The sequence below is a fragment of the Micromonospora sp. DT201 genome (genome assembly GCF_049841575.1).
Classification (GTDB): Bacteria; Actinomycetota; Actinomycetes; order Mycobacteriales; family Micromonosporaceae; genus Micromonospora.
Genome location: NZ_JBNCKP010000004.1, coordinates 153 through 114,929, shown reverse-complemented (window position 1 = coordinate 114,929; position 114,777 = coordinate 153). Strand labels below are relative to the sequence as shown.

Below are 114,777 nucleotides of genomic sequence, written 5' to 3'. Positions count from 1 at the left end.
CTACGACGACCCACGGGTGGAGGCTGCGGCCCGCGCCGAGTTGGCCGCGTTCCAGGACCACGGCGGACGCGCCGCGGCCATCGGACGACACGCGCTCGGCATCGACGCCGTCCTGCCGGACAACGAGGCCGGCGGTTTCGCACTCGCCCAGCACCTGATGGATCTCGGCCACCGGCGGATCGCGGTCGCCGCGGGCAGCGCCGGTCTCACCACGGTCGCCGATCGGCTGGCCGGCGTGTCATCGGCCCTGCGGCAGCGCGGGCAGTCCCCCGCCGACCTCGCCGTCGTCCACAGCGACTTCACGCGCGGTGGCGGGCGTGCGGCCACCGAGCAGATCCTCAACGAGCATCCGGGAACGACAGCGATCATCGCGCTCAACGACGCGATGGCCATGGGTGTGCTGTCGACGCTGCGGTCCCGCGGTGTGCCCGTGCCCGCGCGGATGTCCGTCGTCGGCTTCGACGACGTCTCCGTGGCGGCCGACCTCGCGCCCAGCCTCACCACCATCCGCCTGCCGATGACCGAGATGGGCCGCACCGCGCTCACCCTCGCACTCAAGCCACGCTCGATACGCCCCCGCCGTCGACCCACCGGGCACCTGTTGGTCGTCCGCGACTCGACCGGGCCCGCACCGAAGACCTGACCACTCGGCCGCGTCGCCGCCTCACACCGCCAGGGCCGCACGGACCTCCCGTTCCGCGGTGACACCCCCGTCGCCGTGCGACGTGACCCGGCCGGATTCCAGTACGTGATAGCGGTTCGCCACCCGCAGCGCGAAACCCAGGTGCTGCTCGACGAGGAGCACGCTGAAACCGGACTGTCGGGTCAACTCGACGATCCGCTCCTGGATCTCCGCGACCACCGACGGTTGGATGCCCTCAGTCGGCTCGTCGAGCATCAGCAGCCGCGGCCGGGTGATCAGCGCCCGGGCGATGGCCAGTTGCTGACGCTGACCGCCGGAGAGCAAACCCGCTCGACGCCGCAGCAGCGGGCGCAGCGCCGGAAAGAGATCCAGCACCTCCGCCGTGGCGACCGCACCGTCGCGCCGCCCATCGGCGACCAGCCGCAAATTCTCCGAAGCGGTCAGGTGCGGGAAGCACTGCTGGCCCTGCGGGACGTACGCCATCCCCCGCGCCACCCGCTCGTGCGGCCCGAGGCGGGTGACGTCCTCGCCGTCCAGCTCGACAATGCCGGTGCTCGGGCGCAGCAGGCCGGCCGCGACCCGCAGCAGGGTGCTCTTACCGGCGCCGTTGTGCCCGAGCACCGCGGCCACCCCGTCGGGCGGGACGGTGAGGTCCACACCGTGCAGCACCCGAGAGCGCCCGTACCCGGCGTGCACCCCTCGCAGCGTCAGCATCATGCCTCCAGTCCGGTGTGGGCCGACCCAGCGTCGACCGGGTGGCCCAGGTAGACCTCCTGCACGCGCGGGTCCGCCTGGACCTGCGCCACCGTGCCCTCGCTGAGCACCCGACCGGCGTGCAGCACGGTGACGCTGCGCGCGAACCGGCGCAGGAAGTCCATGTCGTGCTCGATCACGACGACCGTGCGGTCCTGGCTCACCGTCTCCAGGAGGGCACCGGTGGCGTCGCGTTCCTCGTGGCTCATCCCGGCGACCGGCTCGTCGAGCAGCAGCAGTCGCGCGTCCTGCACCAGCAGCATCCCGATCTCCAGCCACTGCTTCTGGCCGTGCGCGAGCGTCCCGGCGAGGTGGTCGGCCCGCTCGGCCAGCCCGATGGTCTCCAGTGCGGCGGCCACCTCGTCGGGAACGTCCCGGCGGCGACGGGCCAGGGTCGCCCAGCTGCGGCGGGCACCCGCCGCGATGTCGAGGTTCTGCAGCACCGACAGCTCCTCGAAGACCGTCGAGGTCTGGAAGGTCCGCCCGATGCCCAACCGGCTGATCCGGTGCACCGGCCGACCGAGCAACTCGTGGTCGCCGAACCGGACCGAACCGGTGGCCCGGACGAGGCCGGTGATCGCGTCGACCAGGGTGGTCTTACCGGCACCGTTCGGCCCGATCAGGAACCGGATGTCTCCGGCGGGCACCTCCAACGAGACGCCGTCGACGGCGGTGAACCCGTCGAAGCTGACCCGCACGTCACGGACGGACAAGCCGTCCAGCCGCTCGCCGCTCATGCCGCCGGCACCTCCGTCCGCTCGGCGCGACGCCGACCCAGTGGTGACCACCCGCGTCGCCGCGCCTGCGCGCCGCCGTCACGACGGCGGGCCAGCGCCCACAGCGACGCCAGGCCGCCGGGGAGGAACGCCACCACCACCACGAAGAGCAGGCCCTGCAGGTACGTCCAGGTGCCGGGAAAGCGCTCCGACAGAGTGGTACGCGCCCAGGCCACCGCCACCGCGCCGAGCACTGGACCGAGCAGGGTCGCTCGCCCGCCCACCGCAACCCCGATGACGAACTCGATCGACGGGACGATGCCGATCAGCGCGGGCGAGATGATGCCCACCGCCGGCACGAACAGCGCCCCGGCCAGGCCTGCCATACCAGCCGCGACGACGTACGCGACGAGCTTGACCGACGCCGGGTCGTAGCCGAGGAAGCGGACCCTCTCCTCACCGTCGCGGACCGCCACCAGCAGCTCGCCGTAGCGGCTGTGGATCAGTTGGCGGGTCAGCGCGAGCAACGCCAGCAGCGCCCCGGCGATGATGAAGTAGACCATCCGCTGGTTGACCGGGTCGTCCAGGTCGTAGCCGAAGAAGCCCTTGATGTCGGTGAGCCCGTTGGTGCCCCCCGTGGTGCCCTGCTGCCCGATCAGCAGGATCACCATCGCGGCGGCGAGCGCCTGGCTGAGGATGGCGAAGTACGCACCTCGGACGCGGCGGCGGAAGACCAGCGAGCCGAGCCCGAAGGCGACAACCATCGGCAGCAGCACCGTCGCGGGCAGCGCGAACCACGGGCTGGCGAACGGTCTCCACCACACGGGCAGTTCGTCGAGCTGCCCGTACAGCAGCATGAAGTCGGGCATCCCACCCGGGCCCGCGTCGGCGAGCTTGAGGTGCATGGCCATCGCGTAGCCGCCAAGGCCGAAGAAGACGCCCTGGCCGAGGGTGAGCATCCCGCCCCGTCCCCAGGCGATCCCGATGCCGACCGCGACCATGGCGACGCAGAGGTACTTGGCGAGCAGGGACAACCGGAAGTCCGACAACACCAGTGGCGCCACGGCGAACAGCAGCGCCGCGCCGAACGCGAAGCCGGCAGCCGTCCGCAGCCGGAATCGACCCCCGGGCCGGGCCGGAGGTGCCGCGCCGCTGGGTGCCGGCAAGGTGGCGGTGCTGGGGGGCGCAGGGGTGACGGCGGTCATGCGAGGCTCCTGGTCCGCAGGGTGAACAGGCCCTGTGGCCGCCACTGGAGGAACGCGACGATCGCCACGAACACGATCACCTTGGCGACGCTGAGGGTGGTCAGGTACTCCCCGGTGGCCTGGAGCACGCCGAGGGCGAAGGCGACGATCACGCTGCCCTTGAGCTGGCCGATTCCGCCGACCACGACGACCAGGAAGGCGTCGATGATCAGATTGGTGCCCATGGTCGGGCCGATCGGACCGAGCAGGGTGAGCGCCACACCGGCGAGCCCGGCCAGGCCGGAGCCGATGAAGAAGGTCGTCCGGTCGACCCGGGCGGTGGGGATGCCGGACACCGCGGCGAGGTCGCGGTTCTGCACCACGGCCCGGATGCGACGCCCGAGCGGGGTGAGCCGCAGCGCCAGGGTGAGCGCCGCGACGGCGGCCAGCGCCAGGGCCAGGATGAACAGCCGGTTGTTGGCGATGGTCAGCCCGCCGGGCAGCGCCACGTTGCCGGTCAGCAGCTCGGGGGCACGGGTCTGCACGTTCGGGCTGCCGAAGACATCGCGGGCCAGTTGCTGCAGCATCAGCGAGACGCCCCAGGTGACCAGCAGGGTGTCCAGGGGTCGGGCGTAGAGCCGGCGGATGAGCAGCACCTCCAGAAGGACGCCCATCGTGCCGGCGACCACGAACGCCACCGGCAGTGCGACCACCAGCGACCAGCCAGCCCCGGTGATGCTCTGTTGCAGGACATAGGTGGTGTACGCGCCGGCCATGATGAACTCACCGTGCGCCATGTTGATCACGTTCATCTGACCGAAGGTCAGCGCGAGGCCGAGCGCGATGAGCAGCAGCACCGCGCCGATGCTGATGCCAGTGAAGAGTTGACCGAAGAGGACTGTCACGGTGGGTACTCCGTACTGCTGGTCGGGTGGCCCGGGCTGACCGCGCGGCAACGCGCCCCGCCCGGGCCGGCGTCGTCAGCTCAGGCCACTCGCCCAGGGATAGGTCTTGAGGTACGGGTCCGGGGAGACCGGCTTTCCGGAGTTCCACACCTCGGTGATCAGACCGTCCGCGCCGATCTTGCCGATCCGGGCGGTCTTGGCGATGTGCTGGGTCGTCCCGTCGACGGTGACCATGCCCTCGGGCGCCTCGAACGTGATCCCGGCCGAGGCGGAACGGACCTTCTCCACGTCGAACGCGCCAGCCTTCTCGACCATCGCCTTCCACAGGTGCACCGCGACGTACGCGGCCTCCATCGGGTCACTTGTCGGCTTGTCCGCGCCGTACTTCGCCTTGTACGCGGCCACGAACTTCGAGTTCGCCGCACCAGGGGTGGTCTGGTAGTAGTTCCAGGCGGTCAGCTGGCCCTCCAGGTACTGGGTGCCGATGCCCTTCACCTCCTCCTCGGCGATCGACACCGACACCACCGGCAGCGCGGTGGCGGTCAGGCCAGCCGACTTGTATTCCTTGAAGAAGGCCACGTTGCTGTCGCCGTTGAGGGTGTTGAACACAGCATCGGCGTCGGACGCTTTGACCTTGTTGACGATGGTGCCGAATTCGGTGGATCCGAGCGGAGCGTAATCCTCACCCAGCACGGTCATCCCGTTCGCGGCCGCGTACGCCTTGATGATTTTGTTGGCGGTGCGGGGAAAAACGTAGTCGCTGCCGACCAGATAGACCGACTTCGCGCCCTGCGCCTTGAGGTAGTCGAGCCCGGGAACGATCTGCTGGTTGGTCGTCGCGCCGGTGTAGAAGATGTAGGGCGACTGTTCGAGCCCTTCGTACTGCACCGGGTAGAACAGCAACGCCTTGTTCTTCTCGAACACCGGCTTGACCGCCTTGCGACTTGCCGACGTCCAACAGCCGAAGACGGCGGCGACCCGGTCCTCGGAGATGAGCTTCTCCGCCTTCTCGGCGAAGGTGGGCCAGTCCGAGGCGCCGTCCTCACCGACCGGCTGGATCTTCTTGCCGAGGACGCCGCCAGCTGCGTTGATCTCGTCGACGGCGAGCATGATGGAGTCGCGGACGGTGACCTCGCTGATCGCCATCGTCCCGGAGAGCGAGTTGAGCAGGCCCACCTTGACGGTGTCGCCGGCGACGTCGGCGGTGACGCCTGTCGCACTCGGATCGTCGGTGGTCTTGCTGCCGCACGCGGTCATCGCGGCCGCGGCGACCAGGGTCATGGCACCCGCCAGGATGCGGCGGCCCCGGAATAGTGACATCTACTCTCCCTGCGGTGCACTCAAGTGGCGAAAGGACGGTCGGTGCGGTCCGGTGGAGCTGACGCGTGGGCGATGCCGAGGTCGACGGGTGGACGCCGCCAAGGCACCGGATCGGATATGGGCAGGGAAAGCGTTGACCGACATGATTGCGCGTGTGTTTCCCAGCCCTTAATTGACTGTTTCCGGGGGGTCGACCAAGCGCGCGCGAAAAGACGGCCGACACCGTTGCGAGATAACGGTGTCGGCCGTTCGAGAAAGCGGGAATAGGGTGCCACCACAGTGGTCGGTGGTCGATTCCACCGACGATGGGCACACATTGGTGGCATCTGACCCCTGAGCCAGATACTTCACGCAGGAAGCATCTTAGGGCGTGCTCGGGTGGAGCTGTCAAGGGTCCGGCTGCCCGCGCCCGACTCAGAGCTGGGCGAGCACGGTGAAGTCGAGCCCGTCGGCCTCGGCCAGGTAGATGCGCTGACGCACGTGCCGCCGCCGCAACCGCAACCGCCCGCGCGGCCCGTGGTATGCCACGGTGTCGGCGGCGGTCTCGATGGCCCGCACGTCGAGGGTGCGGGCCTCGCCGATCAGCGCGGCGAGGAGCATCACGCCCTCGTAGCAGGACTCCCCCAGGCTGCCCAGCGGCGGCGCCTCGATCCCGAATCGACGGGCGAACTCGCCATGGAAGTCGAGGTTCTCCTGTGTCACCAGCCCGGCGAAGAAGCCCGCGGTGCTGTACAGCCGTCGGGTCGCACCGGCACCGCTGGCCAGCAGCATGTTCTCGTCCATCAGCGTGCTCAGTCGCAGGCAGCGTTGGTCCAGCCCGGATCGGGCGAACGCGCGGTTGAACCGCACCGCGTCCGCGCCGACAAGCAGCATCAACACCGCGTCCGCGTCGCTGTGTTCGATGCGGCGCAACACCTCGTTGAAGTCGTACGCGTCCAACGGCAGGAAGTGCTGGCCCACCACCTGCCCACCGCCACGCAGCGCGTAACGCTGGGCCGCCCTCGTCGTACGACGCGGCCACACGTAGTCGTTACCGACCACGAACCACCGACGCACCCCCTGCTCACGGGCGAGCAGCCGCATCGCCGGCCATAGTTGGGCATCCGGTGTCTCGCTGGTCAGGAAGACTCCCTCGGTACGTTCACCGCCCTCGTACAGTGCGGTGTAGACGTACGGAACCCGGTGCGCGACGCGAGGTGCCAGCGCCTGGCGCACCGAGGAGATGTGCCACCCCGTCACCCCCTGCACGGCCCCCACCGAGACCAGCGCCTCGACCTCAGCGGCCACCTCGGCCGGCGGTGCGCCACCGTCGACCGGCACCAGCCGCACCTCACGACCCAGCACGCCGCCGCACCGGTTGATCTCCTCGACTGCGAGTTGCGCGCACAGCTCGCAGGTGGGGCCGAACATGCCGGCCGGCCCGCGCATCGGGTAGACCAGCGCGATGCTGACCACGGCACGGTCGACGGTCAGCCACGGCGGTGCCGGCGCGGACATGTGCACATGATTGCCCGGCCCGCGATGGAAGACCAGAGCTCACCACGGGCCGGGACGACTCGGTAACATGACAGGGCCACCGGACCAGGGAGTTTCATGTCAGACGTGCCCGGGGCGCCAGCCGACCTGCTGCGCTCGCTCACCCGCGCCGAACGGCTGCTCTCCCGCCGGTTGGGCGCCGTTCTGGCTGACGACGCGCTGACCATCGAGGGGTGGCGGGTGCTCTGCCTGCTCGCCGACGGCCAGGGCCACCCGATGAGCGAGGTGTCCACCGAGGCTTCCCTGCCTCCGGGCACCCTCACCAAGCTGGTCGACCAGCTCGTCGACCGCAACCTCGTCTTCCGTCGGATCGATCCGATGGACCGCCGGCGGATCCGCGCCTATCTGACGGCCCGGGGTCGGCGCGAGCATGCCCGCCTCGACGAGCGGGTCCGGGCCAGCCTCGCCGAGCTGGGCATCTCGCAGGCCGTCGAGCTGGACGTGCCGCCGGCCGCGGATCTGATCGGAGCGCTCGACGACCTGATCGACCGCCTCGACCCGGCCCGCCACGCGCCCCCCGCAACCCGGCTCGCCGCCGCAACCCAGCTCGCCGCCGCGACCCAGCTCGCCGCCGCGACCCTGCCGACGCCAGCACAGTCGCCGACCCGCACTCACTGACCCCAGACTCGCCGACCCGGCACCAGCAGCCGAAGGTGCGCTGGCACCCGAGCGGCGCGTCGACGGCCGAGCGGCGCGGCCACGCCCGAGCGGCGCGGCTGGGGACGAGGGATGCGGCGGGGGCCGAGGGGTGCGGCTGCGGACGCGGCTTCTGGATTAGCTGTCACGGCAGGCTGGCCTGATCGGCAAGTTACCTGAGAGCGGTATACCTGTGAGGCATAAATATGACTCACAGGTATACCGCTCTCAGGCAGTACCGCCGTCGCTGGGTGCTCGTGCCGGGCGCCTGCAACAGGCGCTCGACCAGCCCCGGCGCACGGGACCAGCAACACCAGGGACAGTGCGCACGTGCCGCCAGCCCCCACACCGCGTGGCACGCCCACCACACCGTGCCGCCAGCCACAGCGCAGGTCCAGCCACGACCGCACGGCCCGCCACGACCGCGCAGCCAGCCCACACCGCGCAGCCAGCCCACCTGCGTTGGCAGCCGGGGCGGTAACTCCTAGCCTGCGAGGTGGGCGCGCAGGGTGTAGGCGTCCGGGGCCGTCGCGGTCCACAGTGTCGCCGGGCCTCCAGCCAGTGGCAGCCGGGCGGCGGACACGTCGGACCGGACATACGCCGGTTCGGTGGGCCTCGACGGGTCCACCACCAGCAGCGAGCCGGTGGCCGGTGCGCCATCGAGCACGGCAGGCCCGGCCCAGCCGGGTGCCTGCGGTCCCACGGCCAGGGACTGCCGCAGCAAGGGCCGGCCCGCGTAGTCGACCTGGGTGTGCACGACGGCACCGCCGGGTGCCTCACCGTACCGGCCGCAGATCAGCTCGTCGCGCCACTGCAGGCTCGCCCCGGCGGCCAGGTCGATCCGCGATTCGGCGAGGTGCGCGCAGCCGGCCGCCGCGACCAGCTGTTCGGGTAGCCAGTGCAGCGTGGCGCCGGCATGGACCTCCGCCCGCACCGCCATCCGAGACACGGCACCGGGCCGGCCCGGTAGGGCGATCGACGCGGCAACGGTGTGCACCCGGACCGCCGCGCCCGGCCCCACCTCGATGTCCAGCCGCAGATCGTCGCCAGCGATCGGGCCGGCCGCCCCGCCGACGAGGTGCACCGTGGCGACACCACCGTCGGTCGGGGTCTGGCGCAGCAGTAGCGGCGTTTCGCCGTGCAACTCGACCAGGACCGTGCCGCCCCGACCGTCGGCCCGGGCGACCAGCAGCGCCAGCGCTCGCATCACACCGGACCGACCGGCACGGCGAGCGGGTGCAGGGCCGCGTGATGGGCCAGCTCGTGCCGGATCCAGTCGGCGACCCGGCCGGCCGTCGGGTCGCCCACGATGGACAGAAAGAGGGTCGGGAGGTCACCGCGACGGGCCCGAGCGTCGCGCTCCATCACGGCGAGGTCCGCGCCCACCATCGGCGCCAGGTCGGTCTTGTTGATCACGAGGAGGTCGGCGGCGGTGACCCCGGGCCCGCCCTTGCGGGGCACCTTGTCCCCTCCCGCCACGTCGACCACGAAGATCTGTCGGTCGACCAGACCCCGGCTGAAGGTCGCGGTCAGGTTGTCCCCACCGCTCTCCACCAGGACCAGGTCCACCGGGCCGACCGCCTCGGCCAGCTCGTCGATGGCGTCCAGGTTGGCGCCGATGTCGTCGCGGATTGCGGTGTGCGGGCAGCAGCCGGTCTCCACCGCGCGGATCCGGGCCGGGTCCAGCACTCCGGCCCGCCTGAGAAAGTCGGCGTCCTCGGTCGTGTAGATGTCGTTGGTCACCACGCCGAGCCGTAACTCGTCGGCGAAGGCACGGCAGAGCGCGGCCACCAGAGCCGTCTTGCCGGACCCGACCGGGCCGCCGATGCCGACCCGCAGAGCACGACCCGCCCGCGCCAACGGCGGGTGTGGGTCGACCCCTGGTTCGGGATGGGTGTGCGGGACGGACTCGTCGTGGGGTGGGGCGGCCGGCGGCGGCGGGTCCGGCTCGACAGTGGGCACAGCGCTCGGCACAACAGTGTCAGGACGCAAAGAGACGCACCTCCCAGGTGGCATGGATTTCGGCATGAATGTCGGCGAGCGGAGCGGCAGCGGCCGGCAGTCGCTCCGGTGGGTCGTCGGCGGCCTGCGCGGCGTCGGCGGCCGTGCCGTCGCAGGCGTCGGCAAGACCGACCAGCAGGGCCTGGACCTGGTACGGGTCGAGGCCGAGCAGGCGTACGCCGGCGCTGGCCGCACCGGTCAGCGTCCCGTACGCGGCGATCGTGGCGGTTTCGATGCGGGACAGCCCTGCCGCCGAGCAGAGCAGCCCGAGGACCAGCGGCTGGTGTGCACCGCAGGGCGTCGCGGGCAGGTCGCCGAACGGCGCGTCCGGCCAGATGGCGCGACCGGCGCGCAGCAGCGCCCGGCCCTGCCGGCGGGAGACCGTCCGCAGCGCCGGAGCCGCGGTACGCGCATCCAGTTCGGCGTCGAGCCGGGCCAGCGCGCTCGACCGCGCGGCGGACCGGGCCGGCTCGGCCGCGTCGGCGATCCCGTGCACCGCCGCCCGGTGTGCGGCCGCCGCGAACGCCGCACCGACCAGCCCGGCGGTCGCCAACCGTCCGGCGAGGAACGCCTCCAACGAGGCCAGGTCGGTGACCCGGCCTGCGGCGACGGCCGCCTCCAGGCCGCCGGAGTGCGCGTGCGCCCCGGCCGGGAAGCGTCCGTCGGCCAGCAGCAACAGCAGGCTCGGCGTCGCCATCAGAAGAGGAAATACCGTTGGGCCATCGGCAGGCGGGTCACCGGGTCCGGCTCCACCACCACGCCGTCGATCCGTACGGTGAAGGTGTCCGGGTCCACCTCGATTCGCGGCATCGCGTTGTTTTCCGGCAGGTCGGCCTTGCCGCGTGACCGCACGTCGTTCACCGGTACGACCCGGCGTCGCACGTCCAGGCGGAGCCCTGCATCCAGGGCCGCCGGCGCCACGAAGGCGAGGCTGGTGGCGGCCGCCGCGGCGCCGTACGCGCCGAACATCGGCCGCGGCAGCATCGGCTGCGGCGTCGGGATGGACGCGTTCGCGTCACCCATCTGGGCGTACGCGATCATGCCGCCCTTGAGCACCAGGTGCGGTCGTACGCCGAAGAACGCCGGGTCCCAGAGCACCAGGTCGGCGAGCTTGCCCGGCTCGACCGAGCCGACCTCGTGTTCCAACCCGTTGGCCATCGCCGCACAGATGGTGTATTTCGCCACGTACCGCCGGGCCCGGTGATTGTCGGCGGCGCCGTCACCCGGCAGCGGGCCGACCCGATCCTTCATGACGTGCGCGCTCTGCCAGGTCCGCATGATCACCTCGCCGACCCGGCCCATCGCCTGCGCGTCGGAGCCGATGATGGAGATCGCCCCGAGGTCGTGCAGCAGGTCCTCGGCGGCCATCGTGGACGGTCTGATCCGGCTCTCGGCGAAGGCCAGATCCTCCGGCACGGACGGGTTGAGGTGGTGGCAGACCATCAACATGTCCAGGTGCTCGGCAAGGGTGTTGGCGGTGTACGGCCGGGTCGGGTTGGTCGACGACGGCAGCACGTTCGGCTCACTCGCCACCGTGATGATGTCCGGTGCGTGGCCACCACCTGCTCCCTCGGTGTGGTACGAGTGGATGGCCCGCCCGCCGATCGCACGCAGGGTGTCGGCGACGAAACCGGCCTCGTTGAGTGTGTCGGTGTGGATCGACACCTGGACCCCGGATGCGTCCGCCACCCGCAGGCAGGCGCCGATTGCCGCCGGCGTGGTGCCCCAGTCCTCGTGCAGCTTGAAACCGCCCGCACCGGCCCGCAACTGTTCCCACAGCGCCTCGCTGGAGACGGTGTTGCCCTTGCCGAGCAGCAGCACGTTGACCGGCAGAGTGTCCAGGGCCTCGTGCATCCGGGCCAGGTGCCAGGCGTTCGGGGTGACCGTGGTCGCCCGGGTTCCCTCGGCCGGCCCGGTGCCGCCGCCGACCATCGTGGTGACGCCACTGGCCAGGGCCTCGGTGACGATCTGCGGGCAGATGAAGTGCACGTGGGTGTCGACCGCGCCGGCGGTGAGGATCCGCCCGTTACCGGCGATCACCTCGGTCGACGGGCCGATGACCAGGTCGGGATGAACGCCGGGCATGGTGTCCGGGTTTCCGGCCCGACCCAGGGCCACGATCCGCCCGTCGCGCAGCCCCACGTCGGCCTTGACCACGCCCCAGTGGTCGAGCACCACCGCACCGGTGATGACGGTGTCCAGTGCCCCCTCGGCGCGGGTCGCACGGGACTGCCCCATCGACTCGCGGATCACCTTCCCGCCGCCGAAGACCGCCTCGTCACCGCCCACACAGTGGTCGGTCTCCACCTCGATCAGCAGGTTGGTGTCGGCAAGCCGGAGCCGGTCGCCGGTCGTGGGCCCGTACAGGTCGATGTAGCGGTCCCGCCGCACGGCGCTCATCGTGGTGACCCGTCGGCCGGCGGCGGGTCCAACGGCCCGGCACACTCCCCGCGCAGTCCTGGCACGATGCGCGCGCCACCGAACGGCACGAGGTCGACACTGCGGCTGATGCCCGGCTCGAACCGGACCGAGGTGCCCGCCGGCACGGCGAGCCGCTGCCCCCACGCGGCGTCCCGGTCGAACGCCAGCGCCGGGTTGGACTCGGCGAAGTGGTAGTGCGAGCCCACCTGTACCGGCCGATCGGCGGTGTTGACCACGAGCAGGGTGGTCACCGGACGGCCAGTGTTGATCTCGACCGGGCCGGCTCCCGGCAGGATCTCCCCCGGGATCACGGGATCGGGTGGTGCACCGTCACCAGCTTGGTGCCGTCCGGGAACGTGGCCTCCACCTGCACCTCCCTCAGCAACTCGGGGATGCCGTCCTGGACGTCGTCGCGACCGAGCACGGTCCGGCCCGCGGACATGAGATCGACCACCGAACGGCCGTCCCGGGCACCTTCGAGCAGAAACACGGTGATCAGAGCGACGGCTTCGGGGTAGTTGAGTCGCAGGCCGCGCTCGCGGCGGCGGCGGGCGACATCGGCCGCGACGTGGACGAGCAGGCGATCCTGCTCGTGCGGGCTGAGAAACACGGGCTTCTCCCGGTGGGATCGGCGTGCCCGGCTCGTCGTCGGCCCCGCAGGGAGCCACGCCGGGCAGCACCGCCCGGGGTACGAGCTGGAGTCACACGACCGCCGAGTCGCCGTTGGCGGGGCGTCCCGGGACTCCACCATCCCGGCCCGCGTGACGGGCAACCGGCGGTGTCCGGTCGGATGCGGACCGCACCGCCCACCGCTGAGCAGACCGTAGAGGATCGCCACCGGCCGGGGCAACAGTCCCTTTGAGATCCCGCCGGCCCACAGTTGGGTGCCCGTGCTCATTCCGCTTCTGGCCCGCGCGGGGCATTATCGCCGGATGACGGCGACGAGGGGTACGCGCGCACTGTTCGGCGGTCTGTTTCTGGCGGCGGCCACGGTCGGGGCGTGGTTGCTCTGGTTGGGCCGGGACACCGAGTACACGGTCGATGCGCAGACCGGCGCAACCAGCGGGCCGTATGAGCCGTGGCAGGTGATCGGTCTCGTGCTGACGCTCGTGGTGCTGGCCGCGCTCGCCGGTACGCGGCTGAGCCCGTGGTTGGTGGCGCCGGTGATGACGGTGACCTTCACGGCGGTCTGGACGTGGCAGGCGGCGTCCAGCGACGACAGCGGGCTGTGGGCCGTCGGGGCGGTTCTGGTGCTGCTCGCAATGGCGGTGGGCAGCACGCTTGTGAGCCTCTTGGCGTGGCGGCTCAGCCGTCGTTCGGCCGGCCGCCCCAGCCGTCGTTCGGCCGGCCGCCCCAGCTAGGCGCGATTGCCGGTCGTCGGGGCGCCCCGGTCAGCGTGCTGCGGGCACCGGCACCCGCGACCCGGCGAAGGGGACGTCGACGTGCGCCGTCGCACTCTCCTCACCGTCGGGGTGCCGCCACAGCCCGCGGTCGCGAAGGATCGGCAGCACGCCCTCTCCGAACCAGTACGCCTCCTCCAGGTGCGGATAGCCGGAGAGGATGAACTCGTCGATGCCGAGCGCGTGGTACTCGGCGATCCGGTCGGCGACCTCGGTGTGGCTGCCCACGAGCGCGGTGCCGGCCCCACCGCGGACCAGCCCGACCCCGGCCCACAGGTTGGGTGCGACCTCCAGGCCGTCGCGGGACCCGCCGTGCAGGTCGAGCATCCGGCGCTGCCCCTCGGACTCGCTGCGGCGCAACCCGTCCTGCACGGCCCTGATATCGGCCTCGGAGATTCCCTCGAGTAGGCGCTGGGCCTGCGCCCAGGCCTGCTCGGCGGTGTCCCGGACGATGACGTGCAGCCGGATGCCGAAGCGCAGTTCGCGCCCGACGTCGGCAGCCAGCGCCCGGACTCGCTCCAGCTTGGCGGCGACCAGAGCCGGCGGCTCACCCCAGGTGAGGTAGACGTCGCTGTGCCGCACCGCCACCGGCAACGCGGCGGCCGAGGAGCCACCGAAGTAGACCGGCGGGACCGGATCGGGCAGGCGGTGTAGCCGCGCCTGCTCGACGCGTACGTGGGTGCCGGCGTGGTCGACCGTCTCGCCGCGCCACAACGCGCGCACCACCTCCAGGAACTCGTCACACCGCGCGTACCGGGCGTCCTTGTCCAGGAAGTCGCCGTAGGCCCGCTGCTCCTGCGACTCGCCGCCGGTGACCACGTTGAGCAACAGTCGACCCCGGGACAGCCGCTGGAAGGTCGAGGCCATCTGGGCGGCCAGCGTGGGGGCCAGCAGCCCGGGCCGGAAGGCGACCAGGAACTTGAGGCGCTCGGTCACCTCGGTGAGCATCGCGGTGCTCAGCCAGGCGTCCTCGCACCAGGCGCCCGTCGGAGTGAGCGCGCCGACGAAGCCGAGTTGCTCCGCTGTGCGGGCGATCTGCCCCAGGTAGGCCACGCTCGCCGGACGGGCGCCCCCGGCGGCACCGGTCGGTACGCCGTGTCCGCCACCGACGATGTCCCGGCTGTCGCCGTTGGTGGGCAGGAACCAGTGGAAGGCGAGGGTCATGTCGGCTCTTTCCTTTGAGTGCGGCGCTGGTGCGGATAGGAGTGCGCGCGCGAGCGGGCGCCTCCTGAGGGGTGGGACGATCCCACCGACAGCCTACCCATAAAACCTACCGGGTTAGTAGGCTACCGCCCACGGCGCCGGCACCCGTCACGTTCCCACCACCTGACGAGCGGAGAGACGCGATGACCCGCTGGACCCCCGACCCCACCTTCTACCCCTCCCCCCGGGAGGCGGTGACCGCGCCGGCGGAAAAGCTCGCCTACGTGGCGGCGTTCGACCGGACAGCCAGCCGCCCGGACGCCATCGTGGTGCTGGACACCGACCCCGGCTCCCGCGACTACGGCCGGGTCGTCGGCTGGACCGACCTGCCGCACCTTGGTGACGAGTTGCACCACTTCGGCTGGAACGCGTGCAGCAGCGCACTCTGCCCGACCGCGCCGCACCCACACGTCGAGCGGCGCTACCTGATCGTTCCCGGTCTGCGGTCGTCGCGGATCCACGTCATCGACACCCAACCCGACCCGCGCCAGCCACAGGTCATCAAGGTGATCGGGCCGGAGGAGCTGGCGAAACGGGCCGGCTACTCGCGCCCACACACCGTGCACTGTGGTCCGGACGGCATCTACCTCTCCGCCCTCGGCGGCGCGGGCGGCGAGGAAGGGCCGGGTGGCATCGCCATCCTCGACCACACCACGTTCGAGGTACGCGGAGCGTGGGAGGCCGACCGGGGCCCGCAGTTCCTGGCGTACGACGTGTGGTGGCACCTCACCCAGGACGTGCTGGTGACAAGCGAGTGGGGCACCCCGTCGATGATCGAGGACGGCATCGTCGGTGAGCTGCTGTTGGGTCGGCGCTACGGACACGCGATCCACTTCTGGGACCTCGCGAAGCGTCGACACGTGCAGCGGGTCGATCTTGGTGACCAGTACCAGATGCCGCTGGAGCTACGCCCGGCGCACGATCCGACGAAGTCGTACGGGTTCGTGGGGGTGGTGATCAGCGTCGAGGACCTGTCCGCCTCGATCTGGCTGTGGCACCGCGACGGCGATGTCTGGGCGGTCACGAAGGTGATCGACATCCCCGCCGAGCCGGCGGACCCGGCAGATCTGCCCGACCTGCTCAAGCCGTTCGGAGCGGTGCCGCCGCTGGTGACCGACATCGACCTGTCGGTCGACGACAGGTTCCTCTACGTCTCCTGCTGGGGCACCGGGGAGCTACGCCAGTACGACGTCAGCGACCCGCTGCACCCCGTGCAGACGGGCTCGGTGCACCTTGGCGGGATCGTCCGTCGTACGGCACATCCGTCTGCGCCCGACGAGGCGTTGGCCGGCGGCCCGCAGATGGTGGAGGTCAGCCGGGACGGCAAACGGGTCTACGTCAGCAACTCCCTCTACGGGGCGTGGGACGACCAGTTCTACCCCGACGGGGTGGGTGCCTGGCTGGCCAAGCTCGACGTCGACGTCGACGCCGGAGGGCTCACCCCCGATGAGAGGTTCTTCCCACACGGGGACGAGTTCCGAGGGCTGCGGGTGCACCAGACCCGGTTGCAGGGCGGGGACGCGTCCTCCGACTCGTACTGCTTTCCGTGACCGTCACCACCTGGGTGACGCTCGCGGCGCTCGGCGCGTTCCACGGCCTGAACCCGGCGATGGGCTGGCTGTTCGCGGTGGCCCGCGGCCTGCAGGAGCGCAGTCGGGCGGTCCTGCTGCGTTCGCTGCTGCCGATCGCGGCGGGACATCTCGCCTCGGTGGGGATCGTCGCCGCGCTGGTGACCGCGACCCGGTCGGTGACGGCGAGTACCGCCCTGGCGGTGATCGGCGGGGTGCTGCTGGTCGCCTTCGGGCTGTGGCGGCTGCTCTCCGAGCGGCACTTCCGCTGGGCGGGGATGCGGATGTCCGGGGCGCAACTCGCGGGCTGGTCGTTCCTCATGTCGTCGGCGCACGGCGCGGGGTTGATGCTGCTGCCGGTGCTGGTCGCCGAGCCGGTGCCCGGGGGTCACCCCGGGCACCTGACCGCCGCGCCGGTGGGTGCCCTGCCCGGGCTCGCCGCGGCAGGGGTGCACACCGTGGCCATGCTCGCCACGGCCCTGGTCATCGCGATGCTGGTCTATCAGGTGCTCGGGGTCGGGGTGCTGCGTCGGGCGTGGTTCAACGTCGATCGCCTGTGGGCTGGCGTGCTGGTCGCAGCCGGGCTGGTGACGTTGATCCGAGCCTGACGGCGAGCGAGGCCCATAGTGGAGGGACGCATTCTGTGGTCTCATGTCGCGATGAACACTCCGACTCCCCTCATGCGTCTGGTGGCCGGTGTGTGGGGGTTCAAGACCCTCGCGGTCGGCGTCGAGCTCGGCCTGTTCACCCGGTTGGCCGGTGGGCGGACGATGACCGTCGACCAGGCCGCCGCCGAGTTCGGGCTGCCCGACCGGCCCGCAGACCTGTTGCTGGCCGCCAGTGCCTCGCTCGGTCTGTTGGAGAAGGCCGGCGACGGCTACCGCAACTCCGAGTTGGCCGAGCAGTTCCTGGTCGAGGGCCGCCCGTATTACTTCGGCGCCCAGGTGCGCTACTCGGACCTGCGCACCTACCTGCCCTGGCACCGCATCGGCGAGGCCCTGCGCACGGATCGGCCGTTGACCTGGGACCCGGAGGCCCAACAGTCGATGTTCGACACGACCGACCCGGAGATGCTGGCCCAGTTCTGGGATGCCATGTTCTCCACATCCAGCTTCACCGCCACCGCGCTGGCCGACGCGTACGACTTCTCGGGGCACAACCGCCTGCTCGACGTGGGCGGCGGGGCCGGTGCGTTCCCGATCGAGTTCTGCCGACGCCTGCCCGAGCTGCGGGCGACCGTCCTGGACCTGCCGCACGTCTGCGTACGGGCGCGGGAGCGGATTGCGGAGGCGGGCCTGACCGGGCGGATCGACACGTTCGCCGGCGACTTCCTCGCCGACCCGGCGCTGCCTGGCGGGCACGACGTCATCCTGCTCAGCATGATCCTGCACGACTGGGACGAGCCGACGAACCGGGCGCTGCTGGCCCGGTGCCACGCGGCGCTGCCGCCCGGCGGGACGATCGTCGTCTGTGAACTGCTGCTCAACGACGAGCGCACCGGGCCGCCCGAGGCGGCGCTGATGGGCATGAACATGCTTGTCGAGACCGAGGGCGGCCGAAACTACTCGGGCGCCGAATATGCCGCCTGGCTCACCGACGCCGGCTTCGTCGACGTGCGTACGGTGCCGTTCGACGCTCCCGGGGCCAACGGCGCGGTGGTGGCCCGCCGGCCCTGACAGCCGACGACACCCGACCCAGGAAGGGCCGGGTGTCGCAGCGTCCTCGCGGCGCTGGCGTCCGAACGGCTACCGGTACGGATCAGGCGCGAGCCTTGGCCGGCTGCTTCATGAAGTCCATGATCGCCTTGTTGATGTCGTCGGCGTGTGTCCACGGAATGCCGTGCGGCGCGCCCTTGAGCGTGATGAGCTGGCCGGTCGGCATCATCGGGCCGAGCCGCTGACCGGTCACCGGATAGGGCAGCACCCGGTCCTGGTCACCCTGCACGATCAACACCGGTATATCGATCTTCTTCAGGTCGGGCCGGAAGTCCTCCTGCCAGGAATCCACGCTGTCGTGGGTGCCCTTGGCGGAGGCCATCGCACCGATCTGCCAGTGCGCCCGGTACGCCTCCTCGCTGACCCGCTTGCCCATGTTCTGATCCGGGTTGAAGAACGCGTCGCAGAACGACGTCAGATAGGCGAACCGGTCCTTGATGATGGCGTCCTGGAAACCCTTGAAGAGGCTTCGCTCGACGCCCTCCGGATTGTCCTTGGCCTTGGCCAGCATCGGTTGCAGCGGGCTGAGCAGCACGGCCCGGCTCACCCGCTGGGAGCCGTAGTTGCCCAGGTAACGGATCACCTCGCCGGTGCCCATCGAGTGCCCCACCAGGGTCACGTCGCTCAGGTTCAGCTCGGTCATCAAAACGTCCAGGTCCGCGGCGAACGTGTTGTAGTCGTACCCGAACGTCGGTTGGGCCGAGTTGCCGTAACCGCGCCGATCGTAGGTGATCGTCCGGTATCCGGCGTTGAGCAGCGCGGTGGTCTCCTTCTCCCAGGTCGCGCCGTTGAACGGGAACCCGTGGATCAGCACCACCGGCTTACCGGAACCGTGATCCTCGTAGTACAGGTCGATGGGCGCGGAGTTTTCCGTTCCCACGGTGATGAAAGGCATGTTTGTCTCCTGCTCCGGTTTCGGGCTGTCGGACGCCAGCGCTTTCCCGCCGGCTAGCCGGATATGCCGGCCGTCAAATCCACCGAAACGAGCAGGAGCAGGGGTGTCGCCACGCAGTCGTGCCGGCCTAACCTCGGGGGCGTGGATGTTGCGTGGCGAGGCGCGCTACCGCGAGTTGGTCGGACTGTGCCGGCGGCTGGGAGTCGTCACTCCGGAAGATCCGTACCCGGTGTGGGACGGCGACGGCGGCCCCGCGACGATCGCCCGCTCTTCGTGCTCTACGACTACACGTTCCCGGTGCCCGAGGCGAGCACCAAACAGGAGTCGCTGGACCTCGCGTACGAGGCCGGTGTGGTGTGCGCGGACGAGCGGATGCTGCACCCCGATCCGTACCCGAGCCGGGAGGCGTGGTGCGCGGCCCGGGTCACCGAGACCGAACGCCGGCTGGCCGAACGCGACCCGGCGCTGCCGACGGTGCTGGTCAACCACTACCCGCTGGTGCGGAAGCCCACCGACGTGCTGTGGTACCCGCAGTTCGCCCAGTGGTGCGGCACGGTCCGCACCCGAGCCTGGCACCTGCGGTTCGGGGCGGCGACCATGGTCTACGGGCACCTGCACATCCCGGGACGACGTTCTACGACGGGGTGCGTTTCGAGGAGGTCTCGCTCGGCTATCCGCGGGAGTGGCGGCGGCGCGGGCCGGTGCCCGACCCGGTCCGCACCATCCACCCGGCCGACGACCTGCGCAGGATGAAGCAGGCGACAGGCACGGGATAGCGTGGGCGGATGAGTGTTGATCCAGTGGCGCACAACCGCATGGCCTGGGACCGGCAGGTCGACCAGGGCAACGAGTGGTCGCGGCCGATATCCGCGGAGACGGTAGCCAGGGCGCGGGCCGGTGACTGGTCGGTCGTGCTCATCGGTTACCAACCCGTGGACCGCTCCTGGCTACCCGCCGACCTGGCCGGCGCGGACGTGCTGTGCCTGGCCTCCGGCGGCGGTCAGCAGGGGCCGACGCTCGCCGCGGCCGGTGCCCGGGTCACCGTGCTGGACAACTCGCCGCGCCAGCTCGAGCAGGACGAGCTGGTCGCCCAGCGGGACAACCTGCCGCTGCGGACGATGCTCGGCGACATGCGCGACCTGTCCGCGTTCGCCGACTCCTCGTTCGACCTCGTCTTCAACCCGGTCTCGAACCTGTTCATCCCCGAGCTCGCCCCGGTGTGGCGGGAGTCCTTCCGGGTGCTGCGACCGGGCGGGGTGCTGCTGTGCGGCTTCCTCAACCCGGACGTCTACCTGTTCGACCACGAGGCGCTGGACCAGCGCGGCGAGCTGGTGGTCCGGCACAAGCTGCCGTACAGCGACCTCACGCACGTACCGGCCGAGGAACGCGAGCGGCTCTTCGGCGCTGACGCGCCGCTGGAGTACAGCCACAGCATGGCCGAGCAGCTCGGCGGCCAGCTCGCCGCGGGCTTCGTCATCACCGGGTTCGAGGAGGCACCACACCACTCGGACGCCACCGCGGGCTGGCTGCCCGGCTACTTCGCGACCCGCGCCGTCAAACCATGATGAAACTCGACGCAGAAGCGTGACTGCCGACGGGCCGGCCCGGCTCAGTTTTCTGCGCTCCGGGTGGGCGGCCACCAGGACAGACCCGGTGGCCGCCCACCCGCGGGTCAGCTCTGGTAGACCTCCAGCGTCGACAGTTGACCGGCCGGCCAACCGGTGTTTCCGGTGACGGTGATCCGCACGTAGCGGGTCTGCGCTGCGGTGAACGTGAGGGTCAGCTGGTTACCGGTGGCCGGGTCGAAGGTGCGCCCCGCCGAGGAGACCAACGTGCCGAAGCTGCCCCCGTCGGCGCTGCCCTGCACGGTGAGGGTCTGCGTACGGCTGGCCCAGGCGGTGGCCGGGGGCAGCTTCAGCACCACCCGACCGACCGTGCGCGACGTGCCCAGGTCGACCTGGACCCACTGCGGGAACGCGTTGTTGGCGCTCTCCCAGTAGCTGTTCGGGTCACCGTCGACCACGTTGCCCGACGCGTAGCTCTGGACGTGGCTGCTCTCCGCCGTGGGTCGACCCCGGGCGAGGTCCGCGTTGGCCGGGGCGTCCGTGGTGACGGTGATCGTGTTGGACGCGGCGGAGGTGTTGCCCGCGGCGTCGCGCGCGGTGACCGTGAAGCTGTACGCGGTGGACGGGCTGAGCCCACTCACGGTCGCCGTGGTGCCCGTGCCGGTGGCGACCACGGTGCTGCCCTGGCGCACCTGGTAACCGGTCACCCCGACGTTGTCGGTCGATGCCGTCCAGGCCAGCGACACGCTGGTCGCCGTCGTGCCGCTCACCGTGAGGCCGGTCGGCGTGGTGGGCGCGGTAGTGTCCGCTGTGCCGCTGGCGGCGTACACCTCGACCTGGGCGAGTTGCGCGGCCGGCCAGCCGGTGTTGCCGCCGATGCTGAGACGGACGTAGCGGGTCGTGGTGGTCGGCAGCGTGCGGGTGACGGTGTTGCCGGTCGCCGGATCGAAGGCGAAGGCGGAGGCCCCGGCGATGGTGGCGAAGGAGCCGCCGTCGACGCTGCCCTGCACGGTGATGGTCTGGGTACGCGCGCCCCAGCCGGCGGGCAGCCGCAGCACGAGCTTGTTGACCTGGTGGGCGGCACCGAGGTCGACCTGCCACCAGTGCGGGAAGGCACCGTTGCCGCTCTCCCAGTAGCTGCCGGCGTCGGAGTCCACCGCGTTCGACGCGGCGAACCCGCCGTTCTGGCTGCTCGCCGAGGTGCCCCGGCCGGCGGCCAGGTTTCCACCGGTCGGGGGCGGGGTCCCGACCATCGGTGGCGTGGGACGCACCGGGGTGAGCGCGAGTTGCCCCCTGAGCATCCGGCCGCCGTCGCCGGTGATCCGCAGGTAGTAGTCGGAGGAGCAGGCCACTCCGTCCTCGTCCAGCGCCCGGATGTTCGCGCCGGCCGGGGTGGTGGCCTGGGTTTCGGACGTCTTGGCGATCTGGTTGCCCTCGTTGTACTCGTCGTACATGGACACGTAGAGGCCCTGCGAGCCGAGCCGGACCATGTTGTAGATGTGCCGCCAGTAGAAGTCGCCGTGCTTGCGGTGGCCACCGGCGAGGTCACCGGGCATCACGCAGGGCAGGTAGTCGATGCCGCGCGCCGCGCAGTCGGCCATGTCGCCGATGTTGACGTTGTTGTAGTAGGAGTCGAGCTCCTCCACGGTCCTGGCCCGGTAGACCATCCACGGCGAGATCGCGTGAAACGCGTGGTAGACGTCGAGGAAGCCGGGGCGGGAGTCCTCGATGCCCTGGCGCCACCAGGTGGGCACACCACCGATGACGTAGCAGCCCTGCGCCTTGAACCAGTTGATGACCTCCAGGCACGGCCCCGGGGTGAAGGGGCGGCTGGGCTCGCTGAAGCCGAACCCCCAGATGCAGACGACGGGTTTGCCGTTCTGTCGGGCGTACGCGCTGGACGCGGTGTGTGCTGACATCTTCGTCGTCCAGTCGGTCTTGATGTCGGCTTGGAAGGTCAGCCAGTCGGTGACGTCGTACATGATGTAGAACTTGCGGCTGTAGCGTTCGGCGGCGGAGCGGACCTTCTGGGTCATCGCGTCGCGGGTCGGCCCCTCGTCGCCCGTCGGGTTGAACCGTTGCAGCGCTGCGGTGTCGCAGCCGTACTCCTGCATCCACCGGAAGTGGGTGTCCACCGTCTGCTGGTCGTAGGAGGAGAAGAGGGTGGCCGGCGAGCCGTTGCCGAGATTGGGGTACGCGGTGGGATAGCTGCGCGTGTACTCTCGCATGTCCGGCCAGGACACGATCGTGGTGTTGGAAGGCGACGGGGGCTGGAACCGGTCCCGACTCCAGTGCCACCACCCGCCGATGGGTGCGGAGTCGCCGGGGGCACTGAACCAGCCCTGGTAGCCGACCGTCACCTTGCCGACCACGTCCCCGGGGGGACTGGCGGCCTGCGCGGGGCTGGCGAGCAGTTCGGTGGTGGTGGCGGCGGCGAGGGCAGAGCCCGCCAGCACCGACGTGACGAACTTGCGGCGGGAGACCGCCATGACGACCACTCCTTCGGGACGGAAGGCATTGACGGCCATCGTGGCAGTAGTGGTAGGCGACTCGCAAGAGTTCGACTGATCAATGAAATTTCCGACCAAGGTTGCGGAAGGAAGCGAGCACCCGCCCGTCGGCGAGCCGGAGGGGGGCGAGCAGCACCAGGCCGGCCTTGATGAAGAAGTCGGTCCGGAACGCGTAGACCGGGGTACTCGATCACCGGGGCTGGTGCCGCGATCTTGCACTTCCTGTCCCGACGTAGGGGTCACTTCAGGCGAAACGGCGACCGAAACTGCAAGATCGCGGGGCCACTCGCGACAGGCCCGCGAAGACCTGGTTCCACACCGCGTTGGACCAGCCGGCGACCTGAGCGACAGGTTGGACAGGGTGCGCCAGAAGTTGACAAGTGCGAGGCAGTTGTCGGTGCCGCCGTCGGCCAGGCGTTTCCACCCGTAGATACGGCCACACGCCACGGGCGCCGCACCGCGGATGTCGCCCCCACTGGCGTCGGCCCCGAGCGCTACCGGCACGCAGCGCGCCCCGGGCGACTACGGATAGCCGACGATAACGATCTCCAGTAATGTGACCCCGGCACCCCTGGTGATCAATCAGTCACTCGCTCTTCGCGCTTCGCCTGCCCCTCCGGAGGACCCCATCATGCTGAGCCTGACCGGCCCGGCCGCCCCGTCTGTCCACTTCAGATCGAAGGATTTGCTTGCACGGTGGAAGCATGTCCGGACTTGGGGATCGTCAGATTCCACCACGCTGTTCGCCGCAGGCGAGTTGCGGTGGGGGTACTCGTGCCCGAACGTCGCGGCTCGTAGCGAGGAAGGCTCGCGGTGAGCATGCATGTTCAGGTGGCCCTGGCGCGTAAGACGCTCAGCGCGTGGGGCATGGGCGTCTTCGGAGCCGCAGCGTCGGCGCCGATGGTGGTGCTCGTCGGCGGCGTCGTGGCCACCTACGCCAGCACGCAGGTGACCACCGTTCCGCTGGTGTTCCTGCTGGTGGGTGGTGTCGTCGCGCTGCTGCTGGTCGGATACACCGCGATGTCGCGGCAGGTGCCGCACGCTGCGGCCTACTACGCCATCCTCACCCGCGGAATGAGCCGGCGGTGGGGCGTGGCCGGCGGCGCGGTCGCCTTGGTGGCGTACAACGGCATTCAGATCAGCCTCTACGGGCTGCTCGGCGCCACGATGGCCAACCTCGTCGGCGGAAGCTGGTGGGTGTGGGCGGGCGTCGGCCTGGTCCTGGTGGCCGTGCTCGGTGTGCGCGCCGTCGCGTTGTCCACGGTGCTGCTGGCGACCGTACTGGCGGGCTCGCTGGTGATCATCGTGCTGTTCGTGGCGTCGGCGCTGGCCGACCCGGCGGGCGGCACGCTGTCCTGGGAGGGGTTCGCCGTCTCCGGGCTCGAGGTCAGCGGCATCGGTGGCGCGCTCGCGTTGTGCCTGGCAGCACTGATGGGCGTGGACGCGCCCGCGAGCTTCGCCGAGGAGAGCCGCGACAACTCAGGCGTGACCCGGGCGGTGTTCGCCGGCGTGCTGTTCCTGACCGTCGTGTACGCCGGGACGGCGTGGGCGATGGGCATCGCGGTCGGCACGGACCAGGTGGCCGCCGTCGCCGCCGACCCGAACAGCGGCCTGCCGTTCTCGGTGCTGGAGCAGGGCCTCGGCGGGTTCATGACGCCGCTGGCGCAGATGATGCTGATCCTCGCGATGATCACGTCGCTGCTGGCCTTCCACAACGTGGTGGCCCGCTACGTGTTCGCGATGGCCCGCGAGGGAGTGCTGCCGGCGGCGCTGGCCCGCTCGGGCAACGGCACCCGGGTCAGCGCCCCGATCGGCGGATCACTGCTGCAGACCGGGATCGCCGCGTTGGTGCTGGTCGCCTTCGCGGCACTACACGCCGATCCGGTGGCCACCCTGTTCACCTGGCTGTCGACGCTGGGCGCGCTCGGGCTGCTGTGTCTGCTGCTGGCCGCCTCGGTAGCGGCGATCGGCGCGCGGAACGGACTACTGTCCGGGGTCGGGATCGGCAGTTCGGTCATCGCACCGCTGTGCGGCGTGACCCTCGGCGCGGTCGTCCTCGGCGCGATGGTGATCAACGTGGGGTCGCTGCTGGGCGCCGCCGAGGGGTCACGGTCGCCCTATCTACTGCCTCTGATCATTGCGGTTGCCGCGATCGGCGGGAGTCTGTGGGCAGGTCTGCTGCGGCGCTCCCGGCCGGACGTGTACCAGGGCATCAGTCAAGGACGCCCAGACACTCATGCGGTGCCCGACGACGTCGGCGTCACCTTCTAGGGCCGGGGCCAGACGATGACTTACCCGATGACGCCGCCAGGACGGCACCAGATGAATGTGGACGAGCACGGTCGTCCGCTGACCGAGCAGCCTTCGTCCGGATACGCCGCCGAGGGGCCGCCGACGCGCCGCGACCCGCAGGCGGGCGCGGCCGGCGCGAACTGGACCAGGCAGCCGGGCTACGACCCCGGCCCGCCGCCCGGCCCGACCCCTCGGTGGTCCGAGCAGCCCGGCTACGACCCCGATCCGCCCTTCGACGCGGCCCGGCGCTGGACCGGGCCGCCGGGATACGAGCGCGGTCCGCAGGCCGTACCGCCGCAGCGGTGGGCCGAGCCCGCGCCGCCACGGTCGCAGGAGCCACCGCCGCACCTCGCGCCGCCGGTTGTGCCGCAGACGCCATCCGCGGCGGCCGAGCCTGACGAGTACGGCCCGCAGGATCGCGTCTGGGTGGACCTGCGGCTACAGGTCGCGTCCCGGCTGCGCGGTGTCAACGCCAAGCACTGCCATGAGGCGTTCGACCGCATCGGCAAGCGCAACGCCCTCGGCCCGCACGGGGTGGTGCTGTTCTACACCACCCCGGACCAGCACATGCCACACGGCTACCGGCTGTTGATTGCCACCCGGCTCTTCCTGGCGGGTCCGGAGTCCGACGACCTGCCTCGGGTGCTGCACGAACTGGCCCGCACCGCCACCGGCAACGTCACCCGTGCCACCGCCCAGGGCCGGCGGTGGGATCCCCGCGGACCGGAGGGGTCGATGGTCAACGGCGGGGATCTGGACATGCCCCGGGACGCCTCCTACGTGGGCGTGGGCGTGACCACGCTGGACAGTGACGAGGGGCCGTGGCACACCGTGGCCAACTCGGTACGCCAGCAACCGGCGAGCACACCGCGCCCCAAATCGGTGTTCGATCTGTCCGGGCAGGGGCTGGCCTGGCTGATCGACGGCACCGCGCTCCGCATGGTCCGCGACCCGCACCGACGCCTCGGAGACGACGGCGTCACCAGCAACCGCCGCCTCGACGCCACCCGCCGCTGGCCGTATGACCCGTACGCCGATCTCACCGAGCAGGGCGACCAGTGGTTGCGCGCGACGTGGGCACAGCTCGGCGTGCTGCACCGGATCCTCACCGAGCACCTGCTCGCCGGACGGCCTGCGTGAACGCACCCGATCAACCCTCCGTCGTGACCGCCGCTGCCGTCGACCTGCGTTCTGGCACCATCAACGTGGGCGCGGTGGTCCGGGCGTTGCTCGACCACGCCAGCGACGGGCAGCCCACCGCCATCGGCTTCCCCGGGGCGGTCGACATCGACTACACCCCGGTCCTGCCACTGTTCGGACGGCTGTTCAACAACGTCGGCGACCCGCAGTCCGATCCGGGCGGCACCGCGCACACCAAGGTGTTGGAGCGGGCGGTGGTCGACTGGTGCGCGGACCTGTTCGCCCTTCCGGACGATGACCGGTGGGGCTACGTCACCGCTGGCGGCACCGAAGGTAACCTCGCCGCGCTGCACGCCGCGCACCGTCGCCACCCCAACGCGGTCGTCTACTACTCCCGGGCGGCGCACTACTCGATCGGGAAGATCCTCGATATCATCGGCGCCTCGAGCGAGATTGTCGACGTCGACGAGCGCGGCGAGATGGACTATCAGCATCTCGCCGCGCTCGTCGGCTGGCGCCGGCACCGCCCGGCGGTCGTCGTCGCCACCGCCGGGACAACGATGACCGAAGCCGTGGACGACCCGGACCGCGTCGACGCCGTGCTGCGGGAGGCCGGTGTGGACCGGCGCCACGTGCACGTCGACGCCGCCCTCGCCGGCATCCCACTCGCTCTCGACGGGGTCCTCACCCTCGGCCCGGGCAGCGGCGTGGACAGCATCGCCGTGTCGGGTCACAAGTTCTTCGGCACCCCGATTCCGTGCGGGGTGGTGCTGATGCGCGACAGCATCCGCCGCCCGGGCCGGCACGTCGCCTACACCGCCACCCTCGACACCACCGTCAGCGGCTCCCGGTGCGGGCAGGCCGCAGCCCTGCTGTGGTGCGCCATCGCCGCGCACGGCCGCGACGGGCACCGCGCCCGGACCGCCCGCGCCCGGGATCTGGCCGCGTACGCCGTCGACCAGCTCGCCGCGATCGGTTGGCCCGCCTGGCGCCATCCGCACGCCTTCACCGTCGTGTTGGCCACCCCACCGGCGGCGGTGACCCGCAAGTGGCTGTTGGCCACCGACGGGTCGTGGTCGCACACCATCTGCATGCCCGGCGTGACCCGCGGCCAGATCGACGCCCTGGTCACCGACCTCGACACCGCACGCCGCAACGGGGTGCCGGTGCCGCAGCAACGCCGACCGCCGCAGACCGTGCTCCCGCAGCACGCCGGTGCCAGCGGCTCCTAACCCCGCGGCGCGGTGCTCACCGTCGGCGTCAGGTCGCCTCCACGCGGCTAGGATGACCGCCGTGCAGTTCGGGGTGCTCGGACCGCTCGCCGTGAGCACGGACGCCGGCGAGCCGGTGGTGGTGCCCGGCACGAAGGTACGCGCGCTGCTGGCCGACCTGCTGACCAACCGCAACCAGGTGGTCTCGGCGGACCGCCTCGTCGACGATCTGTGGGGTGACGACGCCCCCGCCAACCCGGCCGGCGCCCTCCAGGTGCGGGTGTCCCAGTTGCGCAAGGCGCTCAACGACGCCGAGCCCGGTGCCCGCGAGCTGGTCGAGTCCCGACCGCCCGGCTACCTGCTGCGGGTCGACGCAATCGACGCCGACCGGTTCGACGAGCTGGCGCACAGCAGCGACGTCGACCGGTTGACCGAGGCGCTCGGGTTGTGGCGCGGTGAGGCGTACGCCGACGTGGCCGACGCCGAGTTCGTCCGCGCGGAGGCGACCCGCCTCGCCGAGCAACGCCTCGCCGTGCACGAGCGGCTGGCCGAGGCTCGGCTGGCCCGGGGTGAACACGACCTGGTCGCCGCCGACCTCGTCGAGCTGGTCGCCCGGCATCCGCTGCGCGAGGGCCTGCGGGCAGTGCAGCTCCGCGCGTTGTACGCGGCCGGCCGCCAGACCGAGGCGTTGGACAGCTACGCCGAACTGCGCGACCGGCTCGCCGAGGAGTTGGGCCTCGACCCCGGCCCGGAGCTGGTCGCCCTGCACCGCCGGATCCTCGAACAGGACGCGGGCCTGAGCGCGCCACCGAAGGCTGCGATGATCCGCAACAGCCTGCCGGCCCAGCTCGACGAGTTGGTCGGGCGGGAAGAGGCGCTGGCCGAGCTACAGGCTCTGGTGACCCGGCAGCGGCTGGTCACGCTGGTCGGGCCGGGTGGCGTCGGCAAGACCAGGCTGGCCACCGAGACGGCCCGCGCGCAGTCCTTTCCGGACGGGGTCCAACTGGTTGAGCTGGCCCCGCTGCCGGCTGGCGACGCACGCGTCGCCGAACAGGTGCTCAGCGCGCTGGGCGCCTACGAGGCCGCCGGCACGAACCTGTCCCCCGCCGACCGGGTGGTCACGACTCTGCGGCACCGGCAGCTGCTGCTCGTGCTGGACAACTGCGAACATGTCATCGAGCCGGTCGCCGAGCTGGTCGCCCGACTGCTGCGCGACGTGCCCGGGGTGAGCGTGCTGGCCACCAGCAGGGAGCCACTCGGGCTGACCGGTGAGCTGCTCTGGGAGGTACCCCCACTGCCCGTGCCGGACGACGGTGACCTGGACGCGGTCCGGCGCTCGGCGGCGGCCCGGTTGTTCGTCGCCCGCGCCGCCGCGCAGCAGCGCGGTTTCCGCGTCGACCACCAGACCGCAGCGGCGGTCGCCCAGCTCTGCCGCCGCCTCGACGGTCTCCCGCTGGCCCTGGAACTGGCCGCGACCCGGGTCCGCGCGCTGGGCGTACGTGGGGTGGTGGACCGGCTCGACGACCGGTTCCGGTTGCTCACCACCGCGCAGCGCGACGTGCCACCCCGGCAGCGGACGCTCACCGCGGTGATCGGCTGGAGCTGGGACCTCCTGGACGAGACCGACCAGGTGGTGCTCGCCCGACTGGCGGTGTTCCCGGACGGGTGCACCCCGGAGGCCGCCGAACACGTCTGCCAAACCGACCTGGACGCCCTCGCTCGGCTGGTGGACCGGTCGCTGGTGGTGCTCGACGACTCCGGCCCGGCCCCCCGTTACCGGCTGCTCGAATCGGTGGCCGCGTTCTGCCTTGGGCGCCTGGCCGACGCCGACGAGGTACGCGCGCGGCATGCCGTCTACTACACCGAACTGGCCGAGCGCGCTGACCCCGGGCTGCGTGGGGCCGACCAGCAGCGGTGGCTGACGCTGCTGGACGCCGAGCTGGCGAACCTGCGGTCGGCGCTGGTGCACGGTGGCGGGCTGCGTCTGGCGGTCGCCCTGAGCTGGTACTGGTTCCTGCGTGGCCGGCTCACCGAGGCACGGCGTGCCCTGGCCGTGCCCGGTGACCCGGAGCAGGAGGCCCGCGCCGCCCCCTGGCGGGTGGGCTTCGCTCTGTCGCAGGGCCAGGCGATCGCACCGGACGACGTGCGCGCCGCGGTGGCCGCCCACCCGAACGGCCACGCGGCGTGGTTCGCAGCCAACGCGGTGATCGAGAACAGCGACCTGGCCCTGGCATCGGAGCTGCTGCCGACCGCCGCCGACCCGTGGACCGAGGCCGCGGTGCTCACCTCCCTGGCCCACATCGCACACGCCAACGGTGACCAGACCACCCTGGAGCGCACCGCGACACGCAGCGCCGCGCTGTTCGCCGACATCGGCGACCGGTGGGGCCGGCTCCGGGCGACCGAGTGGGTGGGTGGCCTGGCCGACATGCGCGGCGAGCACGAGCGCGCCGCCGCGCTGCACCGAGAGGGGCTGCGCTGGGCGGAGGAACTGGCGCTGTGGCCGCAGGTCTGCGCCGAGCTGTCCTGGCTGGCCTGGCTCGCGGTGCAGACCCGGGACTATGCCCTGGGCCGGGAACTGGCCGAACGCGCGTACGGCCTGGCGGTGGAGCAGGGCTCGCCCGGTGCGCTGATCTTCGCGGAGATGAGCCTCGGGCTGGCCGCCCGCCGCGACGGCAAACTCGACCTGGCTGTCACCCACCTCAGCCGCCTCGCCGAGCTGGGCCGGGGCGAGAGCCAGCCCGCGCTCTACCTGCCGATGATCCTGGTCGAGCTTGGCTACGCGGTCGAGTTGGGCGGCGACCCGGACGCCGCGTTGGCCCTGCACATCGAGGCGTTCGAGACCGCCGAGGCGATGGCGACGATGCGGGACACGGTCGGCCCCCTGGAGGGGATGGCGTCTGCGGTGCGCTCCCCCGAGGTCGCCGCCCGGCTGCTGGGCGCCGCGGCTGCCGTTCGGCTCGCCGCGCAGGCCCCGGCCGCGCCGGCCGAACGCGACGACACCGACCGGGTGACCGAACGGCTGCGGGCCGAACTCGGGCCGGAGCGCTTCGATGCATTGGTCGCCGAGGGCGCGAAGCTGAGCCCGAGCGAGGCCCGGGCTCAGCTCTGATCTCTGGTCAGGTCGTCGTCTTCGGCGCGTACGAGGCGACGATCACGCCGCTCTTGTGCACCCGGGTGTCGACCAGGTCGAACGACCCCTTGACGTCCGTCAGCGGCGCGGTGAGGCTGGGGCCGCCCTCCAGCACGGGGTGGATCCAGAACCGGACCTCATCCACCAGGCCCGCCTTGATCAGCTGAGCGGTGACCGAGCCGAAGCCGTACTGGATGATGTTCTTGCCCTCCTGGGCCTTGAGCGCGGTGACCGCCTCGACCAGATCGCCCTGGAGCACCTCCGTGTTGTTCCAGGTGGGGTCGGTCAGGGTGGTCGAGGCGACGTACTTCTTGACGTTGTTGAAGTACGCGGCGCCCGGGTCGCTCTCGTCCCTGCTCGACCAGGCGACGGACATGCCGTCGTAGGTGGCTCGGCCCATCAGCATCGCGTCGGCCTCGGTGGTCTGCTCGCCGGCGAGGCTCATGGCCTCGTCGTCGAAGTACGACATGGTCCACATGGGGTTCTCGATGACGCCGTCGAGGGTGATGTAGGTCGAGTTGATGAGCTTGCGCATCGGAATCTCCTGGCTGTCGGTCGTGTTCTCCGGTGACACCCAGAACTCTGCCGGCACCCGCTTACGATTCGCTTCAGGTGCCCTTACCTGTCGTCGGCCCCGCCCGTAACCGGGTCGGTCAGCGGGATCGGCAGCGCCTGCGGGGTCACCGCGCCGCCGCCGCTGGAGTGGGCCGGCGCGGGTCGGTCACCGACACGGCTGTGCAGCCGTCCGCGCCCCGCCGGCCCGGCCCGCCGGGTCACCTCGACGGTCACCATCCGCACCGGCGGTGCCGGGGCGGTGAAACGCCCGACACCCCACCGCACCCAGATCGGGATCCGGCCGGCGTCCGCCTCCGCGCGCAACTTCTGGACCGTACGGGCGCGGTCGGTGTGGTCGACCTCCACCACGACCGGCGGGCCGTCCGGGCGGGCGCACGCCACGTCGAGAACCGAGTGCCGCTGCTCCAGCGGCGGCGGCAACGGCAACACGCTGGGCGCGCGCCGGTAGACCCGCCAGCCCTGCGCCTCGGCCCACCGCACCACCGAGTCGATCACCCGTGCGGTGACCTCATCGGTGTCCAGGTCGACGAAGGTCAGATCGACCAGCCAGCGACCCAGGTCCGCGGCCAACCGCTCGCCCTGCGCCATGACCTCCACCGGCGGAGGATATCGCCTCAGCCGACGGTGGACGCGATCGCGGCGAGGTGCCGGGTCAGCCAGGCGGTCGTGGCCGTACGCGCCGCCTCCTGGTTGGCACGCGCCAGAAAGTCGTGCCCCTCTCCGGCGAGCACCAGGTGCCCGTGCGGCACGTCCCGAGCCGCCAACGCCTGCGCTACCTGCGCCGACTCGCCAGCCGGCACGTTGGTGTCGTTGGCGCCGTGGATCAGCAGCACCGGCACATCCAGCCGGTCGATGTGGGTCAGCGGCGACAGGTCGCGCAGCAACGTCCCGTCACGCTCCGGGTCGCCGTACTTGCTGACGGCGGCAGCGGCGATCCACGGTTCGGTGCCGGCGAAGAAGGTACGAAAGTCGGAGATGCCGCACTCGGCAACCCCGGCGGCAAACAGCCCAGGAAAGTTCACCAGCACCGCGAGGACCAGGTAACCACCGTAGGAACGGCCCAGACAGCCGAGCTGGCCGGGCCGGGCGACGCCACTGTCGACGAGGAAGTCGGCGCAGGCCGCCACGTCGGCGATCGCACCGTAGCGACCCGCGAGGTTGTCGGCAGCGACGAAGGAGCGACCGAACCCGGACGATCCCCGGACGTTGGGCGCGAAGACCGCGACGCCCTGCGCCACGAGGGCCTGGAACAGCGGGTTGTAGCCGGGGCGTTCCTGCGCCTCCGGGCCACCGTGCAGGCTGATCGCGGTCGGCCAGGGGCCCGGCCCGGACGGGCGGTACAGCCAGCCGGAGAGCGGCAACCCGTCGCGGGCACGCAGGTCGACGAGTTGCGGCGCGACGCCGCTGCCGCCCGTACGCCTTGGGCCCGGCCGTAGCGGGCGCAGCACCCCGGTCGACGGATCGACCAGCCAGACCTCCCGCGGCTGCACCGGCCCCTGCGCGGTGAGGCAGAGCAAGTCGCCGCCAGCGGCGAAGACGGCGTCGTCGAGCACCTCCCCGGGGGCGCCGACGGCACGTTGTACGCCGTCGACGAAGTTGAGCAGGCTCAGCTCGCTGCGCCCGCCGTAGGTGTTCCAGAGCAGCGCGGCACGGTGCCCGTCCACGCTCGGCGCCACATGCTCCAGCTCGGCGTCCGGTCGCCAAGCGAGCCGGGTCGGCGTCTGCTCCGGTCGGGTCAGATCGACCCGCACCAGCGCGGCGAGCTCCGAAAACGCGTCGGTGCGAGCCAGCACGCTCGTTGCGTCCGGGCCGAACCAACCCTGGTCGGTGCTGCCCCGGCCGGTGTCCGGGATCAACCGCCGCCGAACACCCGTCGCCACGTCGAGCAGCTCCAGCCAGCGAGCGTTACGCGGACCGCGGCGCAGCAGTGCGGCGCTGGCGTCCGGAGTCACGTCCAGGAGCGTGAGCAGGTCACCCTCGGCGAGCACCCGCCGGTGCCCGGTGTCCGCGTCGACCAGGACGGCCCGACCTTGCTCGTCGGTCTCGGTGACCGCCATGACCGCGCCGTCGGCCAGCCAGCCGGCCAACGCGGCGCTGCGGCGGCCGAACCCGGCGACCTGGCTGCGTCGCGAGCCGTCCGGACGCAGAACCCACAGCTCGGTGCGGGGCGCTCCGCCGGGGGCGATGACGCAGGCCAACCACCGCCCATCCGGGGACCAGCTCAGTGCGAGCACCGGCTCATCGCCAGTAGGCAGCGCAACGGCCTCGGCGGCGTCGACGTCGCGAACCCAGACGCCCGGGGTTCCGGCCCGGTCGGAGAGGAACGCCACCCGGCGGCCGTCGGGGGACGGCGCGGGCGCGAAATCCTCGCCGGCCGGCAGCAGCGACGGCGGCGCCGGCCGGTGACTCGCGGGTCGGGCCCGTCGGGTGGTACGCGGCACTTCGGTCCGTACGCTCATCTAAACCCCGATCCGCTGCAACCAGAGCTCCAGCAGCCCGAGCTGCCAGAGCGCGTTGGAGCCCAGCGTGGTCCGCCGGGCGTTTGGCGCGTCCAGCAACTCCTCCAGGTAGTCCTTGCGAAACAGGCCCCGCTCGCGCGCCGGTCGGGCGGTCAGCGCGTCCCGGACGTCGTCGAGCAGTGGGCCGGAGAGGTGCCGGATGGCGGGTACCGGGAAATAGCCCTTCGGCCGGTCGATCACCTCGTCCGGCACGATGCCCCGGCTCGCCGCCTTCAGCACGCCCTTGCCGCCCTGCGCCAGCTTCAACGCGGGCGGGCAGGCCGCCGCCAGCTCGACCACCTCGTGGTCGAGGAACGGCACGCGGGCCTCCAGCCCCCAGGCCATCGTCATGTTGTCGACCCGCTTGACCGGGTCGTCGACCAGCATCACCAGGCTGTCCTGGCGCAGTGCCGCGTCCAGCGCGGTGTCCGCGCCGGGCGCGCCGAAGTGTGCGGCCACGAACTCCAGGCTGGCGTCGTGGTCGAGCATCCACTCGGGCGCCAGGTGCCCGCCGAGCGCATCGTGGCGACGGTCGAAGAACACCCGGGCGTACGCCTCGACGGCGTCTGCCCGGGCCACGTTGGCCATCGGTGGGTACCAGTCGTAGCCGGCGAGGATCTCGTCGGCGCCCTGCCCGGACTGCACCACCGTGATCCGCTGCGAGACCTCCTCGGAGAGCAGGTGGAACGCGACGCAGTCGTGGCTGACCATCGGCTCGCTCATCGCCGCGATGGCGTCGTGCACGGCGGGCACGAACCGGCTCGCGCCGATGCGGATCTGCTGGTGGTCGGTGTCGAAGTGGCGCGCCACGAGGTCGGAGTAGTGGAACTCGTCGCCGCTCTCCCCCGCCGCCGCCTCGAAGCCGATGCTGAAGGTGGCCAGCCCGGTCTGGCCCTGCTCGGCCAGCAGGGCGACGATCAGGCTGGAGTCGAGGCCGCCGGAGAGCAGCACCCCGACCGGCACGTCGGCGACCATCCGTCGGCGTACGGCGGTGCGCATCGCCCCCATGATCCGTTCCTGCCACTCGTCGGCGGACATCGGAGCGACGGCAGCCCGGTTGAACTCCGGCTGCCAGTAGAGGGTGTCGGTGCTCCGGCCGTCCGCGGTGATCACCCGCACGGTGGCCGGTGGGAGCTTGCGGACCCCGGCGAGGATCGTGCGCGGCGGGGGCACCACCGAGTGGAAGGTCATGTAATGGTGCAGTGCCACCGGGTCGAGGTCGGTGTCCACGTCACCGGCGGCAAGCAGCGCCGGCAGGGTGGAGGCGAAGCGGACCCGGCCAGGCCCCTGCGCCAGATAGAGCGGCTTGATGCCGAGCCGGTCGCGGGCCAGGACCAGGGTGTGCGTGGCGATCTCGACCAGGGCGAACGCGAACATCCCGTAGAACCGTTCGACGCAGGCGGTCCCCCACCTGTGGTACGCCCTGAGGATCACCTCGGTGTCCGAGGTCGACCGGAAGGAGTAGCCAGCGGCGATCAGCTCGTCGCGCAGCTCCCGGTAGTTGTAGATGCAGCCGTTGAAGACCACCGCCAGACCCAGCTCGGGGTCGACCATCGGCTGAGCGCCGGCGTCGGAGAGGTCGATGATGCGCAGCCGGCGGTGCACCAGAGCCACCGGGCCTTGCTGCCATCGGCCCTCGCCGTCCGGGCCACGGGAGGCCAGGACGGGAAGCATCCGCTCGACGGCGGCTTTGTCCGGTGGTGCCCCATCGAAGCGAAGCTCCCCTCCAATACCACACATAGCACACACCTCTCCTCGGCTCGGGTCCGCTCGGGCCGCTGATCGGTCCAGGCTTGGCGGACCTGGTTGCGTCCCGATGACGTGCAGGTCAAGCGTGGGTTACACCGAATTCTGCTCGGTTCCGTCGAGCAGCCAGGTGTCCTTCGACCCACCGCCTCGCGAAGAGTTGACGATCATGCTGCCGGCCGGCGCCACCCGGGTCAGCGCCACCGGCGCGACCTCGGCCTTCTCGCCAAGGAACACGAAGGCCCGCAGGTCGACGTGGCGGGGAGCAAGAGCGGTGCCGTCGAATACCGGGTGGGTGGTGAGCGAGATCGTTTCCTGGGCGATCCACCGGTGCGGGGCTGCGAGGATCTGCTCCCGGACGGCGTCCAACTCCTCCGCCTCGGCCCGAGGGCCGATCACCACCCGGTCGCCGCCGTACCCGTCGACCGGCTTGAGCACCAACTCCTCGAGCCGACCAAGCACCTCGGCCCGCTGCTCGGGCAGCCCGCACAGATAGGTCGGCACATCCCTCAGCAGAGGGCTCTCGCCCAGGTAGTACTCGATCAGCCGGGGCACGTACGCGTACAGCGCCTTGTCGTCGCCGACACCGTTGCCGAGTGCGTTGGCCAGCGTGAGCCGCCCGGCGTGCACTGCGGCGAGCAGCGGCCAGCCCAGCGGCACCCCGTCAGCGCCCGGGGCGTGCAGCAGCGCCTCCTCGTCCATCCGCAGGTAGATCACGTCGATCTGGCTACGGCGGCCCTCCCGGACCAACCTGACGCGGCCGTCCTCCACCAGCAGGTCGCTGGTCTCGGTCAGCGGCACCGCCATCTCGTCGGCGAGCAGCCGGTGCTCGAACCACGCCGGGTCACCCGGACCGCCACTGAGCACCACCACGGCGGGATCGTCGGCCGCGGGGGGCGCGGCGGCGACCAACGCCCGATACAGCATCGCTGGCGTCTCGTCGGCGGGCAGCAGATCCTCCGGCACCGGCAGCTCCGGCAGCACCGCCTGGGTCAGCCGGCGGTTCTGCACGGCGTAGCCGATCCCGGAGGGCACCCGCAGGTTGTCCTCCAGCACGTACCAGCCACCGCTCGGGTCCCGGACGAGGTCGGTCCCGGACACCTGAGCCCGAGTGCCCCGCCGGCCCATCAGCGCGCCGGTCGGGCGCAGCCCTGGTGAGGACTCCACCACCCACGCCGGCACCACACCGTCGGCCACCACCGCCCGGTCGCCGTAGACGTCCCGCAGGAACGCATCGAGGGCGCGGGCCCGTTGCACCAGGCCGGTACGCAGGGTCCGCCAGTCGGCGGCGGGCACCACGCGGGGCACCAGGTCGACCGGGAAGAGCCGGGTGCTCGCCTCGCCGGCCACGCTGAACGTCACGCCTCGCGCGCGCTGCTCCTCGTCCCGGTCGTGCTCGCGCTGACGCAGGGCGCCGGCACCAAGGTGGCGCAGGGCCGCCAGCATCGGGCCGTACGCCGGCTCCGGTCCGGTCGGCCCGAAGACCTCGTCTCCGGCGTCGGCGTACGTGGGCAGCGCTGGCGGTACGGGCGCACCGAGCAGCGGGCCTCGGACTCGGCCCCGGGTCTCGTCGAGCAACAGGTCGACCACGTCGGCCAGTCGGCCGCGACGCTCGTACGCCCGCCGCTGCCGCGCTGCGGAGCTGCCGCGCTCCAGCGCGTACCGGGTCAGTTGGCGGATCTGCTCCCAGTCGCCGGTCGCCTCCAACTGCGGGCGCAGGTCGGTCACCAGACGGCGGACCGCCTCGGCAGCCGGCACCGGTCGAGCCGACCGGGGCAGGTCGAGCAGGTCACCCTCCAGTCCGGAGCGGGCCGCCCGCCAGACGGCGGCGCGCAGCACCGGTGGCCGCACGGCCGTGCGCTCCACCCCGGCGCGCACGGCGGCGACCTCCCGCCGGACGAGCGCCCGGAACAGGCCGGTCAGCAGGACGATGGTCTCCACGTCGGCGTTGGCGTCGGTGATCCGCAGCTCCACCGTAGGCACGTGAGCCGACGGCCGGACATCGAAGTAGATCATGGCCGGGTCGGTGATCGTGCCGGAGGAGATCAGCTCGGCGACCAACGCCTCGTGGTCCGCCGCGCTGGTCACCTCACCCGGGTCACCTGCCGTCGGCCAGCGCTGCCAGACCAGCGACCGGACGCTGGCGTAGCCGCTGTCCTGGCCCATCCAGAACGGCGAGCTGGTGGAGAGGGCGAGCAGCACCGGCAGCCACGGCTGGACCCGGCGGGTGACCGCCACCGCCAGATCCCGGTCCGAGACTCCGACGTGCACCTGCGCACCGCAGATGAGCTGCTCCCGGGCGAGCATCTGATACTCGTCGAGCATCCGCCGGTAGCGGGAGGTGGGAGTGACGCTGGGGTCGCCGTCGGCGCGCAGCGGGACCGTACCGGCTGCCACGATGCCCAGCCCAGCCCGGTCGGCGACCTGTACGGCCAGCTGGCGCAGCCGGGTCAGCTCGGTGCGGATCTCGTCCAGGGTCCGGCATACCGCGGTGTTGGTTTCGACCACGCTGCGGTGCAGCTCGGCGGTGAACGAGTCGGCCGGCAGCCGGTCGAGCAGTTCACCGGCCCGGGGCACCAGCTCCCGGGTGTGCAGGTCGACGACGTGGAACTCCTCCTCCACACCGATCGTGGCCAGGTCCGCCGGGTCGCCGTCGTCCAGGGACGCGATCGGGTTGGTGCGCGGTGCGGGCAGCGTCCGGCCATTGCCGGACCGTCCAATCGGCCCGTCGAACGTCGCCGCGTTCGTGGTGTTGTCGGCCATGGTCACCCCGGTTCGCGATATCGGTGGTCTTGACTGTCCGACGAGCGTTCCCAGGTTTGGTACCGGCGGTGTTTCCGGTGCGTTAAGGTGACGCACCGTTCTATCGGCGCTGGTCAGCGATGCGCGCGGCGGGAGCAGACACCGTCGTGGTCGGCGCGGAAGGCTGGCACGTGTCGCGGGTGGGGTCGGACCGGGGCCGGCCCGGACGGACCGGCCCCGGGACGGGTCAGGCTGCGGGGCGTACCCGGTAGGCCAGGTGGGTGACGCCGGTGCCCTCGACGACGTTGATCGGCCCGTCCAGTTGCAATGGGGCGATCTTCAGGTCGGCGAAGAGCGGGATGCCGGCACCGAGCACAACCGGGACGAGGTCGACGTGCACCTCGTCGAGCAGGCCGGCCTCGACGACCTGGGCCGCGATGGTGCCGCCATTGACACCGACCTCCTTGTCACCGGCGAGTGCCTTCGCCCGGTCGATGGCGCTCTCGATGCCGTCGGTGACGAAGACGAAGGAGTCGCTCTCCGGCTCCCAGCCCTCCGGAACGCTGTGCGTGACCACCACGACGGGCAGGTCCATCGGATGCCGGCCACCCCACCCGCGGGTCATGTCGAAGAGCCGCCGGCCGACGACCAGCGCACCGGTCCGCTCGGTGAGATCTCGCAGGTGCTGGGCACTCGCGGCGGACGTCCGGAAGGTCATCTCGGGATTGGCCGTCGGCGTCTCGACGTCACCGTTGTTGTACCACTGGAAGAGGTACTCGAAGCCACCGTGGGACGCGTCCGCGATGTAGCCGTCCAACGACATCGTCGCCCCGGTCGTCACCTTCGTCATCGATCCACTCCCTGGTCTGTGCTGGGTCAGCCTGCCGGCGGGGCCGGATGTGCTCGGCCCTCAACCCATGGTCGAAGCCGGCCCGGCCGTCCTCGACACGTCCGCCAAACTTTTTCCAGCGTCAGCTGTCATCGGTCAGGGGCGCAGCGCGTTGAGCACCAGGTCGGCGTAGCGGCGCCACACCGCCGGGTCGCGCTCGTCGAGCACGATGAGCTGCCGAACCGCCGGGCGGACCTTGCCGGACGACCGGGCCGCCGCCACGAGCTGCCCGATCAGGCCTTCCTTGCTCGGGTAGCTGCGGTAGACCGTCGCACGGCCCACCCCGGCTCGCTCCGCCACCAAACGGCCGAGGTGGTCGTAGCGTGGGGTGCATGCGAACCACCACGCTGAGCAGCGCAGGTCCCGAAGTCGGCGTCATCGGCCTCGGCTGCATGGGCATGAGCCACGGATACGACATCACCGGCCCTCGCGACGACGACACGTCGATCTCTGTCATCCGACAGGCACTGGACCTGGGTGCCACGCTGATCGACACGTCGGACGTGTACGGGCCGTACACCAACGAGGAACTGGTCGGGCGAGCGCTGGCCGACGGTCACCGGGAGCGGGCCGTTCTGGCGACGAAGGCCGGCCTGGTGGCCACCTCCCCCACCGGTGGCCCCGGCAACTCACCGAAGATCGGCAACAACGGCCGGCCGGAGCACATCCGAGCGGCGATCGACGACAGCCTGCGCCGGCTCGGCACCGACCACGTCGACCTCTACCAACTGCACCGCGTCGACCCGGAGGTGCCCATCGAGGAGTCCTGGGGTGCGATGGCGGAGGTGGTGACCGCGGGCAAGGCGCGACAGATCGGCCTGTCCGAGGTGACGGTGGCCCAGATCCAGCGGGCTCAGGCGGTGCACCCGGTGGCGTCGGTGCAGTCCGAGCTGTCGCTGTGGACCCGCGACCCGCTGGCCGAGGTGCTGCCGTACTGCGTCGAGCAGGGCATTGCCTTCCTGCCGTTCTCCCCACTCGGTCGCGGTTTCCTCGCCGGCCGGTTCACCTCGTTCGACGATTTGCCCGCCGACGACTTCCGCCGTGGCCTGCCGCGTTTCCAGCAGGACGCGCTGCGCGCCAACCTCGCCATCGTCGCCCGGGTTCGGGAGATCGCCGACCGGGCTGGCGTCAGCCCGGCGCAGGTCGCGCTCGCGTGGGTGGTCGCCCAGGGTGACCAGGTCATTCCGATCCCCGGCACCAAGACCCCGAAGTACCTGGTGGACAACTGCGCCGCCGGCGACGTACGGCTCAGCGCCGAGGACCTGGCCGACCTCGACGCGCTGCCCGCGCCGGAGGGCAGCCGCTACTGACGCGGCATCGACCGGGAGCGGTTCACCAGGCCGTTCCCGGTCGGTCCGGCCGACGCAACGGCACCGGCGGGCGCCACAGGTCCGCCCGACGCATCGGCACCGGCGGGCGTCACAGGTCCGCCCGACGCATCGGCACCGGCGGGCGTCACAGGTCCGCCCGGCGTAGGCACTGCGCGCCGCGTCAGGCGGATGCCCTCAGGCATGCGGGCCAACGGAGACCGTGCCGATCGTCAGTGTCGGCTTTGCCTCCAGGATCACCCCGACCCGCTCGGCCTCCTCCTCCAAGGCCCGCCGGTGGCCGGTGCCGAGCGCCCCCAACGGCTCGACCGTGATGTGGATCGTGCGTCCGGAGCGACGCTGGTGCCACACTCCGGCGACCGTGCCGTCCACGAGCAGCACCGGATAGTTGCCGGCCTGCCCACCGGCCAGCGCCCGCTCGGCGGCGGCACCGGGAAAGAGTTGCTCGCGTGGGTGGCAGCCGACCGCGTACGCGTCGAAGTAGGGCAGTATCCGTAATTCGGATGGCTGGTCGTCCGGAAAGTCGGTGTCGCCGGCGGCCACCCACGCCCGTTGGCCGGCCACGGTGACCTCGGCCAGATCCAGCGACTTGAACACCCCGGTCGCCCACCGCTCGGTCGCCGACAGCCACTTGGCGAACTGGGCCGGAGCGGCCGGCCCGTACGCGTAGAGGTAGCGGCGGACGGACACCTGCGCCCAGCTCAGGTCGGTCATCGCAGACTCGTGTCGTCGGCGCGGATGCCGGTCGCGCGCGACCACGGGCCTTTGACAGCGCATGTCCTCATGCCGCCCACGCTACGACCGACGTACGTCACTTTCCGCCAGCCGACGTCGGCAGCCGGGTGCCTTCAGGGTGCCGGCCTGGCCGGCGGCGCGATCACCCGTCGTAGGCTGTTAGCGGTGGCGGCACCGAGCAAACCACCCGAAATGCCTCAGGTGGACCGCCCCGGGACGCGCAGGGAGGATGTACCCGTGACGCAGGGTGACGCGGAGCTGGTTACGCTCGCGCAGGCGGGAGACGCGGCGGCGCTCGGTGCGCTGCTGGCCCGTCACGAGGCCGCGATGCGGGCCGTCGCGCTGAGCATCCTCGGTTACGGACCCGACGCCGAGGACGCGGTGCAGGACGCGATGGTGGTGGCGTTACGCCGCATCAGCGAGGTCCGTGACCCGGCTGCCGTCGGCCCCTGGTTGCGTGCCATCGTCCGCAACAACAGTCGAATGACGTTGCGCGGGCCCCGAGCCGTCCCGGTCGGCGAGCCGGAGTGGTTCGCTGGCCCCGCCGACACGCCAACCCCCGAGGAGGCACTGGACCGGGGCGCGATGCGCGACTGGGTGTGGCACGCGATCGGGCAACTCTCTGAAACCGACCGGCTGGTCACCCTGCTGCGGCACTTCAGCGACGCGTCCTCGTACGAGCAGATCGCGGCCGTTTGCGGCGTGCCGGTCGGCACCGTCCGCAGCCGCCTCAGCCACGCCCGCCGTGCGCTCACCGACGGCCTGCGGGCGGCGGCGAGCGCGGCACACACCGACATCACCGCGACGAACGACTCACGGTGGCGTGAGGGCCGCGACATGATGGCCACCGCGATGAGCGGTGACTTCGACCAGGTGGTCCGCGAGAGCTGGTGGCCGAACGCCGAGATGGTCGTGCCGGGTGGCCCGCGCGGCGGCCGTGATCTGGCTGTCAACGGCATGAACTTCGACCTGACGGTCGGGGTACGCCAGCGGCTGCGCAACGTCGTGGCCAGCGGCGACGTGCTGATCTGGGAAACCGACCTGATCAGCCCACCCGACGACCCGGAGCACTGCCCACCAGGGGCGCTGTGGTTGCAGGTGCTGCGCGAGGGCCGGGTGCGCCAACTCACCCTCTTCCACCCCGTCGCGGCGCGGGCGATCCGCCTGCCATCCCTGGTCTGAGAAAAATTTTTCGGAACGAGCGAACTTTCTCCCCGACCCACGCATCTGGTTCGCGTCATGCACCAGTCGCCGTGTCGGCACACGCCCCGCGGGTCTCGGATCGGGAGATAGTTCATGGGTTCCACCAGCCACGACGTCAGCGCCCTCGCACCGGGCGCCCACTCGTTCCTCGTCGACGGCGTTCGGCAGGTCTACCACGTCGCCGGCAGCGGTCCGGTGTGCGTGGCGCACTCCGGCGGCCCTGGCATCGAGTGGGCCTATCTGCGGACGCCCAGCCTGGAAGAACACTTCACGATGGTGTACGTCGAGCCGGTCGGGACGGGCGCCTCGGGGCAACTCGACAACCCCGACGACTACCGTCTCGACACGTATGTCCGGTTCCTCGACGCCGTCGTCCAGCACCTCGACGCACCCCGGGTGTACCTCCTCGGGCACTCGCACGGCGGTTTCGTCATCCAGAGCTACGCCCTCGCACACCCGGACCGGGTCGCCGGACTCGCCCTGTACGACACCTCGCCCGTCACCGGCGGCGAGTTCTGGGCCGAGGCGATGGCCGCGCTCACCGCGTACCCGCAGCGGCACCCGGACCGGCCGGAGGCGGCTGCCGTCCCGGCCGCCTTCGGGCAGATCGGTGCTGCCACCGACGACGAGTCGTTGGCTGTCGCCCTGCGCGCCGCCCTTCCGGTCTACTTCGCGGACTTCTGGGGCCGGCAGGACGAATTCGCACCGTTCCAGGCCGCTGTCCGGATCTCGTTGACGCCGGCGAGCGCGCAGGATCCCACGCCCTTCGACGTGCGGGAGAACCTGGCTGAGATCACCGTGCCCGCCGTGGTGATCGTCGGCGCGTACGACTTCATCTGCCCCCCGCACCGCGCCGAGGAACTGCACGCGGGCCTCAAGGACTCGCGGCTGGTGCTGCTGGAGAACAGCGGGCACTTCGGGCACATCGAGCAGCCGGCAGAGTTCACCCAGGCCGTGGTGGAGCTGCTGCAGCGCTGAACCTCGCTCGGCGACGTGCCCCGAGGTCCGTTCGTCACAGCGGGCAGGCCTCGGGATGCGGATGCGTTGGACCGCCATAGGCTTGATCCATTGCTGCATCGTGACGAAGAGGAGACCACCGTGAGCCAGACCGAGCGGATGGATTCCGTCGACGAGTGGAACGTGGCTGAGGATGATGGCGTCCTGGACGCGTCCGACACGCTGGACGACGACCGGGTCGGTGACCCACTCGACACCGGCATCATCGCCGAGGACCACTGGACAGCGGCGAACCGGTTCGGCACCACGCCCGCCGAGGAACGGGCGGGCGAGTCCTTGGAGCAGCACCTCGCCCAGGAGGTGCCCGATGTCGACCCGTACGCCGAGGGCGGTGACGACGAGGACGAACTGACCCGCCGGGGGTACGAGGCCGAGGCACGCGCGGGCCGTCTCGTCGCGTACGACGAGGGCGTTCGTGAGGATGACGAAGCCGAGTCGGTGGCCTGGGACGCCGGGATCGACGCGGGTGCCGCCAGCGCGGAGGAGGCGGCGATCCACGTGGTCGACGACCCGGACGGCTCCGGCGACGGCCCGTTGCGCTGACGCCGTACCCGCCGCGCTCGGCACCTCGCGGGGTGCCGAGCGCGGCGGGATCGGTCAGTGGATGACGACGGGCGTCTTGACCTGCTCGCCCTGCACGTCGTCGAGCTGCGCCGGCTGACGTCGGCGCGGCAGCAGGGCCGCCGGGACGAACGTGAGCAGGACCAGCGCGAACGCGACCCAGAACGTGGTGGCGAACGACTTCGCGGCGAAGTCGAGCCCGCGTTCGATGAGCGACGGGTCCACCGGCATCTGCTGGAGCAACTCCGGCCGCTGCTGGGAGGCGATCGCCAGCCCGGCCTCGGTGATCGGCTTGCCGCTCTCGTCCACCAGGCCCGGGATCGGCCGGGAGCCGTTCAGCTCGTTGGTGAGGATCACCGACATGACGGCGGCGCCGACCGAGCCGCCGATCTGCTGGAGGATGTTGACAAGCGTCGAGCCGCGCGCCACGTCGTTGGCCGACAACGTCCGTAGCGCCGACGTCATGATCGGCATCATCGTGCCGCCCATGCCCAGGCCCATCACGAACAGCGAGCCTTCGAGCAGCAGGTACGAGGTCTGCGGGTCGACCTGGGTGAAGCCGAAGAACCCGACGACGATGAGCGCCAGCGCGAACGGGACGGTCCGCCCGATCGGCACCCGGTCGGCCAGAATGCCGGCGATCGGCATGGTGAGCAACGCGCCGATGCCCTGCGGGGCCATCAGCAGACCGGCGGTCAGCGTCGTCTCGCCACGCACCTGCAGGAAGTAGCTCGGGAACAGTAGGCCGGCGCCCATGAACGCGATGATGAACACGAACAGCGTCACCGACGCGATGGTCAGGCTGCGGTTGCGGAACAGCCGCAGGTCGAGCAGCGGGTGCCGGGGCTTGAACGAGTAGAGCACGAACGCCACCACCAGCGCGCCGCCGACCAGCATCGGAGCCCACACCTTGGTCGCGGCGAAGGTGCCCGCCTCCGGCAGCGACGACACGCCGTAGAGGAAGAGGGCGAGGCCCGGCGAGAGCATCAGCATGCCGACGAAGTCGAACGACTCCGACGGCTCGGGAGCGTCCTTCGGAAGCGCCATCTGCGCATAGATCAGGGCGACGACACCGATCGGCAGGTTGATCAGGAAGATCCAGTGCCAGCTCGCGGTGTCGATCAACCAGCCGCCGAGGATCGGGCCGCCGATCGGCCCGAGCAGCATCGGAATGCCGAGGACGGCCATCAGCCGGCCGATCCGGTGCGGGCCGGCCGCGCGGGTCATGATGGTCATGCCCAGCGGCATGAGCATGCCGCCGCCGAGGCCCTGCAGCACCCGGTAGCCGATCAGCTCGCCGATCGTGTCGGCCGTGGCGCAGAGCCCCGACCCGATCGTGAACAGGGCCAGCGCCACCATGTAGAGCCGTTTGGTGCCGAACCGGTCCGCCGCCCACCCGCTCAGCGGGATCACGGTGGCGAGCGCGAGGGTGTAGGCGGTCATCGTCCACGCGACGCGGGCGTAGGACGCGTCGAAATCGTTCTGGAATGTGGGCAGCGCCACGCTGACCACCGTCACGTCGAGGATCGACATGATCGCGCCAAGGACGACGACACCCGCCACCTTGAGCACTGCGCCGTCGAGTTTGTCCGATGTCGCGACGGATTGCTGTGTCACTAACTCTCCTGAAGTCGATTGATCCGGCCGAAGGTGGGCGGTGGCGGCAATGCCGCGCCTACCGGGCGCGGGGCGCAACGTGCCGTGGCAACGACGCGCGGAGGCAGACTAACTGCCAGTTGTGACGATCTGCTGCCGGTTTTCGTGACCACTCGGCCACGTATCCGAACGGCTGTCCTATTGCACCCGGTCGTCGGGGTGGCGATCAGCCAGCAGCGCAGTTAGAGGCGGACCGCGGCCCGGATCAGCCCGGCGAGGGCCAGGGATCGACTGTGCGGCGGCCACGCGATCACCGTCGTGACGGTTGGCGCGTCCGACACCGGCACAGCGGCGAGGTCGCTGCGCAGGTCGGCCCGGCACGACTCGGGCAGGACCGCCGACGCCCGGCCGAGCGCGATCAGCTGGTACAGCTGCGTGTTGTCCCGTATCTGCGGTCCGGGTCCGTCCGGGTACGTGCCGTCGGGGCCTGGGCGGCGTGGCGGCGGCAGGCCGGGCAGCGCGGCGACGTCGGCCATCCGCACCTGGGCCTGGGCGGTGAGGGGGTGCCCGGCCGGCAGGACCACCACCTGCCCCTCCGTGCGCAACTCCTCGGTGTCCAGTCCGACCGTCGAGTTGAACGGCCGGTGCAGCAGCGCCACGTCCGCCCGCCCGTCACGCAGCAGGCGCTCCTGCTCGCCCATCCCGCACAGCAGCACCTCGACGGGGACCGCGCCGGGCTCGGCGGCGTACGCGTCAAGCAGCTTCGACAGCAACTCGCCGGACGCTCCGGCCTTCGTGACGAGGACCAGGCCGGGTTGGCCGGCTCCGGCGAGGGCGGCGCGGCGGGTACGGCGCTCGGCGGCCTCGACCGCGTCGATGGCCGCCCGGCCCTCGACCAGCAGCACCGAGCCGGCCTCGGTCAGGGCGACGGTGCGGCTGGTGCGTTCCAGCAGCGCCACCCCGAGGCGCCGTTCCAACTGCGCGATCGCACGCGACAGCGGCGGCTGCGCGATCCCGAGCCGCTGCGCAGCGCGCCCGAAGTGCAACTCCTCGGCGACAGCGACGAAGTACCGCAGCTCACGCGTCTCCATGCCGCAACGGTACCGGCGGCACGGCCCGTGCCGCCGGGGCCCACACCTGCGGTGGGGCCTCGATGGATACCCGCGAGGTATCGGTGCCCACTCAAACGGTGTTGGTGGCCTGCTGGGGCGCGGACAGGATCGGATGCATGAGCCAAACGACAATCGCGCTGGTCACCGGCGCGAACAAGGGAATCGGGTACGAGATCGCGGCCGGCCTGGGCGCCCTCGGGTGGAGCGTCGGGGTCGGTGCCCGAGACGACGCGCGCCGGGAAGCCGCCGTGGAGAAGTTGCGCGCGGCCGGCGTCGACGCGTTCGGTGTGCCGCTGGACGTGACCGACGATACGAGCGTGGCCGCCGCCGTCCGGCTGGTCGAGGAACGTGCCGGTGGCCTCGACGTACTCGTCAACAACGCCGCCGTAACCGGCGGTATGCCGCAGGAGCCGACCACAGTCAGCCTCGCGGCCGTGCGGACGGCGGTGGAAACCAACGTGATCGGCGTCATCCGCGTCACCAACGCCATGCTGCCCCTGCTGCGCCGCTCGGCGTCACCGCGGATCGTCAACATGTCCAGCGGCGTCGGCTCCCTCACCCGGCAGACCGCCTCCACCGACGAGCTCACGACGGGCCCGCTGTCCGTCGCGTACGCGCCATCGAAGACGTTCCTCAACGCCGTCACCATCCAGTACGCCAAGGAGCTACGCGACACGAACATCCTGATCAACGCCGCCTGCCCCGGCTTCGTCGCGACCGACCTCAACGGCTTCCGCGGCGTCCGTACCCCGCAACAGGGCGCGGCCATCGCGGTCCGACTCGCGACCCTGCCCGACGACGGGCCTACCGGCGGGTTCTTCGAGGACGCCGGTGTGGTGCCCTGGTGATCAACGGGTCGGCAGCTGGACAGCACGCCGACCGCAGAGCTGAGCCGTCTCTAGGGGCCTCGCCGATCTTGCAGTTTCGGTTGTCAAAATGGGTGAGATGCCCGTTGTGTCGGGACAGAAAGCGCAAGATCGCGGAGCAGGGACAGTCCGGTCTGCTGCTCTCCGTCATCGGCGGCCAGCTCGTCTGACCCCGGCGCTGGGCGCACCGAGGTAGCGGGCCGGGCTGACGCCCAGGTGCCGCCGGAAGTGGCGGGTGAGGTGCGCCTGATCGAAGAAGCCGGCCGAGGCGGCGGCCTCGGCCGGCCGTTGCCCGGCGAGGAGCAGGCGACGCGCCAGCTCGACCCGGCGACCGGTCAGGTACGAGTGTGGCGGCAGTCCGTGCACGTGGGTGAAGGTGCGGACCAGGTGGGTCGGGTGGGCGTGCAACAGCTCGGCGGCCTCGCCCAGCGTGACGCCCTCGGTGGTCCGGGCGTCCAGCAGCTCACGTAGTCGGACCGCGAGGCCGTTCGCGGGGGGTTGAACGCTGGCCGAGGCGCGCTGGCGGAGCTGTTGGCGCAGCCGGTCCAGGATGAGCGCGAGCCGACTCTCGGCCTCGAACTCGTCGCCGGGTGCGGTGAGCACCTGGTGCAGGTGGTCGATCCGGTCCCGGAGCTGCGGGTCGGCCAGGCCCGGCTCGTCGACGGCTCGGCCGACCAGCTCGGCACCGAGCGCCGAGGTGTCGAGGTACAGGACCCGTTTGCGGAAGCCGTTCGAGGTGGCGGAGCGGCCGTCGTGCGGCACGTACGGCGGCAGCAGGGTGACCGACGTGCGCAGCGCGCCGTGTCGGTGTCGATTGAGGTCGAAGCGGACCGCGCCGTCGTCGACGATCAACAGCGTCCACACGTCGTGGACGTGCCGCGGGTAGGCGTGATCCACGAAATGGGCGTGGAAGACCTCGGCGACCCCGGCAACCGCGGGTCGCCACGCGCTGACGTGCGAGCCCGCCGGGCGGGTGGCCACGCTAAGAACGTACAAGACCGGTCGGCGTCGCGAGGGGCAGGCTCGACGCCATGACCGAACCGATCCGTTTTCCCACCAAGATCGCCGTGCTGCTCCGCAACGACCTGGCGAGCTGGCAGCGGCTGAACGTCACCGCCTTCCTGGTCAGTGGCATCGCGAACGCCGTGCCGGAGCTCCTCGGCGAGGAGTACCGCGACGCGGACGGCACTCGGTATCTGCCGATGTTCGGCCAGCCGGTGCTGGTCTTCGCCGGCGACCGGGCGGCGCTGGTTGGCGCGCACTCGCGCGCGCTCACCCGCGGGTTGCGTCTGTCGATCTTCACGTCCGAGCTGTTCGCCACCGGCAACGACCGGGACAACCGCGCCGCCGTGCAGGCGGTCGACCGGGACAAGCTCGACCTGGTGGGGTTGGCGCTGCACGCCCCACGCAACGTGGTGGACAAGGTCGTCAAGGGCGCGACCATGCACCCGTGACCGCTCCCGGCATGGCGAAGACATTGATATCGATGCACATGACTGTAATGATTAACACACTTTACAGTTGGCTTCGCCGCTCGGAAGGACCCCGACATGGCGCGACGATTGGCCGGGCCCGCGCCCCGCCGCCCCCGCATCCGCTTGACCGCCGCGCTCGCGGCGGCCGTGCTCGCCGTACCGACAGGCCTGGTGGCCGGCGCCTCACCCGCCGCAGCAGCCGCAACCGGCACCATCACGGGGTACGGCGGCAAATGCGTCGACGTGGCCGCCGCGAACCCGGCCAACAACACCCCGGTTCAGCTCTACACCTGCAACGGCTCCGCCGCTCAACAGTGGACCGTGGCCGACGACGGCACGATCAGGTCGCTCGGCAAATGCCTCGACGTCGCCGCCGCCAGCACCGCCAACGGCGCCCGCGTGCAGATCTACGACTGCAACGGCACCGGCGCGCAGCAGTGGTCGCCCAGCGCCGGGCAACTGGTCAACCCGGCCTCCGGCAAGTGCCTCGACGCGACCGGCCCCAGCTCCGCCGACGGCACCCCCCTGCAGATCTGGAGCTGCACCGGCACCGCCAACCAGACCTGGACGGTGCCCACCGGCGGTGGCACGACGCCACCTCCGTCCGGTGGCTTCACGCACCCCGGCGTGCTGGTCAGCCGAGGTCAGCTCGACTTCGTCCGCGGCCGGGTGCAGGCCGGCGCGCAGCCGTGGGCACCGGCCTACAGCCAGATGATGAGCAGCCGGTACGCCTCGCTGACGCGCACGCCGGCACCCCGCGCGGTCGTCGAGTGCGGGTCCTACTCCAACCCCAACAACGGATGTACGGACGAGCGGGAGGACGCGATCGCCGCGTACACCGACGCGCTCGCCTGGTACGTCACCGGAGACGCCCGGTACGCACAGAAGTCGATCCAGATCATGGACGCGTGGTCGGCCACCATCACCGCGCACACCGGCAGCAACGCACCCCTGCAGACCGGGTGGGCCGCCTCGGTCTGGCCCCGGGCCGCCGAGATCATCAAGTACACGTACACCAGCTGGCCCAACGCCAACCGCTTCGCCATCATGCTGCGCAACGTCTACCTGCCGGTGGTGCGCAACGGGTCGAACAGCAACGGCAACTGGGAACTCACGATGATGGAGGCGGCCGTCGGCATCGCCGTCTTCCTGGAGGACCGGACCGCGTACGACGCGGCGGTCACCCGCTTCCTCAACCGGACCCGCGCCTTCGTCTACCTGCCCAGCGACGGCGCGCTGCCCTACACGGTGCCCGGCAGCGGTCTCGACACCAGCTCCGAGATCATCGGCTACTGGCAGGGCCAGTCCACCTTCGTTGCCGGCCTCGCGCAGGAAACCTGCCGCGACTTCGTCCACACCGGGTACGGGATCTCCGCCATCTCACACGTCGCGGAGACCTCCCGCATTCAGGGACGGGACCTGTATCCCCAGGTCGGCGAGCGGTTGCGACAGGCGCTCGGCTTCCACTCGCGCTACCAACTCGGCGAGGCGCCGCCCTCCTGGCTCTGCGGCGGCAGCCTCACCCGAGGCCTTGGCCCGATCACCGAGGTCGGCTTCAACGCGATGAGCACCCGGCTGGGCAACGTCATGACCAACACGCAAACCCTCACGCTGCAACAGCGTCCCGCCGGCAGCAACAACCTCTTCGTCGCCTGGGAGACGCTGACCCACGCCAACAACCCCAACTAACCGTGCCGTCGTGGGTCGGCGCCGAGATGCCGGCGCCGACCCACGATCCAGCGTGGCAGTGCTCAGCCGTCGGCCCCCAGTGCCACCACCGGGCTGACCCGCGACGCCCGCCGGGCCGGCAGCACCCCGGCCAGCGCGGTCAGCACGACCAGCGTCACGAAGAGCCCGACCAGCGGCAGCACCGGCACGGTCAGCGGTGCGTTGATCCCGAGGGTCTGCACCGCCAACCAGGCGTACGGGATGCCGAGCAGCAGACCGACGGTCGCTCCGATCACCCCGTAGAGGCCGGACTCGACGGTCAACATGGTGCGCAGGCCGGTCCGGGACAGGCCGATCGCCCGGAGCAACCCGGACTCGCGTACCCGCTCCACCACCGAGAGCGCGGTCGTGGAGCCCACGCCGACGACCGCGATCAGCACGGTCAGGCTGACCAGACCGACCGCGATCCAGACCAGGCTGCTCACCAACGTGTCGTTGCGGTCGCGCTCGTCGGCAAGCACCACGAGGCCCACCCCGGCGCTGCCCCCGATCGCCTGCCGCAGCGCCCGCACACCGGCGGTGCGACCGTCCTCGCCGGAGCCGGCGGCGTCGGCCAGCAGACCGTTGTACGCGGCCGGCACCCCGAGCCGGTCCAGGTCGGTCGGATCGGTGAGGATGCCCTCGTGCAGCGGGCCCGAGTCGGGCAGGACCGCGGCCACGCGGACGTCTACGGTCTTCCCCGCCAGGGCGAGTGCGGCGGTGTCGCCCGCCCGCAGCCCGGCGTTTCGGGCGACCCAGCGGCCGATCACGATGCGGCCCGGTCCACGGTCGGCCAGGCTCCCCTCGGCAACGTCCAGGTCCTTGGTGGTCGGCATCGCCGCCAGATCCAGGTCGGTTGTCGAATACGAGGATTCGGCATCGCCGAGGGGGTCAGTGCCGCGCAGCAGCGTGACGTCGCCGACCCGCCGGTACGGCACCACTCGGGCCAGCGCCCCGCGCGCCTCCTCGACCCGGGTCACGACAGCCGCCGGCAGTGGCTCGCCGTTGGTGGTGACCTCGAAGTCCGTCGGTGCGGAGAGCGCCAGCTCACGTCCGGTGAGGACCTGCAGCGACGCTCCCCCGATGACCACCCCGGCGATCAGGGTCACGCCGAGCGCGACCACGACGGAGACCGCGGCCGCGCGGCGCGGCGCCCCACCGATGCCGCCGACCGACATCCGTCCGAGCGGTCCGAGCTGACGCAGCGGCCAACCCACCACCGCCAGCACCGGCCGCACCAGCAGCGGCCCGAGAGCTACCAGCGCGAAGAACGCCAGCGAACCGGACCCGACCAGCAGGAGCATCGGCATCATCGGGTTGAAGGACTCCTGCTCCGGTGTCGGCAACTGGCTCCACGTCCCGACGGCGGCCAGCACCGCGCCCACCGCCAGCAGCAGCCCGAACACGAGGCGCAGCGCCCCGATGCCGCGCCGGCCGGCGGTGGTGCTCGCCGTGCGCAGTGCCTCCAGCGGGGAGACCCGGGCGGCGGAGAAGGCTGGCGCCAGCACGGCCAGCACAGTGATCACAACGGCGCCGATCACCACCGCAACCGCCGCCCCGAGTGGCAGGCCCGGCGACGAGACGTCCATGCCGGACGCACGCAGGATCGCCGGCAGGGCGTACCCGACGGCGAGGGCGCTGGCGACCCCGACGACGCCGGCGACCAGACCGGTCAGGGCTCCCTCGGCGGTCAACGCCGCCACCAGGGTCCCCCGACTCGCGCCGACCGCCCGCAGCAGCGCGAGCTGCCGCATCCGCTGGGCGAAGACGATGCGGAAGGTCGAGGTGACCACCAGCGCCGCCGCGGCGACCGCGATGGCGACGAAGATGCCGACCAGGACGAAGAGCCCCCTGACCTGCTCGGCCGCCGCGTTGGCCTCGGCGTCGCGTACCTCGGCGCCGGAACGGATCGGCTGCCCGGCCGTGACCGCGGCGGTCACCCGTTGGTGGACGGCCTCCGCCGACTCGCCCGAGGCCACCCGCAGATCGATGCGCTCCACGGCGGTCAGGTGCGCCCAGGCGATCACGAGACTGTCCGGGGCGTACGCGTCGTAGCCGGCATCGGCGTCCGGTTCGACCACACCGGTCACGGTGAGCGGGGCGGGCGCGGTCAGCTCACCGCCCGTGCCGGTGGTCGTGGTGCCGACCGAGAGCCCGAGCCGCTCAGCGGTACGCGGGGTGATCGCGATCTCGCCGGGCTGGTCCGGGTAACTGCCCTCGATCACCCGGACCGTCGCCAGCGGGCCGACGCCCGGATCGGCCTGCAGGTTGAGATACCCCTCGCCGATGGACATCCCGACCGTCACCCGGCCCAACGCCTCGACCACACCTGGCACGGCGCGGACGTGCTGCAGGTCCGTCACGGTGGGTGGCGGCAGGTCGGGGTTGCCGACCACCAGGTCGGTGGCGGCCGGGGTGCCGCTCAGGTTGTCCCGCACGGTCTGCTCGGTGATCTGCTGCACCAGCACGGTGCCGAAGACGACGAACGACGCGACCAGGATCGCCAGGCCGGTCAGGATCAGCCGGCCGGGCCGTCGGGCCGCGGCGCTGGTCTGGGTACGCAGCAGGGTCGCCCTCATGCGCGGGCCGCCAGATCACGCAGCGCGTCGGTGACCGACACCTGGTTCGGCTTGTCGATCTCGCCGGCGACCCGTCCATCGGCGAGCAGCACCACCCGGTCGGCGTACGCGGCGGCGATCGGGTCGTGGGTGACCATGACGACGGTCTGGCCAAGGTCGCGTACCGAGTCGCGCAGGATGGTGAGCACCTCCGCCCCGGAGCGGGAGTCGAGGTTGCCGGTCGGCTCGTCGGCGAAGACCACCTCGGGCCGCGCCACCAGGGCCCGGGCCAGTGCCACCCGCTGCTGTTGGCCGCCGGACAGCTCGCTGGGCCGGTGGCCGAGGCGGTCACCGAGACCGAGCACCCGCACCAGATGCGCGAGGAGTTCAGCGTCGGGCTGCCGGCCGGCGAGGTCCAGCGGCAGGGTGATGTTCTGCGCGGCGGTGAGCTGCGGCAGCAGGTTGAAGGACTGGAAGACGAACCCGATCCGCTCCCGGCGTACCCGGGTCAGAGTCCGGTCGGACTGGCCCGTCAGCTCCGTCCCGCCGAGCAGGACGCGGCCGGAGGTGGCCGTGTCGAGGCCGGCGAGGCAGTGCATCAGGGTCGACTTGCCGGACCCGGACGAGCCCATGATCGCGGTGAACTCGGCCCGGCCGAAGCCGACCGAGACCCCGTCCAGGGCACGGACCGCGGTGTCGCCGCTGCCGTACACCTTCACCAGGTCGACCGCGGCGACCGCGGCGTGGCTGGTCGCCGGCGGGGCGTGGGTTGTCATTGTTCCTCCAGTGGCTGCGATGTGACCCGGGAAGCGTCGCCGCCACCGGTGGGTGGGCGCATCGGCCCGTGGCCGGGTATCGCCAGCGTCGGGTCTGTCTTTCGGCCGATCTGCAAGCGCTCTCCGCTGGCTACGCTGGGTCATCATGAGCACGCCGGATCTTCGTCGTTGGTGGGTACGCCTGGCCCAGGCCGCCGGCCTGCTGACCCTTGGTCTGCTCGCCCTCTTCGACTTCCGGTTCGGCGCGCCCGAGAGCCTGGCCGCTCTCCTGCTTCTGCTGGTGCGCATGGGGCTGGCGGTGGCGACGGTGCCGCTCTGGCTGCCGGTGCACCGGCTCGGTTCACGGGTGGTGCCGCTGGCCGCGTTGGCGCTCGCCTGCGCCTCCCTGGCCGTGACCGCGGCCATCCTGCTTCTCTCCGGCAGCAGTTACCTGCTCGGCGGCAGCTGGGGGCTCGCCGAGTCGGCCGGGCTGATCGGGGTGGTCTTCGTGGTCACCCGCTGGGGCGCGCCCCGGCTCGCTCCGTGGGCGGCGGTGGCCATCGGACTGGCCGTCGCCGCGTTGCCGCTGCGCTCCGGCACCGAAGACCTGCTGGTGATCTTCGGGCTGCTCCAGGTGCTCGCCGCGGCCGGTGCCGCCGGGGTGGGGCTCTACCTGCGGATCATGGCAGCCGGTCGGGATCGGGCCATCGCGCTGGTCCGGGCCGAGCAGCGCGCCGAGTTCGCCCGCGACCTGCACGACTTCATCGCCCACCACGTCACCGGCATCGTGGTGCAGGCACAGGGTGCCCGGTTCGTCGCCGAGCAGGACCCGCAGCGGGTGATCGTCGCCCTGGAGCAGATCGAGCAGGCCGGCGCCGAGACGATGGCCTCGATGCGGCGGATGGTCGGGATCCTGCGTAACCCGAACGCCCCACCGGACGTGCCGCTGGCCCCACTGGCCGGCGTGACCGAGTTGGAGCCGCTGCTGACGGGGTTCAACGGCACGGCGAGCGCCCCGGCACGGCTGCACGTCGACGGCGACCTGAACGGGCTGCCGGTGGAGGTCTCGACCTCGGCGTACCGGGTGGTGATGGAGGGGCTGACCAACACCCGCCAGCACGCGCCAGGCGCGCGGCGCGTGGACGTGGCCGTGCGACGTACCCCCGATTGGTTGCTGGTCCGGGTGGCCGACGACGGCGCGGCCGGGCGCATCGCGCCGGCCCGGGGGCACGGCTTCGGCCTGATCGGCCTCACCGAGCGGGTACGCGCCCTCGGCGGCACGATCAGCGCCGGGCCCGGCGTCGCCGGTGGCTGGGTGCTCGATGCGGCGTTTCCGCTGCGCACGGCGGTAGGGCGATGATCCGGGTGTTGATCGCCGACGACCAGGCGATGGTCCGGACCGGCTTCGGCATGATCATTGGTGCGCAGTCGGACATGGAGGTGGTCGGCGAGGCCGCCGATGGGGTGGTCGCCGTCGAGATGGCCCGACGACTACGCCCGGACGTGGTGCTGCTGGACATCCGGATGCCTCGCCTCGACGGCCTCGAAGCACTGCGGCTGCTCGCCGGGCCGGGCGTCGCCGACCCGATCCGGGTGGTCGTGGTGACGACCTTCGACCTCGACGAGTACGTGCACACGGCGCTCTCCAACGGTGCCTGCGGTTTCCTGCTCAAGGACTCCGGCCCGGCCCTGCTGGTGGAGGCGGTCCGCGCGGCCGTGTCCGGCGACGCGCTGATCAGTCCCTCCATCACGGTACGGCTGTTGCAGCACCTCAGCTCGCCCGCCCCGGCGCACGACGACAGCGGGCTGTCACCACGGGAACTCGACGTCGTGAAGCTCGTCGCCCGCGGCCTGACCAACGCCGAGATCGCCACCCAACTCTTCATCGCTGTCGGCACGGTCAAGACCCACCTGGCGAGCGTGCAGATGAAGCTCAAGGCCCGCAACCGGGTCGAGATCGCCGCGTGGGCCTGGGAACGCCGCCTCCTCGGTTAAATCGGAATAACGCTCGACTTCGGGTCTGGCGCCGGCCACGACATCTTGCGACGCTAACTGTCGTGTATGACTACGACCTGTTGGTGCTGGGCTCCGGACCCAGCGGTCAGAAGGCCGCGATAGCCGCCGCCAAGCTCGGCAGGCGAGTCGGCATCGTGGACCGCCGCGACATGATCGGTGGGGTGTGCATCAACACCGGCACCGTCCCCTCCAAGACACTGCGCGAGGCCGTTCTCTATCTGACCGGCCTGAGCCAACGTGACCTCTACGGCAGCAGCTACCGGGTCAAGGAAGAGATCACGGTCAGCGACCTGGCCGCCCGGACGCAACATGTGATCACCCGGCAGACCGACGTCATCCGCAACCAACTGGCCCGTAACCGGGTCGCGATGATCACCGGCACCGGGCGTTTCGCGGACGCCTATTCGATCTGGGTCGACAGCGGCTCGGGCCGCGAGTCGAAGGTGACCTTCGATAAGATCATCATTGCTGCGGGCACCCGCCCGGCCCGTCCGGACAGCGTCGACTTCGACGACCGGACGATCGTGGACTCCGACGGCGTCATCAACCTTCAGGCCGTACCCCGCAGCATGGTCGTGGTCGGCGCCGGTGTGATCGGCATGGAGTACGCGTCGATGTTCGCCGCGCTCGGCACCAAGGTGACAGTGGTGGAGCGCCGCGACCGGATGCTCGAGTTCTGTGACGACGAGGTCGTCGAGTCCCTCAAGTACCACCTGCGCGACCTGTCCGTGGCGTTCCGCTTCGGCGAGGAGGTCGCCGCCGTGGAGAAGCACCAGACGGCCGCGCTGTGCATCCTCAAGAGCGGCAAGAAGATCGTGGCGGACACGGTGATGTACTCGGCCGGCCGGCAGGGCCAGACCGACGACCTGGCACTGGAGGCCGCTGGGTTGGAGGCGGACCGACGTGGCCGGATCAAGGTGGACACCAACTACCGCACAACGGTGGACAACATCTACGCGGTCGGCGACGTGATCGGTTTCCCCGCGCTCGCGTCGACCTCGATGGAGCAGGGCCGACTGGCCGCGCAGCATGCCTGCGGCGAACCGATCCGGGAGATGCACGGCCTGCAACCCATCGGCATCTACACGATCCCGGAGATCAGCTTCGTCGGGCAGACCGAGGCGCAGCTCACCGACAACTCGACACCGTTCGAAGTCGGGATCGCGCGTTATCGGGAGCTGGCCCGCGGCCAGATCGTCGGTGACTCGTACGGCATGCTGAAGTTGCTCGTCTCCCCCGACGACGGCCGACTGCTCGGGGTGCACGTGTTCGGCACCGCTGCCACCGAGATCGTCCACATCGGGCAGGCGGTGATCGGTTGCGGCGGCACGATCGACTACCTGGTCGACGCGGTGTTCAACTACCCGACACTGGCCGAGGCGTACAAGGTGGCCGCCCTGGACGCGTCCAACAAGATCCGCAACATCACCCGCATCGACGGCTAAGCAGGTGCCCGCCATGCCGATGCACTGTTGAGCGGTATACCACAGAGGTATAAATATGACTCTGTGGTATACCGCTCACTACCGCATCCGCCCCAACGGAGGTGACCGACGGTCACCTCCACCCGCCCGCGTCGGTCATGGACTCGTGGTGGGCAGCATGATCGCTTTCGCGGCTTATGCGGGGCACCACAACTCCTTGATCGACGCGGGACAGGAGCCGATGATCCTTTAGCTTGCGGCGCAGGTTGGGCTGAGGCTGCCGGCGGTGCCGGTGCCCTGGAAGCCGAACTCGGTGGACTGACCGGCGCCGACCTGGCCGTTGTAGGCCACGTTCGTCCAGTTCGTCGTGCCGGTGTTACCACTGCGGTTGGCGCTCCAGGCGTTGGTGACCGTCGCGCCGGACGGCAACCCGATGGTCACCGTCCAGCCGTTGAGAGCCGACGAGCCGGCCGTGACGCGTACGTTCGCAACGAAGCCGCCCGTCCACTGGTTCAGCGTCACCGTCGCGGTGCAGCCACCCTGCCCCGGAGGCGGGGTCGTGGGCGGAGCAGTCGTGGGCGGAACCGTGGTCGGTGGCGTCGTGGTGGGCGGAGTCGTCGTTGGTGGCGTGGTCGTCGGTGGCGTGGTGCCGTTGTTCAACGCGGCCAGGACCGCGTCGTACGCCGGCTTCTTGGAACCGTTGCTGTTGAACAACAACGGCGTCTGCGAGGCCCGCCACGAGTCACTGTCACGGATACCCCACACCGTGATCCCGTTGCACCGCGCCACCGCCAGGCAATCCTCCACCACACTGCGGTACGTGGTCGCCGACGCGCCCTGAATATCCAACTCGGTGACCTGCACATCCACACCCAACGCCGCGAAACTCGACAACGTGGTGCGGTAGTTACTCACATACGGCGAATCATTATTGAAGTGCGACTGGAAACCCACACAATCGATCGGCACACCACGAGACTTGAAATCCCGAACCATGTTGTACACGGCCTGCGTCTTCGCGTGCGTCCAGTTGTCCGTGTTGTAGTCGTTGTAGCACAGCTTCGCACCCGGATCCGCAGCATCCGCAGCCCGAAACGCCGCCTCGATCCAATCACTACCCGTCCGCTGCAAATTCGAGTCACGCCGAGCACCCGAACTACCATCAGCGAACGCCTCGTTCACCACATCCCACGCCACCACCTGACCCCGAAAGTGCGTGGCCACCTGCGTCACGTGATTCAGCATCGCCTGCCGCAACGCGCTGCCGCTCATGTTCTGCATCCAGCCCGGCTGCTGCGAATGCCACGCCAACGTGTGACCCCGCACGCTCATCCCACGACTACGCGCATGGTTGACGATCTGATCGGCCGAGCCGTAACTGAACTGATTCTGCTGCGGCTCGGTCGCGTCGATCTTCATCTCGTTCTCAGGCGTGACCATGTTGAACTCACGGTTCAAAATCGTCGTGTACGCACTGTCGTTCAACTTGTACGCCGCTACCGCCGTACCGAAATAGCGACCCTTCTCGGCGGCGGACGCACCCAGCGTAGTGCCGGCGGACGCGGGTGCCGTCGCGAACAGCGCCATGCCGGCGGCGAGGGCACCTGCGCCCGCCAGCGCGAGCGCGGCTCTCGATGTCGCCTTCCATTTCGTTCTTCTCATCGTGCGACTCCTTCTGTGGTGGTGGATGGGAATGGGGATCAGGCCACCGAGCAGGCGGCGCCGTTCAGGGCGAACGACGAGGGTTTGCCGGTGCCGCCCTCATGGGTGGCCTGGAAGCCGATGGCGACCGAGGCGTTCGGTGCGATGGTGGCGTTGTAGGAGACGTTGCGGGCGGTCACCGCACCGCTCGCCGGGGCGTACTCGGCGTTCCAGCCGTTGGTGATGCGCTGGCCGGTGGGCAGCGTGAAGGTCAGCGCCCACCCGTTCACGGCGGCGGTACCGGTGTTGGTGATGGTCACGCTCGCGGTGAGCCCGTTGTTCCAGGCGTTGACCGTGTATCCGACCCGGCAGGCACCCGCGCTGGGCGGGGGCGTGGTCGGGGGCGGGGTGGTCGGGGGCGGCGTGGTCGGCGGGGGTGTGGTGCCGTCCAGCCCGAAGAAGCGGATGACCTGCGCGGCGTCGACCGGCAGGTTGTGCGTGACACCCTGCATGCTGATCGCCTCGACCGGGGCCATCGGGCCGCTGCTGCCGTACCGGGTGCGGGTGTAGCCGGACTGCGGGGAGTCGGTGTACGTCGGGGTCTGGCTCAACCCGTGCACGTTGGTCCACTGCTTGACCTGCTCGCCGAAGTTCGGGTAGCGCAGTGTCTCGTCGTTGGTGCCATGCCAGATCTGCATCCGTGGTCGCTGGCCGCTGTAGCCGGGGTACGCCCCGCGGACCAGGTCCCCCCACTGCTGCGGAGTCTTGATGAGCTGCCCGTTCGCGCACTCGCTGTTCCACTCGGAGCTGCCCCCGGTGGCGAAGCAGCCGAACGGCACCCCGGCGAAGGAGGCTCCCGCCGCGAACACGTCCGGGTAGTCACCCAGCATGACGTTCGTCATCATCGCCCCGGACGAGGTGCCGGTGGCGAAGATCCGCGCCGGGTCGGCGGCGTAGCGCTGCCGCACGTAGTCGACCATCGCCATGAGCCCGACCGGGTCGCTGCCCCCGCCTCGGCGCAGGGCCTGCGGGGAGGCCACGTCCCAGCACTTGCTGCTGCGGGTCACCGACGGGTAGATCACGATGAACCCGTACCGGTCCGCGAGGGACGCGTACTGGGTGCCGGAGTGGAACGCCGGCCCCGACCCGGTGCAGTAGTGCATGGCGAGCAGAATCGCTGGCCGCGCGGTCACCCGGTCCGGGACGTACAGGTGCATCTGGAGGTTTGTGGGGTTGGTGCCGAAGCCGGTCACCTGGGTCAGCGTCGCCGCCGACGCCGGTGTGGCGAACGTCAGTGCGGCGGCGGCCAGCGTCAGGGCCGCCATGACGGCGCCGAGCATCCTTGTCTTGAGTGTCATCGTTCGCGATCCCTCGTGGACATGGCGCATGGAAGGGGAGTAAGTCGAGGACTGCCCTTCGCCCGACCCTGACCGCGGCTCGCGTGACCAAGTCAGCTTCAATCGAGCACACTCGATTGTCAAGACTTCCGGAAACCTTTCAGCGCAACCGATTTGGTGCCTACCTGCACACCCATGGACATCGACGGTTGGGGTCGTCGGGGCCGGTCGCGGGTTTTTTCGGGATGTTCTCGAAACGTGCCGGCCTTGTTCAGTAGATGCGCCGCCCACGCTTGTCCGGCACCCCGGACTTGCGGAAGAAGTACGTGTTGACCTGGTCGCGCCACTCGGTGGCGGACCGCATCTGCTCGTCGAGACGATCGGCCACCCGCTCGTACACGGCCGGGTCGATCATCCCGTTCAGCGTCTGCCACCGCCGCCGCATCACCGCCACCTCCTCGACGCCCGCGAAGTGGGTGTCGTAGATGTGCTGGATGACTGTCGACCCGCTGTGCAGGACGTGGTCGTACGGGACATGGTGGAAGAAGAGCAGCAACTCGTCGGGGCAGCTCTCGGGCGACTCGTACACCTGGGCCCAGTGCGGCGGGTACTGGCCGGCGAAGCCAGTGCCCGACGTGCGGCTGCGGTCCACGCCCACACCGTCACGGTCGGCGAAGTGGTAGGTGCCCCACCGCGTGTACTCGTACCCGTCGATGCCGGGGCCGTAGTGGTCACCGGGATGAACCATGAAGCCGACGCCCAACGGGGCGGTGTAGCGCTCGTAGGTGCGCCACGAGTCATCCATGATCTCGTGCAGCGTCCGCCCCACCAGTTCCGGGTCGGCGGTCGCCGACGGCGGGAAGGTCAGCGCGATCCATTCGTTGAGGACCGCCGTCGGGTCCAGCCGGGGGTCCCAGGCGAGTCGGCCGAACGAGTACAGGTTGGCCTGTGCCAACGGGTGCCCGGTCCAGAAGGGGTCGTCACCGGTGTTGGCGACGGCGACAAGGCCGCCACCCGCTCCCGCCTCCCCCGTGGCCACGTCGGCGATCGTCCGTCCGCCCGGGCCCCAGGGCTCGAAGCGCAGCACCTCACTCCACCACGGGCCGAGGTGGCACACGTGCCGCTGCTGGCCCGTGTATTCCTGGGTGACCTGCAACTCCACCGCCAGCCGGGTCGCTGGCATCGCGGCGAGCACCGGGGAGACCGGCTCACGCGTCTGGAAGTCCACCGGACCGAATTTCACCTGCACGATCACGTTGGTGCGGAACCGCCCGTCGAGCGGGGCGAAGTGGTCGTACGCCGCGCGCGCCCGGTCGGTGGAACGGTCCCGCCAGTCCTGGTGGTGGTTGTAGACGAACGCCCGCCAGTGCACCACTCCCCCGTACGGTGCGAGGGCCTCCGCCAGCACGTTCGCGCCGTCGGCGTGGTCACGCCCGTACGTGAACGGGCCGGGCTGTCCCTCCGAGTCGGCCTTCACCACGTAGCCACCGAAGTCCGGGATGCGCTCGTACACCTTCCGGGTGGCTGAGGTCCACCAAGCCCGCACCGCCTCGTCCATCGGGTCGGCTGTCGACAGGCCACCGAGGACCACCGGCGCGGCGAACGTGACCGACAGGTGCACGCGGATGCCGTACGGGCGCAGCACGTCCGCGATTTCGACGACGTCGCCGAGCCGGTCGGTGAGCAGCAGCGCCTCCGTCCGGGCCACGTTGACGTTGTTCACCGAGATCGCGTTGACGCCGCTTGCCGCCAACAGTCGCCCGTATCCCCGGATCCGGGCCAGGTCGCCGCGCGGTCGGCCGTCGCGCCAGAAGATCGAGCCGCCCGCGTACCCCCGTTCTACCTGGCCCATCACCGGGTGCACGGCCACGTTGTCCCAGTGGTTCAGCATCCGCCGGCGCAGCGCCGGCCGGTGCCGTTCCGGCGGGCGGGCCGGGTCGAAGGCCGCCGCACAAAGCCGAACCAGGTGGAACAGCCCGTACAGCAGACCGGCGGGCGCGTCGGCCAGCACCACGGTCACCTCACCGGCCCGTGCCAGCAGGAACCCCTCGTCGCCGAGCGTCTCGCCGTCGCCGATGTCGGTCAGCGCCGCCTCCCCCGCGGCGCGAGCCGCTTCCACCGCCGGGTTGGGCAGCTCGCTGGCACCACGTAGGGCGAGCACGACGTCGACGTCGACGTCCCAGGAGGGCGAATGCCACACCCGCCCGCCGTAGCGCGCACAGGCACGCGACACCTCGTCGAGGACGGTGTCGACGAGCGTCCCGTGGCCGTGGACGAGGACGCGGCGCGCGCCGAGCGCCCGGAACGCCTCCGGGGGCAGCCAGGCCGCGTGTACGCGCGGTTCGTCGGTGTCCTCCGGTTCGTCGACGAACACCAACTGCTCCAGGTCCGTCGACTCGTCGGCGTTCACGCGTCGGTCCGCAGTACGACGATGCCGTACGACGGAGGCCGCAGTTCCGGGCCACGGGCGTTGCCGGTGGCGAGGACGGCCCGGACGAGCTCGGCCTGCACGCCGGGCAGCTGCAGGTCGGCGGCGTCGCAGCCCTCGCCGGAGGTGCCTCGGCCGAACATTCCCGCCCGGTCGCCGACGGCGAGCACGCACACGTCGGCGGCGGCAGCCGCGGCGACGGCGGCCGGAATACCGGAGGTGTCCACCGTGGGCAGCTCGACGTCGATCCCGGCCCGCAGGGCGAGCCGGGCGGCGTCGGCGGATCGTTCGGCCACGCCGTGCAGGGTCTGCAGGAAACGGAGGGAGAAGTAATCGGAGACCACCGTGCCGGTGAAGCCCCACTCGTCGCGTAGCGGGGTCGGGTAGACGGTGGCCCGCCAGGCCGCGAACCCGGTGAGGCACTCCTCGTGCACCTGGGCCGGAATGCCGAACCGGCTGGCGGCGACGATCTGCGCCTGGGAGGCGGCGAGCGACCGGGCGCCGACCACCGGGTCGATCGGCGCGGTGCCGAACGGGCGGGTGAGTTGACCGAGTCCGTGACGGATGACGGTGTTCCATTGGAGGGGCTCATTGATCATGTCCGACTGGTGCGGGGCGACGCCCTCGCCGGATGCCTCGGCGCCGACCCAGACCCCGGCGAGCTGGGCGATTTTCTCTTCGAGCAACATCAATGGCAGAAGCGCCTCGGCCCGTTCGGTCGGCGACAGTTGGGGATCATGCCACGGCGCCGCACCGTTACCCACAGGCGACTGACTTCTCATGCCAAGACCCCTTAGCTCCGGCCACATCCCCGTGCCTGGTGGAACCAGTTCCGTGGCGGACGTTCTCACGATCCGAAACTTTCCGGAAACCTGCGTCACCTTTTCGGCAACCTAAGTGCCGCATCGATATGTGTCAAGGGCCTTATCTGGACCCGCGGCGAATTCTCCCTGCACAAGCCGACTGCCGCGCGACCTGGTGAGAACTGCCAATCGTGTAGGGTCTCCCGAAACTTTCGGATGCTGTATGAGGCCGCGATGACAGAGCACCGCCCTCTCGACCCACCTGCCTCCACCACCATCGCGACCATCGCCAACGACGTTGGCGTCTCAGTCGCGACGGTGTCCAAGGTCCTCAACGGACGTGGCGACGTCGCCCCCGACACCCGAGCACGCGTGGAGGCGAGCCTCGACCGCCACCGTTACCAGCGCCGCACCCGGCGACCCTCGGCCGGCGGGGGCCGGATCGATCTCGTGTTCCACGAGTTCGACACCGGCTGGGCGATGGAGATCCTGCGCGGCGTCGAGGCGGTCACCACCGCGGCCGGCGTCGGTTTGTCGGTCGCTCAGCTCGACGGCGCGCACCGCCCGCCAGCACGATGGCTGGACGCGATCCTCGCCGACCGCCCGTTGGGGGTGGTGTTCGTCCTCTCCAATCTGGCCGAGGCCCAACGACAGCACCTGCGGCGCCAGGGCATACCGTTCGTCGTCGTCGACACCGACAGCGCGACCTCGGCCTCCGTGCCCACCGTCGGGTCGAACAACTGGAACGGCGGCCTGCTCGCCGCCCGGCACCTCCTGGATTTGGGGCACCAGCGGATCGCCATCATCTCCGGGCCACCCGATGTGCTCTGCAGCCGTGCCCGGGCCGCCGGCTTCCAGTCGGCCCACGAGGAAGCCGGGATCGAGGTCGACCGCGAGCTGATCCGCTACGGCAGTTTCTCCGCAGGCGCCGGGCATGCCCACGGGCTGGAACTGCTGCGCCGGCCGTCGCGACCCACGGCGATCTTCGCCGGCTCCGACATCCAGGCCATGGGGGTGCTCCGGGCCGCCCGCCAGTGCGGCCTACGAGTGCCCGAGGACCTTTCGGTGATCGGGTACGACAACCTGCCGGTCTCCGCCTGGACCGACCCGGCCCTCACCACGATCAATCAGCCGTTGCGCGACATGGCCGCCATCGCGACCCAGATGCTGCTCGACCTGACCAGGGGCAACGAGCCAGCCACCAGCCGGATCGACCTGGTGACCGAGTTGGTCGTCCGGGAGAGCACCGCACCCCCGCCCAGCCGCACTGACCCTGCGAGGACCTGTGCCGAACTCCCCCCTCTTTCTTGATGGCCTTGAGCAGTACTCGCCGACAGTCGACGAGCCGGACGACTTCGACCGGTTCTGGCGCGACACCCTCGCCGAGGCGACCGCCCGACCGGTGCTCGTCGACGTCCGTCCAGAGCCCACCGACCTGCGGCTGCTCGACTCGTGGGACGTCACCTTCGCGGGCTTCGGTGGCGACCCCGTACGGGCCTGGTACACCCGCCCGACCGGACCCGGCTCACGCTTCGGCGAACTGACAGCCGCCGCGAGCCGTGGTCACGCCTCGGAGGCCCAGCTGAGCCACTCGGGATCGTGACCCCAGCCGTTGCGCTCGTAAAAGGGCACCGCCCGGGTGCTGGAATGCACCGTCACGTGCTCCAATTCCAGGCGCCGGGCCTCGTTCAGCACGGCTGACATCAGCAACGCGCCGACCCTGCGGTCGCGCAGCTCGGGCACGACGAAGACGGACTGCACGTCGCCGCCGCGCCGGGCGTACTTGTTCGCTGTGGGCACACGGTCGAGTACTGCCAGCCAGGCCATCCCGATCACCTCGCCGGCGGCCTCGGCCACGAACGCCCGGTGCTCGGGGTGGCCCCGCATCCAGTCGCCGAGCGTCGCGACGAGCTCGTCCAGGTTGTCGCCCTGGTAGTCGCGCTCCTGGATGGCCCGTCGCCAGCGCAGCCCGGCCAGGGCGGGCGCATCCGCGTCGGAGGCCCGGCGCACGGTCACATCAGCATCGATCACGCGATGATCATAAAACCACCTTCACCCTACTTATCGGTTCGCTTCGACGTGATGCGGGACGAGGATGGCCCACACGATCGCGGTGGCGCGGTCGACCGCAATCAGTGTGCCGTCCGGGATCGGACCAACCCCCGGGGCCATAGTCGATCACCGATCTGTTGCTCGTGTTAGCGATAACACGCTATGGTGCGTCCGGCGGGGTGCAGGGCACACATCCGCCACCGCTCATCGATACGACCACCAGTGAAGACGTCCGGGTTATTGGTCGTTGCGCGCAGCTCACCCCCGCGTACCGCGCTTTGGTGGCACCTGTCTCTCCGGTGGCCGCCAGTGCCGCGCACCCACCACCAGAGGAAGTCCCATGAGCAGTGCAACGCTCGGCCCTCCCGTCCCTCCCTCACCTACCGCCACCGCAACGACGTCGAAACCCCGGCGGGCTCGCCTGTGGTGGGCCGCCCTGGCCGCCGTCGCCACCGTGGTCGCCGCCGTACCGATCGCGACTACTCCCGCAAGAGCGGAATCCAACGGCGGCGTACGCGTCATGCCCCTCGGTGACTCGATCACCGATGGATTCAACGTCCCGGGCGGTTACCGGATCGAACTCTGGCAGCGGTTCACGGCCGGTGGTTACCGGATCGACTTCGTCGGCTCCCAGTTCAACGGCCCCGCCAGCCTTGGCGACCACGACCACCAGGGCCATTCTGGATGGACGATCGCCCAGATCGACGCCAACGTCGTCAACTGGCTGCGGGCCACCAATCCCCGAACGGTGCTGTTGCACATCGGCACCAACGACATGTACGGCGACACGTCCGGTGCCCCGGCCCGGCTGGCCACCCTGGTCGACCGGATCACCAACACCGCCCCGAACGCGGAGGTGTTCGTCGCGACGATCATCCCGAAGTCGGGCGCGGACAATCAGGTCCGGGGCTACAACGCCGCGATCCCCGGGATCGTGCAGAGCCGGGCGGCCGCCGGCAAGCGCGTCCACCTGGTCGACATGTACAACGCTCTGACGCTCAGCGACCTGGCCGACGGGGTGCATCCCAACGCCACGGGCTATCGCAAGATGGCCGTAGCCTGGTACGACGCTCTCCGGTCGGTGCCCGGCAGCATCGGTGGCGACACGCCTCCGACCACCACCCCACCCACGACGGCCCCACCCACCACGGCCCCACCGACCACCGCCCCGCCGACCACTCCCCCGCCGTCCGGCGGGTGCCGCGTCGCGTACACGGTGAACGCCTGGGGCAACGGTCTCACCGCGTCCGTCTCGGTGACCAACACGGGCAGCACGCCGGTCAATGGTTGGGCGCTGACGTTCACGCTGCCGAGCGGGCAGACCATCACCAGCGGCTGGAATGCCACCTACTCGCCGTCGAGCGGGGCGGTGACCGCCCGCAATGTCTCCTACAACTCGACGATCGCGCCGAGCACCTCGGTCGACATCGGCTTCCAGGCGACTCACACCGGCAATGCCGGCCGACCGTCCGCATTCACTCTCAACGGCACCGCCTGCGCGGTCGCCTGACGTTTCGGTCGCGGTGCCGGGCAGCACGGGCCCGGCACCGCACCCCTTGGACCACCCTCGGAGGCCGGCAGCAATCAGCGCTGCCCGACGGAAATGTCCTTGGTGAGGCGGGTGGTTCCGTCCGGGCGGTCGAGTGAATCCGACTGGTATCCCTCACTGCGGTAAAGGTCGATGTTGCGCAAGCTCTTCGCGCCGGTGGACAGCAGAACACGACGGCAGTCAGGTTCCGCGCTGGTTTCGGCGGTGCGTAGCAGCCACCGGCCGAGCCCGTGCCCCCGCAGGTCGGGCACGACGGCGAGCCGACCCACGTGCCAGTCGGTGCCGTCGCGACGCGCCCGCACCATGCCCAGCAGTCGGCCGTCCAACCAGACGCCCGTGACGTGCCAGGTCTCCAGCCAGTCGCGCACCTCCTCCAGCGACTCATGCAGGGCCGGTATGGCCAAGGTGTCGTTGACGACGGCCTCGTCCACCCAGCAGCACCGTTGCAGCACCGTGACCTCGGGCGCGTCGTCGAGGGTCAGCCGTCTCGCGTAGGACCCGGGCAAGGGTCCAGACAGCGTCCCGGCTCGTCCGGGTTCGCGTAGTGGCCGTAGGGCTTGCGCGACCCGGACCAGCTCGTCCAGCAGCCCGATACCCGCCGCGTCGCGGCTCGCGTCGGGGAGCAGCCGTCCACTCTCCACCGCGTCGCCGATGCGAATCGCGACCGTGGCGCCCAACGGCACCAAGCGGAGGGTCGTCACCACCTGCTTGGCATGCTGAACGGACCGGGTGCCCGCCGACGTGTTGCCGTAGCTGACGAAGCCCATCGGCTTCCATGCCCACTCGCGGCTGAGGTAGTCGAGCGCGTTCTTCAGCGTCGCTGGCATCCCGTAGTTGTATTCCGGCGTGACCACGATGAAGCCATCAGCCGCGTCGACGATCGCGCTCCACCGCCGTGTGTGCTCCTGCTGGTAGACACCCGACGACGGATGCTCCTCCTCGTCCAGGAACGGCAGGTTCAGATCGCCGAGGGCCACCGGCACAAGCTCGACGCCGAGCGCGGCGGCACGAGAGGTGACCGTTTCGGTCAGCCACTGCGCCACCGCCGGGCCGAGGGCACCGGGGCGGGTGCTGCACATCAGTACGAGGACACGCGTCAGTTTCGTTGACATGTAAACGAGCGTAGCTGCTAAGTTGATTACATGTCAACTAAACCGCCGGTCGGGGCCGCACCCTGGTTGAACCCTGACGAGGAACGCGCGTGGCGGGCGTTCCTGCGCGTGGTGGTCGCGGTGCAGACCGGCACGGCACGCGACCTGGCCGCGGTCGGGCTCTCCGAACCCGACTACGAGGTGCTGAGCACCCTGTCGGAGCGGACCGGCCACACCAGCAGCCTGGGAGAACAGGCCGACAAGATGGGCTGGTCACGCAGCCGGCTGTCCCGGCACGCCACCCGGATGGAGTCGCGCGGCCTCTTGCGGCGCACACCCGACCCGGCCGACGGCAGAGGGTGCCTCCTCGTGCTCACCGCGCAAGGCCTGGAGGCACTCGAGGACGCGGCACCGGCCCACGTTCAGTCGGTGCGACGCCACTTCATCGACCGCCTCGCCCCAGACCACCTCATCGCCATCGAACAGATCGCGCGAAGACTGGAAGAGTCCCAAGTCGGCGACGATCGGCCTCCCAAGTGACGTCAGGCGGGGTGGGCTGCGTCGCGGCGAGAGATTATTCCGGAGCCGTGTCGATCTGCGGGCCGCTCGTTCGACATGGAGGTGCGAGGGCCGGCAGGCGGCCCCGCCGGACGAGGAGAACGCGATGTCGAAGTACATGCTCATCATGCGGGGCACCGACGAGACGAACGCGGCCATGATGGCCAACATCGACGAGGCGATGGCCGCGACCGGCCGATTCATCGAGGAGATGATGGAGGCCGGTGTTCTCGTCGCGGCCGAAGGGCTGGACGATCCGGGCCGGGGCGTCGTGGTCGACTTCAGCGGCGAGGCCCCGGTGGTCACGGACGGGCCGTACGGCGAGACCAAGGAACTGTTCGGCGGCTACTTCCTGCTCGATGTCGCCACCCAACAGGAGGCGGTCGAGTGGGCCAAGCGGTTCCCGGCGGTCGAGTGGGCCAAGCGGTTCCCGGCGGGCCGCGGGTCCAAGATCGAGGTCCGGCGGGTGGCCGAGCCCGACGAGGTCCCGCAGGGCAGCGAGAGCAACGGCCAGATCTGATGGGTACGGCCGACGTCGAGGCCGTCTGGCGGGTCGAGTCGGCCCGGATCGTCGCCGCGCTGACCCGGTTCACCGGCGATTTCGGGCTGGCCGAGGACGCGGCCCAGGAGGCGGTGGCTGAGGCGCTGGTGTCGTGGCCGCGTGCCTCTCCGGCCAACCCGGCCGGCTGGCTGATGGCCACGGCCCGGCGGCGGGCGATCGACACGATCCGCCGTCGGGTCGCCCTGCAGGACCGATACGCCCTGCTGGCGGCCGACCCGACGGCCGACTCGGCGGTCGACGACGTCGTTGATCCCGACAGGATCGACGACGACGTCCTGGCGCTGATGTTCGTCAGCTGCCACCCGGTGCTCTCCCCCGAGACCCGGGTGGCGCTGACCCTGCGCGTGGTCGGCGGCCTGTCCAGCGAGGAGATCGCCCGCGCGTTCCTGGTGCCCGTGCCGACCGTGCAGGCCCGCATCACCCGGGGCAAGAAGACGATCGCGGCGGCCGGGGTGCCGTTCGAACTGCCGCCAGCCGGCGAGCGCCGGGAACGGCTGGGCGGCGTGCTCAGCGTCCTCTACGTGATCTTCACCGAAGGGTCGACAGCCACGTTTGGCGACCGACTGTTGCGCCCCGACGTCGCGTACGAGGCAATCCGCCTGACCCGCACGCTGGCCGCGCTACAGCCGGACCAGCCGGAGGTGCACGGCCTCCTCGCGCTGTGCGAGCTGACGGCGGCGCGCTTCCCGGCCCGGACCGGCCCGGACGGCTCGCCGATCCTGCTCGAAGACCAGGACCGCCGGTTGTGGGACTTCTCGGCGATCCGCCGCGGGCTGGCCGCCCTGGCCAGGGCATCGACTCGCGGCCTCGGCCCCTACGGCCTGCAGGCCGCGATCGCCGCCACCCACGCGTCCGCACCCTCGGTCAAGGAGACCGACTGGGACCGGATCGTGGTGCTCTACGAGGCACTCGGCCGGGTCGCGCCCTCTCCGGTGGTCGAGCTCAACCGGGCCGTCGCCGTGGCCATGGCCTCGGGTCCAGCGCAGGCCCTGGCCATCGTGGACGAGCTGATCGCCTCGAACCGGCTCCCCGGCTCGCATCTGGTCCCGACCGTACGTGGTGAGCTGCTGACCCGCCTCGGCCGGCGGCCGGAAGCGCGCACCGAGTTGGAGCTGGCGGCCCGGCTCTGCGCCAACCAGCGCGAACGCTCAGTGCTGCTCCGTAAGGCAGCCGCGCTGAGCTGACTTCTCCACGATGGCCGGCCAGGATCCGAACACGGCCGTCGATCGCGTCGGCCCCGACGGCCAACCGCTGCGAGGGTTCGAATCAGCCTGGGGCGAGGAGGCAGAACTTGTTACCTTCCGGGTCGGCGAGGGCCGTCCCCGGGACAGAGCTTTCGCCCAGGTCGACGGCGGTGGCGCCGAGAGTCCGCATGTCGGCCGGGAGGGGCACGCCCGTCATGAGCTGTTACCACCTGACGAGTTCGGCCAGTGCGGTGCTGGTGGCTTCGTCGGCCGGGAGGAACGCTTCCAGTCGCAGTTCGGCGATGGTGACGTCGGTGGCGGTGCCGAAGTGGGTCAGTGTGGTGATGAGCCGCAGTTCTCGGTTGTCCGGATCGCTCGTGCGCAGGTGCAGCGGCACCGCGAACCCGAGGTGGTGTGGCGGGAGTTGCCGTGGCCGCGGGGGTGCCAGGTCGACGAGTTCCTCGGCGAGGCGCTGGAGTCGGTCGCTCGGGTTGCGGACGCTTTCGGCTTGGACGCTGCCGATGATGTGCCAGGCCCATTCGTCGAGGTTGACGATGCGGGGTGCGAGACCGTGGGGGTGCAGCAGGACTCGGGGGACGCTCACCGGCGGGGTGAGCAGGTGTGGGTCCACTCCGCGGGTGATCATGTCGAAACCGGCGTTGGCGGAAACGAGGTCGCCGTGCCGATCGACGATCACGGCCGGGTACGGCAGGTGGCCGTGCAGCACGCGTTCGAGGGCGGTTCGGATCGGTGCCAGTTGAGGGTCGTCCAGTTCGCGCTGCGGATACACGGGCGCGAATCCGGCGCCGAGGAGCAGTTCGTTGCGTTCGCGGATCGGCACCTCCAGCGACTCGGCCAGCCGTATGATCATCGCCCGGCCAGGGGTTGAGCGTCCGCTCTCGATGAAGCTGACGTGCCGTTGCGTGGTGCCGGCCCGCACCGCCAGTTCGAGTTGGCTGACACGTCGTCGGGTGCGCCACGTACGCAGCGCACCCGCGAGGCTGCCACTCGCGGATTCGGTGATCATTCTTCCTGTGTACCGGGTGCCGCGCCGGTTGGCGATTCCCTCCGGGGAATTGTCGCGGCGCGTCCGGAGCAGAACAGTCGTGGTCGCAACGATCATCACGACTGAAGGATCAGCATGGCCGACATCGACCTGAAGGACCTCACCGACCGCTACGTCGCGGCGTGGAACGAACCCGACCCGGAGCGTCGCCGCGCCGCCGTTCGCGAACTCTGGTCCACCGACGGGGTCCATGTCCTGCAGCCGCCTCAGGAAATGCGACAGGCCGCCGAGGGCCTGGGGTTCGAACGTCTCGTCTTGGAGGCGCGCGGGCATGACGAAGTGGAGGTGCGGGTGACGCGCGCGTACGAGAAGTTCATCGCGCCGGGGACCTTCGTGTTCCGCTCCCGCGGGGATGCCGAGCGACTCCGCGACGTGGTCAAGTTTCGGTGGGAGATGGTGCCGCGCGATGGTGGCGACGTGGCCGGTGTCGGGCTGGAGATCCTCGTGCTCGGCGCGGACGGGTGCATCGTCAGCGACTACCAGTTCATCGAGGGGTGACGGCGATGACTGCGACGCTACCTACGTCCGCGCGTAGCTACCATGTCAACAGCGGCGACGGCATCGATGGTCTGAAGCTGCGTACCCACGAACCGCGCACGCCAGGCACCGGCGAGGTCGCAGTCGCGGTCCACGCCGCCTCGCTCAGCTTCCGCGATCTGCTGGTGCTGCGGGGCCAGTACGTGCTGCCGGTCAAACCGGACGTCATCCCCGTCTCCGACGGTGCCGGGCAGGTCATCGCCGTGGGGCCAGGTGTCCAGCGGGTGCGACCGGGTGACCGGGTCACCGCCGCGCTGTTCCCGCGATGGCTGGACGGCCCCCTGACACCGCAACACCTGCCACAACTGGGAGGCTCCCTCGACGGCATGCTCACCGACATCGCCGTCCTGCCAGAGCAAGCCCTCGTCCCGGTCCCCGAACACCTCTCCTACGCCGAAGCCGCGACGCTGCCGTGCGCTGCCGTCACCGCGTGGAACGCGCTGACCGGGGACAATCCCGGGATCCAGCCGGGGCACACGGTGCTCACCACCGGCTCGGGCGGCGTCTCACTGTTCGTCGTACAACTGGCCAAGCTTCTCGGCGCGAGAGTGATCGCCACGACCGGCCAGGCGGAAAAGGAGCAGCGCCTTCGTGACCTCGGCGCTGACGAGGTCGTCAACTATCGCGCCGTCCCCGACTGGCACACCGCCGTCCGCGACATCACCGGCGGGCGAGGGGTCGACCGGGTCGTCGACACTGCCGGAACACTGGAGCAGTCACTGAAGTCGCTTGCCATCGACGGGCACGTCGCGTTCGTAGGGTCGCTCTCCGGTGCCTGGTCACCACTCGACCCTCGCCTGCTGTTCGGTGTCGCCGCGACGGTCCGGGCGTTGGCGGTCGGAAGCCATGCCCAATTCACCAGGCTGAACGAGTTCATCACCGCGCACCAGCTTCGGCCCGTCACCGAACGAGCGTTCCCGTTCGAGGAGGCCGGCGCGGCGTTCCGGCACTACGAGTCGGCCAGCCCGTTCGGAAAGGTCATCATCGAGATCCGATAACCGGGCGTGTATGGCGACGGGACCGGAACCAATCCAGCTTTCTGGGGAGAGGATGGGGCGGCGACGGGTCCCGTCGCCGCCCCTCAGCGTGCGGTGATGCTCAGGAGGCGGTGCAGGAGCGCACCTGCGGCCGGCTCCAATTTCCGTTGGCCATGGTGGTGAAGCCGAAGACGTTGCCACTGCCGTTCGACCGCATGGTCATGACGTTCCCGCTGCTGTCCCAACTCGGGCTGCCGTTCCAGGTGCTGGACACCCTCTGCGGCGGGGTGACGGCGACCACCACGGTCCAGTTGCTCGCCCCGCTGACGGTCACCAGACTGTTGAACCGGTCGCCCCACCGAGTGCTGTCCTGCAGGGTCGCCGTGCACCCGCCGCCCGGAGGCGGGGTCGTGGGCGGAGCAGTCGTGGGCGGAGTCGTGGTCGGTGGCGTCGTGGTGGGCGGGGTCGTGGTCGGTGGCGTGGTCGTCGGTGGCGTGGTGCCGTTGTTCAACGCAGCGAGGACCGCGTCGTACGCCGGCTTCTTGGAACCGTTGCTGTTGAACAGCAACGGGGTCTGCGAGGCCCGCCACGAATCACTGTCGCGGATACCCCACACCGTGATCCCGTTGCACCGCGCCACCGCCAGGCAATCCTCCACCACACTGCGGTACGTGGTCGCCGACGCGCCCTGAATATCCAACTCGGTGACCTGCACATCCACACCCAACGCCGCGAAACTCGACAACGTGGTGCGGTAGTTACTCACATACGGCGAATCATTGTTGAAGTGCGACTGGAAACCCACACAATCGATCGGCACACCACGAGACTTGAAATCCCGAACCATGTTGTACACGGCCTGCGTCTTCGCGTGCGTCCAGTTGTCCGTGTTGTAGTCGTTGTAGCACAGCTTCGCACCCGGATCCGCAGCATCCGCGGCCCGGAACGCCGCCTCGATCCAATCACTACCCGTCCGCTGCAAATTCGAGTCACGCCGAGCACCCGAACTACCATCAGCGAACGCCTCGTTCACCACATCCCACGCCACCACCTGACCCCGAAAGTGCGTGGCCACCTGCGTCACGTGATTCAGCATCGCCTGCCGCAACGCGCTGCCGCTCATGTTCTGCATCCAGCCCGGCTGCTGCGAATGCCACGCCAACGTGTGACCCCGCACGCTCATCCCACGACTACGCGCATGGTTGACGATCTGATCGGCCGAGCCGTAACTGAACTGATTCTGCTGCGGCTCGGTCGCGTCGATCTTCATCTCGTTCTCAGGCGTGACCATGTTGAACTCACGGTTCAAAATCGTCGTGTACGCACTGTCGTTCAACTTGTACGCCGCTACCGCCGTACCGAAATAGCGACCCTTCTCGGCGGCGGACGCACCCAGCGTAGTGCCGGCGGACGCGGTGCCCGGCAGGAACGCGGCGCTGGTTGCGGCGAGCAGAGCCGCGGCGGCGAGGACGATCGCCGTACGCGCTCGGGGGCCCGTTTGTGGGCGGGCGTCCCCGTGGCACCTCTCGATCATGTCTTTTCCTTCCGTGGGCCCGGGGTGGGGCATCTGACGCACCGCCCCGGCGGTGGTGGGGTCTCGGGGTCGGGACCGCGCACGAGAAGGCGCCCGGGAAGAGGCGCCCCCCTGGTCATTGACTCCGGTGGATGTGGAGTATGTCAGCGCCGCTCATCGACGAGCAAGAATTTCCGGAAGTTTACGGGACGTGGCTCGGATGATTCGTCATCACAAGAGACGGCTGCCCAGGTGGCACCCGGTGCCGCAGGACAGTGACGCTGCCAAGCCTCAACCACGGACGGCCTGAGGGAGCCAGATGCCGCAAATTCCGGAACTTCTTCCGCAACGCGCACTCGCTGGTGCGACACCCCGATCGGCACACGGACGAGCTAGGCGGTCAACGACTCGTGGCTCCGTAGAGCCGGCTGACGGTCTCGGCTACGCAGACGGGCTTGCCGCCGCTGTCGCTCTCGACGGTGACCGCCGCGACCAGCTGCACGCCGCCGATCACCGGGGACACCTCGGCGATGGTGGCGGTGGCCCGTACGGAGGTGCCAACCCGCACCGGGGCAGGGAAGCGCACCCTGTTCAGCCCGTAGTTGACCCCCATCGCCACTCCCTCGACCCGGTAGAGCCTGCCGGCCAGCGCCGGCAGCAGCGACAGCGTCAGATATCCGTGGGCGATCGTCGCGCCGAACGGCCCCGCCGCAGCCCGGGTGGGGTCGAGATGGATCCACTGGTGGTCGTCGGTGGCGTCGGCGAAGAGGTCGACGCGGCTCTGCTCGATACGCTGCCACGGGCCGGGCCCGAGGATTTCCCCTACCGCCGCGGCCAATTCCTCGAACGAGCTGAAGACTCTCATGCCAGGTCTCCCTGCGACTAGAAGGCGTTGACGCCGGTGAGCGCGCGTCCGATGAGGAGTTGCTGGATCTGGCTGGTGCCCTCATAGAGGGTGGCGACCCGGGCGTCACGCAGGTACTTGCCGACCGGGTATTCGTCGGTGTAGCCGTACCCACCGAAGACCTGGACCGCGTTGTTGGCCGAGCGGACCGCGGCCTCGCTGGCGAAGAGCTTGGCCATCGACGCCTCGGTCGCGAACGGCTGGTCGCGGTCGATCAGGTCGGCCACCTGCCACACCAGCAGCCGGGCGGCGGCGGTGTCCACCGCGATGGCGGCGAGCAGTTGTTGGACGAGCTGGTGGCCGGCGATCGGCTTGCCGAACTGGGTCCGCTGCCCGGCGTAGCCGACCGCGGCGTCGAGGCAGCCCTGGGCGATGCCGACACAGCCGGCGGCCACCGACATCCGGCCCTTGGCGAGGGTCGCCAGAGCCAGTCGGAAACCGGCACCCTCGGCGCCGAGGCGGTTGGCGTCGGGCACGCGTACCTCGTCGAAACGCAGCTCGCCGGTGGCCTGACCGCGCAGGCCCAGCTTGCCGTGGATCTCCCGTCGGGTCAGCCCCGGGCTGTCGGTGGGCACCAGGAACGCGGTGATGCCACGGTGTCCAGGGCCGCCGGTGCGGGCGAAGACCAGCGCGACGTCGGCAGTGGTGCCGTTGGTGATGAACGTCTTCGTGCCGGTGATCAGCCAGTCGGTGCCGTCGCGGACCGCGCGGGTGCGCAGCGCTGCCGCGTCCGAGCCGCTGTCCGGCTCGGTCAAGGCGAAGCAGCCGAGTGCGGTGCCGGCGCAGAGTCGGGGCAGCCACTCGGCCCGCTGCGGGGCCGTCCCGTGGGCGGCGATCGACTTCGCGACCAGGCCGAGTGAGACCGAGACGATGCCGCGTACCGCCGAGTCGCCCCGGCCGAGCTCTTCGAGGACCAGGCAGTACGCGAGGTGGTCGCCGCCGGAACCCCCGTCGGCCTCGGCGATGGTCAGCCCCAGGAAACCCAGGTCGCCGAGCACGGTGACGATGGCCGGATCCACCGACTCGCGCCGGTCCCAGACGGCGGCGTGCGGCAACAACTCCCGGTCGGCGAACTCGGCGGCCAACTGGCGGACCGCCGCCTGCTCGGCGGAGAGACTCAGCTCCATGGCCCTTAAACTAGCGGTGATAGTTTACGTCGTCCAGAGCGGACGGTCACCGGCCCCTCGGTCACCGGTCGGACGTCAGGCCGGCGTGTCGCTCGGTGGCGAACGCGCGGGCCAGCTCGGTGCGCGAGCGAATGCCAAGCCGGTGGAACACGTTGCGCAGGTGGTGGTCGACCGTACGAGTGGACAGGAACATCCGGGCGGCGATCTCCCGGTTGGTGGCACCCTCAGCGACCAGCTCGGCGATCCGCAGTTGCTGGCCGGTCAGCAGCCGCGCCGCCGGCCGGTCCGGCGGACCGACCGACTCCCCGGCTGCCCGCAGCTCCGTGGTGGCCTGCTCAGCCCAGCACGCCACGCCGAGCAGGCTGAACATCTCGCGGGCCTGGTGCAGGTGCGTACGCGCATCGCGAGGGCGTCGGCTGCGGCGCAACTCCTGACCGAAGAGCAGCTCGGTGCGGGCCCGCTCGAACGTGCCGGCCTCCGTCGGGTGCAGCCGCAACGCGGTCTGGAAATCTCGCTCTGCCTCGGCGCCGCCCCGCGGTGCGAGCAGCGCGTGGCAACGGGCGGACAGGGCCCGGCGCAACGGGCTCGCGGTGCCGCTGGCCCACCTGTCGAAGACGGCGAGGGCGGCCGTTGCCGCCGGTCGGTGCGCAAGGTGCGCCGCCGCCTCCACCAGGTACGGGGTCGCCATCACCTGCACGAGGACCTGACCTCGACCGGTGCCGAGCCGGGCCAGCGACGCCAGTCGGTCCGCGGCCTCGGCGTGCCGTCCGTCGATGAGGTCGAGCACCGCCAGCGCCCACCCGGCGAGCGCGTGCGGACGGCTGCCCGGTGTCGGCGACTCACCGATTTCACGGAGCTGCCGCAGGCTGGTGTCGCGGTCGGCCCGGATCGCGGCGAGCACGGCGAGCAGGCCCAGATGAACGTTGGCGCAGTTGACCTGACCCGAGGCACGGGCGACCCGTAGCCCGTCGCGGGAGGTCTCCGCCGCCGCCTCGTGCCGGCCCAGCCAGTACTCGGCGACCGCCCGCAACTCCAGCGCCCGGGACAGCACCGACAGTTCGCCCCGCTCGCGGGCCAACCCGACGGCACGCTCGGCGAGCCGGTGCGCCGCGCCGTCGACGGCAACCACCAGGCCGGCCGCCGCCGCGCGGGTCAGCGCGGTGGGGGTCAGCGCCGACCCGGTCAACCGGCCGCCCAGCACGACGGCGCGACGCAACGCGGGGCCGGCCCGCTCGTGGTCGCCCCGCAGGGTCGCCGCCACCCCGGCGACCAGACAGCCCATCAGCTCCATGGCCGGTGGGTCGGTCGGTCGCCGCAACGTCAACGCCCGGCGGCCGACCTCGGCGTACCGGTACTGGTCGCCGGCGAAGCACACCGCCTCGCCGGCTCGTACCAGCCCGGACAACGCCAGGGCGCGATCGGTGCCGGCCACCGCTGTGGCGGCGGTCAGCAGCGTGGCCGACGCGCCGGACGCGACGCCGCACCGCAGCTCCAACTCACCGCGCAGCAGGTCGGCGCGGCCCCTGACGACCGGGTCGGTGGACACCGAGCGCAGGCGGTCGAGCAGCAGCCGGGCCACGTCGGGTTGACCCCCAGCCCAGGCATAACGGGCGGCGGCCAGCAGGCGGGCAGCTGTCTGGGCGGGATGATCGCTGAGTTCTGCGGCCCACCGCAGCGCCGCCGAGGCTGCGGCCCAGCCACCGACTCCACCAGCCGCCGCTTCTTCCAGCTCAGCGGCGAGGGCCGGGTCGGCACCCGCAGTCGCGGCAGCGAGGTGCATGGCCCGGCGCAACCGCTGCCCATCCGCGACCAGCACCCCGGCGAGCAGCCGATGTGCTGGGCGGCGCTCGGCGAGTGGCGCACTGGCCGCGATCATCGTGCGAACCAACGGCTGGGGGAAGGTGACGCCCTGCGGCTCGACGCGGACCAGGCCGGCGAGCTCCGCCGGGGCGAGCGCCTCGAACTCGATGCCGGCCGTTTTCGCGGCCCGGATCAGGGTGCCCGGCTCGCCGGCCTCGTCGAGCGCGGCGAGCAGCAGCATCCGCCGGGTGTCCTGCGGCAACCGGTCCAGACGGGCCCGGTACGCGCGGCCAAGTGCACCGTCCGCTGGCGGCGCGGCGGGCAGTGCCTCCTCCCCTCGCCACTGTGCCGGACTGAGCACGTCGGCCAGGTCCACAAGCGCTTGCGGGTTGCCGCCACCAGTCGCTGCCAGCGCGGTCAGGACCGACGCGGCGGGCCGCTCGGGCAGCCGGTCGGTGAGGACGGCGACGCTGTCCCGCGCGTTCAGTGGCCGGAGTCGGTGCGCTGGTATCCCGTCGACCGTGACGGTGACGTCCGCGGTGAGCAGGACTGCGACCGGTAGGTGCCGCAGTCGGCGGGCCACGAAGGCCAGCACCTGCGCGGTCTGCCGGTCGCCCCGGTCGACGTCGTCCATGGTGGCGAGCAGCGGACGGTCCCGGGCAGCGGCGGCGAGCAACCCGAGCACCGCCATGGAGAGCGTCAGCTGGCGGTCGGCCGGGCAGGTCTCACCGTCGAGCGCACGCCGTAGCAGGTTGCGCTGCTGTGTTGGCAGGGCGACGGCACGGTGGAGCACGGGGTCGAGCAGCCGCTGCAGACCCGCGTACGGCAACGCGGCCTCCTCGGCCAGTCCGCTTGCGGCGAGCACGGTGCAGCCCTCGGCGTACCGGTGGGCGTGGCCGACCAACGCGGTTCGGCCCGAGCCCGGCTCGCCGTCCAGCAGCAGGGCACCACCGCCTGCGGCTACGCCGTCGAGCAAGCTCCGGACAGCCTGCCACTCATCGTCCCGACCACGCAGCACGGTTAATTGCACTCTTGATGCAGTAACCATGCTTGCCAGTGTCACTCATCGGTAACCGAATGGAAAGAGGCGCTCTCTCCCTGCCACGCGACAGCAGCGGCAGGCGCACGGGGTCGAAGTCGGTAGGGCGGTCGGTAGGTTTACCGCCATGACCGAGGTCGACGAGCAGATCACCGCCAAGCCTCTCCTCGCGGCCGATGAGGCCGCCACCCTTCTGGGCTTCCTCGAGCGGCAGCGCGCGACGTTGGCGTGGAAATGCGGGGAACTGGACGCGGAGGGCCTACGGGCACAGCTCGCCCCATCGTCGATGACCCTGGGCGGGCTGCTCAAGCACATGGCCCACGTCGAGGACGACATCTTTGCCTCCTGGCTGCTGGGGCGCGAGGCGGGCCCACCGTGGAACGTGGTCGACTGGGACGCCGACCCCGACTGGGACTGGCGTACCGCCGCCGAGGAGTCGCCCGAGCAGTTGGTGGCCCAATGGCGATCAGCCGTGACCAAATCACGGTCGGTCGTCGCAGAAGCGCTGGTCGACGGCGGCCTGGAGCAGTTGGGAAAGTTCACCAACTCCCGGGGCGAGTCACCGACCCTGCGATACATCCTGCTCACCCTCATCGAGGAGTACGCGCGACACGTTGGCCACGCCGACCTCATCCGGGAGTCGGTGGACGGACTCACCGGGGAGAGCCCGCCCGACTGAGTCCGGCGTCAGTCGGCTGCGACCTCGGCCAGCAGGGCGCCCACCGTGCGGGTCAGCACCGCGCGGGCCTGGTCCACGCCGAGCCCGAGGCCGTAACGCAGCATCGACCAGGCCGGCCACATGCTCGCGGCCACGAGGGCGTTGAGCAGTTGTTCCCGCCCCTGGCCGGCCTGGGTCAGCTCGACGGCGAAGAGTTCCTCGACCTCGTCGCGCACCCGGTCGATGTGCTTGAGGCGGTTGCGATGCAGCTGGTCGGAGACCGGCTCCCGCATCTGGGCGGCCCGCGCCGACGGTGCGATCAACTGGAGCAGCCGGGCCCGTTGCCGGCAGTACGCGTCGACCCGCTTGGCCAGCGGCAGCCCCGGTGAGATCGGGCGGTAGGCGGCGTCCTGCTGGCGGAGCACCTCCGCGCCGCTCGCCTCGAAGAGCGTCTCCATGTCCTTGAAGTTGGTCCAGAGCGTCCGCAGCGAGATGCCGGCCCGTTCGGCGATGCGTTCACCAGTCGGGCGGAGGTCACCCTCGGAGATCAGTGCGAGATGCGCCTCGACGATGGCCGCACGGGTGCGCTCGGCCCTGGCGGTCCGCCCGTCGACCCGACCCACGACCTCGACCCCGTCCATCCGCCCCCGCCCCTTCACCCCCATGGCGTCCCCCGACGCACCGCCGAGTCTAGACAGGCGGTGATCAGCGGCCCCGGACCGACCATCAGCGTCGTCACCCGGCCCGGCCGGTTGACCAGGAGGTCCACCGGGCCGAAGGCCGCGCTGACCTGCTGCACGGCGGCGGCTCGGTGCTCGGGGTCGTCGGAGCGGCCCGGCACCGCCAGGGCGTACTCCGGCCCGCCCAGGGCGGCGACCGCTTCGGCCAGCGCCTCGGGCCGTCGGGCGGTCAGACCGACCCGGGCGCCTTCGGCGACGAGGCGTTGGGCGATGGCCAGGCCGATGCCTCGTCTGGCACCGGTGACGATGGCGACACGATCCACGAGCCGACCCGAATCTGCATTCACGGTGCAAATAGTAGGAGGGCAGATCGGTGCCGGTCAACGCCCCACAGACACGACCGCGGAGCGGCACAACCGTCCGGCCAGGCGTAGTCACGCCCGGCCGGACACCCAGCACGCTAGCTCGATGGTCGCGCCGATCTTGCACTTTCGGTTGTCGACATGGGTGGGATACCCCTTATGTCGGGACAGAAAGTGCAAGATCGCGGAGTAGGTAGGGGCCTCAGGAGGCGGTGGGCACTCCGTTTGCTGGTGGTGCGGCTGGCGTGGCCGTGTACTCGTTGACCGGCCCGTCTGCCTCGTCGGTCTCGTACGCTGGGCCGAAGTAGCTCTGCACTCCCCCGCTCACCTTGCTCAGCCGCTGCCCGCCGTACCCGGAGTGGTCCTTGTCGGAGAAGCGCAGCGGCACCAGCCCGGGGCCCTGGAAGCCGCCCTTCTGCACGGCTTCCAGCACCTTCTCCCGGGTGAGGTTCTTGCCGGCGGCGAGCAACGTCTGCACGAAGAGGTAGCCGACCGACATGCCGTAGACGGTGTTGCCGTCGAACGGCGCGTCCCCGTTGTGCTCCTTGTTGATCTTCGTGAAGAGCTGGATCCACGGGTTCGCTGTGTCGTTCTGCATCGGTAGGTAGTTGGTGCCGACCATGCCCTCCAACAGCGGGGCGGCCTCGCCGAGCTGCTTGGCGAGGGTCGGGTGGTCGGCGCCGACGTTGGAGACCAACCACTGTGGCTTGAAGCCCAGCCGCGCGGCGGTGCCGATGGAGAGCGCGGTGAAGCCGGGAACGGTGGCGAGCATGACAACCTGGCATCCGGCTGCCTTGAACGCGCCGATCTGCGGAGCGACGTTGGTGTTGCTGGTGACGTAGGTCTGCTTGACCGCCACCGCCCCGGCGCCGAGCACCTTCTCCACGCCGGCCAAACTGTCCCGGCCGAAGTCGTCGTCCTGGCCGAGGAAGCAGACCTTCTGGCCGGCCAGGTTCGCCTTCGCGTAGTTGGCGAGGATCTTGCCCTCGACCGTGTAGTCCGGGTTGAACCCGAACGTGCCGGGATACTTGTCCGGCTGGTCCCAACTGCGGCTGCCGGAGGCGACGAAGAGGTCGGGCACCCGATTGCTCTTGAGGAAGTCGAGCACCCCGGTGTGCGTCGGCGTCCCGAGGCCGTTGAGGACGGCGAAGACCTTGTCCTGCAGGACGAGCTGACGGACCACCTGCTGCGTGTTCGCCGGGTTGTAGCCGTCGTCCATGATCTTGTAAGTGATCTTTCGACCATGCACACCGCCGTTGGCGTTGACGTAGTCGAAGTACGCCTTCGTCGCCGGCGCGATCTTCGAGTAGCCGGCCGAGGCCGGCCCGGTGAGTGGCATGTGGGTGCCGACGACGATCTCGGTGTCGGTGACGCCCGGCACCGACGCCCCGCCGGGACCGGAGCCGTCGTCACCGCTGCAACCGGCGGCGGTGACCAACAATGCGATGGTGCTGGCGATCGCGAGACCGCGTTGTGCCATACGGTGCATGGGTGACACCGACCTCTCTCGGTCCGGTTCATTCGGGAACGGTGTGGTGGTGAAACGGTGCGGTGGTGGAGCGCCCGGCCGAGGCCAGACTGGGACAGCGTCAGGAGCGCCGGGCCCGCAGCCGCCGGCCGAGACGAGACAGCAGGCCCTGCACGCCGCCGGGAGCGGCGATCATGACGACGATCAGCGTGAGCCCGAAGATCGCCAGCGGCAGGTTTCCCTCCAGCCGCTGCGCCACCGCGGGCGAGAGCGTGAACAGCTCGGTCACCGAGTGGGTGAGGTCGGGCAGCGCGACCAGCAGGACGGCCCCCCACAGCGCGCCGGTGAGCCGGCCGAGACCTCCGATCACCACGGCCATCAGCAGGAACAGCGACAGGGTCAGCGAGAACGCCCCAGGGGAGACGCTCTGCGCGAGGACCGCCAGCAACGCCCCGCCGAGCCCGGCGGTGGCGGCGCTGACCACGAATGCGAGGACCTGGGTGCGGGCCACGTGGATACCGGCGAGGCGGGCCGCCACCTCGTCGTCGCGGACCGCCCGGAAGGAGCGCCCGTACCGGCTGCGGATCAGGTTCGCCAGCAGCAGCAGGGCGAGCAGGGTGGCCGCGCCGGTGAGCCAGAGCTGCCACCGCTCGTACGGGAAGTACGGGCCGAGCGACAGCGGCGGCGGCTCCACCGGCACCGACAGCCCCTGCTCGCCGTTGAACACGCCGTCGAAGGTGACGGCCAACGCCGGCACGACGATGGCCACGGCGAGGGTGACCCCGGCCAGGTAGGGGCCGCGTAGCCGGGCGGCCGCCACACCGACCACCGCGCCGACCACGACCGTGCTGACGATCGCCGCGCCCAGCGAGAGCGGCAACAGCCAGCCGCCGGTCATCCCCCGGTCGGCGAAGGCGTTCTGACACAGAGCCACGGTGTACGCCCCGGTGGCCATCAACGCGCCGTGCCCGAGCGACAGTTGACCGTTGAGCCCGGTGAGGACGGTCAGCCCGGCTGTCGCACAGAGGTAGGCGGCCACCGTGGCGAGCTGGAAGTTGCGGAACGGCTCGACGGCGTAGCTGACCGCCACCAGCAGCAACCCGGCGGCGAGCACAACGGCGAGGTGGCGCAGCAGAGTGGATCCGCGTTGCCGGTCGGCCGGTCGGTCAGCGGCGTCGACCGGCCGGCGCTTCGGCGGCAGAGCCGCCCTCGTGGCGCTCACACCCGCCTCGCCGCGACCGGGGCGAACAGCCCGCCGGGCCGGACCAGCAGCACCGCCAACAGCCCGACCAGCACCGCGAGCGGTGTGAGGTCGCTGCCGGCGTAGCCGCTCACGTAGGAGAGCAGCAGACCCACCACCAGGCCGCCGACCACCGCCCCCGGTGGACTGTCCAGGCCGCCGACCACCGCCGCCGTGAACGCCGAGACGAACACCAGGTCCATCGCGTGCGGATGCAGACCCAGCTCGGTCGGCATGACCAGCATGGCGGCCAGCGCGCCCACCCCGGAGGCGAGTGCCCAGCCGAGTGTCAACATGCCACCGACGTTGACCCCGAGCAGCCGGGACACCTCGGGGGCGAAGGCCGCCGCGCGCATCCGCAACCCGACCGGGGTACGGGCGAACATCCAGGCCAGGCCGCTCACCACCACGCCGATCGTGGCGAAGACGAACAGGTCGTACGGCGACAGCACGGCGACCCCGCCGACGGTGAGTGCGGACCGACTGAACGGCGCCTCTGCGGGGCGGAACTCGTTGCCGTACACCATGCCCAGCACCGCCTGGATCAACAGCACCAGACCGAGCGCGACGATCACGGGGTTGAGTGGCGAGGCATGGTCGACGTGCCGCATCACGACGCGGTCCACCAGCGCGCCGAGCAGCAGGCCGGCGACGATCGCGACCGCGAAGCCCAACCAGTAGGAGCCGGTCGTGGTCGAGACGGTGTAGGCGACGTACGCGGCGGCGACGGCCATCGCCCCCTGGGCGAAGTTGACGACCCGAGCCGCCCGCCAGATGAGCACCAGGGCCAGCGCGAACGCGGCGTACACCGCGCCCCGGGACAGGCCGTCGATGGTAAGGAAGACGAAGCGGTCCAAGAGTCCTCCCTTCAGGGGACGGGGTGGTGGTCAGAAACCGAGGTACGCATGGCGCAGGTCGACGTCGTCCCGTAGCTTCGCCGCCGGGGCGGCGACCACCACCCGGCCGAGGGACATCACCACACCCTGGTCGGCGACGGCGAGTGCGCTGCGGACGTTCTGCTCGACCAGCAACACGGTCAGGCCGGTGCTGTCGCGCAGCTGGCGGAGCAGGGCCATGGTCCGGGCGACGACCCGCGGCGCCAGGCCGAGCGACGGCTCATCGAGCAGCAGCAGGCGGGGTCGGCCGACCAGAGCCCGGCCGAGCGCGAGCATCTGCCGCTCACCGCCGGAGAGCTGGTGGCCGAGGTGCCGCCGACGTCGGGCAAGAGGCTCGAAGAGCTGGTAGACCTCGTCGAGGGCACGACTGGCATCGGCCCGGTCGCGCCGCCACAACCCGCCGAGCCGCAGGTTCTCGTCGACCGTCAGCTCGCTGATCACGCCCCGCCCCTCCGGCACGTGCGCCATGCCGCGCCGGACGAGCTGCTCCACGGGCGTACCCCGGAGGTCGTCGCCGGCGAGGAGCACCTGGCCGGCCGCCGGGCGGATCATGCCGGAGAGCGCGCGCAGCAGGGTTGTCTTGCCGGCGCCGTTGGCGCCGACGACAGCGGCGATCGTGCCGGCCGGGACGGAGAGGTCGATGGCCTGCAGCACGGGCGCGGCGCCGTAACCAGCGACCAGACCGCGCACGACGAGCAGATCCGGCGCGCTCATGCGGCTTCCTCGACAGCGGCACCCAGGTAGGCGTCGGTCACCGCCGGGTCGCCGCGGATCGCGTCCGGGGTGCCCGCGGCGATCACCCGGCCGAAGTCGAGGACCACGATCTCGTCGCAGACGGCCATCACCAGGTCCATGTGGTGCTCGACCAGGAGCACGGCACAGGGATCGGTGTCGCGCCGGGGCAGCTGGCGAACCAGCTCAGCCAGCTCGGCGATGTCGTCGCCGCCGAGGCCACCGGCGGGCTCGTCGAGAAGGAGCAGCCGGGGCCGGGCGGCGAGCGCGCGGGCCAGGGCGACCCGCTGGCGTACGGCGAAAGGCAGTGTGGTCGGGGCGGCCTCGGCGTGTTCGGCGATCCCCAGGTCGTCGAGGATGGCTAGGGCGTGCCGACGTAGCCGGCGCTCGTCGCGGTCGCTGGCCGGAAGCCCGAACAGCGCCGAAACGAAGCCCGCGCGGGCGGTGTGTGACGCGCCGGTCATCACGTTCTCCAGCACGGTGAGCCCGGCGAAGAGCCCGGTGCCCTGCAGGGTCCGGGCGATGCCGAGCCGGGTCAGCTGGTGCGGTCGTGGCCGCAGAGGCCGGCCGTCGAGGGTGAGCGAACCCGTCTCCGGCGCGACGAAGCCGCAGATCACGTTGAACAGCGTGGTCTTGCCGGCGCCGTTGGGCCCGATCACGCCCACCACCCGGTTGGGTGGCACCTGCAGTGCGACGTCGTCGAGGGCGGTGAGGCCGCCGAAACGGACGCCGATGTGGTGCAATTCGAGGCCGCGCTCCATCACCCATCCCTCTGTGGTGGCGGGTGTTATTTACACTCGCAGTGTACGTTTCTCGGGTATCGCGTCAAGACCTTCGATGCCACCACAGTCCACACGCGGAAGGGGCGATCGCCACCGGCGACCGCCCCTTCGACCACGGTCAGGAGCTGGGGCAGGTGTTGCGATACTCCTCGATCTGCGAGCCGCTCGGGCCCGGGCAGAGGAACTGCTCGTAGCGGGTGTCGTCGTCGACGAACCGCTTCAGCCAGGCCACCATCTGCCGGGCGGTCGGCGTGTTCGTCGTCTGCGGGAAGAAGTGGCTCGCCCCGTTCAGCTCCAGGTACGCCTTCTCGGCGGAGGCCGGAATGCTGTTGTAGAACGGCACCGAGTGCGACGAGACCGGCGCGACGGTGTCGCTCTCGCCGCCGATGATCAGCGTGGGCACCTGCAGCTCGGACCAGCTCTTGTCCGTGTTCCACGGTGCGAGCGGCACCGCGGCCTGCAAGGACGGCCGCGACGAGGCCGCCTCCAGGCTGCCCCCGCCACCCATCGAGTGGCCGGCCACCGCCAGTCGGCTGCTGTCGATCCGGGTACGCACCGAGCTGCGCTGGGTCAGGTAGTCGAGGGCGGCGAGCAGTTGCCGACCCCGGCTGTCCGGCTGGTCCAGGCGACTGTTGGTCTCGATGCCGATCACCACGAAACCGTGCGAGGCGATTCGTGGCCCGAGCCAGCTGATGCTGGACCAGGCGGCGGTGTAGCCGGGCGAGATGGCGATGGCCCCGAAGGTGCCCTCGCTGGTGCTGGTCGGGTAGTAGATGACGCCGCCGCCGAAGCCGGTGACGCTCAGCGACGACACGCTCTGCGAGGACGTGGCGAACGGGCCGCGACTGGCCTCCAGGATCGCGGTGGTCGGGGCGGGGCCCCGCTCGTACGGGCCCGCGGCCTGCGCCGCGCCGGTCGGTCCGGTCAGGACGACACCGGCGACGAGGGTGGCGGCCACCGCGAGCCGGGCGGCCACGGAACGGGGACGGGTGGTGGTTGGTGACGACACGTCGGGCACTCCCTAAAGTCGAGGGATATCGACGTACGTCAGTTTTGGCCTCTCCGCCGATCCACGCATCGGTGAAATCACCAGTCCCGGCGACGGATGCCTCGGATCGGTTGTGTTTCGACCCTCTGACCAGGGGTAGCAGGGCAAACGCCCGCTCGCACACGCTCCACGGAGAGGTTCGTTCAGTGGATTCAAGCAAGCCCGCCGAGGCGGTCAAGAACGCCGTGAAGACAGCCTCCGGCAAGATCGCCGACGCACTGACTCCGGATGTCCCCGGCGCACCCGGTAGCGCGCCGCCGCCCGTCGAGGAGCCGACGACACCGCACGATCCGCTGCCGCCGAAGCCGGAACAGGGGGCACCACAGACGCGTACGCCGACCGGTGCCGAGACCGGCGCGCCGACGACCGCGAACGGTCAGCAGGGTGCCTACCTCACGACCGCGCAGGGCGCACGGCTGCGCGACACGGACCACTCGCTCAAGGCCGGCCCACGCGGCCCGGTGCTGCTGCAGGACCACCACCTGCGCGAGAAGATCACCCATTTCGATCACGAACGGATTCCGGAGCGCGTGGTGCACGCCCGCGGCGCCGGTGCCCACGGCGTGTTCACCGCCTACGGCACCGCGGAGGCGGTCACCAGGGCCGGCTTCCTCAAGAAGGGGCGGGAGACCGACGTCTTCGTGCGGTTCTCCACCGTGCTCGGCTCGCGCGGCTCGGCCGACACGGTCCGCGACACCCGCGGTTTTGCGACGAAGTTCTACACCGACGAGGGCACGTTCGACCTGGTCGGCAACAACATGCCGGTGTTCTTCATCCAGGACGCCATCAAGTTTCCCGACATCATCCACGCCGGCAAACCGCACCCCGATCGGGAGATCCCACAGGCACAGAGCGCCCACGACACCTTCTGGGACTTCGTGTCGCTGCACACCGAGGCACAGCACCACACCATCTGGAACATGTCCGACCGGGGCATTCCGCGTTCGTACCGGACGATGGAGGGCTTTGGTGTGCACACCTTCCGCCTCGTCAACGAGGCCGGAAAGACGGTGCTCGCCAAGTTCCACTGGAAGCCGAAACTGGGTGTGCACTCCCTGACCTGGGAGGAGGCCCAGATGCTCAGCGGGATGGACCCGGACTTCCACCGCCGCGACCTCTACGACGCCATCGAGGCCGGCGCGTACCCCGAGTGGGAGCTCGGCATCCAGGTCCTGCCCGACACCCCGGAGGAGACCTTCGCCGATATCGACCTACTGGACCCGACGAAGATCGTGCCGGAGGAGTTGGCGGAGGTGCAGCCCATCGGGAAGCTGGTCCTCAACCGGACGCCGACGAACTTCTTCGCCGAGACCGAACAGGTCGCCTTCCACCTCGGTCACCTTCCGCCGGGCATCGACGTCACCAACGACCCGCTGTTGCAGGGCCGACTCTTCTCGTACGTCGACACGCAGCTCACCCGCCTGGGCGGGCCCAACTTCTCGCAGATTCCGATCAACCGCCCGCATGCGGCGGTGAACGACATGCTGCGCGACGGCTTCCACCAGCACGCCGTGCACGCGGGCGTCGCCCCGTACCGGCCGAACTCGCTCGACGGCGGCAACCCGTTCCCCGCCGGTGACGCCGAGCAGGCGTTCCTCGACGTGCCGGTAACTGTCGCGCAGGCACCGAAGGTACGGGCGAACCCGGCCTCGTTCGACGACCACTACAGCCAGGCGCGCCTGTTCTGGCAGAGCATGTCGCCGGTCGAGAAGGAGCACATCATCCGGGCTTACACCTTCGAGCTCGGCAAGTGCTACCACCAGGCGATCAAGGAACGTCAGTTGCAGAGCCTCGCCAACATCGACCCGGTGCTCTGCGAGCAGGTCGCCACCGGTCTGGGCCTGCCCGCGCCGCAGCCGACCGTGCCGCTGGCCGACGTCACGCCCAGCCCGGCGCTGTCGCAGGTCGGCCGGGAGTGGCCGAGTGACGGCCGTTCGGTCGGGATCGTCGTCGACCCCGACGGCGACCTCGATGGCGTCGACGAGGTCCGGCGGGCCGTGTTCGACGCCGGCATGGTGCCGCTGCTGATCGCCCCGCACGGTGGCCTGGTGGCGGACCTGCCGGTGCAGCGCACCTTCGCCACCGGCCGGTCGGTCGAGTTCGACGCGGTCCTGCTGGCCGGAGCGCCGGCCCCCGCACCGGATGCTGTCCCGGCACGCGACGCGAAGGCGGGTAAGGCGGGCCCGGCAGCCGTGGATCCCCGCGTGCTGCTCCTCGTCGAGGAGTGCTGGCGGCACGCCAAGGCCATCGGTGCCTGGGGCGCCGGCGTCACCGTGCTGGAACAGGCCGGGGTGGCCGGCACCCCCGGCGTCGTGACGGCCGGCTCCGGTGCCGAGGCTCTCACGGCGGTGCAGCAGTTGATGGCCGCACACCGGGTGTGGGAGCGGTTCCCGGCCTCGGTCGCCTGACACGACCGCTCACTGACGAGGGCTGTCCTCCGCTTCGCCGGGAGGGCAGCCGCCGGCACCGTCGCAGCAGGGATCAGCCGATATCGGCCAACCGGGGCAGCACCTCGTCGCCGAGCCGAGACGCGAACTCCACCGGGTGCCGATCCGGCGTGACCTGCACTTCGGTCACACCGAGCGCGGCGTAGTCGGACACCTCGGCGAGGAACCCGTCGGTGTCGTTCAGTGGCGACCGGGAGGCGACCACCGTCTTCTCGATGGCGTCGTAGTCACGGCCCTCGGCGGCGCAGTGCCCGCGCAGCACATCCAGTTTGCGGGCCACCTCGTCGGCGCCCTTGTCGGTGCCGAACAGATTGCAGGCGTCGGCATACCGGGCCACCAGCAGCAGGGTCTTCTTCTCGCCGCCGCCGCCGATCATGATGGGCGGACGCGGGCGGCTCACCGGCTGCGGCGAGTTGATCGTCTCGGTGAGCTGGTAGTGCCGCCCGTCGAACGGCCCGTTGTCGTCGCCCCACATCTGCAGGCAGATGCGCAGCGTCTCCTCCAGCCGCTCGAACCGCTCGGCCATCGGGACCACCGGCACGCCGAGGCCGCGCTGCTCCCGCTCGTACCAGGACGCGCCGATGCCGAGGCGAGCCCTCCCGCCGGAGAGCACGTCGAGGGTCGTCACGGTCTTGGCGAGCAACCCCGGGTACCTGTACATCACACCGGTGACCAGCACCCCCAGTGTCATCCGCTGAGTCTTCGCCGCCACATAGCCCAGCGTCGTGTAGGCCTCCAGCATCGGCTCCTCGGCCGAGGCCACCGCTTCCATCTGGAAGAAGTGGTCCATCACCGTGAACGAAGCGACGCCGGCCTGGTCGGCGATGGTCGCCGTCTCCGCCAGGGTCGGCGCGATCGCGGGCGGGTCAGCGGGGATCGAGAAACTCCAGTAGTGCAGCCCTAGCTTCATGTCGGCACCTCCGGATCGAGCCTAGTGGCGGCCGGTGTCGACGGCGCGCTGGTCGGCGAGGTCCGCGAGTCAGGGCTGAACCCGTCCATTACCGGTTCATGACAATTCGTGGATCACGCGCGGATATGCGGCTGGCAGCTTCTGGCGAGTGATCCACGAGCTGTCATCCATCGAGTCCCGGCCCATCGAAAACGAACCTGACGCGCCGCGTGTCCGATTCCGCCACAGGTATCGGACCGGATCCGCCCCCGCAGCGCAACGGTCCCAGCGGGCGGAATGGGCCGATGCCGCGAAGGGCTTCTGCATCATCCTCGTCGTCGGGTGGCACGTTGTCGTCAAGGACTACCTACAGTTCGACTGGCACGTCGGCGTACCGGTGCCGGGGCTGTGGGGAACGCTGGGTGAGCAGTTCCTGCCGCTGCGGATGCCGCTGTTCTTCACCATTTCGGGCGTCTTCGCGGCGAACGCCGCTCAGCGGCCGTGGCGGGTCGTCGCCCGGAGCCGAATCGCCGGGTTCCTCTACCTGTACGCCGTCTGGCTGCTGATCCACACCGCGATCCTCGCCGCCGCCCCGGAGCTGCCGACCGACCGCGCCACCTCGGCCGTCGGCCTGCTGGAGCAACTCACCATCACGCCGTCCAACCTCTGGTACCTGTACGCCCTGGCGCTGTACTTCACCATCGCCAAGGCGACCCGCCGGGTGCCCCGGGCGCTGGTCCTCGTACCCGCCGGGGTGCTGTCCGCCGTCGCCGCCGCCGGCCTGCTCGACACACCGGGCAACCGCGCCGGCCTCTACCAGAACCTGATCTTCTTCCTCGCTGGCCTGTACCTGCGGCCGCAGATCCACACGTGGGCGGCCACCGCCACCCGACGCCGTCTCGCGCTGACCTCGGGCTCCTACGTCCTCGCGCTCGTCGCGATGGCGGTGGCCGGCGCCCAGCAATGGTTCGGCGTATGGCCGGCGGTTTCCGTCGTGGCAGTGATCTTCGGCATAACCGCCGCAGTCCGGCTGGCCCGGTGTCCGGTTCTCGGCAGTGCTCTGGCTAGGCTCGGCCGCATCACACTGCCGATCTACGTCATCCACATGCCGGTCCTGGCTCTGCTGCACCGGCTGTTGCTCGTACCGATTTCCGGGTTGGACCGGCCCGCTCAGGGCCTGATCGTGCTCGGTTATCCGGTTCTGCTGACCGGGTTGGTGATCGGCCTGAGCCTGGCCATCCACCGCGGGCTGTTGGCGGTGCGCGCCCGCTGGCTGTTCACGCTCCCCGGCTCCCGACGGGCGGAGGCCACCGGATGAGCACCCTGGCCGAGGCGGCGGTCGACCTTGACGCGATCGCCAACAACGTGCGGGCCATCACATCGGTCACCGGCACCGACCTGATGGCGGTGGTGAAGGCGGACGGGTTCGGCCACGGCGCGGTGCAGGTGGCCCGTGCCGCGCTGCGCGCCGGCGCCAGCTGGTTGGGGGTGACCTCGGCGGCGGAGGCGCTGGCCCTGCGCGACGCGGGTGTGACCGCGCCCACGTTGAGCTGGCTGCACGGGCCGAAAGACGACTTCGGTAAGTTGATCAATGCTGGCGTCGACGTCGGCGTGTCGACGACGACGCACCTGCACGCCGTCGTCGACGCGGTCCAACTGCTCGGCGTACCGGCGATGGTGCAGCTCAAGGCGGACACCGGGTTGTCCCGCAACGGGGCCGCCGGGGACGATTGGCCCGATTTGGTCGGTTGGGCCCGCAAGTACGAACGGGAGGGCGTGATCCGGGTGCGCGGGGTGTGGTCCCACCTCATCGACGCGGACATGCCGGGCACCCCCGAGCTGGACCGGCAGGTGGCGACCTTCGAGGAGGCGCTGCGAGTCGCACGTTCGGCTGGCCTCGACCCTGATCTGGTGCACCTGGCCAACTCGGCGGCCGCGCTGTCCGCACCGCGGACCCGCTTCGACCTCTGCCGGATCGGGATCGCGCTGTACGGCGTGGACCCGTTCGGCGCGAGCGGTCCGGGTGAGTTCGGGCTGCATGCCGCGATGACCCTGCGTACGAGCGTGGTCAACGTCAAGCGGGTGCCCGCCGGCACGGGCGTCTCCTACGGGCCCGAGCACGTCACCGGTGCGCCGACCACGCTGGCGCTGCTGCCGCTCGGCTACGCCGACGGGCTGCCTCGTGTCACTGGTGGCCGCGCCGAGGTGTGGCTCGGCGGCCGACGGTGCCCGATCGTCGGGCGCATCGCCATGGACCAGTGCGTGGTCGACGTCGGGGACCTCCCCGTGACGATCGGTGACCCGGTCGTGGTGTTCGGCCCCGCCGAAGGTGACCAGACCCCACCGACGGTCGTCGAGTGGGCCCGCTGGGCGGGCACCAACCCGCACGAGATCTTGACTGGCATCGGGCCCCGGGTGGCCCGCGACCACCTCCACGGAAGGGCACGGATTTCATGACAACCCGACTGGCAGTGCTGTACGGCGGGCAGAGCGGCGAGCACGAGGTGTCCTGCCGCTCGGCGGAGAGCATCCTCGCGAACCTGGACCGTGAGCGGTACCAGGTCACCGAGGTGCTCATCGACCGCGACGGCGGGTGGCATGTCGACGGCCGTCCGATGCCGCTCCCCCAGGCGCTGCGTGTCCTGCGCGCCCAGGATGTGGTGTTCCCGGCCCTGCACGGCCCGTACGGCGAGGACGGCACCGTGGCGTCGCTGCTGGAATGGCTCGGCGTGCCGTACGTCGGCAACGGTGTCTTCGCCAGCGCCGCCGGCATGGACAAGGGTGTCACCAAGCGGCTGCTCGCCGCTGAGGGCCTGCGGGTGAGCCCGGGGGTGACTCTGCGGGCCGGCGAGGACCTGTCGCCCGACGACCGGCGACGGCTGGAACTGCCGGTCTTCGTCAAGCCGGCTCGGGCCGGTTCCAGCCTGGGCGTCGTCAAGGTGAACGACTGGGCGGGAGTTCCCGCCGCGCTGGAGCAGGCCCGCCAGGTCGACCCGAAGGTGCTTGTCGAACAGGGGGCGCGGGGGCGCGAGATCGACGTGGCCGTCCTCCAGCACCCGGACGGCCTGGTGCAGGCCGGCCCGCCGCTGGAGATCCGGGTGACGGGTGCCGGCTTCTTCGACTACGACGCGAAGTACGACGGCGGGGCGGTCTTTCAGATCCCCGCCCCGCTCGACGCGGCAACCACCGAGGTGCTCCAGGACCGCGCGATCCGCGCCTTCCACGCCCTCGACTGCCGTGGTCTCCTCCGGGTCGATTTCTTCCTGCCCGCGGAGGGGTCGCCCGAGCCCATCGTGAACGAGGTCAACACCTTCCCCGGGTTCACCGCCGCGTCGCAGTTCCCGCAGATCTGGCAGACGGCCGGCCTCGGGTTCGCCACCCTGATCGACATCCTGATCGCGGGCGCGCTGGCCGACCAGGACGGCGTCCGCTACAGCGGGTTGCCCCGGCAGGCACGAACGGTCAACCTGGTGTGAGGCGGTGGTCGCCGCCCGGTCATTTGATGGGGCATGGCCGAGGCGGTCGGGCGCCGTCGGGCCCGACGATGGTGACCGAGGGGAAGATCTCCCCCAGGTCGACCTGGGCCGCGGCGTCGGCCACCGTGCAGATGATCTGGTCGGCCGCGTTCGACGACAACGGCAGTGCCGCACTGGTCGTCCGCACGGTGAGGCCGGTGGACCGATCGGCGCCCGCCGTCACCGTGACCGGGTCGAGCCCCGCCGGCACCTCGCTTGTGAAACCCTGGCCGCGTTCGTTCTCGTCCGGGCCGGCCGCGAGCTGGGCGAGCGCGTTGGCAGGCGAGGTGTCCGCCTTTGACGGGCGCAGGACGAGCACGAGTTCGCCCTGTGCGAGCAGGTAGAGCACGATGCCCTGCGCCGGGCCACTGACCGCGGGGCGACCGGTGATGACGCCGCTGGGCCGTACCCCACAGCCCGCCGCGAGCAGCGTGAGGAGCAGCCCGCCGGCGAGCAGCGCGCGGCCCGCCCGTCGGCCGGTCACCGGGCACCTCCGGCGTCCGCCGGGTCCCTGGGAAGGCGGAGGGTGAACACCGCGCCACCACCGGGGCTGTTGCCCGCGACGAGGCTCCCCCGCCGCTCGCCGTGGCGGTGCAGACGCGCGTTCTCCCAGGAGATGGCGAGGCCGAGGCCACTGCCCTCGGAGCGGGTTCGCGCGGTGTCGGCCTTGTAGAAGCGGTCGAAGACGTGCGGCAGCACCTCCGGGTCCAATCCCGGCCCCTGGTCGCTGACCTCGATGGTGATCCAGTCCGGATCGGCGCTCAGTCGCACGGACACCGGCTCCCCGCCGTGCCGGAAGGCGTTGCCGACCAGGTTGGCGACGATGACGTCCAGCCGACGGGGGTCGAGCCGGGCCACGACTCGGGGTGGCAGCTCCGTTCGTACCCGATCGAGCCAACCCCGGATCCGCAGGGTCGCGGTCACCGCCGCGGCCACGTCCACGTCATCCAGGGCGAGACGCGCGGCGCCAGAGTCGAACCTGCTGACCTCGATGAGGTCGTTGACCAGTTGGGTGAGGTTCTGCGTCTCCTGGCTGACCAGGCGGGCGGCTCGGCCCGCGTCCCCGGGCAGGTGCTCCGCCTCCTCGTCCAACACGTCGGTGACCGCCGTCATCGCCGCCAGAGGCGTACGGAGTTCGTGCGAGACGTCAGCCACGAAGCGGCGGGCATCGGACTCCATCCGCCGCAGCTCACCGACCTGTCGTTCCAGCGTTCCCGCGGTGTCGTTGAAGGTCCGCGCCACATCGGCCAACTCGTCGGCGCCCCGAACCGTCAGCCGGGTGCTCAGGTCGCCCTCGCCGAGACGGCGTGCCGCCAGGCCCAGGTCGCGGACGGGTCGCAGCACACCACGGGCCGCCAGCAGGGCCAACAGGACGGCGAGGATCAGGGACAGCCCGCCGGTAAGCCACGCCAGGCTGGCGAGCCGGTCGATGCTCTGCTGCTCAGGCGCGAGGCTACGCACCGAGTAGACCTCCAGCCCGGACGGCCGGGACGTGCCGTCGGGCCGGGCGAGCTTCAGCTGGGTGCCGATGAGCAGCCTGGGTTCTCCGTCCACTGAGACACGTTGCCAGGCGATTCGACCGTCACCGACGTCCTGGCGCACCTCGCGGGTGAGCGGGTCGGGGCCATCGGCGCCCTGCACCTGCATGTCCCGGTAGATGACCACCGCGAAGCCCTCCCGGTCGGAGAGGCGCTGGGCAAGATTTTGGAGCTCGCCCTGGGTCGGCGGGAGCTGGGCGATCGGGTAGACCTCCGTGAGTTGGTCGGTCAGCGACATCACCGCGGCGTCCTGCGCCTGCTGGAGGATGACGGTCCGGGCCTGGATGTAGCTGCCGCTGGCCACGGCGGCCGTGGTGGTCACGCCCAGCAACGCGAAGGTCAGGAGCAGCCGGACCCGCAGGCCCAGGACTCGGGTGCCGGCCCAGCGCCACGGTGTCACAGCGGGCCGAACCGGTATCCGAAACCGCGCACGGTCTGAATGAAGACCGGCGCCGACGAGTCGGCCTCGATCTTGGCGCGCAGCCGCTGGACGCACGCGTCCACAAGTCGGGAGTCACCGAGATACCCGTGCTCCCACACAGCCTCCAGCAGTTGCTGACGGCTGAGCACCTGGCCTGGTGTGTGCGAAAGCTCCAGTAGCAGGCGCAGCTCCGTCGGCGCGAGACTGACCGGCGTCCCGTCCCTGCTGACCACCAGCGCAGCCCGGTCGATGGCCAGTGCGCCGTGCTGTTCCAGGCCGGCCCGCTCACCACCGGTACGCCGCGACTCGCCAGCGGTCCGTCGGAGCACCGCGCGGATACGCGCCTCGAGCACCCGGGCCTGCACCGGCTTGACCACGTAGTCGTCGGCGCCGGCCTCCAGGCCCGCCACCACGTCCATGTCGTCGTTGCGGGCGGTGAGCATGATGATCGGCAGGTCGCCGAGTTTCCGAATTCGGCGGCAGACCTCGAACCCGTCCATCCCCGGCAGCATGAGATCGAGGACCACGACATCGGCCTCGGTGCTGCGCAGCCGCTCCAGCCCCTGCTCACCCGTCTCCACCGCATGCACCGTGTGACCCTGTCGGGTGAGCGCCAACTGCAGCCCGTCGCGCACCGTCTGGTGGTCTTCGATCAGCAGGACCTGGGACATGTCGTCAAGTATCCCATCATGAGATCTTTTGGGGCTGAGCCGATGGCTGCGACTGCGTGCCGCGTCGCCCGGAAGGTGCGACCGCGAAATCGGTCGAACGCACCAGGAACACGACCGAGCCCACCAGGAACATCGTCAGCGCGCCCGCCGCCACGATGGCGAAGAGCGCCCCGCGCTGCACCGACGCGGCCAGACCGGGCACGATAACCACAGTCGCCCAGACCAGCACGACCAGGCCGACCGCCGCCTCGGCCAGCCTGCGCCACAGGCTGGCGCCGTCCGCGTCCTGATCGCCCCGCCAGCCCGTCAGCGCGGCCGCGGCAAGGCAGAACAACGCCACCCCCAGCAGTACGCCGCCGAGCGCGTCACTGAACCGGTGCCAGCCCGCGATCATCGTGGCCGAGGCGATCACCGAGACACCCGCCGCGCCTGGCACCGCCAGCCAACGCCGGGCCCAAACGGGCAGGACCAGCATGAACGCAAACAGCAGCGCCGTCGCCGCCGCGACATGGCCGCTGGGGAAGCTGTTGTGGGTGGTCGAACTCTCGATCTGGACATCCGGGCGAGGCAGCCACGACTTCACCGCGCCGGCCACCACCACCGCACAGAGGACCATGCCCACGCCGACGACACCCACCACGAGCCGTCGGCGGAGCACACCCACCAGCAGCACCGCGCCAAGCAGTGCGGCGAGGAGCATCGGGCTGCCGAAGGTGGCCAGTACGGTCTTGGCCGGCCCCACCAGGACGGTCTGCTGCTCGTACCCCCCGCCCCGCTCAGCGCGCGGCAGGAGCGCACCGTCCAGCCACTGCCCGGCGTAGGTCCGCACGAAGACGGTGGCGGTGACAGTCAGAGCGAGCAGAGAGCACAGCGACGCCGCGAGCAGCCGAAGAGCCAGCGGCACCGCTGCGCGGGCGTGTGGCAGCGGTCGCGCCGGCTGTGGGCCGGGCGTCGACCGCCCGACAGGGTACGACGATCCGAGGGACATGGCGACCATGCTCGCCCCGACAGGTCCGCACCCCGTACAGGGATTGTCTTGGTTTTGTCACAACTGGTTCCGGAAAGCCGGACGCCACCCGGATGACCTGCGACGTGATCAAATTTATCTGCTTACATGCAACGATGTTTTACCCAGCCGAGATGAGCCAGCACTAGGGTCAGGACGCCGATCGATGTTTCGATCGGCGGTGCGAAAAATCCGTCCGGAGTGAGTCGGGGAACCGGAAGGGGTTCGGGGAATGCAAGGAATTCCAGTCGCCAGCCTGGTCATCGGCATCGCGTCGTCACCAGCCGAACGCCGCCATCTGGCCCGACTGCTCGGTGGGAGCGACGCCTTCCTGATCGTCTCGAGCGTCGACCAAGCCCGGGAGTTCCTCGGGGTGGTCGAGACGCCTCCCGTCGAGACTCCCCCGGTCAGAGCCATGATCACCGAGGTGCCGCCGAGCCCACAGCCGCCGCCACCCGACCTGGCCGTGGACTCCGACCGCCGGGTGCTGCGGTGGCGCGACCAGGAGATCGACCTGACCCGGTTGGAACACGACGTCCTGCTCTGCCTGGTGCACGCGCCGGGGCAGATCTGGACATACGAACGCCTGCACCTTGAGGTGTGGGGCAACCGGCACCTCGGCCGCGGTTCCGACATGCACTCGGTGATCCGCCGAGTGCGCGGCAAACTCGCCAGGCTGAACGCCGCAGCGACGATCCACTCCGTACGCGGGGTCGGCTTTCGGCTCGCCCCCGTCTGATGTGCCGGACATGGTCCGGCCCGCCTGGTCTCAGACCAGGCGGGCCGGATTTTTCGCTACCGCTCAGGCGTTAGCACCGGACAGGCGCCAACCCGAAGTTCTCCACCGTGGGGGTGGCGGTGGCGATCTTCGCCTGACGGGTTTGGGGCTTCCAGCCGTCCTTCGCGACGATCATCGTGAGCGGGTTGTTGCGGCGGTCCATCCAGTAGGCGTACTCGCCCTCGGCATCGGTGGTGAAGGTCCACGACGACGCCCACGAGTCAACCTGGACGATCGCGCCGGTGAGCGGCGAGGTCGCACCCTGGCAGCTGGTGCCGGTGACCGTACCCATGAGCTTGCCCCAGGTCTTCGGGGGGTTCGCGGTCATGGTCACCGCGACCGGTGCCACCGAGTACGGCGTGTTCTCCGAGATACCAACCGAGCCCGAGTAGGTGCCCGGCTGGTCCACGTTCGCCGTCATTCCGACGGTGACCGTGACCTTCTCACCCGGCGCGAGGGTGGCCGCCGACTTGTCGATGGTCATCCAGCTGACGTCGGCCGCCGACTCGGCGCAACCCTCGAAGCCCGGGAGCACCTCGCTCTCGGGAGCCGCGCTGAAGCTGCCGGACGAGCCGCCGATCTTGTAGAAGCCGCACGCCGCCCCGCCGCGGTAACGCGCCGAGTTGGAGTTTGGCAGGTTGGACCACGAACCGGTGGACGGGTCGAAGGCGAAGCCGGCGTTGCTGATGGCCCCACCCTGCGAACCACCAACGACGAGGAGCTTGCCGCTGGCGACAGCGAACGAGCTGGCCCAGTTGTCGACCGGCGCGTCGGCGATGGCGGTCCAGGTGTTGGCACCCGGGTCGAACGCGTAGCTGGACTTCTGCGCGGCGGCACCGTCGTTGCCACCGGTGCAGTAGACCATGCCGTCGATCCCGCCGCAGGAGGCGAAGGCCACCGACTTCGGGTAGTTGGCCATCGTCTCCCAGGTGTTACTGGCCGGGTCGTACCGAACGACGCTGTTCGACATCGGCACGCACTCCGCGGTGGAGCAGCCACCAATCGCGTACAGCTTCCCGTCGACGACGGCCTGACCGGCCGCGGCCCGCGGCGCCGGGTTGTCCGCCAGCTCCGTCCAGGTGTTGGCTCCCGGGTCGTACGACCAGGTGGCAGAGTCCGGACCGGCGTCGCCCCAGCCACCGCTGGCGATGATCTTCCCGTCCACGACGCCCACCGTCAGGGCGTTGCGGGCGCCGGGAAGGTCGGCGATCGCCGTCCAGGCCTGCGCGGCCGGGTCGTAGGCGTAGTTCTTGGTGCTGGAGGCGAAACCGTCGCCACCACCGATCGAGTACACCTTGCCGTCCAGGTTCACCACCCGGTTGTCCATGATGGCGGACGGGTAGTTGGCGATGTTGGTCCACGGCGCCGCCTGCGGGCCGACCGCGGCAGTCGCGGCCTTGGCTGCCTTGCCGGATGCCTTGGCGGCGAACGACGTCGGGACGTTGAGCCGCTGCTCCGGCGCGCCGCTGGCCCCGAGCATCTGCTGCCTGGTGACCTTCGAACCATCGGCCCGGAGGATTTCGAACCCGTTGTCACGCTCACCGAACTTGACCTCGACCGGCGCGCCGCCGGTGTTGGTCACCGTGAACGTCTTGCTGGCCTTGCCGCTGGGCATCTGCAGGTTCGAGCTCAGCTGCGTCGGCGTCACCGACAGTTGACCGGCCGCGAGCTGGAAGTTCGCGGCGGTCGCCCAGTCGGCATCGACGTCGACCTGCTTGGTCTGGCTGACGTAGTTGCCGGCGGTCGCGGTGAACGGGTGCGTACCGGTCAGCGTCGAGTAGAGCCAGTAGAAGCCGTCGGCCAGCTCCGCGTCGTCGGGGGTCGCCACGGTGACGGCCTTCTCGGCGGGCCGGTCCTTGCTGGTGACAGTCGCACCGTTGACGTAGCTGTTGTTGTTCTTGTCGCGGACGTTACCGACCACCAGACCGCCGTCGATCGGCACGCAGGTGAGCTGGCTGCCGATCAGGACGCTGTCGACCTCCCACCACCACTCGTACGAGGCGTCGTAGTAGTGGAACCGGACCTGCACCTGCGCCTTACCGGCCGCCTGCGGGATCGGGATCTCGGTCACCTTCGGGCCCCGGACGTCCGTCTGCTGGCGGAGCACGTTGGTCCAGGTGGCACCACCGTCGATGCTCAGGTCGACGTCGGCGGTGTCTTCACTCAGCTGGTTGAAGTCCTGGTTGAACCGGATGACCGGTGCCGTGACGCTGGTCAGGTTGACCACCGGGCTGACCAGGGAGGTGTCCTGGACCTTGCCCGAACCGTAGGCGTCACTGTCGATCATCGCGAAGTTACCGATGGCGCCGGTCAGGTTGCCCCGGTTGCCGTCGTCGGTGAACTTCCAGACCTGACCGTTGCCCGCGTTGTCCACGACCGTCCAGCCGGCCGGCGTGGTCGTACCGTCGAAGGTCTCGTACTCACCGTCGGAACCGGACGTGTATCCGGGCGCGGTGGTGCAGGCGGTGGTGACCACCGGCACTGCCACGTTCGCGGTGGCGTTGCCCGAGCCGACCACGACCTCCTTGGTGATGGTCTGGTAACCCGGGTACTGCGACTCGTACTTCAGGGTGTAGGTCTGCCCGGCCGGCAGCTTGATGCTGTAGCGGCCGTTCGTCGGCGTGGTGTAGTCGTAGACGCCGGACACGCCCGTCACGGACACCTTCGCGTACAACGGCCAGCCGTGGCCGGAGCCATCGGTGACCGCTCCGGTGACGTTGACACTCGGCACTGGCGCCAACGCGACGCCGAGCGTCGTGGTCGCGCCCTTGGCAACCGTTACCGACTTCGTGGTGCTGCCGTAGCCGAACGCCGCCACGGCGACCTGGTAGTCACCGGTGGGGAGTTGGGTCGCGAACTTGCCGTCGGCACCGGTGGTCAGCTCACGCGCGGCCGGGCCGGTGAGCGTCAGGGTCGCGCCGGCGATCGCGGCGCCGGTGGCCGTGTCGGTGACCGTGCCGGCCAGGGTGCCGATGTCGCCGGTCGGGGCGTCGTTGAGCAACGCGAGTGCGTCCAGCAGGCCTTCGCCGTAGACGTTGTTGTCGGCCGCAGTGCCACCGCACTGGTCGTCGGCCTTGTCGGCTGCGGTGCCGTTGAGCAGCGCACGGGTCGCGTCGATGTCACCGATCAGCGACGGAGCCGCCGAGTACAGCAGCGCGATCGCGCCCGCGAGGTGCGGTGCCGCCATCGAGGTGCCGCTGATGCTGCCGTAGGCGTTGCCCGGAATGCTCGACCGGACGTTCACACCCGGCGCGGAGATGTTGGGCTTGATCTCGCCGTTCTGTCCGGCACCCCGGCTGGAGAAGCCGGCGACGTTGTTGTTGATGTCGTACGCGCCGGTCGAGTAGTTGCTGGCGAGGCTGCCCGGCGAGCCACTGGTCTGGCATGCCGGCCCGCTGTTGCCGTTGGACCAGGCCCCGAAGATTCCGGACGCGGTCCAGGCCAGCGTCACGTCCTCCATGAAGGGCTCGTTGGACGGGTCCTGGCTGCCCCACGAGTTGTTGATGATGTTCGGTCGCTTGCTCGCGTCCGCGTTCTGGCCGTTGAGGTCCGTCGGCTCGAGCATCCACTGACCAGACTCGATCAGAGCCGCATCGCTGGGGCAGCAACCGTTCGCCGCGATCCACTTGACACCGGGGGCGACACCGATCTGGTTCGCGCCGTCGGAGCCGGCCATGGTGCCCATCGTGTGCGTACCGTGGCCATTGTCGTCACAGGGCGCGTCCGCGCAGGTGCCGGCGGCGTTGTACCAGTTGTAGTTGTGGTCGAACGTCCCGTCGCCGTTGTTGCCGCGGTAGGAGTTCACCAGCGCCGGGTGGTCGAACTGGACCCCGGTGTCGATGTTCGCGATGGTGATGCCCTCGCCCTTGACGCCGTACTGCGACCAGACGTCGTCGGCGTTGATGTTGGCGATGCCCCACTCGAGGGAGTTCACGGTCTTCTCGTCGGTGCCCTTGGTCGTCTCGGGCACCTTGTAGGCAACCGGGGCGTAGAGGCCTTCGACCTCGGCGTGCCCGGCGAACTTCTGCGCCATCGACAGCGAGCCGCTGCTCACCTTGATCGCGTTGGTGGCCCAGAAGGTCTCGTACTTCGCGCCCGAGCTGTTGAGCTCAGCCTTGATCTTGCCCTGGCTCGCCGCGGCGGTCTGACGCAGAGCGTCCGCAACCGCCGTGCCCCGCTTCGACCAGTCCTTGATGGCGCTGGCCTTGCTCAGGTCCGCCCGGTCCTTGAACCGGATCCAGAAGTCCCCTTCGCTCTTGGCCTGGAGCTGCTTGGCAAGCTCCGGTCGGATCTTGTCCCCCGCAGGGGCGCCCGCCCCCATCTCGCCGTTGGGCGCGGCCTGCGCGCCTGAGCTGATGGTGGCCAAGCATGTCGCGGCGAGGATCGTCGCCGCCCCGGCGCTCACCAGTGATCTGGCTGTGCGCCGCCATTGTGGACGTCTGAACATTGGTGCTGCCTCCCTCAGAACGACCCAGGGGTGTAATGGGCCATGGTGAGAGTGAGGGAGAGTCGTCTCGGCGTACCGAGCGATCGAACCCTCCATGCCCCCCATGCACCGCGCGGGTCACGCCGGTTGCCCGAGTGGACACTATGATCGAGAAGAACGGACGATCAAGAACTTGCCGTAAGCAACTTGTCGCTAAGAGTTGCCATGCAGGCGGCGCGCTTGCCAATCATTGTCAGGACCATGACGAGAGCTGGGCAGGGATGCCCATCGATCCCGGGCGGTGCGGTGGCCGAGGACGACGAGGCAACGGTGGACAGGGGTGTTCCGGCCGACGAGCCGTTCCCGCTGCTGATCGCGGTGACCCCGTCGCCGGCCGAACGCATCCGGCTCGCGGAGCGCCTCGACGGCATCGCTCCGCTGCTGCTGGTGGCCGATCTCGACGAGCTACGCCGACTGATCGCGGCGCCACAGCGCGTGGCCGCCGCCCCGTCCGAGCCCGCACCCGTCGCCGCCCTGGTGATCGACTCAGCCCGGTCCAGCGCGCGCTGCGGGGGCCGCGAGATCGACCTCACCCGGCTGGAACACGATTTGCTGACGTGTCTGACATCCGAGCCGGTCCGAGTCTGGAGCTACGCGGAGTTGCACCGGTCGGTCTGGGGTAACGAGGGGCGCGAGCGCAAGGCGGACGTGCAGTCGTTGGTGAAGCGGCTGCGCCGCAAGCTGCACGACCTCGGCACCGGAGCCGCCATCGATGTCGTTCGAGGTGTCGGGCTCCGACTGACCGATCATCAGCAGGCACGGGTCGAACGAGCCTGACACCGTCGCATGAGCTGATCCCGCACGGGGTAGGAGTTGAAGATCAGCAACAGAACGAGCGACGAGAACGCTGGTAAGGAGAGTCAGGATGGCATTCCCCAACCCCTCGACCGTGTCCATCGGCCTCAAGTCGGCCGCGCATGTCGGGATCGCGGTGAGTGACCTCGACCGCTCGGTCGCGTTCTATCAGGCCCTGCTCGGCGCAGAGCCGGTCGTACGGGATGAAAGCATGCACGGCGCCGGGTTCGCGCAGTCGCAGGGTTTGCCGACGACGAAGCTGCGGTACGCGACGTTCAATCTCGACAACCTCGGGATCGATCTGATCCAGTTTCAGGAGCCGGTCGGTGATGTCGCCCAGGTGGCCGCCAACCGGCCCGGCTCGATGCACCTGTGCTTCCAGGTGGACGACGTGTCCTCGGTCTTCGACCGGATGCGCGAGGCCGGCTTCGAGTTCCTCGGGCAGCCGTACACCTTCGCGGCCGGCGAGGTGAACCCGCCGGATGCCGTCGGCACCGAGGTCGCGTACTTCAACGACCCCGACGGCACGAACCTCGAAATCATCGCGCCCAAGGGTGGGTTCTCCCGCGACTAGTGGGTCCACCCGGCGGCGTGGGGTGTGCCGGTTTTCGGCCGCACCCCACGCCGTTCTGGTGAGACGGCTCAGCGGCCGGTGCCACCGCCCTGCGACTGGGGTCGTCCCGGCTCGGACGGCATCCGGGTGATCGGCGGCAGGATCAGGGCGACGAGGGCGACGATCGCGATGACCGTGAACGGCAGGGTGTAGCTGTTGCCGCTCGCCTCGTAGAGCACCGACGTGACCAGCGGGCCGACCACGCCGCCGAGGCTCCAGGCCACGATCATCGCCCCGTAGATGGCACCGCCGTTGGGCGTGCCGAAGTAGTCGGCCGCCGTGGCCGGCATCGTGCCGAAGCCACCGCCGTACGCGAGGTAGATCAGCGCGGCGAGGACCGCGAAGAGCGCGAACGACGCGGCGTGCGGCAGGATGAAGAAGGAGATCGCCTGGAGCAGCAGCATCCCGATGAACGCCGGCATCCGCCCGGTGCGGTCGGACAACCATGCCCAGGCCACCCGTCCGGCGCCGTTGAACAGGCCGAGGACGCCGACCAGGGTCGCCGCCGTCGCCGCGCTCACCCCGGCGATGACCTGGGCGGCGTCCGACGCCTGGGAGATGAACGCGATGCCACAGGCGACGTTGAGCGTGAGGATGCCGGTGAGCAGGTACCACTGCCGGGTGCGCAGCGCCTCGCGCAGTGTGTAGACCCGGGTGCCCGCGAGGGCCCGACCGGCGGTCTTCGGGGTGAACCCGGGCACCTGGTAGCCCGCCGGTGGGTTACGGAAGAACGACGCCCCGAGCAGGATCGCGATCAAATACGCGACGCCCAGCGGAAAGAAGACGCTGGTGGGTCTGTCGGTGCCGTTGAGTAGGCCCTTAGCCACCGGCGCGACGATCACCGCGCCGAAGCCGAAGCCGGCGACCGCGATCCCGGTGATCAGGCCACGCCGGTCCGGGAACCACTTGGCGAGCATCGCGATCGGCGTGATGTACGCGGCACCCAGGCCGATTCCCCCCAGCACGCCGTACGTGAGCACCAGCAACCAGAGATCGTCCTTCGACGACGTGAGCGAGGCCAGCATGTTGCCGACCGCGTAGAGCACGCCGCCTCCCAGCGCGACCGGTCGTGGTCCGCTCCGGTCCTGGATCCGGCCGCCGATCAGGCTGCCGATGAAGATCGTGCCGATCGCCACCTCGAACGGCAGCACTGCCTCCCACTTGGCCCAGCCGAACTCGTCCTGCAACGGCTTGTTGAACACACTCCACGCGTACACCGCGCCGAGCGCGAGTTGGACGAGCACTGCGGCGACGACGAGACCCCAGCGGCCCCTCGTCGGTGTGGATCTTCCTGGATCTGTTGCGGTGTGTGCCATGAGCTGAGTCCCCCGTCTGCTGGCTCATTGGCTGGCGCCTGTTGGTCGAGCTACGTCCCCTTCTCGGCCGGCGACCGGCCCTCCCTGCGGTCGCGCCGCTCCCGTTGCGGCACGACCGTGTATTTCGGGTCCCGCGCCGACGCCAGGCCCGCCTCGAAGACGCCGAACCGGGTGGCGACGGACGATGCGACGAGAGCTGCACCGGAGATCGCGGACAGGATCCGGTTCCGCCGGCTGAACAGCGCGCCAACCGCGCCCACGCCGAGCAGCACGCGGCCCGCCCGGACCAGTCGGCCGCCGCGACCGTGCTCGTAGGGCTCACTGGTCAGGCCCATTCGCTCCAGCCGGCGACCGCCGATCACCTCGATGGCCGTGGCGGCGAGGACGAGTCGCCGCAGCGGGGCGGTCTCCGCAGCGGGCGCCGCGATCAGTCCGACCCCGGACGCGGCGGCGAGCGCGCTGCCGGCGAAGACGAACGGCAACGAGGGGTACGCGTCGTGCCACGACGGTACGGCGGTGTCGGCGAGCAACACCCCGGTGTAGGTGGCCAACGCCGGGGCGGTGGCCGCGGCAGCCAGGGCAGCGACGTCACCGACCGGCGGTGCCAGTCGACGGGCGAGGCCGAGCACCCCGTGCTGCGGAAGTCGCGGCGCGATCTCGGCGATCACGGCGACACCGGCGAGTGGACCGAAGGCGGTGAGGATCCAGGTGCCGACCGACATCGGCGAGGTCAGCTTGGCGACCCGGAGCATGTGGTGGAACCGGGCCGGCCGCCCGAGGTCGTGCACCAGCAGGTACGCGCTGGCGGCGACACCGCCGAGGGCCGTCCAGCGCCCCACCTGCCGCAGACCGGGCCGCCCGGTCAGTTGGGCGCCCGCCCCGATCAGCGAGCCTCCGGCGGCCAGGCCCCCGGTGAACAGGTAAGCGGCGATGTCGGGCTTCCACACCGGCGGTTTGAGGACGGGCCGGCCGTAGTAGGAGGTGAAGTCGGCCGCCGGCACGGTGAGTTGCTCACCGTCGTGACCGCGACCCCGGCGGTGTTGGCGCCGCCCGTCGGGCTGGTCGAGGCGGGCCTGGAAGTCGCGGAACCGGTCACCGACCGGCTCGTTCGGTGGCATGTCGGTCATGGCCGCCTGCCGAGGAACGCGAACACCGTGGCTGCTGTCATGGCGAGGGCGGCGAGGCCGGCGCGTTTCCACATGGCCGTCAGATCCCGGGTTGTCACGACCGGGTCGGGTGGCAACCCGTACACCTCGGGCTCATCCAACAGCAGGAAGAACGCACCGTCACCGCCGACCCCGTCGTTCGGGTCATGCCCGTACAACCGCGCCTCGGGGACCCCCCGCTCGTGCAACGTCGCCACCCGGGCGGCGGCCCGCTCCCGCAGCTCGTCGAGGCGGCCGAACTGAATCGACTCGGTCGGGCACGCCTGCGCACACGCCGGCGTCTGCCCCGCACCCAACCGGTCGTAGCAGAGCGTGCATTTCCACGCCCGACCATCGTCCTTACGCTGGTCGATCACCCCATAGGGGCACGCGGAGATGCAGTAACCGCAGCCGTTGCAGATGTCCTCCTGCACCACCACCGTCCCGAACTCCGTCCGGAACAACGACCCGGTCGGGCACACATCCAGGCAGGCCGCATGTGTGCAGTGCTTGCAGACGTCCGACATCATCAACCAGCGAAAATCCGTGCGATCCTCCGCGCCGCTCCCCCGACCCGGCGGCTGCGCGCCCGGCATCCCCAGGAACTCCGGCCCACCCGACATCCGGGCCGCCGCAGCCGGCGAACCGGTCGGGATACCCGGCGTGGTCCCGGTGTCGGCGCTGGTCAGTGCACCGAGCGCCGCCGTTTCCGGGCTGACCGCCGGTCCGGCCGGTTCCTGCTCGAACGCCGGGGTCGCCCGACCGGCCGCGCGAGGCTGCTCCACGAACGCGACGTGCCGCCACGAGTTCGCGGTCAGCGCCCCCGTGTTGTCGTACGACATGCCCAGCAGGTCGAGCCCGCTCTGCGGGACGCCGTTCCACTCCTTGCAGGCGACCTCGCACGCCTTGCAGCCGATGCAGACGCTGGTGTCGGTGAAGAACCCCATCCTCGGTGGGGCGTCCTCGTAGCCTGCGTCGGGTGCCGGGTCGAGCGGCCCGTAGAGGGCGTTGGCATGGGGCATCGGTCAGGCCTCCTGGTCACTGCTGCTGTCGGCGACGTCGGTCGTGACCTGCGGTGGGTAGCGGTGGCTCAGGTCTCCCGAGCGCCGCCGGTAGTCGACGACGAGACCCAGCAACTCCTGTCCTCTCGGGCGTCGGCCGGGTCGGATGTCGCAGGTACCGACCTTGCTCTCCTGAATCAGGACGTTCGGGTCGAGGGTGATCCCGAACAGGTCGTTGGCCGCGTCGCCGGTCACCAGGCCCTCGAATCCGAAGTGGTACGGCAACCACACCTGGTGGATGATCCGGCCGTCGACCCGCAGCGGGGTGAGCCGGTCGGTCACCAACACCTTCGCCTCGATGGCCGCCCGGGTGGTCACCAGGTGCGCCCAGCCCAGGTGGTCGAGCCCGCGTTCGACCGCCAACTCGGGCGACACCTCGACGAACATCTCCGGTTGCAGCTCGGCGAGGGGCGAAACGGTACGGCTCATCCCACCGGCGGTGTGGTGCTCGGTGAGCCGGCTGACGGTGAACACGTACGGGAAGATTTCGCTGTGCCGCTCCGGAGGGCTCGGGTTGAGCGGGTTGATCGGGTGGGTGTAGACCTTGCGGGTCGGGTTGGCCTGCTGCCGGTAGAGCGGGTTACGCACCGGCGACTCGACGGGCTCGTAGTGGGTGGGCAGCGGCCCGTCGAGCACGCCGGTGGGCGCGTACAGCCAGCCCTTGCCGTCGCCCTGGAGAATGAACGGGTCGTCGCCGGCGATGCCCGCCACGCCCGAGGCGTCAAGGGCCGGCCGGTAGGAGGGCGCCTTCTTCTTTTCGAAGTCGGGCACGTCGTAGCCGGTCCACTCGGCCTGCTCGGCATCCCACCAGACGTACTTCTTACGCTCACTCCACGGGTTACCGTCCGGGTCGGCGGAGGCACGGTTGTAGAGGATGCGCCGGTTCGCTGGCCAGGCCCAGCCCCATTCCAGGGCCACCAGGGACTGCTCCGCGCCGGGTTTGCGCCGGGCGGCCTGGTTCACGCCATCCGCGTACACCCCGGTGTAGATCCAGCACCCGCCGAGGGTGGATCCGTCGTCCTTCATCTCGGTGAACGAGGACAGTGGGCGGCCGGTCGCCACGTCGTACCCGTTGATCTCCATCAGCACCGACTCGGCGCTCGGCTCCGCGTGCGGACCGTGCGTCGGGTAGTCCCAGGCAAGGTCGAGCAGCGCCCGGTCGCGGGGTTTCGTCGACGTCGCCAACCGTTCCCGGATGACGCGACCGAGGTGGTAGAAGAACCACAACTCCGAGCGGGCGTCGCCCGGCGGCTCGACGGCCTTCTCCCGCCACTGCAACAAGCGCTGCGTCTGGGTGAACGTGCCCTCCTTCTCCACATGGGAGGCGGCCGGCAGGAAGAACACCTCAGTACGGCACTCCTCGGTGAGGATCTCACCGGTCTCGACCTCCGGCGCGTTCTTCCAGAACGTGGCGCTCTCGATCTCAAACAGGTCCCGAACCACCAACCAGTCGAGATTGGCCATCCCCAACCGCTGCGCCCGACCGTGCGCCGACCCGACCGCCGGGTTCTGACCCAGCAGGAAATACCCCTTGATCTTCCCGTCGATCATGTCGAGCACCTGCTGGTACGTGCCGTGATCACCGGTCATCCGTGGCATGTAGCCGTAGCAGTAGTCGTTTTCGGCGGTGGCGGCGTCGCCCCAGTACGCCTTGAGCAGGTTGACGCCGTAGGTGCGGGCGTTGCCCCAGAACCCCTTCTGCCCCGGGTGCCGAATGCTGTCCACCCACTTGTCGAAGGTCGGGTGGTTGGCGTGGTGCGGCATCGGCAGGTAGCCGGGCAGCAGGTTGAACAACGTCGGAATGTCCGTGGACCCCTGGATGCTGGCGTGCCCGCGCAACGCCATGACCCCGCCACCCGGCCTACCCATGTTGCCCAGCAACAACTGGATGATCGCCCCGGTACGGATGTACTGCACACCCACGCTGTGCTGCGTCCAGCCCACCGAATAGACGAGCATTCCGGTGCGATCCCGGCCGGAGTTCTCCGTCCAGGCCTGAGCCAGTTCGAGGAACTTCTCCTGCGGAATCCCACAGACCCGTTCCACCATCTCGGGCGTGTAGCGGGCATAGTGCCGCTTGAGGATCTGATAGACGCAGCGCGGGTGCTGCAACGTCTCGTCGCGTTCGGTCTCGCCGCCGACCGGGGCACCATGGGACTCGTGCTCCAGCCCGGCCGCGGTCTCCCGCTGGGTGGCGCTGTCGCGGGTCGTCTGGTTCTGCCCGTGTCCCTCGTACCGCCAGCTGGCCTGGTCGTAGGTGGCGGTCTCCTCGCTGAAGCCGGAGAAGAGGCCGTGCAGATCCTCGGTGTCGGCGAACTCGTCGGTCACGATCGTCGCCGCGTTGGTGTAGGAGACCACGTACTCCCGGAAGTCCAACTCGTTGTCCAGGATGTAACGCACCACCCCGCCGAGCAGCGCGATGTCCGTGCCCGCCCGGATCGGCAGGTACGAGTCGGCAAGCGCGCTGGTCCGGGTGAACCGCGGGTCGACGTGGAAGACCTTCGCGCCGCGCCGCTTGGCCTCCATGACCCACTGGAAGCCCACCGGGTGTGCCTCGGCCATGTTCGAACCCTGGATGACGATGACGTCGGAGTTCGACAGGTCCTGCTGGAACTGGGTGGCGCCGCCACGACCGAAGCTGGTCCCCAGACCGGGGACGGTGGAGGAGTGTCAAATACGGGCCTGGTTCTCGATCTGGAGCGCCCCCATCGCGGTGAACAACTTCTTGATGAGGTAGTTCTCCTCGTTGTCCAGCGTCGCCCCACCCAGACTGGAGAAACCCAACGTCCGGTTGAGCGGCCGACCCTCGTCGTCGGCGTCTTCCCAGGTCTCGTCCCGGGCGGCCAGGATCCGATCGGCGATCATGTTCAGCGCCGTGTCGAGGTCGAGGTCCTCCCACTCGGTGCCGTACGGCCGGCGGTAGCGAACCTTCGTCTGCCGCAACGGGCTGGTCACCAGGCTCTTGCTCGCCGAGCCCTTCGGGCACAACCGACCCCGCGAGATCGGGCTGTCCGGATCGCCCTCGATCTGACTGACCTGCCCGTCCTTGACGAACACCCGCTGACCGCAACCGACCGCGCAGTACGGGCAGACGGACCGGGCCACCGAGTCGGCGGTGTCGGTACGGGCGGTGAGCGCACGAGAACCTGCGGACTTGGCCGCGGCACCCCGGCCGAGCGGGTCGGTGCCGGTGAGCTGGCGATAAACCGGCCAGCCCTCGATCCAGCTGCGCACCCCCATCGCCGCACCTTTCCGACTAATCCCACCAAATGTGAACAGCCTGACATTAGACGAGGTGCCAGGCCGGTCGCAGCGAGATCAGAAGACACGTGCCTCCCCGGCCTTTTTCGCGCAGGCCGAGGGAGGCACGGTGTATGCGGCTCAGTTCGGTTGAAGCTGACCGGTGCGGTGATCGCTGAAGGCCCGGTAGCGGTGCAGTTCCCAGAACAACCAGCCGATGCTGACGATCGCCAACACGATGAAGACAAGTGAACCGGAGAACGTGTCCCAGAGGGTGTGCAGGACGACGACACCCAGGAACGTGCCGATGAACCCGAAGAGCCGGGCGACGCTCGGGCTGGCCAACAGCGCCCACAGCGCACCGGCGGTGAGCCCGGTCCAGGCGGTGTGACCGGCGGGTGCCGTCAGCCCACGGATGAACAGCGTCTGCTCCACCGCACCGATGTTGCCCTGCGAACTCAGCAGAGCGGTGAACGCGTAGCCCATCGTCTCCAACGCGGCGAAACCCATACCGGCGGCAACGCCGATGATCAGCCCGTCGGAGGGCACCCGGCGACGATGCTGGGCCACGACCGTGAACAGCAGCGCCACCGGCACGATCAGCTTCGCCGACTCCTCGATCAGTGCCACGAACAGCAAGGGCAGGGTGCCGAGATCGCGCAGGGTGTCGTACTCCAATGTGCCGGCGACCACCGTGCCGATCACACCGCCGAAGAACGCCGACGTCACAAGCACCGACGCCGGCACCTGCCACCGCCCGGTGCGGGCCTGCGCGAACGTCAGGAACGTCAACGGCACCAGCGTCGCCCCGAGCAGGATCAGTGCCGGTACGAAGTTCGGATTTTGCGTGCTGACGAGGGTCCGCAGCACCGCCACATAGAGGATCAGCCCGATGACGAGCACTCCGACCCACGCCCACCGACGCGAACGATCACCCATACCGCGAAGTCTGGCGTACGCAGGTTACGAAGGCCAGCCACGGCGCCGAGATCCCGAGGACCCTCACCGGACTCTGTGAGCGTTGAGTCGGTGCCAACTGATGGCGCAGGTGAGGGCGAGGAAGGCCTCGTGGGTCTCTGGATCTCACGGTCAGAGTGGGACCGTCGTCCTTGGCCCTCCATCAGTAGCCGTGCGCCGGCGCCGGTCTTCAACCGGTGTCGGACTGCGGCGGCCAGTCGTAGTCGAAGCAGCAGGTGAAGGTTGGCGGGTAACGCTGCGACGTCCAAGGCGCCAAGATGGGAACGGCCACCGCTGGGCCGGTCGGCTACTCCGGCCAGACCTTCGACGTCGTGGCGGCGATCCATCGCCGAACGTGGTGAGTCCATCATTTAAGCGGCCCGTAACGCGAGGCCGAGACACATTGGCCGAGGCCTATCCAGCTGATCGTGAAGAGAATGCACTTTATCCGAAAAGCACCCAGTTGCAGCCAAACCCCCTCAGAATCGACGAATCGGTCGAATGCGCCACGGCTCCCCGGTGAATTAGCGGTGCGTCGCTGTAGGTAGCTCTGGGTGTATCCGGGGCGGCTCTCTGGAGGGGTCATGAGCAACAACCGGCGGCTGCGGCGGGGGCTGAAGCATGGACGCGCCGCTTCAGGGCTGAGTTCTGCCCTGATGGTGGTTGGAATGACAGGCGGGCCGGCAGCCGCAGCGCAACCCGTGGAAGCCGAATCGTCCGCCCAGGGCATACACATCGGTACTCCCGGTCCGCTCGGCCAGTACGGCGGATGGCCGATGTCCTGGTCGACTTTCCGGCAAGACGGCGGCGGGCCTGACGAGTCAAGCAGGCGACCGGACTACGGCCCGCAGGGCTGGCAGGGTCCGTGGGGTGGTCACGACGAGGGCGAGCAACCGACGCCGGGCTACCCGCACGGCTCGCAGGGCCCTAAAGGTCCGCAAGGCGACTCGGGCGCTAAAGGCGCCCAGGGCGACGCTGGCGCTCAAGGCGACGTGGGCGCGCAGGGACCCCATGGCGCGCAAGGTTTCCGAGGCGCCCAAGGCGACGCGGGCGCTCAAGGTGCGCAGGGTGACGTAGGTGCGCAGGGACTCCAAGGCGCTCAAGGCGCGCAAGGTTTCCAAGGCGCCCAAGGTTTCCAAGGTACCCAGGGCCACACGGGCGCTCAAGCCGCGCGCGGCGACGCGGGCGCTCAAGGCGCACAAGGTGACGTCGGCACTCAGGGCGCGCAGGGCAACGTCGGCGCACAGGGCGCGCAGGGCAACGTCGGCGCACAGGGCGCGCAGGGCAACGTCGGCGCACAGGGCGCGCAGGGCGACCTCGGCGCACAGGGCGCGCAGGGCGACCTCGGCGCACAGGGCGCGCAGGGCGACCTCGGCGCGCAGGGCAACGTCGGCGCACAGGGCACGCAGGGCAACGTCGGCGCACAGGGCGCGCAAGGCTTCCAGGGCGACACCGGCGCTCAAGGCGCGCAAGGCAACGTCGGCGCACAGGGCACGCAAGGCGACACCGGCGCACAGGGCACGCAAGGCGACACCGGCGCACAGGGCACGCAAGGCTTCCAAGGCGCCCAAGGCAACGTCGGCGCTCAAGGCGCGCAAGGCAACGTCGGCGCACAGGGCACGCAAGGCGCCCAGGGCGACGTCGGCGCCCAGGGCGACGTCGGCGCCCAGGGCGACGTCGGCGCCCAGGGCGACGTCGGCGCTCAAGGCGCCCAGGGCGACGTCGGCGCTCAAGGCACGCAAGGCTTCCAAGGCGCCCAGGGCGACACCGGAGCCCAAGGCGCCCAGGGCGACGTCGGCGCTCAAGGCACGCAAGGCTTCCAAGGCGCCCAAGGCGACACCGGAGCCCAAGGCGCGCAAGGCAACGTCGGCGCACAGGGCACGCAAGGCTTCCAAGGCGACACCGGCGCACAGGGCGCGCAAGGCGACGTCGGCGCTCAAGGCACGCAAGGCTTCCAAGGCGCCCAAGGCAACGTCGGCGTACAGGGCACGCAAGGCTTCCAAGGCGCCCAAGGCAACGTCGGCGTACAGGGCGCGCAAGGCGACACCGGCGCACAGGGCACGCAAGGCGCCCAGGGCGACACCGGCGCTCAAGGCGCCCAGGGCGACGTCGGCGCACAGGGCACGCAAGGCTTCCAAGGCGCCCAGGGCGACACCGGAGCTCAAGGCACGCAAGGTTTCCAGGGCGCCCAGGGCGACACCGGAGCTCAAGGCGCGCAGGGCGACACCGGCGCACAGGGCGCCCAGGGCGACGTCGGCGCTCAAGGCACGCAAGGCTTCCAAGGCGCCCAGGGCGACACCGGAGCCCAAGGCGC

Annotated in this window: 97 protein-coding genes and 1 pseudogene (1 of these 98 cut by a window edge); 38 read left to right on the top strand and 60 right to left on the bottom strand. The window is 70.4% G+C overall.

Annotated features, from left to right (window positions below; all coding sequences use genetic code 11):
* Positions 1-643 carry the 3' portion of a LacI family DNA-binding transcriptional regulator gene (locus ACLQ28_RS09975; protein ID WP_425686249.1) on the top strand. Its footprint begins 392 nt before the window's first position, so the window shows 643 of its 1,035 coding nt (coding positions 393-1,035); its start codon lies beyond the left edge, outside the window; its stop codon occupies positions 641-643.
* 21 nt (positions 644-664) lie between these two features.
* Here ACLQ28_RS09975 and urtE read toward each other — a convergent pair whose 3' ends face one another.
* The 6 genes from urtE to ACLQ28_RS09945 form a co-directional block, all read right to left on the bottom strand.
* Positions 665-1,357, bottom strand: coding sequence for an urea ABC transporter ATP-binding subunit UrtE (urtE, locus tag ACLQ28_RS09970; RefSeq protein ID WP_425685934.1), 693 nt, complete (start codon positions 1,355-1,357; stop codon positions 665-667).
* Complete coding sequence (urtD, locus tag ACLQ28_RS09965) at positions 1,357-2,133, bottom strand: urea ABC transporter ATP-binding protein UrtD (protein ID WP_425685933.1); 777 nt, start codon at positions 2,131-2,133, stop codon at positions 1,357-1,359. Before urtD ends, urtE begins: the two co-directional genes overlap by 1 nt.
* A complete protein-coding gene (gene urtC / locus ACLQ28_RS09960; protein WP_425685932.1) occupies positions 2,130-3,317 on the bottom strand; it encodes an urea ABC transporter permease subunit UrtC in 1,188 nt (395 codons plus the stop codon). The genes urtD and urtC overlap by 4 nt, the downstream gene beginning before the upstream one ends.
* Entirely contained in the window at positions 3,314-4,201 is an 888-nt protein-coding gene (urtB, locus tag ACLQ28_RS09955) for an urea ABC transporter permease subunit UrtB (RefSeq protein WP_425685931.1), read from the bottom strand. The genes urtC and urtB overlap by 4 nt, the downstream gene beginning before the upstream one ends.
* A gap of 75 nt (positions 4,202-4,276) precedes the next feature.
* Positions 4,277-5,521, bottom strand: a complete 1,245-nt coding sequence (gene urtA, locus ACLQ28_RS09950) for an urea ABC transporter substrate-binding protein (RefSeq protein WP_425685930.1) — start codon at positions 5,519-5,521, stop codon at positions 4,277-4,279.
* Between the two features lie 414 nt (positions 5,522-5,935).
* Positions 5,936-7,018 carry a substrate-binding domain-containing protein gene (locus tag ACLQ28_RS09945; RefSeq protein ID WP_425685929.1) on the bottom strand — a complete coding sequence of 361 codons (1,083 nt, stop codon included), beginning with the start codon at positions 7,016-7,018 and terminating at the stop codon, positions 5,936-5,938.
* A gap of 96 nt (positions 7,019-7,114) precedes the next feature.
* On the opposite strand from ACLQ28_RS09945, the gene ACLQ28_RS09940 reads away from it, so the two are divergent.
* Positions 7,115-7,675 (top strand): MarR family winged helix-turn-helix transcriptional regulator, encoded by a 561-nt coding sequence (locus ACLQ28_RS09940; RefSeq protein ID WP_425685928.1) that lies wholly within the window; start codon positions 7,115-7,117, stop codon positions 7,673-7,675.
* Between the two features lie 502 nt (positions 7,676-8,177).
* On the opposite strand, the gene ACLQ28_RS09935 is transcribed toward ACLQ28_RS09940, so the two are convergent.
* Genes ACLQ28_RS09935 through ACLQ28_RS09910 form a run of 6 tightly spaced genes read right to left on the bottom strand, consistent with a single transcriptional unit; the run spans position 8,178 to position 12,725 of the window.
* Positions 8,178-8,900: an urease accessory protein UreD gene (locus tag ACLQ28_RS09935; RefSeq protein WP_425685927.1), complete on the bottom strand. Its 723-nt coding sequence runs from the start codon at positions 8,898-8,900 to the stop codon at positions 8,178-8,180.
* Positions 8,900-9,685, bottom strand: coding sequence for an urease accessory protein UreG (ureG, locus tag ACLQ28_RS09930; protein ID WP_425685926.1), 786 nt, complete (start codon positions 9,683-9,685; stop codon positions 8,900-8,902). Before ureG ends, ACLQ28_RS09935 begins: the two co-directional genes overlap by 1 nt.
* A complete protein-coding gene (locus ACLQ28_RS09925; RefSeq protein ID WP_425685925.1) occupies positions 9,675-10,391 on the bottom strand; it encodes an urease accessory protein UreF in 717 nt (238 codons plus the stop codon). Before ACLQ28_RS09925 ends, ureG begins: the two co-directional genes overlap by 11 nt.
* Complete coding sequence (locus tag ACLQ28_RS09920; protein ID WP_425685924.1) at positions 10,391-12,094, bottom strand: urease subunit alpha; 1,704 nt, start codon at positions 12,092-12,094, stop codon at positions 10,391-10,393. Before ACLQ28_RS09920 ends, ACLQ28_RS09925 begins: the two co-directional genes overlap by 1 nt.
* The gene (locus ACLQ28_RS09915) at positions 12,091-12,426 is read right to left on the bottom strand and encodes an urease subunit beta (protein ID WP_425685923.1); all 336 of its coding nucleotides are present in this window, start codon (positions 12,424-12,426) and stop codon (positions 12,091-12,093) included. The genes ACLQ28_RS09920 and ACLQ28_RS09915 overlap by 4 nt, the downstream gene beginning before the upstream one ends.
* Entirely contained in the window at positions 12,423-12,725 is a 303-nt protein-coding gene (locus ACLQ28_RS09910) for an urease subunit gamma (protein ID WP_425685922.1), read from the bottom strand. Before ACLQ28_RS09910 ends, ACLQ28_RS09915 begins: the two co-directional genes overlap by 4 nt.
* Before the next feature lie 322 nt (positions 12,726-13,047).
* On the opposite strand from ACLQ28_RS09910, the gene ACLQ28_RS09905 reads away from it, so the two are divergent.
* A complete protein-coding gene (locus tag ACLQ28_RS09905; protein ID WP_425685921.1) occupies positions 13,048-13,476 on the top strand; it encodes a hypothetical protein in 429 nt (142 codons plus the stop codon).
* Between the two features lie 30 nt (positions 13,477-13,506).
* Here the strand turns inward: ACLQ28_RS09905 and ACLQ28_RS09900 are convergent, their stop codons facing one another.
* The gene (locus ACLQ28_RS09900) at positions 13,507-14,679 is read right to left on the bottom strand and encodes an LLM class flavin-dependent oxidoreductase (protein WP_425685920.1); all 1,173 of its coding nucleotides are present in this window, start codon (positions 14,677-14,679) and stop codon (positions 13,507-13,509) included.
* 182 nt (positions 14,680-14,861) lie between these two features.
* On the opposite strand from ACLQ28_RS09900, the gene ACLQ28_RS09895 reads away from it, so the two are divergent.
* The 3 genes from ACLQ28_RS09895 to ACLQ28_RS09885 are packed head-to-tail and all read left to right on the top strand — an operon-like array spanning position 14,862 to position 17,962.
* Positions 14,862-16,268, top strand: a complete 1,407-nt coding sequence (locus tag ACLQ28_RS09895) for a selenium-binding protein SBP56-related protein (protein WP_425685919.1) — start codon at positions 14,862-14,864, stop codon at positions 16,266-16,268.
* Complete coding sequence (locus ACLQ28_RS09890) at positions 16,265-16,894, top strand: hypothetical protein (protein WP_425685918.1); 630 nt, start codon at positions 16,265-16,267, stop codon at positions 16,892-16,894. The genes ACLQ28_RS09895 and ACLQ28_RS09890 overlap by 4 nt, the downstream gene beginning before the upstream one ends.
* Positions 16,895-16,945: 51 nt before the next feature.
* Entirely contained in the window at positions 16,946-17,962 is a 1,017-nt protein-coding gene (locus ACLQ28_RS09885; RefSeq protein ID WP_425685917.1) for a methyltransferase, read from the top strand.
* Positions 17,963-18,044: 82 nt separating this feature from the next.
* On the opposite strand, the gene ACLQ28_RS09880 is transcribed toward ACLQ28_RS09885, so the two are convergent.
* Positions 18,045-18,896 (bottom strand): alpha/beta fold hydrolase, encoded by an 852-nt coding sequence (locus tag ACLQ28_RS09880; protein ID WP_425685916.1) that lies wholly within the window; start codon positions 18,894-18,896, stop codon positions 18,045-18,047.
* A 148-nt stretch (positions 18,897-19,044) separates the two neighbouring features.
* On the opposite strand from ACLQ28_RS09880, the pseudogene ACLQ28_RS09875 reads away from it, so the two are divergent.
* Together ACLQ28_RS09875 and ACLQ28_RS09870 are read left to right on the top strand one after the other, a co-directional pair.
* Positions 19,045-19,672: pseudogene (locus ACLQ28_RS09875) on the top strand (metallophosphoesterase); the annotation flags it as partial.
* A 9-nt stretch (positions 19,673-19,681) separates the two neighbouring features.
* Positions 19,682-20,461: a class I SAM-dependent methyltransferase gene (locus ACLQ28_RS09870; RefSeq protein WP_425685915.1), complete on the top strand. Its 780-nt coding sequence runs from the start codon at positions 19,682-19,684 to the stop codon at positions 20,459-20,461.
* A gap of 107 nt (positions 20,462-20,568) precedes the next feature.
* Here ACLQ28_RS09870 and ACLQ28_RS09865 read toward each other — a convergent pair whose 3' ends face one another.
* Positions 20,569-22,950, bottom strand: a complete 2,382-nt coding sequence (locus ACLQ28_RS09865; RefSeq protein ID WP_425685914.1) for a discoidin domain-containing protein — start codon at positions 22,948-22,950, stop codon at positions 20,569-20,571.
* Between the two features lie 840 nt (positions 22,951-23,790).
* Between ACLQ28_RS09865 and ACLQ28_RS09860 the strand changes: the two genes are divergently transcribed.
* Genes ACLQ28_RS09860 through ACLQ28_RS09845 form a run of 4 tightly spaced genes read left to right on the top strand, consistent with a single transcriptional unit; the run spans position 23,791 to position 30,726 of the window.
* Positions 23,791-25,242, top strand: coding sequence for an APC family permease (locus tag ACLQ28_RS09860; protein ID WP_425686248.1), 1,452 nt, complete (start codon positions 23,791-23,793; stop codon positions 25,240-25,242).
* A gap of 51 nt (positions 25,243-25,293) precedes the next feature.
* Positions 25,294-26,403, top strand: a complete 1,110-nt coding sequence (locus ACLQ28_RS09855) for a hypothetical protein (protein ID WP_425685913.1) — start codon at positions 25,294-25,296, stop codon at positions 26,401-26,403.
* A 23-nt stretch (positions 26,404-26,426) separates the two neighbouring features.
* Entirely contained in the window at positions 26,427-27,635 is a 1,209-nt protein-coding gene (locus tag ACLQ28_RS09850; protein WP_425685912.1) for a histidine decarboxylase, read from the top strand.
* Between the two features lie 52 nt (positions 27,636-27,687).
* Positions 27,688-30,726: a BTAD domain-containing putative transcriptional regulator gene (locus ACLQ28_RS09845; RefSeq protein ID WP_425685911.1), complete on the top strand. Its 3,039-nt coding sequence runs from the start codon at positions 27,688-27,690 to the stop codon at positions 30,724-30,726.
* Between the two features lie 7 nt (positions 30,727-30,733).
* Here the strand turns inward: ACLQ28_RS09845 and ACLQ28_RS09840 are convergent, their stop codons facing one another.
* The 7 genes from ACLQ28_RS09840 to ACLQ28_RS09810 form a co-directional block, all read right to left on the bottom strand.
* On the bottom strand, positions 30,734-31,339 hold the full coding sequence (locus ACLQ28_RS09840; RefSeq protein WP_425685910.1) for a dihydrofolate reductase family protein: 606 nt from the start codon (positions 31,337-31,339) through the stop codon (positions 30,734-30,736).
* A gap of 26 nt (positions 31,340-31,365) precedes the next feature.
* The gene (locus ACLQ28_RS09835; protein ID WP_425685909.1) at positions 31,366-31,920 is read right to left on the bottom strand and encodes a hypothetical protein; all 555 of its coding nucleotides are present in this window, start codon (positions 31,918-31,920) and stop codon (positions 31,366-31,368) included.
* 17 nt (positions 31,921-31,937) lie between these two features.
* Positions 31,938-33,782, bottom strand: a complete 1,845-nt coding sequence (locus ACLQ28_RS09830) for a S9 family peptidase (RefSeq protein ID WP_425685908.1) — start codon at positions 33,780-33,782, stop codon at positions 31,938-31,940.
* A complete protein-coding gene (locus ACLQ28_RS09825; protein ID WP_425685907.1) occupies positions 33,783-35,561 on the bottom strand; it encodes an N-acetylglutaminylglutamine amidotransferase in 1,779 nt (592 codons plus the stop codon).
* A 99-nt stretch (positions 35,562-35,660) separates the two neighbouring features.
* Entirely contained in the window at positions 35,661-38,330 is a 2,670-nt protein-coding gene (locus ACLQ28_RS09820; protein ID WP_425685906.1) for a glutamate--cysteine ligase, read from the bottom strand.
* A 226-nt stretch (positions 38,331-38,556) separates the two neighbouring features.
* The gene (locus tag ACLQ28_RS09815; protein WP_425685905.1) at positions 38,557-39,159 is read right to left on the bottom strand and encodes a dihydrofolate reductase family protein; all 603 of its coding nucleotides are present in this window, start codon (positions 39,157-39,159) and stop codon (positions 38,557-38,559) included.
* A 135-nt stretch (positions 39,160-39,294) separates the two neighbouring features.
* Complete coding sequence (locus ACLQ28_RS09810; RefSeq protein WP_425685904.1) at positions 39,295-39,498, bottom strand: TetR family transcriptional regulator; 204 nt, start codon at positions 39,496-39,498, stop codon at positions 39,295-39,297.
* 32 nt (positions 39,499-39,530) lie between these two features.
* On the opposite strand from ACLQ28_RS09810, the gene ACLQ28_RS09805 reads away from it, so the two are divergent.
* Positions 39,531-40,508, top strand: coding sequence for an aldo/keto reductase (locus tag ACLQ28_RS09805; RefSeq protein WP_425685903.1), 978 nt, complete (start codon positions 39,531-39,533; stop codon positions 40,506-40,508).
* Between the two features lie 195 nt (positions 40,509-40,703).
* Here the strand turns inward: ACLQ28_RS09805 and ACLQ28_RS09800 are convergent, their stop codons facing one another.
* Positions 40,704-41,240, bottom strand: coding sequence for a DNA glycosylase AlkZ-like family protein (locus ACLQ28_RS09800; protein ID WP_425685902.1), 537 nt, complete (start codon positions 41,238-41,240; stop codon positions 40,704-40,706).
* A 258-nt stretch (positions 41,241-41,498) separates the two neighbouring features.
* Here ACLQ28_RS09800 and ACLQ28_RS09795 point away from each other — a divergent pair, with 258 nt between their 5' ends.
* The 3 genes from ACLQ28_RS09795 (at position 41,499) to ACLQ28_RS09785 (ending at position 44,024) form a co-directional block, all read left to right on the top strand.
* Complete coding sequence (locus ACLQ28_RS09795; RefSeq protein ID WP_425685901.1) at positions 41,499-42,443, top strand: RNA polymerase sigma factor; 945 nt, start codon at positions 41,499-41,501, stop codon at positions 42,441-42,443.
* A gap of 114 nt (positions 42,444-42,557) precedes the next feature.
* Positions 42,558-43,442 carry an alpha/beta fold hydrolase gene (locus ACLQ28_RS09790; RefSeq protein WP_425685900.1) on the top strand — a complete coding sequence of 295 codons (885 nt, stop codon included), beginning with the start codon at positions 42,558-42,560 and terminating at the stop codon, positions 43,440-43,442.
* A gap of 120 nt (positions 43,443-43,562) precedes the next feature.
* Positions 43,563-44,024 carry a DUF5709 domain-containing protein gene (locus tag ACLQ28_RS09785; RefSeq protein ID WP_425685899.1) on the top strand — a complete coding sequence of 154 codons (462 nt, stop codon included), beginning with the start codon at positions 43,563-43,565 and terminating at the stop codon, positions 44,022-44,024.
* A 54-nt stretch (positions 44,025-44,078) separates the two neighbouring features.
* Here the strand turns inward: ACLQ28_RS09785 and ACLQ28_RS09780 are convergent, their stop codons facing one another.
* Positions 44,079-45,659: a DHA2 family efflux MFS transporter permease subunit gene (locus ACLQ28_RS09780; RefSeq protein ID WP_425685898.1), complete on the bottom strand. Its 1,581-nt coding sequence runs from the start codon at positions 45,657-45,659 to the stop codon at positions 44,079-44,081.
* Positions 45,660-45,880: 221 nt separating this feature from the next.
* A complete protein-coding gene (locus ACLQ28_RS09775) occupies positions 45,881-46,729 on the bottom strand; it encodes a LysR family transcriptional regulator (protein ID WP_425685897.1) in 849 nt (282 codons plus the stop codon).
* 137 nt (positions 46,730-46,866) lie between these two features.
* On the opposite strand from ACLQ28_RS09775, the gene ACLQ28_RS09770 reads away from it, so the two are divergent.
* Positions 46,867-47,598 (top strand): SDR family oxidoreductase, encoded by a 732-nt coding sequence (locus ACLQ28_RS09770; RefSeq protein ID WP_425685896.1) that lies wholly within the window; start codon positions 46,867-46,869, stop codon positions 47,596-47,598.
* A gap of 165 nt (positions 47,599-47,763) precedes the next feature.
* On the opposite strand, the gene ACLQ28_RS09765 is transcribed toward ACLQ28_RS09770, so the two are convergent.
* Positions 47,764-48,597: an AraC family transcriptional regulator gene (locus ACLQ28_RS09765; RefSeq protein WP_425685895.1), complete on the bottom strand. Its 834-nt coding sequence runs from the start codon at positions 48,595-48,597 to the stop codon at positions 47,764-47,766.
* 50 nt (positions 48,598-48,647) lie between these two features.
* Here ACLQ28_RS09765 and ACLQ28_RS09760 point away from each other — a divergent pair, with 50 nt between their 5' ends.
* Positions 48,648-49,070: a DUF2000 family protein gene (locus ACLQ28_RS09760; protein ID WP_425685894.1), complete on the top strand. Its 423-nt coding sequence runs from the start codon at positions 48,648-48,650 to the stop codon at positions 49,068-49,070.
* A 96-nt stretch (positions 49,071-49,166) separates the two neighbouring features.
* On the top strand, positions 49,167-50,780 hold the full coding sequence (locus tag ACLQ28_RS09755; RefSeq protein WP_425685893.1) for a ricin-type beta-trefoil lectin domain protein: 1,614 nt from the start codon (positions 49,167-49,169) through the stop codon (positions 50,778-50,780).
* 62 nt (positions 50,781-50,842) lie between these two features.
* Here the strand turns inward: ACLQ28_RS09755 and ACLQ28_RS09750 are convergent, their stop codons facing one another.
* Entirely contained in the window at positions 50,843-53,377 is a 2,535-nt protein-coding gene (locus ACLQ28_RS09750; protein WP_425685892.1) for an ABC transporter permease, read from the bottom strand.
* The gene (locus tag ACLQ28_RS09745; RefSeq protein ID WP_425685891.1) at positions 53,374-54,132 is read right to left on the bottom strand and encodes an ABC transporter ATP-binding protein; all 759 of its coding nucleotides are present in this window, start codon (positions 54,130-54,132) and stop codon (positions 53,374-53,376) included. Before ACLQ28_RS09745 ends, ACLQ28_RS09750 begins: the two co-directional genes overlap by 4 nt.
* Before the next feature lie 145 nt (positions 54,133-54,277).
* Here ACLQ28_RS09745 and ACLQ28_RS09740 point away from each other — a divergent pair, with 145 nt between their 5' ends.
* The 3 genes from ACLQ28_RS09740 (at position 54,278) to sthA (ending at position 57,572) form a co-directional block, all read left to right on the top strand.
* Positions 54,278-55,471: a sensor histidine kinase gene (locus ACLQ28_RS09740; protein ID WP_425685890.1), complete on the top strand. Its 1,194-nt coding sequence runs from the start codon at positions 54,278-54,280 to the stop codon at positions 55,469-55,471.
* Positions 55,468-56,106 (top strand): response regulator, encoded by a 639-nt coding sequence (locus ACLQ28_RS09735; protein ID WP_425685889.1) that lies wholly within the window; start codon positions 55,468-55,470, stop codon positions 56,104-56,106. Before ACLQ28_RS09740 ends, ACLQ28_RS09735 begins: the two co-directional genes overlap by 4 nt.
* Positions 56,107-56,168: 62 nt before the next feature.
* Positions 56,169-57,572, top strand: coding sequence for a Si-specific NAD(P)(+) transhydrogenase (gene sthA, locus ACLQ28_RS09730; protein WP_425685888.1), 1,404 nt, complete (start codon positions 56,169-56,171; stop codon positions 57,570-57,572).
* 228 nt (positions 57,573-57,800) lie between these two features.
* Here the strand turns inward: sthA and ACLQ28_RS09725 are convergent, their stop codons facing one another.
* The 4 genes from ACLQ28_RS09725 to ACLQ28_RS09710 form a co-directional block, all read right to left on the bottom strand.
* Positions 57,801-59,213 carry an endo-1,4-beta-xylanase gene (locus tag ACLQ28_RS09725; RefSeq protein WP_425685887.1) on the bottom strand — a complete coding sequence of 471 codons (1,413 nt, stop codon included), beginning with the start codon at positions 59,211-59,213 and terminating at the stop codon, positions 57,801-57,803.
* A 38-nt stretch (positions 59,214-59,251) separates the two neighbouring features.
* Positions 59,252-60,550 carry an extracellular catalytic domain type 1 short-chain-length polyhydroxyalkanoate depolymerase gene (locus ACLQ28_RS09720; RefSeq protein ID WP_425685886.1) on the bottom strand — a complete coding sequence of 433 codons (1,299 nt, stop codon included), beginning with the start codon at positions 60,548-60,550 and terminating at the stop codon, positions 59,252-59,254.
* Between the two features lie 250 nt (positions 60,551-60,800).
* The gene (locus tag ACLQ28_RS09715) at positions 60,801-62,939 is read right to left on the bottom strand and encodes an alpha-glucuronidase (protein WP_425685885.1); all 2,139 of its coding nucleotides are present in this window, start codon (positions 62,937-62,939) and stop codon (positions 60,801-60,803) included.
* A complete protein-coding gene (locus ACLQ28_RS09710) occupies positions 62,936-63,739 on the bottom strand; it encodes a glycoside hydrolase family 3 N-terminal domain-containing protein (RefSeq protein WP_425685884.1) in 804 nt (267 codons plus the stop codon). The genes ACLQ28_RS09715 and ACLQ28_RS09710 overlap by 4 nt, the downstream gene beginning before the upstream one ends.
* Before the next feature lie 255 nt (positions 63,740-63,994).
* On the opposite strand from ACLQ28_RS09710, the gene ACLQ28_RS09705 reads away from it, so the two are divergent.
* Entirely contained in the window at positions 63,995-65,071 is a 1,077-nt protein-coding gene (locus ACLQ28_RS09705; protein WP_425685883.1) for a LacI family DNA-binding transcriptional regulator, read from the top strand.
* Positions 65,046-65,363 carry an acetylxylan esterase gene (locus ACLQ28_RS09700; RefSeq protein WP_425685882.1) on the top strand — a complete coding sequence of 106 codons (318 nt, stop codon included), beginning with the start codon at positions 65,046-65,048 and terminating at the stop codon, positions 65,361-65,363. The genes ACLQ28_RS09705 and ACLQ28_RS09700 overlap by 26 nt, the downstream gene beginning before the upstream one ends.
* Here ACLQ28_RS09700 and ACLQ28_RS09695 read toward each other — a convergent pair.
* The gene (locus ACLQ28_RS09695; RefSeq protein ID WP_425685881.1) at positions 65,324-65,791 is read right to left on the bottom strand and encodes a GNAT family N-acetyltransferase; all 468 of its coding nucleotides are present in this window, start codon (positions 65,789-65,791) and stop codon (positions 65,324-65,326) included. The genes ACLQ28_RS09700 and ACLQ28_RS09695 overlap by 40 nt on opposite strands.
* A gap of 361 nt (positions 65,792-66,152) precedes the next feature.
* On the opposite strand from ACLQ28_RS09695, the gene ACLQ28_RS09690 reads away from it, so the two are divergent.
* Entirely contained in the window at positions 66,153-67,322 is a 1,170-nt protein-coding gene (locus ACLQ28_RS09690; RefSeq protein WP_425685880.1) for a cellulose binding domain-containing protein, read from the top strand.
* A 74-nt stretch (positions 67,323-67,396) separates the two neighbouring features.
* On the opposite strand, the gene ACLQ28_RS09685 is transcribed toward ACLQ28_RS09690, so the two are convergent.
* The gene (locus ACLQ28_RS09685; protein ID WP_425685879.1) at positions 67,397-68,473 is read right to left on the bottom strand and encodes a GNAT family N-acetyltransferase; all 1,077 of its coding nucleotides are present in this window, start codon (positions 68,471-68,473) and stop codon (positions 67,397-67,399) included.
* A gap of 30 nt (positions 68,474-68,503) precedes the next feature.
* Between ACLQ28_RS09685 and ACLQ28_RS09680 the strand changes: the two genes are divergently transcribed.
* From ACLQ28_RS09680 to ACLQ28_RS09670, 3 genes are all read left to right on the top strand, one after another.
* A complete protein-coding gene (locus ACLQ28_RS09680) occupies positions 68,504-68,992 on the top strand; it encodes a MarR family winged helix-turn-helix transcriptional regulator (RefSeq protein ID WP_425685878.1) in 489 nt (162 codons plus the stop codon).
* Positions 68,993-69,116: 124 nt separating this feature from the next.
* Positions 69,117-69,530 (top strand): YciI family protein, encoded by a 414-nt coding sequence (locus ACLQ28_RS09675; protein ID WP_425685877.1) that lies wholly within the window; start codon positions 69,117-69,119, stop codon positions 69,528-69,530.
* Positions 69,530-70,756 carry an RNA polymerase sigma factor gene (locus tag ACLQ28_RS09670; RefSeq protein ID WP_425685876.1) on the top strand — a complete coding sequence of 409 codons (1,227 nt, stop codon included), beginning with the start codon at positions 69,530-69,532 and terminating at the stop codon, positions 70,754-70,756. Before ACLQ28_RS09675 ends, ACLQ28_RS09670 begins: the two co-directional genes overlap by 1 nt.
* 82 nt (positions 70,757-70,838) lie before the next feature.
* Here ACLQ28_RS09670 and ACLQ28_RS09665 read toward each other — a convergent pair whose 3' ends face one another.
* Both ACLQ28_RS09665 and ACLQ28_RS09660 read right to left on the bottom strand, forming a co-directional pair.
* Positions 70,839-70,973, bottom strand: a complete 135-nt coding sequence (locus ACLQ28_RS09665) for a VOC family protein (protein WP_425685875.1) — start codon at positions 70,971-70,973, stop codon at positions 70,839-70,841.
* Positions 70,974-70,979: 6 nt separating this feature from the next.
* Positions 70,980-71,783, bottom strand: a complete 804-nt coding sequence (locus ACLQ28_RS09660) for a helix-turn-helix domain-containing protein (RefSeq protein WP_425685874.1) — start codon at positions 71,781-71,783, stop codon at positions 70,980-70,982.
* 114 nt (positions 71,784-71,897) lie between these two features.
* On the opposite strand from ACLQ28_RS09660, the gene ACLQ28_RS09655 reads away from it, so the two are divergent.
* Together ACLQ28_RS09655 and ACLQ28_RS09650 are read left to right on the top strand one after the other, a co-directional pair.
* Positions 71,898-72,320, top strand: a complete 423-nt coding sequence (locus tag ACLQ28_RS09655; RefSeq protein ID WP_425685873.1) for a hypothetical protein — start codon at positions 71,898-71,900, stop codon at positions 72,318-72,320.
* A 5-nt stretch (positions 72,321-72,325) separates the two neighbouring features.
* Complete coding sequence (locus ACLQ28_RS09650) at positions 72,326-73,357, top strand: zinc-dependent alcohol dehydrogenase family protein (protein WP_425685872.1); 1,032 nt, start codon at positions 72,326-72,328, stop codon at positions 73,355-73,357.
* Positions 73,358-73,457: 100 nt separating this feature from the next.
* Here ACLQ28_RS09650 and ACLQ28_RS09645 read toward each other — a convergent pair whose 3' ends face one another.
* The 4 genes from ACLQ28_RS09645 to ACLQ28_RS09630 form a co-directional block, all read right to left on the bottom strand.
* Positions 73,458-74,870 (bottom strand): endo-1,4-beta-xylanase, encoded by a 1,413-nt coding sequence (locus tag ACLQ28_RS09645; protein ID WP_425685871.1) that lies wholly within the window; start codon positions 74,868-74,870, stop codon positions 73,458-73,460.
* Positions 74,871-75,249: 379 nt separating this feature from the next.
* A complete protein-coding gene (locus tag ACLQ28_RS09640; protein WP_425685870.1) occupies positions 75,250-75,714 on the bottom strand; it encodes a MaoC family dehydratase in 465 nt (154 codons plus the stop codon).
* A gap of 17 nt (positions 75,715-75,731) precedes the next feature.
* Complete coding sequence (locus ACLQ28_RS09635) at positions 75,732-76,880, bottom strand: acyl-CoA dehydrogenase family protein (protein WP_425685869.1); 1,149 nt, start codon at positions 76,878-76,880, stop codon at positions 75,732-75,734.
* 61 nt (positions 76,881-76,941) lie between these two features.
* A complete protein-coding gene (locus ACLQ28_RS09630; protein ID WP_425685868.1) occupies positions 76,942-79,728 on the bottom strand; it encodes an AAA family ATPase in 2,787 nt (928 codons plus the stop codon).
* Positions 79,729-79,846: 118 nt separating this feature from the next.
* Between ACLQ28_RS09630 and ACLQ28_RS09625 the strand changes: the two genes are divergently transcribed.
* Positions 79,847-80,398, top strand: a complete 552-nt coding sequence (locus ACLQ28_RS09625; protein WP_425685867.1) for a DinB family protein — start codon at positions 79,847-79,849, stop codon at positions 80,396-80,398.
* 8 nt (positions 80,399-80,406) lie between these two features.
* Here the strand turns inward: ACLQ28_RS09625 and ACLQ28_RS09620 are convergent, their stop codons facing one another.
* The 8 genes from ACLQ28_RS09620 to ACLQ28_RS09585 all read right to left on the bottom strand — a co-directional run bounded on the left by ACLQ28_RS09620 (position 80,407) and on the right by ACLQ28_RS09585 (position 87,546).
* Complete coding sequence (locus ACLQ28_RS09620) at positions 80,407-81,018, bottom strand: TetR/AcrR family transcriptional regulator (protein ID WP_425685866.1); 612 nt, start codon at positions 81,016-81,018, stop codon at positions 80,407-80,409.
* 14 nt (positions 81,019-81,032) lie between these two features.
* Positions 81,033-81,404 (bottom strand): SDR family NAD(P)-dependent oxidoreductase, encoded by a 372-nt coding sequence (locus ACLQ28_RS09615; protein WP_425685865.1) that lies wholly within the window; start codon positions 81,402-81,404, stop codon positions 81,033-81,035.
* Between the two features lie 217 nt (positions 81,405-81,621).
* On the bottom strand, positions 81,622-82,908 hold the full coding sequence (locus ACLQ28_RS09610; protein ID WP_425685864.1) for an ABC transporter substrate-binding protein: 1,287 nt from the start codon (positions 82,906-82,908) through the stop codon (positions 81,622-81,624).
* Positions 82,909-83,008: 100 nt separating this feature from the next.
* Positions 83,009-84,109 (bottom strand): branched-chain amino acid ABC transporter permease, encoded by a 1,101-nt coding sequence (locus ACLQ28_RS09605; RefSeq protein WP_425685863.1) that lies wholly within the window; start codon positions 84,107-84,109, stop codon positions 83,009-83,011.
* Positions 84,106-84,984, bottom strand: coding sequence for a branched-chain amino acid ABC transporter permease (locus ACLQ28_RS09600; protein WP_425685862.1), 879 nt, complete (start codon positions 84,982-84,984; stop codon positions 84,106-84,108). The genes ACLQ28_RS09605 and ACLQ28_RS09600 overlap by 4 nt, the downstream gene beginning before the upstream one ends.
* A gap of 30 nt (positions 84,985-85,014) precedes the next feature.
* A complete protein-coding gene (locus tag ACLQ28_RS09595; RefSeq protein ID WP_425685861.1) occupies positions 85,015-85,737 on the bottom strand; it encodes an ABC transporter ATP-binding protein in 723 nt (240 codons plus the stop codon).
* Entirely contained in the window at positions 85,734-86,516 is a 783-nt protein-coding gene (locus ACLQ28_RS09590; protein WP_425685860.1) for an ABC transporter ATP-binding protein, read from the bottom strand. The genes ACLQ28_RS09595 and ACLQ28_RS09590 overlap by 4 nt, the downstream gene beginning before the upstream one ends.
* A 139-nt stretch (positions 86,517-86,655) precedes the next feature.
* Complete coding sequence (locus tag ACLQ28_RS09585) at positions 86,656-87,546, bottom strand: alpha/beta hydrolase family protein (protein ID WP_425685859.1); 891 nt, start codon at positions 87,544-87,546, stop codon at positions 86,656-86,658.
* A gap of 185 nt (positions 87,547-87,731) precedes the next feature.
* On the opposite strand from ACLQ28_RS09585, the gene ACLQ28_RS09580 reads away from it, so the two are divergent.
* The gene (locus ACLQ28_RS09580) at positions 87,732-89,993 is read left to right on the top strand and encodes a catalase (RefSeq protein ID WP_425685858.1); all 2,262 of its coding nucleotides are present in this window, start codon (positions 87,732-87,734) and stop codon (positions 89,991-89,993) included.
* A 73-nt stretch (positions 89,994-90,066) separates the two neighbouring features.
* On the opposite strand, the gene ACLQ28_RS09575 is transcribed toward ACLQ28_RS09580, so the two are convergent.
* Complete coding sequence (locus tag ACLQ28_RS09575; RefSeq protein ID WP_425685857.1) at positions 90,067-90,942, bottom strand: LLM class F420-dependent oxidoreductase; 876 nt, start codon at positions 90,940-90,942, stop codon at positions 90,067-90,069.
* Between the two features lie 148 nt (positions 90,943-91,090).
* Between ACLQ28_RS09575 and ACLQ28_RS09570 the strand changes: the two genes are divergently transcribed.
* Genes ACLQ28_RS09570 through ACLQ28_RS09560 form a run of 3 tightly spaced genes read left to right on the top strand, consistent with a single transcriptional unit; the run spans position 91,091 to position 94,397 of the window.
* Entirely contained in the window at positions 91,091-92,239 is a 1,149-nt protein-coding gene (locus tag ACLQ28_RS09570) for an acyltransferase family protein (RefSeq protein ID WP_425685856.1), read from the top strand.
* Positions 92,236-93,378 carry an alanine racemase gene (alr, locus tag ACLQ28_RS09565; protein ID WP_425685855.1) on the top strand — a complete coding sequence of 381 codons (1,143 nt, stop codon included), beginning with the start codon at positions 92,236-92,238 and terminating at the stop codon, positions 93,376-93,378. The genes ACLQ28_RS09570 and alr overlap by 4 nt, the downstream gene beginning before the upstream one ends.
* The gene (locus ACLQ28_RS09560) at positions 93,375-94,397 is read left to right on the top strand and encodes a D-alanine--D-alanine ligase family protein (protein WP_425685854.1); all 1,023 of its coding nucleotides are present in this window, start codon (positions 93,375-93,377) and stop codon (positions 94,395-94,397) included. The genes alr and ACLQ28_RS09560 overlap by 4 nt, the downstream gene beginning before the upstream one ends.
* A gap of 19 nt (positions 94,398-94,416) precedes the next feature.
* Here ACLQ28_RS09560 and ACLQ28_RS09555 read toward each other — a convergent pair whose 3' ends face one another.
* From ACLQ28_RS09555 to ACLQ28_RS09540, 4 genes are read right to left on the bottom strand one after another with little or no spacing between them, the layout of a single operon-like run.
* A complete protein-coding gene (locus tag ACLQ28_RS09555) occupies positions 94,417-94,920 on the bottom strand; it encodes a hypothetical protein (RefSeq protein WP_425685853.1) in 504 nt (167 codons plus the stop codon).
* Positions 94,917-96,374, bottom strand: coding sequence for an ATP-binding protein (locus tag ACLQ28_RS09550; RefSeq protein ID WP_425685852.1), 1,458 nt, complete (start codon positions 96,372-96,374; stop codon positions 94,917-94,919). The genes ACLQ28_RS09555 and ACLQ28_RS09550 overlap by 4 nt, the downstream gene beginning before the upstream one ends.
* Positions 96,371-97,066: a response regulator gene (locus ACLQ28_RS09545; protein WP_425685851.1), complete on the bottom strand. Its 696-nt coding sequence runs from the start codon at positions 97,064-97,066 to the stop codon at positions 96,371-96,373. The genes ACLQ28_RS09550 and ACLQ28_RS09545 overlap by 4 nt, the downstream gene beginning before the upstream one ends.
* A 16-nt stretch (positions 97,067-97,082) precedes the next feature.
* Positions 97,083-98,054, bottom strand: a complete 972-nt coding sequence (locus tag ACLQ28_RS09540; RefSeq protein ID WP_425685850.1) for a phosphatase PAP2 family protein — start codon at positions 98,052-98,054, stop codon at positions 97,083-97,085.
* A gap of 250 nt (positions 98,055-98,304) precedes the next feature.
* Here ACLQ28_RS09540 and ACLQ28_RS09535 point away from each other — a divergent pair, with 250 nt between their 5' ends.
* The gene (locus ACLQ28_RS09535; protein ID WP_425685849.1) at positions 98,305-98,811 is read left to right on the top strand and encodes a winged helix-turn-helix domain-containing protein; all 507 of its coding nucleotides are present in this window, start codon (positions 98,305-98,307) and stop codon (positions 98,809-98,811) included.
* Between the two features lie 70 nt (positions 98,812-98,881).
* Here the strand turns inward: ACLQ28_RS09535 and ACLQ28_RS09530 are convergent, their stop codons facing one another.
* Positions 98,882-103,255, bottom strand: a complete 4,374-nt coding sequence (locus ACLQ28_RS09530; protein ID WP_425685848.1) for a S8 family serine peptidase — start codon at positions 103,253-103,255, stop codon at positions 98,882-98,884.
* A 282-nt stretch (positions 103,256-103,537) separates the two neighbouring features.
* Between ACLQ28_RS09530 and ACLQ28_RS09525 the strand changes: the two genes are divergently transcribed.
* Positions 103,538-104,113 carry a winged helix-turn-helix domain-containing protein gene (locus ACLQ28_RS09525; RefSeq protein ID WP_425685847.1) on the top strand — a complete coding sequence of 192 codons (576 nt, stop codon included), beginning with the start codon at positions 103,538-103,540 and terminating at the stop codon, positions 104,111-104,113.
* Positions 104,114-104,201: 88 nt separating this feature from the next.
* Positions 104,202-104,705 (top strand): VOC family protein, encoded by a 504-nt coding sequence (locus ACLQ28_RS09520; protein WP_425685846.1) that lies wholly within the window; start codon positions 104,202-104,204, stop codon positions 104,703-104,705.
* Positions 104,706-104,773: 68 nt separating this feature from the next.
* Here the strand turns inward: ACLQ28_RS09520 and ACLQ28_RS09515 are convergent, their stop codons facing one another.
* From ACLQ28_RS09515 to ACLQ28_RS09490, 6 genes are all read right to left on the bottom strand, one after another.
* The gene (locus ACLQ28_RS09515) at positions 104,774-106,060 is read right to left on the bottom strand and encodes an L-lactate MFS transporter (protein WP_425685845.1); all 1,287 of its coding nucleotides are present in this window, start codon (positions 106,058-106,060) and stop codon (positions 104,774-104,776) included.
* Between the two features lie 50 nt (positions 106,061-106,110).
* Entirely contained in the window at positions 106,111-107,187 is a 1,077-nt protein-coding gene (nrfD, locus tag ACLQ28_RS09510) for an NrfD/PsrC family molybdoenzyme membrane anchor subunit (protein ID WP_425685844.1), read from the bottom strand.
* Positions 107,184-108,227 (bottom strand): 4Fe-4S dicluster domain-containing protein, encoded by a 1,044-nt coding sequence (locus ACLQ28_RS09505; RefSeq protein WP_425685843.1) that lies wholly within the window; start codon positions 108,225-108,227, stop codon positions 107,184-107,186. The genes nrfD and ACLQ28_RS09505 overlap by 4 nt, the downstream gene beginning before the upstream one ends.
* 3 nt (positions 108,228-108,230) lie before the next feature.
* Positions 108,231-111,506 (bottom strand): formate dehydrogenase, encoded by a 3,276-nt coding sequence (gene fdh, locus ACLQ28_RS09500; protein WP_425685842.1) that lies wholly within the window; start codon positions 111,504-111,506, stop codon positions 108,231-108,233.
* Positions 111,507-111,647: 141 nt separating this feature from the next.
* Positions 111,648-112,445 carry a PrsW family intramembrane metalloprotease gene (locus ACLQ28_RS09495; RefSeq protein WP_425685841.1) on the bottom strand — a complete coding sequence of 266 codons (798 nt, stop codon included), beginning with the start codon at positions 112,443-112,445 and terminating at the stop codon, positions 111,648-111,650.
* A gap of 839 nt (positions 112,446-113,284) precedes the next feature.
* Positions 113,285-114,777, bottom strand: a 1,493-nt coding sequence (locus tag ACLQ28_RS09490) for a hypothetical protein (RefSeq protein ID WP_425685840.1), incomplete at its 5' end; no start/stop codon positions are given.

What these genes read in the sequence shown, in the direction of transcription:
- ACLQ28_RS09625 (WP_425685867.1), top strand. Translation starts at nt 79,847, where the DNA reads ATGACCGAGGTCGACGAGCAGATCACCGCCAAGCCTCTCCTCGCGGCC.
- ACLQ28_RS09805 (WP_425685903.1), top strand. Translation starts at nt 39,531, where the DNA reads ATGCGAACCACCACGCTGAGCAGCGCAGGTCCCGAAGTCGGCGTCATC.
- urtC (WP_425685932.1), bottom strand. Translation starts at nt 3,317, where the DNA reads ATGACCGCCGTCACCCCTGCGCCCCCCAGCACCGCCACCTTGCCGGCA.
- ACLQ28_RS09545 (WP_425685851.1), bottom strand. Translation starts at nt 97,066, where the DNA reads ATGTCCCAGGTCCTGCTGATCGAAGACCACCAGACGGTGCGCGACGGG.
- ACLQ28_RS09560 (WP_425685854.1), top strand. Translation starts at nt 93,375, where the DNA reads ATGACAACCCGACTGGCAGTGCTGTACGGCGGGCAGAGCGGCGAGCAC.
- ACLQ28_RS09845 (WP_425685911.1), top strand. Translation starts at nt 27,688, where the DNA reads ATGACCGCCGTGCAGTTCGGGGTGCTCGGACCGCTCGCCGTGAGCACG.
- ACLQ28_RS09620 (WP_425685866.1), bottom strand. Translation starts at nt 81,018, where the DNA reads ATGGACGGGGTCGAGGTCGTGGGTCGGGTCGACGGGCGGACCGCCAGG.
- ACLQ28_RS09635 (WP_425685869.1), bottom strand. Translation starts at nt 76,880, where the DNA reads ATGGAGCTGAGTCTCTCCGCCGAGCAGGCGGCGGTCCGCCAGTTGGCC.
- ACLQ28_RS09860 (WP_425686248.1), top strand. Translation starts at nt 23,791, where the DNA reads ATGCATGTTCAGGTGGCCCTGGCGCGTAAGACGCTCAGCGCGTGGGGC.
- ACLQ28_RS09740 (WP_425685890.1), top strand. Translation starts at nt 54,278, where the DNA reads ATGAGCACGCCGGATCTTCGTCGTTGGTGGGTACGCCTGGCCCAGGCC.
- ACLQ28_RS09520 (WP_425685846.1), top strand. Translation starts at nt 104,202, where the DNA reads ATGGCATTCCCCAACCCCTCGACCGTGTCCATCGGCCTCAAGTCGGCC.
- ACLQ28_RS09940 (WP_425685928.1), top strand. Translation starts at nt 7,115, where the DNA reads ATGTCAGACGTGCCCGGGGCGCCAGCCGACCTGCTGCGCTCGCTCACC.
- ACLQ28_RS09505 (WP_425685843.1), bottom strand. Translation starts at nt 108,227, where the DNA reads ATGCCCCATGCCAACGCCCTCTACGGGCCGCTCGACCCGGCACCCGAC.
- ACLQ28_RS09755 (WP_425685893.1), top strand. Translation starts at nt 49,167, where the DNA reads ATGGCGCGACGATTGGCCGGGCCCGCGCCCCGCCGCCCCCGCATCCGC.
- ACLQ28_RS09495 (WP_425685841.1), bottom strand. Translation starts at nt 112,445, where the DNA reads ATGGGTGATCGTTCGCGTCGGTGGGCGTGGGTCGGAGTGCTCGTCATC.
- ACLQ28_RS09675 (WP_425685877.1), top strand. Translation starts at nt 69,117, where the DNA reads ATGTCGAAGTACATGCTCATCATGCGGGGCACCGACGAGACGAACGCG.
- ACLQ28_RS09775 (WP_425685897.1), bottom strand. Translation starts at nt 46,729, where the DNA reads ATGGAGACGCGTGAGCTGCGGTACTTCGTCGCTGTCGCCGAGGAGTTG.
- ACLQ28_RS09770 (WP_425685896.1), top strand. Translation starts at nt 46,867, where the DNA reads ATGAGCCAAACGACAATCGCGCTGGTCACCGGCGCGAACAAGGGAATC.
- ACLQ28_RS09595 (WP_425685861.1), bottom strand. Translation starts at nt 85,737, where the DNA reads ATGAGCGCGCCGGATCTGCTCGTCGTGCGCGGTCTGGTCGCTGGTTAC.
- ACLQ28_RS09885 (WP_425685917.1), top strand. Translation starts at nt 16,946, where the DNA reads ATGAACACTCCGACTCCCCTCATGCGTCTGGTGGCCGGTGTGTGGGGG.
- ACLQ28_RS09760 (WP_425685894.1), top strand. Translation starts at nt 48,648, where the DNA reads ATGACCGAACCGATCCGTTTTCCCACCAAGATCGCCGTGCTGCTCCGC.
- ACLQ28_RS09710 (WP_425685884.1), bottom strand. Translation starts at nt 63,739, where the DNA reads ATGAGAAGTCAGTCGCCTGTGGGTAACGGTGCGGCGCCGTGGCATGAT.
- ACLQ28_RS09895 (WP_425685919.1), top strand. Translation starts at nt 14,862, where the DNA reads ATGACCCGCTGGACCCCCGACCCCACCTTCTACCCCTCCCCCCGGGAG.
- ACLQ28_RS09515 (WP_425685845.1), bottom strand. Translation starts at nt 106,060, where the DNA reads ATGGCACACACCGCAACAGATCCAGGAAGATCCACACCGACGAGGGGC.
- ACLQ28_RS09665 (WP_425685875.1), bottom strand. Translation starts at nt 70,973, where the DNA reads ATGACGGGCGTGCCCCTCCCGGCCGACATGCGGACTCTCGGCGCCACC.
- ACLQ28_RS09650 (WP_425685872.1), top strand. Translation starts at nt 72,326, where the DNA reads ATGACTGCGACGCTACCTACGTCCGCGCGTAGCTACCATGTCAACAGC.
- ACLQ28_RS09865 (WP_425685914.1), bottom strand. Translation starts at nt 22,950, where the DNA reads ATGGCGGTCTCCCGCCGCAAGTTCGTCACGTCGGTGCTGGCGGGCTCT.
- ACLQ28_RS09685 (WP_425685879.1), bottom strand. Translation starts at nt 68,473, where the DNA reads ATGTCAACGAAACTGACGCGTGTCCTCGTACTGATGTGCAGCACCCGC.
- ACLQ28_RS09925 (WP_425685925.1), bottom strand. Translation starts at nt 10,391, where the DNA reads ATGGCGACGCCGAGCCTGCTGTTGCTGCTGGCCGACGGACGCTTCCCG.
- ACLQ28_RS09680 (WP_425685878.1), top strand. Translation starts at nt 68,504, where the DNA reads ATGTCAACTAAACCGCCGGTCGGGGCCGCACCCTGGTTGAACCCTGAC.
- ACLQ28_RS09575 (WP_425685857.1), bottom strand. Translation starts at nt 90,942, where the DNA reads ATGAAGCTAGGGCTGCACTACTGGAGTTTCTCGATCCCCGCTGACCCG.
- ACLQ28_RS09815 (WP_425685905.1), bottom strand. Translation starts at nt 39,159, where the DNA reads ATGACGAAGGTGACGACCGGGGCGACGATGTCGTTGGACGGCTACATC.
- ACLQ28_RS09655 (WP_425685873.1), top strand. Translation starts at nt 71,898, where the DNA reads ATGGCCGACATCGACCTGAAGGACCTCACCGACCGCTACGTCGCGGCG.
- ACLQ28_RS09660 (WP_425685874.1), bottom strand. Translation starts at nt 71,783, where the DNA reads ATGATCACCGAATCCGCGAGTGGCAGCCTCGCGGGTGCGCTGCGTACG.
- ACLQ28_RS09690 (WP_425685880.1), top strand. Translation starts at nt 66,153, where the DNA reads ATGAGCAGTGCAACGCTCGGCCCTCCCGTCCCTCCCTCACCTACCGCC.
- ACLQ28_RS09645 (WP_425685871.1), bottom strand. Translation starts at nt 74,870, where the DNA reads ATGATCGAGAGGTGCCACGGGGACGCCCGCCCACAAACGGGCCCCCGA.
- ACLQ28_RS09935 (WP_425685927.1), bottom strand. Translation starts at nt 8,900, where the DNA reads ATGCGAGCGCTGGCGCTGCTGGTCGCCCGGGCCGACGGTCGGGGCGGC.
- ACLQ28_RS09670 (WP_425685876.1), top strand. Translation starts at nt 69,530, where the DNA reads ATGGGTACGGCCGACGTCGAGGCCGTCTGGCGGGTCGAGTCGGCCCGG.
- ACLQ28_RS09790 (WP_425685900.1), top strand. Translation starts at nt 42,558, where the DNA reads ATGGGTTCCACCAGCCACGACGTCAGCGCCCTCGCACCGGGCGCCCAC.
- ACLQ28_RS09870 (WP_425685915.1), top strand. Translation starts at nt 19,682, where the DNA reads ATGAGTGTTGATCCAGTGGCGCACAACCGCATGGCCTGGGACCGGCAG.
- ACLQ28_RS09640 (WP_425685870.1), bottom strand. Translation starts at nt 75,714, where the DNA reads ATGAGAGTCTTCAGCTCGTTCGAGGAATTGGCCGCGGCGGTAGGGGAA.
- ACLQ28_RS09830 (WP_425685908.1), bottom strand. Translation starts at nt 33,782, where the DNA reads ATGAGCGTACGGACCGAAGTGCCGCGTACCACCCGACGGGCCCGACCC.
- ACLQ28_RS09735 (WP_425685889.1), top strand. Translation starts at nt 55,468, where the DNA reads ATGATCCGGGTGTTGATCGCCGACGACCAGGCGATGGTCCGGACCGGC.
- ACLQ28_RS09525 (WP_425685847.1), top strand. Translation starts at nt 103,538, where the DNA reads ATGACGAGAGCTGGGCAGGGATGCCCATCGATCCCGGGCGGTGCGGTG.
- ACLQ28_RS09540 (WP_425685850.1), bottom strand. Translation starts at nt 98,054, where the DNA reads ATGTCCCTCGGATCGTCGTACCCTGTCGGGCGGTCGACGCCCGGCCCA.
- ACLQ28_RS09825 (WP_425685907.1), bottom strand. Translation starts at nt 35,561, where the DNA reads ATGTGTGGTATTGGAGGGGAGCTTCGCTTCGATGGGGCACCACCGGAC.
- ACLQ28_RS09630 (WP_425685868.1), bottom strand. Translation starts at nt 79,728, where the DNA reads ATGGTTACTGCATCAAGAGTGCAATTAACCGTGCTGCGTGGTCGGGAC.
- ACLQ28_RS09750 (WP_425685892.1), bottom strand. Translation starts at nt 53,377, where the DNA reads ATGAGGGCGACCCTGCTGCGTACCCAGACCAGCGCCGCGGCCCGACGG.
- ACLQ28_RS09590 (WP_425685860.1), bottom strand. Translation starts at nt 86,516, where the DNA reads ATGGAGCGCGGCCTCGAATTGCACCACATCGGCGTCCGTTTCGGCGGC.
- ACLQ28_RS09720 (WP_425685886.1), bottom strand. Translation starts at nt 60,550, where the DNA reads ATGACACTCAAGACAAGGATGCTCGGCGCCGTCATGGCGGCCCTGACG.
- ACLQ28_RS09920 (WP_425685924.1), bottom strand. Translation starts at nt 12,094, where the DNA reads ATGAGCGCCGTGCGGCGGGACCGCTACATCGACCTGTACGGGCCCACG.
- ACLQ28_RS09745 (WP_425685891.1), bottom strand. Translation starts at nt 54,132, where the DNA reads ATGACAACCCACGCCCCGCCGGCGACCAGCCACGCCGCGGTCGCCGCG.
- ACLQ28_RS09820 (WP_425685906.1), bottom strand. Translation starts at nt 38,330, where the DNA reads ATGGCCGACAACACCACGAACGCGGCGACGTTCGACGGGCCGATTGGA.
- ACLQ28_RS09945 (WP_425685929.1), bottom strand. Translation starts at nt 7,018, where the DNA reads ATGTCCGCGCCGGCACCGCCGTGGCTGACCGTCGACCGTGCCGTGGTC.
- ACLQ28_RS09880 (WP_425685916.1), bottom strand. Translation starts at nt 18,896, where the DNA reads ATGCCTTTCATCACCGTGGGAACGGAAAACTCCGCGCCCATCGACCTG.
- ACLQ28_RS09905 (WP_425685921.1), top strand. Translation starts at nt 13,048, where the DNA reads ATGACGGCGACGAGGGGTACGCGCGCACTGTTCGGCGGTCTGTTTCTG.
- ACLQ28_RS09610 (WP_425685864.1), bottom strand. Translation starts at nt 82,908, where the DNA reads ATGCACCGTATGGCACAACGCGGTCTCGCGATCGCCAGCACCATCGCA.
- ACLQ28_RS09855 (WP_425685913.1), top strand. Translation starts at nt 25,294, where the DNA reads ATGAATGTGGACGAGCACGGTCGTCCGCTGACCGAGCAGCCTTCGTCC.
- alr (WP_425685855.1), top strand. Translation starts at nt 92,236, where the DNA reads ATGAGCACCCTGGCCGAGGCGGCGGTCGACCTTGACGCGATCGCCAAC.
- ACLQ28_RS09535 (WP_425685849.1), top strand. Translation starts at nt 98,305, where the DNA reads ATGCAAGGAATTCCAGTCGCCAGCCTGGTCATCGGCATCGCGTCGTCA.
- ACLQ28_RS09725 (WP_425685887.1), bottom strand. Translation starts at nt 59,213, where the DNA reads ATGAGAAGAACGAAATGGAAGGCGACATCGAGAGCCGCGCTCGCGCTG.
- urtE (WP_425685934.1), bottom strand. Translation starts at nt 1,357, where the DNA reads ATGCTGACGCTGCGAGGGGTGCACGCCGGGTACGGGCGCTCTCGGGTG.
- ACLQ28_RS09800 (WP_425685902.1), bottom strand. Translation starts at nt 41,240, where the DNA reads ATGACCGACCTGAGCTGGGCGCAGGTGTCCGTCCGCCGCTACCTCTAC.
- ACLQ28_RS09705 (WP_425685883.1), top strand. Translation starts at nt 63,995, where the DNA reads ATGACAGAGCACCGCCCTCTCGACCCACCTGCCTCCACCACCATCGCG.
- urtD (WP_425685933.1), bottom strand. Translation starts at nt 2,133, where the DNA reads ATGAGCGGCGAGCGGCTGGACGGCTTGTCCGTCCGTGACGTGCGGGTC.
- nrfD (WP_425685844.1), bottom strand. Translation starts at nt 107,187, where the DNA reads ATGACCGACATGCCACCGAACGAGCCGGTCGGTGACCGGTTCCGCGAC.
- urtA (WP_425685930.1), bottom strand. Translation starts at nt 5,521, where the DNA reads ATGTCACTATTCCGGGGCCGCCGCATCCTGGCGGGTGCCATGACCCTG.
- ACLQ28_RS09900 (WP_425685920.1), bottom strand. Translation starts at nt 14,679, where the DNA reads ATGACCCTCGCCTTCCACTGGTTCCTGCCCACCAACGGCGACAGCCGG.